General features: G+C 48.3%; 94 protein-coding genes, 4 tRNA genes and 2 pseudogenes. 46 read left to right on the top strand and 54 right to left on the bottom strand.

Annotation, left to right across the window (positions count from 1 at the left end):
- Positions 1-19 precede the first annotated feature (19 nt).
- Positions 20-1,717 carry a SusD/RagB family nutrient-binding outer membrane lipoprotein gene (locus AC2YIT_RS29095; RefSeq protein WP_430844056.1) on the top strand — a complete coding sequence of 566 codons (1,698 nt, stop codon included), beginning with the start codon at positions 20-22 and terminating at the stop codon, positions 1,715-1,717.
- Between the two features lie 90 nt (positions 1,718-1,807).
- Here the strand turns inward: AC2YIT_RS29095 and AC2YIT_RS29090 are convergent, their stop codons facing one another.
- Together AC2YIT_RS29090 and argH are read right to left on the bottom strand one after the other, a co-directional pair.
- A complete protein-coding gene (locus tag AC2YIT_RS29090; protein WP_430844057.1) occupies positions 1,808-2,329 on the bottom strand; it encodes a thioredoxin domain-containing protein in 522 nt (173 codons plus the stop codon).
- Positions 2,330-2,334: 5 nt separating this feature from the next.
- Positions 2,335-3,669 carry an argininosuccinate lyase gene (gene argH / locus AC2YIT_RS29085; RefSeq protein WP_487281511.1) on the bottom strand — a complete coding sequence of 445 codons (1,335 nt, stop codon included), beginning with the start codon at positions 3,667-3,669 and terminating at the stop codon, positions 2,335-2,337.
- 212 nt (positions 3,670-3,881) lie between these two features.
- Here argH and tnpA point away from each other — a divergent pair, with 212 nt between their 5' ends.
- Complete coding sequence (gene tnpA / locus AC2YIT_RS29080) at positions 3,882-4,319, top strand: IS200/IS605 family transposase (RefSeq protein WP_487281510.1); 438 nt, start codon at positions 3,882-3,884, stop codon at positions 4,317-4,319.
- 99 nt (positions 4,320-4,418) lie between these two features.
- On the opposite strand, the gene AC2YIT_RS29075 is transcribed toward tnpA, so the two are convergent.
- On the bottom strand, positions 4,419-4,925 hold the full coding sequence (locus AC2YIT_RS29075; RefSeq protein ID WP_487281509.1) for a C40 family peptidase: 507 nt from the start codon (positions 4,923-4,925) through the stop codon (positions 4,419-4,421).
- Positions 4,926-5,181: 256 nt separating this feature from the next.
- On the opposite strand from AC2YIT_RS29075, the gene AC2YIT_RS29070 reads away from it, so the two are divergent.
- The 6 genes from AC2YIT_RS29070 (at position 5,182) to AC2YIT_RS29045 (ending at position 13,263) form a co-directional block, all read left to right on the top strand.
- Positions 5,182-6,348 carry an AIR synthase-related protein gene (locus tag AC2YIT_RS29070; RefSeq protein WP_487281508.1) on the top strand — a complete coding sequence of 389 codons (1,167 nt, stop codon included), beginning with the start codon at positions 5,182-5,184 and terminating at the stop codon, positions 6,346-6,348.
- A gap of 156 nt (positions 6,349-6,504) precedes the next feature.
- Positions 6,505-8,220: a PQQ-dependent sugar dehydrogenase gene (locus AC2YIT_RS29065; protein ID WP_487281507.1), complete on the top strand. Its 1,716-nt coding sequence runs from the start codon at positions 6,505-6,507 to the stop codon at positions 8,218-8,220.
- A 388-nt stretch (positions 8,221-8,608) separates the two neighbouring features.
- Positions 8,609-9,565 (top strand): SGNH/GDSL hydrolase family protein, encoded by a 957-nt coding sequence (locus tag AC2YIT_RS29060; protein ID WP_487281506.1) that lies wholly within the window; start codon positions 8,609-8,611, stop codon positions 9,563-9,565.
- An 85-nt stretch (positions 9,566-9,650) separates the two neighbouring features.
- A complete protein-coding gene (locus AC2YIT_RS29055; RefSeq protein ID WP_487281505.1) occupies positions 9,651-11,309 on the top strand; it encodes a hypothetical protein in 1,659 nt (552 codons plus the stop codon).
- 12 nt (positions 11,310-11,321) lie between these two features.
- Positions 11,322-12,089, top strand: a complete 768-nt coding sequence (locus AC2YIT_RS29050) for a helix-turn-helix domain-containing protein (protein ID WP_487281504.1) — start codon at positions 11,322-11,324, stop codon at positions 12,087-12,089.
- 25 nt (positions 12,090-12,114) lie between these two features.
- Complete coding sequence (locus AC2YIT_RS29045) at positions 12,115-13,263, top strand: FAD-dependent oxidoreductase (RefSeq protein WP_487281503.1); 1,149 nt, start codon at positions 12,115-12,117, stop codon at positions 13,261-13,263.
- A gap of 4 nt (positions 13,264-13,267) precedes the next feature.
- Here the strand turns inward: AC2YIT_RS29045 and AC2YIT_RS29040 are convergent, their stop codons facing one another.
- The 7 genes from AC2YIT_RS29040 to AC2YIT_RS29010 all read right to left on the bottom strand — a co-directional run bounded on the left by AC2YIT_RS29040 (position 13,268) and on the right by AC2YIT_RS29010 (position 20,058).
- Positions 13,268-13,909, bottom strand: a complete 642-nt coding sequence (locus AC2YIT_RS29040) for a response regulator transcription factor (RefSeq protein ID WP_487281502.1) — start codon at positions 13,907-13,909, stop codon at positions 13,268-13,270.
- Positions 13,910-13,911: 2 nt separating this feature from the next.
- Entirely contained in the window at positions 13,912-15,720 is a 1,809-nt protein-coding gene (locus AC2YIT_RS29035; protein ID WP_487281501.1) for a sensor histidine kinase, read from the bottom strand.
- A gap of 52 nt (positions 15,721-15,772) precedes the next feature.
- Complete coding sequence (locus AC2YIT_RS29030; RefSeq protein ID WP_487281500.1) at positions 15,773-17,074, bottom strand: glycosyltransferase; 1,302 nt, start codon at positions 17,072-17,074, stop codon at positions 15,773-15,775.
- 75 nt (positions 17,075-17,149) lie between these two features.
- Positions 17,150-17,368, bottom strand: coding sequence for a hypothetical protein (locus tag AC2YIT_RS29025; RefSeq protein WP_430844080.1), 219 nt, complete (start codon positions 17,366-17,368; stop codon positions 17,150-17,152).
- Positions 17,369-17,580: 212 nt separating this feature from the next.
- Positions 17,581-18,162, bottom strand: coding sequence for a class I SAM-dependent methyltransferase (locus tag AC2YIT_RS29020; RefSeq protein ID WP_487281499.1), 582 nt, complete (start codon positions 18,160-18,162; stop codon positions 17,581-17,583).
- 115 nt (positions 18,163-18,277) lie between these two features.
- Positions 18,278-19,351 carry a type I restriction endonuclease gene (locus AC2YIT_RS29015; protein ID WP_487281498.1) on the bottom strand — a complete coding sequence of 358 codons (1,074 nt, stop codon included), beginning with the start codon at positions 19,349-19,351 and terminating at the stop codon, positions 18,278-18,280.
- Between the two features lie 170 nt (positions 19,352-19,521).
- Positions 19,522-20,058 (bottom strand): antibiotic biosynthesis monooxygenase, encoded by a 537-nt coding sequence (locus tag AC2YIT_RS29010; protein WP_487281497.1) that lies wholly within the window; start codon positions 20,056-20,058, stop codon positions 19,522-19,524.
- Between the two features lie 220 nt (positions 20,059-20,278).
- Between AC2YIT_RS29010 and AC2YIT_RS29005 the strand changes: the two genes are divergently transcribed.
- Positions 20,279-20,566 (top strand): hypothetical protein, encoded by a 288-nt coding sequence (locus AC2YIT_RS29005; RefSeq protein ID WP_487281496.1) that lies wholly within the window; start codon positions 20,279-20,281, stop codon positions 20,564-20,566.
- 80 nt (positions 20,567-20,646) lie between these two features.
- Positions 20,647-21,561 (top strand): DUF5655 domain-containing protein, encoded by a 915-nt coding sequence (locus AC2YIT_RS29000; RefSeq protein WP_487281495.1) that lies wholly within the window; start codon positions 20,647-20,649, stop codon positions 21,559-21,561.
- Positions 21,562-21,876: 315 nt separating this feature from the next.
- Here the strand turns inward: AC2YIT_RS29000 and AC2YIT_RS28995 are convergent.
- From AC2YIT_RS28995 to AC2YIT_RS28955, 9 genes and pseudogenes are all read right to left on the bottom strand, one after another.
- Positions 21,877-21,967, bottom strand: a tRNA-Asp gene (locus AC2YIT_RS28995).
- A gap of 46 nt (positions 21,968-22,013) precedes the next feature.
- Positions 22,014-22,089: transfer RNA gene (locus AC2YIT_RS28990), tRNA-His, on the bottom strand.
- A 97-nt stretch (positions 22,090-22,186) separates the two neighbouring features.
- Positions 22,187-22,795, bottom strand: coding sequence for a superoxide dismutase (locus AC2YIT_RS28985; RefSeq protein WP_487281494.1), 609 nt, complete (start codon positions 22,793-22,795; stop codon positions 22,187-22,189).
- Positions 22,796-22,860: 65 nt separating this feature from the next.
- Positions 22,861-23,313: a nucleoside deaminase gene (locus tag AC2YIT_RS28980; RefSeq protein WP_430844088.1), complete on the bottom strand. Its 453-nt coding sequence runs from the start codon at positions 23,311-23,313 to the stop codon at positions 22,861-22,863.
- A 71-nt stretch (positions 23,314-23,384) separates the two neighbouring features.
- Positions 23,385-25,460 (bottom strand): Ig-like domain-containing protein, encoded by a 2,076-nt coding sequence (locus tag AC2YIT_RS28975; protein ID WP_487281519.1) that lies wholly within the window; start codon positions 25,458-25,460, stop codon positions 23,385-23,387.
- A gap of 9 nt (positions 25,461-25,469) precedes the next feature.
- Positions 25,470-27,302, bottom strand: a pseudogene (locus tag AC2YIT_RS28970) (Ig-like domain-containing protein); the annotation flags it as partial.
- Positions 27,303-27,379: 77 nt separating this feature from the next.
- The gene (locus tag AC2YIT_RS28965) at positions 27,380-30,439 is read right to left on the bottom strand and encodes a serine hydrolase domain-containing protein (RefSeq protein WP_487281493.1); all 3,060 of its coding nucleotides are present in this window, start codon (positions 30,437-30,439) and stop codon (positions 27,380-27,382) included.
- A gap of 174 nt (positions 30,440-30,613) precedes the next feature.
- On the bottom strand, positions 30,614-31,324 hold the full coding sequence (locus AC2YIT_RS28960) for an ATP-binding cassette domain-containing protein (RefSeq protein WP_487281492.1): 711 nt from the start codon (positions 31,322-31,324) through the stop codon (positions 30,614-30,616).
- Between the two features lie 215 nt (positions 31,325-31,539).
- The gene (locus tag AC2YIT_RS28955; RefSeq protein ID WP_487281491.1) at positions 31,540-32,655 is read right to left on the bottom strand and encodes an acyltransferase family protein; all 1,116 of its coding nucleotides are present in this window, start codon (positions 32,653-32,655) and stop codon (positions 31,540-31,542) included.
- Between the two features lie 231 nt (positions 32,656-32,886).
- Between AC2YIT_RS28955 and AC2YIT_RS28950 the strand changes: the two genes are divergently transcribed.
- Both AC2YIT_RS28950 and AC2YIT_RS28945 read left to right on the top strand, forming a co-directional pair.
- Positions 32,887-33,327, top strand: a complete 441-nt coding sequence (locus tag AC2YIT_RS28950; protein WP_487281490.1) for a hypothetical protein — start codon at positions 32,887-32,889, stop codon at positions 33,325-33,327.
- A 114-nt stretch (positions 33,328-33,441) separates the two neighbouring features.
- On the top strand, positions 33,442-34,578 hold the full coding sequence (locus AC2YIT_RS28945; protein ID WP_487281489.1) for an ATP-binding protein: 1,137 nt from the start codon (positions 33,442-33,444) through the stop codon (positions 34,576-34,578).
- 96 nt (positions 34,579-34,674) lie between these two features.
- Here AC2YIT_RS28945 and AC2YIT_RS28940 read toward each other — a convergent pair whose 3' ends face one another.
- The 5 genes from AC2YIT_RS28940 to asnS form a co-directional block, all read right to left on the bottom strand.
- Entirely contained in the window at positions 34,675-36,342 is a 1,668-nt protein-coding gene (locus AC2YIT_RS28940) for a complex I subunit 4 family protein (RefSeq protein ID WP_487281488.1), read from the bottom strand.
- Positions 36,343-36,371: 29 nt separating this feature from the next.
- Positions 36,372-38,324 carry an NADH-quinone oxidoreductase subunit L gene (gene nuoL / locus AC2YIT_RS28935; RefSeq protein WP_487281487.1) on the bottom strand — a complete coding sequence of 651 codons (1,953 nt, stop codon included), beginning with the start codon at positions 38,322-38,324 and terminating at the stop codon, positions 36,372-36,374.
- Positions 38,325-38,386: 62 nt separating this feature from the next.
- A complete protein-coding gene (locus AC2YIT_RS28930) occupies positions 38,387-39,598 on the bottom strand; it encodes a serine hydrolase domain-containing protein (protein WP_430844103.1) in 1,212 nt (403 codons plus the stop codon).
- Between the two features lie 95 nt (positions 39,599-39,693).
- Positions 39,694-40,830 (bottom strand): T9SS type A sorting domain-containing protein, encoded by a 1,137-nt coding sequence (locus AC2YIT_RS28925; protein ID WP_487281486.1) that lies wholly within the window; start codon positions 40,828-40,830, stop codon positions 39,694-39,696.
- 84 nt (positions 40,831-40,914) lie between these two features.
- Positions 40,915-42,351 carry an asparagine--tRNA ligase gene (gene asnS, locus AC2YIT_RS28920; protein ID WP_487281485.1) on the bottom strand — a complete coding sequence of 479 codons (1,437 nt, stop codon included), beginning with the start codon at positions 42,349-42,351 and terminating at the stop codon, positions 40,915-40,917.
- Positions 42,352-42,562: 211 nt separating this feature from the next.
- Here asnS and AC2YIT_RS28915 point away from each other — a divergent pair, with 211 nt between their 5' ends.
- From AC2YIT_RS28915 to AC2YIT_RS28895, 5 genes are all read left to right on the top strand, one after another.
- Positions 42,563-43,183: a hypothetical protein gene (locus tag AC2YIT_RS28915; RefSeq protein WP_487281484.1), complete on the top strand. Its 621-nt coding sequence runs from the start codon at positions 42,563-42,565 to the stop codon at positions 43,181-43,183.
- Between the two features lie 18 nt (positions 43,184-43,201).
- Positions 43,202-43,981 carry an enoyl-CoA hydratase/isomerase family protein gene (locus tag AC2YIT_RS28910; protein WP_430844110.1) on the top strand — a complete coding sequence of 260 codons (780 nt, stop codon included), beginning with the start codon at positions 43,202-43,204 and terminating at the stop codon, positions 43,979-43,981.
- A 90-nt stretch (positions 43,982-44,071) separates the two neighbouring features.
- Positions 44,072-44,145: transfer RNA gene (locus AC2YIT_RS28905), tRNA-Arg, on the top strand.
- A gap of 938 nt (positions 44,146-45,083) precedes the next feature.
- Positions 45,084-46,094 carry a DUF6414 family protein gene (locus AC2YIT_RS28900; protein WP_487281483.1) on the top strand — a complete coding sequence of 337 codons (1,011 nt, stop codon included), beginning with the start codon at positions 45,084-45,086 and terminating at the stop codon, positions 46,092-46,094.
- Between the two features lie 145 nt (positions 46,095-46,239).
- Positions 46,240-46,818 carry a hypothetical protein gene (locus AC2YIT_RS28895; protein WP_487281482.1) on the top strand — a complete coding sequence of 193 codons (579 nt, stop codon included), beginning with the start codon at positions 46,240-46,242 and terminating at the stop codon, positions 46,816-46,818.
- 694 nt (positions 46,819-47,512) lie between these two features.
- Here AC2YIT_RS28895 and AC2YIT_RS28890 read toward each other — a convergent pair.
- From AC2YIT_RS28890 to AC2YIT_RS28880, 3 genes are all read right to left on the bottom strand, one after another.
- Positions 47,513-48,469: a DUF3871 family protein gene (locus AC2YIT_RS28890; protein WP_487281481.1), complete on the bottom strand. Its 957-nt coding sequence runs from the start codon at positions 48,467-48,469 to the stop codon at positions 47,513-47,515.
- Complete coding sequence (locus AC2YIT_RS28885) at positions 48,450-49,280, bottom strand: AAA family ATPase (protein WP_487281480.1); 831 nt, start codon at positions 49,278-49,280, stop codon at positions 48,450-48,452. Before AC2YIT_RS28885 ends, AC2YIT_RS28890 begins: the two co-directional genes overlap by 20 nt.
- A 590-nt stretch (positions 49,281-49,870) precedes the next feature.
- Positions 49,871-50,110 carry a helix-turn-helix domain-containing protein gene (locus tag AC2YIT_RS28880; RefSeq protein ID WP_487281479.1) on the bottom strand — a complete coding sequence of 80 codons (240 nt, stop codon included), beginning with the start codon at positions 50,108-50,110 and terminating at the stop codon, positions 49,871-49,873.
- Positions 50,111-50,219: 109 nt separating this feature from the next.
- On the opposite strand from AC2YIT_RS28880, the gene AC2YIT_RS28875 reads away from it, so the two are divergent.
- Positions 50,220-50,729, top strand: coding sequence for a hypothetical protein (locus AC2YIT_RS28875; protein ID WP_487281478.1), 510 nt, complete (start codon positions 50,220-50,222; stop codon positions 50,727-50,729).
- 462 nt (positions 50,730-51,191) lie between these two features.
- Entirely contained in the window at positions 51,192-51,725 is a 534-nt protein-coding gene (locus AC2YIT_RS28870; RefSeq protein ID WP_487281477.1) for a hypothetical protein, read from the top strand.
- A gap of 405 nt (positions 51,726-52,130) precedes the next feature.
- Here the strand turns inward: AC2YIT_RS28870 and AC2YIT_RS28865 are convergent, their stop codons facing one another.
- The 5 genes from AC2YIT_RS28865 to AC2YIT_RS28845 form a co-directional block, all read right to left on the bottom strand.
- A complete protein-coding gene (locus AC2YIT_RS28865) occupies positions 52,131-53,237 on the bottom strand; it encodes a hypothetical protein (RefSeq protein ID WP_487281476.1) in 1,107 nt (368 codons plus the stop codon).
- A 447-nt stretch (positions 53,238-53,684) separates the two neighbouring features.
- Positions 53,685-53,987: a hypothetical protein gene (locus AC2YIT_RS28860; RefSeq protein WP_487281475.1), complete on the bottom strand. Its 303-nt coding sequence runs from the start codon at positions 53,985-53,987 to the stop codon at positions 53,685-53,687.
- 3 nt (positions 53,988-53,990) lie between these two features.
- Positions 53,991-54,290 carry a helix-turn-helix domain-containing protein gene (locus AC2YIT_RS28855; RefSeq protein WP_487281474.1) on the bottom strand — a complete coding sequence of 100 codons (300 nt, stop codon included), beginning with the start codon at positions 54,288-54,290 and terminating at the stop codon, positions 53,991-53,993.
- A gap of 79 nt (positions 54,291-54,369) precedes the next feature.
- A complete protein-coding gene (locus tag AC2YIT_RS28850; RefSeq protein ID WP_487281473.1) occupies positions 54,370-55,224 on the bottom strand; it encodes a hypothetical protein in 855 nt (284 codons plus the stop codon).
- Positions 55,211-56,461 (bottom strand): phage integrase SAM-like domain-containing protein, encoded by a 1,251-nt coding sequence (locus tag AC2YIT_RS28845; protein ID WP_487281472.1) that lies wholly within the window; start codon positions 56,459-56,461, stop codon positions 55,211-55,213. The genes AC2YIT_RS28850 and AC2YIT_RS28845 overlap by 14 nt, the downstream gene beginning before the upstream one ends.
- Positions 56,462-56,570: 109 nt before the next feature.
- On the opposite strand from AC2YIT_RS28845, the gene AC2YIT_RS28840 reads away from it, so the two are divergent.
- Positions 56,571-56,643 (top strand) — tRNA-Arg (locus tag AC2YIT_RS28840).
- A 625-nt stretch (positions 56,644-57,268) separates the two neighbouring features.
- On the opposite strand, the gene AC2YIT_RS28835 is transcribed toward AC2YIT_RS28840, so the two are convergent.
- The 4 genes and pseudogenes from AC2YIT_RS28835 to AC2YIT_RS28820 all read right to left on the bottom strand — a co-directional run bounded on the left by AC2YIT_RS28835 (position 57,269) and on the right by AC2YIT_RS28820 (position 61,833).
- The gene (locus AC2YIT_RS28835; protein ID WP_430844112.1) at positions 57,269-57,640 is read right to left on the bottom strand and encodes a hypothetical protein; all 372 of its coding nucleotides are present in this window, start codon (positions 57,638-57,640) and stop codon (positions 57,269-57,271) included.
- An 8-nt stretch (positions 57,641-57,648) separates the two neighbouring features.
- The gene (locus AC2YIT_RS28830) at positions 57,649-59,085 is read right to left on the bottom strand and encodes a hypothetical protein (RefSeq protein WP_430844114.1); all 1,437 of its coding nucleotides are present in this window, start codon (positions 59,083-59,085) and stop codon (positions 57,649-57,651) included.
- An 88-nt stretch (positions 59,086-59,173) separates the two neighbouring features.
- Positions 59,174-59,755 (bottom strand): Crp/Fnr family transcriptional regulator, encoded by a 582-nt coding sequence (locus AC2YIT_RS28825; protein ID WP_487281471.1) that lies wholly within the window; start codon positions 59,753-59,755, stop codon positions 59,174-59,176.
- A gap of 889 nt (positions 59,756-60,644) precedes the next feature.
- A pseudogene (locus AC2YIT_RS28820) lies at positions 60,645-61,833 on the bottom strand (IS3 family transposase).
- Between the two features lie 357 nt (positions 61,834-62,190).
- Here AC2YIT_RS28820 and AC2YIT_RS28815 point away from each other — a divergent pair.
- Both AC2YIT_RS28815 and AC2YIT_RS28810 read left to right on the top strand, forming a co-directional pair.
- Positions 62,191-62,799, top strand: coding sequence for a gluconate 2-dehydrogenase subunit 3 family protein (locus AC2YIT_RS28815; RefSeq protein ID WP_487281470.1), 609 nt, complete (start codon positions 62,191-62,193; stop codon positions 62,797-62,799).
- A 14-nt stretch (positions 62,800-62,813) separates the two neighbouring features.
- A complete protein-coding gene (locus AC2YIT_RS28810; protein ID WP_487281469.1) occupies positions 62,814-64,529 on the top strand; it encodes a GMC oxidoreductase in 1,716 nt (571 codons plus the stop codon).
- Between the two features lie 5 nt (positions 64,530-64,534).
- On the opposite strand, the gene AC2YIT_RS28805 is transcribed toward AC2YIT_RS28810, so the two are convergent.
- The 6 genes from AC2YIT_RS28805 to AC2YIT_RS28780 form a co-directional block, all read right to left on the bottom strand.
- On the bottom strand, positions 64,535-65,386 hold the full coding sequence (locus tag AC2YIT_RS28805) for a DMT family transporter (protein ID WP_487281468.1): 852 nt from the start codon (positions 65,384-65,386) through the stop codon (positions 64,535-64,537).
- Positions 65,387-65,391: 5 nt separating this feature from the next.
- Positions 65,392-67,557, bottom strand: coding sequence for a hypothetical protein (locus AC2YIT_RS28800; RefSeq protein ID WP_487281467.1), 2,166 nt, complete (start codon positions 67,555-67,557; stop codon positions 65,392-65,394).
- A 153-nt stretch (positions 67,558-67,710) separates the two neighbouring features.
- Complete coding sequence (locus tag AC2YIT_RS28795) at positions 67,711-68,658, bottom strand: D-2-hydroxyacid dehydrogenase (RefSeq protein ID WP_487281466.1); 948 nt, start codon at positions 68,656-68,658, stop codon at positions 67,711-67,713.
- Between the two features lie 193 nt (positions 68,659-68,851).
- On the bottom strand, positions 68,852-71,233 hold the full coding sequence (locus AC2YIT_RS28790) for a M1 family metallopeptidase (protein ID WP_487281465.1): 2,382 nt from the start codon (positions 71,231-71,233) through the stop codon (positions 68,852-68,854).
- A 28-nt stretch (positions 71,234-71,261) separates the two neighbouring features.
- Positions 71,262-71,888, bottom strand: a complete 627-nt coding sequence (locus tag AC2YIT_RS28785) for a HupE/UreJ family protein (protein ID WP_487281464.1) — start codon at positions 71,886-71,888, stop codon at positions 71,262-71,264.
- A gap of 133 nt (positions 71,889-72,021) precedes the next feature.
- Complete coding sequence (locus AC2YIT_RS28780; protein ID WP_487281463.1) at positions 72,022-73,515, bottom strand: M14 family zinc carboxypeptidase; 1,494 nt, start codon at positions 73,513-73,515, stop codon at positions 72,022-72,024.
- Positions 73,516-73,796: 281 nt separating this feature from the next.
- Between AC2YIT_RS28780 and hisH the strand changes: the two genes are divergently transcribed.
- The 13 genes from hisH to AC2YIT_RS28715 all read left to right on the top strand — a co-directional run bounded on the left by hisH (position 73,797) and on the right by AC2YIT_RS28715 (position 85,659).
- Positions 73,797-74,387, top strand: coding sequence for an imidazole glycerol phosphate synthase subunit HisH (gene hisH / locus AC2YIT_RS28775; protein ID WP_487281462.1), 591 nt, complete (start codon positions 73,797-73,799; stop codon positions 74,385-74,387).
- 19 nt (positions 74,388-74,406) lie between these two features.
- The gene (gene hisA, locus AC2YIT_RS28770; protein ID WP_487281461.1) at positions 74,407-75,129 is read left to right on the top strand and encodes a 1-(5-phosphoribosyl)-5-[(5-phosphoribosylamino)methylideneamino]imidazole-4-carboxamide isomerase; all 723 of its coding nucleotides are present in this window, start codon (positions 74,407-74,409) and stop codon (positions 75,127-75,129) included.
- Positions 75,130-75,132: 3 nt separating this feature from the next.
- Entirely contained in the window at positions 75,133-75,906 is a 774-nt protein-coding gene (gene hisF / locus AC2YIT_RS28765; protein ID WP_487281460.1) for an imidazole glycerol phosphate synthase subunit HisF, read from the top strand.
- Between the two features lie 92 nt (positions 75,907-75,998).
- Positions 75,999-76,640, top strand: a complete 642-nt coding sequence (hisIE, locus tag AC2YIT_RS28760) for a bifunctional phosphoribosyl-AMP cyclohydrolase/phosphoribosyl-ATP diphosphatase HisIE (protein WP_430844134.1) — start codon at positions 75,999-76,001, stop codon at positions 76,638-76,640.
- A 13-nt stretch (positions 76,641-76,653) separates the two neighbouring features.
- Positions 76,654-76,989 (top strand): phage holin family protein, encoded by a 336-nt coding sequence (locus AC2YIT_RS28755; RefSeq protein WP_487281459.1) that lies wholly within the window; start codon positions 76,654-76,656, stop codon positions 76,987-76,989.
- Positions 76,990-77,049: 60 nt separating this feature from the next.
- A complete protein-coding gene (locus tag AC2YIT_RS28750; protein ID WP_487281458.1) occupies positions 77,050-77,388 on the top strand; it encodes a phage holin family protein in 339 nt (112 codons plus the stop codon).
- 97 nt (positions 77,389-77,485) lie between these two features.
- On the top strand, positions 77,486-77,890 hold the full coding sequence (locus tag AC2YIT_RS28745) for a hypothetical protein (protein WP_291203180.1): 405 nt from the start codon (positions 77,486-77,488) through the stop codon (positions 77,888-77,890).
- The gene (locus AC2YIT_RS28740) at positions 77,887-78,660 is read left to right on the top strand and encodes a phosphoglycerol geranylgeranyltransferase (RefSeq protein WP_487281457.1); all 774 of its coding nucleotides are present in this window, start codon (positions 77,887-77,889) and stop codon (positions 78,658-78,660) included. Before AC2YIT_RS28745 ends, AC2YIT_RS28740 begins: the two co-directional genes overlap by 4 nt.
- 149 nt (positions 78,661-78,809) lie before the next feature.
- Positions 78,810-78,998 (top strand): PG1828 family lipoprotein, encoded by a 189-nt coding sequence (locus AC2YIT_RS28735; RefSeq protein ID WP_106594198.1) that lies wholly within the window; start codon positions 78,810-78,812, stop codon positions 78,996-78,998.
- A gap of 68 nt (positions 78,999-79,066) precedes the next feature.
- On the top strand, positions 79,067-79,681 hold the full coding sequence (locus AC2YIT_RS28730; protein WP_487281456.1) for a hypothetical protein: 615 nt from the start codon (positions 79,067-79,069) through the stop codon (positions 79,679-79,681).
- The gene (gene porU, locus AC2YIT_RS28725; protein WP_487281455.1) at positions 79,659-83,039 is read left to right on the top strand and encodes a type IX secretion system sortase PorU; all 3,381 of its coding nucleotides are present in this window, start codon (positions 79,659-79,661) and stop codon (positions 83,037-83,039) included. The genes AC2YIT_RS28730 and porU overlap by 23 nt, the downstream gene beginning before the upstream one ends.
- A gap of 103 nt (positions 83,040-83,142) precedes the next feature.
- Positions 83,143-84,300 (top strand): type IX secretion system outer membrane channel protein PorV, encoded by a 1,158-nt coding sequence (porV, locus tag AC2YIT_RS28720; protein ID WP_487281454.1) that lies wholly within the window; start codon positions 83,143-83,145, stop codon positions 84,298-84,300.
- Between the two features lie 78 nt (positions 84,301-84,378).
- Positions 84,379-85,659, top strand: coding sequence for a M16 family metallopeptidase (locus AC2YIT_RS28715; RefSeq protein ID WP_487281453.1), 1,281 nt, complete (start codon positions 84,379-84,381; stop codon positions 85,657-85,659).
- On the opposite strand, the gene AC2YIT_RS28710 is transcribed toward AC2YIT_RS28715, so the two are convergent.
- Complete coding sequence (locus AC2YIT_RS28710; protein WP_430844149.1) at positions 85,660-86,988, bottom strand: cryptochrome/photolyase family protein; 1,329 nt, start codon at positions 86,986-86,988, stop codon at positions 85,660-85,662.
- Between the two features lie 142 nt (positions 86,989-87,130).
- On the opposite strand from AC2YIT_RS28710, the gene AC2YIT_RS28705 reads away from it, so the two are divergent.
- Positions 87,131-87,994, top strand: coding sequence for a 3-keto-disaccharide hydrolase (locus AC2YIT_RS28705; RefSeq protein ID WP_487281452.1), 864 nt, complete (start codon positions 87,131-87,133; stop codon positions 87,992-87,994).
- Between the two features lie 64 nt (positions 87,995-88,058).
- Here AC2YIT_RS28705 and murA read toward each other — a convergent pair whose 3' ends face one another.
- Genes murA through AC2YIT_RS28685 form a run of 4 tightly spaced genes read right to left on the bottom strand, consistent with a single transcriptional unit; the run spans position 88,059 to position 93,557 of the window.
- Positions 88,059-89,366 carry a UDP-N-acetylglucosamine 1-carboxyvinyltransferase gene (murA, locus tag AC2YIT_RS28700; protein ID WP_291203207.1) on the bottom strand — a complete coding sequence of 436 codons (1,308 nt, stop codon included), beginning with the start codon at positions 89,364-89,366 and terminating at the stop codon, positions 88,059-88,061.
- Between the two features lie 45 nt (positions 89,367-89,411).
- Entirely contained in the window at positions 89,412-90,182 is a 771-nt protein-coding gene (locus AC2YIT_RS28695) for a DUF4290 domain-containing protein (protein WP_487281451.1), read from the bottom strand.
- 42 nt (positions 90,183-90,224) lie between these two features.
- Entirely contained in the window at positions 90,225-93,005 is a 2,781-nt protein-coding gene (locus tag AC2YIT_RS28690; protein ID WP_487281450.1) for a C25 family cysteine peptidase, read from the bottom strand.
- Positions 93,006-93,053: 48 nt separating this feature from the next.
- Positions 93,054-93,557, bottom strand: coding sequence for a dihydrofolate reductase (locus tag AC2YIT_RS28685; protein WP_487281449.1), 504 nt, complete (start codon positions 93,555-93,557; stop codon positions 93,054-93,056).
- A 349-nt stretch (positions 93,558-93,906) separates the two neighbouring features.
- On the opposite strand from AC2YIT_RS28685, the gene AC2YIT_RS28680 reads away from it, so the two are divergent.
- The 3 genes from AC2YIT_RS28680 (at position 93,907) to AC2YIT_RS28670 (ending at position 97,610) form a co-directional block, all read left to right on the top strand.
- Positions 93,907-94,281 carry a PadR family transcriptional regulator gene (locus tag AC2YIT_RS28680; RefSeq protein WP_090151757.1) on the top strand — a complete coding sequence of 125 codons (375 nt, stop codon included), beginning with the start codon at positions 93,907-93,909 and terminating at the stop codon, positions 94,279-94,281.
- Between the two features lie 29 nt (positions 94,282-94,310).
- Positions 94,311-96,845 (top strand): PspC domain-containing protein, encoded by a 2,535-nt coding sequence (locus AC2YIT_RS28675; protein ID WP_487281448.1) that lies wholly within the window; start codon positions 94,311-94,313, stop codon positions 96,843-96,845.
- Positions 96,846-96,914: 69 nt separating this feature from the next.
- Entirely contained in the window at positions 96,915-97,610 is a 696-nt protein-coding gene (locus AC2YIT_RS28670; RefSeq protein ID WP_487281447.1) for a head GIN domain-containing protein, read from the top strand.
- 66 nt (positions 97,611-97,676) lie between these two features.
- On the opposite strand, the gene AC2YIT_RS28665 is transcribed toward AC2YIT_RS28670, so the two are convergent.
- Together AC2YIT_RS28665 and AC2YIT_RS28660 are read right to left on the bottom strand one after the other, a co-directional pair.
- Positions 97,677-98,744: a hypothetical protein gene (locus AC2YIT_RS28665; RefSeq protein WP_487281446.1), complete on the bottom strand. Its 1,068-nt coding sequence runs from the start codon at positions 98,742-98,744 to the stop codon at positions 97,677-97,679.
- Between the two features lie 91 nt (positions 98,745-98,835).
- Complete coding sequence (locus tag AC2YIT_RS28660) at positions 98,836-99,753, bottom strand: hypothetical protein (RefSeq protein WP_487281445.1); 918 nt, start codon at positions 99,751-99,753, stop codon at positions 98,836-98,838.
- Positions 99,754-99,992: 239 nt separating this feature from the next.
- Between AC2YIT_RS28660 and AC2YIT_RS28655 the strand changes: the two genes are divergently transcribed.
- The 6 genes from AC2YIT_RS28655 (at position 99,993) to AC2YIT_RS28630 (ending at position 104,822) form a co-directional block, all read left to right on the top strand.
- On the top strand, positions 99,993-100,838 hold the full coding sequence (locus tag AC2YIT_RS28655; protein WP_430844162.1) for a porin family protein: 846 nt from the start codon (positions 99,993-99,995) through the stop codon (positions 100,836-100,838).
- Positions 100,839-100,856: 18 nt separating this feature from the next.
- Positions 100,857-101,375, top strand: a complete 519-nt coding sequence (locus AC2YIT_RS28650) for an acyl-CoA thioesterase (RefSeq protein WP_487281444.1) — start codon at positions 100,857-100,859, stop codon at positions 101,373-101,375.
- 53 nt (positions 101,376-101,428) lie between these two features.
- Positions 101,429-101,797 carry a Rid family detoxifying hydrolase gene (locus tag AC2YIT_RS28645; protein ID WP_223401822.1) on the top strand — a complete coding sequence of 123 codons (369 nt, stop codon included), beginning with the start codon at positions 101,429-101,431 and terminating at the stop codon, positions 101,795-101,797.
- Positions 101,798-102,075: 278 nt separating this feature from the next.
- On the top strand, positions 102,076-103,626 hold the full coding sequence (gene gltX / locus AC2YIT_RS28640; protein WP_487281443.1) for a glutamate--tRNA ligase: 1,551 nt from the start codon (positions 102,076-102,078) through the stop codon (positions 103,624-103,626).
- A gap of 106 nt (positions 103,627-103,732) precedes the next feature.
- On the top strand, positions 103,733-103,990 hold the full coding sequence (locus AC2YIT_RS28635; RefSeq protein WP_015813708.1) for a hypothetical protein: 258 nt from the start codon (positions 103,733-103,735) through the stop codon (positions 103,988-103,990).
- A 52-nt stretch (positions 103,991-104,042) separates the two neighbouring features.
- The gene (locus AC2YIT_RS28630; protein ID WP_106594214.1) at positions 104,043-104,822 is read left to right on the top strand and encodes a TIGR00266 family protein; all 780 of its coding nucleotides are present in this window, start codon (positions 104,043-104,045) and stop codon (positions 104,820-104,822) included.
- 78 nt (positions 104,823-104,900) lie between these two features.
- Here the strand turns inward: AC2YIT_RS28630 and AC2YIT_RS28625 are convergent, their stop codons facing one another.
- The 5 genes from AC2YIT_RS28625 to AC2YIT_RS28605 all read right to left on the bottom strand — a co-directional run bounded on the left by AC2YIT_RS28625 (position 104,901) and on the right by AC2YIT_RS28605 (position 114,814).
- Positions 104,901-105,893: a ligand-binding sensor domain-containing protein gene (locus AC2YIT_RS28625; protein ID WP_487281442.1), complete on the bottom strand. Its 993-nt coding sequence runs from the start codon at positions 105,891-105,893 to the stop codon at positions 104,901-104,903.
- A 105-nt stretch (positions 105,894-105,998) separates the two neighbouring features.
- Positions 105,999-108,053: a sialate O-acetylesterase gene (locus AC2YIT_RS28620; RefSeq protein ID WP_487281441.1), complete on the bottom strand. Its 2,055-nt coding sequence runs from the start codon at positions 108,051-108,053 to the stop codon at positions 105,999-106,001.
- 132 nt (positions 108,054-108,185) lie between these two features.
- Positions 108,186-109,766, bottom strand: coding sequence for a RagB/SusD family nutrient uptake outer membrane protein (locus AC2YIT_RS28615; protein ID WP_430844170.1), 1,581 nt, complete (start codon positions 109,764-109,766; stop codon positions 108,186-108,188).
- 26 nt (positions 109,767-109,792) lie between these two features.
- Entirely contained in the window at positions 109,793-113,023 is a 3,231-nt protein-coding gene (locus tag AC2YIT_RS28610; RefSeq protein ID WP_487281440.1) for a SusC/RagA family TonB-linked outer membrane protein, read from the bottom strand.
- Positions 113,024-113,722: 699 nt separating this feature from the next.
- Positions 113,723-114,814, bottom strand: a complete 1,092-nt coding sequence (locus AC2YIT_RS28605) for a Gfo/Idh/MocA family protein (RefSeq protein ID WP_487281439.1) — start codon at positions 114,812-114,814, stop codon at positions 113,723-113,725.
- 215 nt (positions 114,815-115,029) lie between these two features.
- On the opposite strand from AC2YIT_RS28605, the gene AC2YIT_RS28600 reads away from it, so the two are divergent.
- On the top strand, positions 115,030-115,343 hold a 314-nt coding region (locus AC2YIT_RS28600; RefSeq protein ID WP_487281438.1), incomplete at its 3' end, for a hypothetical protein.

Here is a 115,343-nt window from a genome sequence, read left to right as displayed (position 1 = left end):
AAAATTGAACGAAGTAACGATGAAAGTATATAATAAAATTCTTTGTACGACAATACTGCTAATGGTAGGGGTACTGTCGTCTTGCGACAAACAAGATTTTGTCGACACGAACATTGATCCGGACGCATTATCCTCCATTCCGCCGGAGAATCAGTTTGCGAACGCCTCAAGGGGTATCCACGGGCAGGATTTCGAAGCCTTCTATGACTTCTATACCAGAATTATGCCATGGATGCAGTATGCAACGGACGTACGGGGCAACCAGGGAGCTTTTACTACCAACGTTTCCAACTTTTCCAATCGCTACGGAGCCCTGTATAGCGCCGGTACGCAGCTTGTTGATGTTGAGAAGCTGGTTGAAAAAATGAGCGAGTCGGAGAAACCGAGGTTTGTTCACATGATTCGTATTGCCCGTATCCTGAAAGCTTATTATGCTTTCTACGTATCGGATATTTATGGTAGCATTCCGTACAGCGAAGCCTTCCAGGGTCGTTACGGCGGAACATTGAAACCTGCTTACGATACACAGCAGGCATTGTTTGCCAAGCTGGATGAGGAACTGAAAGAGGCCGTATCTGTATTGAAGCAAACTCAAAGCGCTCCTCAGATTGCGCTTGGAAATTATGATTCGTATTACAATGGTGCTACTCAGAAATGGGTTAAAGCGGGTAATGCACTTCGACTGAGAATTGCACTGAGGCAGATAAAAAGCGACCAGGCAAAAGCAGCAGCCGTGATTGGCGAAGTACTGGCTATGCCGGTTGAGGATCTGATGAGTTCAAACGAAGACGGTTGGGTTTTCACCGCAAGCAAATCATTCACTGAAGGCGGAAACTGGAATCCTACCAGTTTGAGGGCTACCAAGCCGATGGTAGATTTTATGTGGGAAAACAAGGATCCACGCCTGGATGCATTTGTGGCACCTAATTCGTACAACCAGACTAACATCAATCTGCTCATTGCGGACAAACAGTTGCCTGCGGGAACTACCGAACCTGCACGCAGATATTTGGGTAGCTTCACCAGCCCGGATCAGGCAACGAACCCGACAATCAAGGCTAGATATTACACTACGCGTACCGTAAAATCGGGAGAGAATTCGATAGTTGTGGATACATTGAGCTATCTGCAGCCAAGGTTATTCCGTCCCGCGGAAGCGGATGCCAATGGCAAGGCTGGAACAGGGTTGGTTTATATTCCGGTACTGACCTATTCGGACTATTGCTTTATGAGGGCTGAAATTGCTGCCCGCGGACTTGGATCAGGCGCTAAGGAGTGGTATGAAAAAGGGGTGATAAGCTCGATTCAATGGTATGATATGATTGGTACAAAATCTCAGCTAACCAATTATACACCTGTTACCCAGGCTGAAATAGATGCTTATTTGCTTAAACCGGCGGTTGCATTTAATACAGCCAAAGCACTGGATCAAATCGCTTCACAAGCTTACCTGCATTTTTTGAAGCAGCCTTCCGAGGGATGGGCTCTATGGAAGCGTACGGGTTATCCGAATGCCACAAGCGCCGTTGCGTTGCCAGTATTGACAAACAACAATGCTGTGCTTATCATCCCGCGTCGGGCACCTCTTTCTCTGCTTAACGAGAATGATCAAAATTATGCGAATCAAAAAGCAGCATACGACGCTATGGCAGGGATCCCGGGTTTCGGAAAGGATCCACAGGACGCTACCGGCCGCGTATGGTGGGATAAGCCTTGATTTATTAATATAGATTTAGTTAACAAACGCAAAAGGCAGGCCGATTGGCCTGCCTTTTTGTATTAACATATGGCTTCAATGAGTTAATGCTTATTGATTGATCACACAGCCAATCGCGTCAGCCCGGCTTTTAAGAACGATTTCTCCATTCAACACCGCTTCAATGGCATTCCTTAAATACAATTCGGTGGCCTTCGCTCTATTTTTTCCCAAAGCATAATACCAGTTGTCGATTGCACCCCGGTAAAGTATTTCCCCTTTGGCATTGACGAGAACGGCTTCGGGCATGACAGTCGCCTGGTATTGTTTTACCTTCTTCAAACCGGGATCCGGATAGCCGGGAATAGCGGCCTGGTATTTATTTAAAAACTGTTGGATATCTGCCCGTTTGACGGTTGGGACAGGGAATACCGCTTCAAACGCTATACCCCTTTTCGAGTAATCCGAACAAATACTTTTGATCTCGCGCATGTAGGCGTTCGAGACGGGGCACTCGGGGTCGAGGAAGAAGACGACTTTGAGGCTACCCGGTCCGGCATGGCCGTTGGCGGCCGCTACCGGTCCGAAACCCATGAAGCATAGCATCCAAACGATGGCGGACCGGGTTCGCATGACTTTTATTTTAGTAGTGCTTCAAAAGCGGTGGTTATTTTATCATACCCAAACGCCCCAATCTCCCGCTTCATTCGTGCACGAATGGCATCGGTTTGCAAGTTGCCAATACTTCCCTGGTGGCTGTGTTTCAGCTCGCGCGGTGCGGCATAAGTACCGTCGCCGATTTCGGCCCCAACCTGTTTGTAGGCATCACGGAAAGGTACTCCGGCGATCACAAGTTCGTTCACCCGCTCCACGCTGAACAGCAGGTCGTATTTCGGATCATCGAGCAGGTTTTGTTTTACTTTCAGATGTTCCAGCATGAATGCGGCGATGTCGAGGCAGTCGAGGATCTCGTCGAATGCAGGCATCAGGATCTCTTTCAGCAATTGCATGTCGCGGTGGTAGCCGGATGGCAGATTGCTCAATACCATAGTCACCTCCATCGGCAATGCTTTCATGCGGTTGGTTTTAGCGCGGAGGAGTTCGGCCACGTCCGGGTTCTTCTTGTGCGGCATAATGCTGCTGCCGGTGGTGAGGTCGTCGGGCAGCACGATGAAGCCGAAATTCTGGCTGTTGTAGAGGCAAACATCCATGGCAAGTCTCGAAACCGTTGCCGCCAGCGATGCGATTGCACTCAATGCGGCTTGTTCCGTACGCCCGCGACTCATCTGCGCGTACACGACGTTGTGATGCATACCTTCGAAGCCCAGTAGTTCGGTGGTGAGCTGGCGGTTAAGTGGGAACGACGAGCCGTAGCCCGCCCCCGAGCCCAGCGGGTTGCGGTTGGCGAGGCGGTAGGCAGCGTTCAGCTGGATAGTATCGTCGATGAGACCTTCGGCGTAGGCGCCAAACCACAGCCCGAACGACGACGGCATGGCGATTTGCAAGTGTGTGTAACCGGGGAGCAGGTCATTTTTGTGTTCTTCCGATTTACGGGTTAGCACGTCGAAAAGCTTTTCGGTAGCCTGTACGACCTCGAAAAGCCGGGCACGGGTATATAGCTTCATGTCCACCAGAACCTGGTCGTTACGGGAGCGGCCGGAATGGATTTTTTTACCGGTATCGCCCAGCTTGCGGGTAAGCAGCAGCTCCACCTGCGAATGCACATCCTCGATACCTTCCTCGATGATGAATTCGCCCTTCTGGATTTGCCCGTAAATGGCTTTGAGTTCGGTTTTCAATGCGGCCAGATCGTCCGCAGTGAGAAGCCCGATAGTTTCGAGCATGGTGGCGTGGGCGATATTGCCCAGCACATCGAATTCGGCCAGATGCAAATCCATCTCGCGGTCGCGGCCGACCGTGAAACGTTCTATTTTTTCAGAAGTGACAGTATTTTCCTTTTGCCAGAGTTTCAAAATGCAGGAATGATAAAATTTATGGATTTAAAATTTCATCACAAATTTAACACCATTCGCTCATTCCTTTCCCTTTTTCCGTCGACTGAAGTCGACGGCCAGGGGATTTTTTGTTGTAGAAATCTTTTTGATGTGTTACCAAATGCAGGGTTTAGCGTATCCATGAGACTGCCAGGGGTTTATTGTTGGACGCGTTTAAATCTTCTATTGGTATGAGTTGGAGCCGGATTTGGATTCATGTTGTTTTTGCGACGAAATATCGTGCGCCGGTACTGCGGGACGAGATTCGAATGAAAGTGTTTATGCATATCAAGGAATATGCAATGTCGAAGGGGATCGAGTTGGATGTGATCAACGGCTACTTCGATCACGCGCATTGCCTCATTTGTCTTACCCGGCAACAAACGATAGCGGAGGTAATGAAGATCGTCAAGGGAGAGTCGGCGTATTGGATAAATAAGAACAAGCTGACGACAACGAAGTTTGTCTGGCAGGACGACTATTTGGCTGTAAGCGTCAGCGAGCGCCATGCTCCGTTTGTGAGGCGCTACATCTTAAAACAGGAAGAGCACCACAAAGGCAAAACCTTTGAAACAGAAATCAACAAATTCATGCAAAAATATAGCTGGACAAATTCCAACAAGAACTAAGCCCTAAACACTCCTTATCAGAAGAGAAAGAAAATTATTGTTGATTAAAAATCATTCAATCATTCAATCATTCAATCATTCAATCATTCAATCATTCAATCATTCAATCATTCTCTTAATCGCCACAAACCGCTTGCTGTAATAAGCGGCATTCAGCAGGTCGTAGCGGATGCCGCCTTTCCAGGCCGAATGGATGAATTTGACGTAGCCAGGCGCTACTTCGGTGATAATGCCCACATGTCCGATGCGCTTGCTTTTGGTGCTGTTGCCTTTGAAGAAAATAAGGTCGCCGGGCTTGGCATCATCGAGCTCTACGGCCTCGCCGTGCTCAGCTTGCGCTGCGCTGGAATGCGGGAGCGTGATATTCCATTGATTGAAACAATACCGGACAAAACCGGAGCAGTCGAAGCCTCGTTTGGACGATCCGCCTGAACGATAGGGGATATGCAGGTGCTTGGTCGCGAACGATACCAGCGACTGCATCGGGTTCAGGGTGTCGGCGGAAGCTTCCTGAGACTTTGGGATCTGTGCGAAAGAACGGTTGCTTAATGAACAGGCAGCAAACAATAACGCGGATACAATGACTGAACGAATCAAAAAATGCATGAAATCGAAAGTGGGTTCAGGACTTTAAAAGGTCAAACAGGAGATTCTATGGTTTTATAATACGAATACCTCAGCTTTGTAAAGCTAACGACTTTTTTGCATTTGTCTTATTTTAACAAATCGTTAATTTTTGCAATATTTTGTAAATCACTGATTTGCCTATTTAAGGGTTACTTTCGTTAAAGTAAAGGTTTAAGCCCCCATTTTGACTACTTTTGTGACGGAATCAGGATAGCTTACTAATTAATACGCTCAGATGAAAACTACCGACCGTTATCTCCAGCGCGGTGTATCGGCTTCAAAGGAAGATGTGCATAAGGCCATTGAAAAGATCGACAAAGGGCTTTTTCCAAAGGCTTTTTGTAAAATAGTACCGGATACCCTCGCTGGTGATCCCGCGTATTGCACGATCATGCACGCCGACGGCGCCGGTACCAAAACATCCCTGGCGTATTTGTATTGGAAAGAAACCGGCGATATTTCCGTTTGGAAAGGCATCGCGCAGGACGCGATCGTGATGAATACCGACGATTTGCTTTGCGTGGGTGCAACGGGCCCAATGCTCTATTCATCGACGATCGACCGCAATAAAAACCGCATTCCCGGCGAAGTGATTGCAGAGGTGATCAACGGCGCAGAGGAAGTGCTGGATATGCTTCGCAGCTATGGCGTGGAGATTTACAGCACCGGCGGTGAAACGGCCGACGTAGGTGACCTCGTGCGGACCGTGACCGTGAACAGTACGGTAATTGCCCGTATGAAGCGCTCGGAGGTGGTGGATAATGCAAATATCCAGGCCGGTGATGTGATCGTAGGGCTTGCTTCTTACGGACAGGCTACATACGAAAGCGAATACAACGGGGGGATGGGCAGCAATGGTCTTACTTCCGCAAGACATGATATTCTGGGTAAATACCTTTCCAAATATACCGAGAGCTTCGACCCGGAAGTAAGCGACGACCTCATTTACAGCGGAAGCAAAAAACTGACCGACGAAGTCGAGGGAACGCCTCTGAATGTAGGTAAGCTGATCCTCTCGCCTACACGTACCTACGCGCCCGTGGCCAAAGCCCTGCTCGACGAAATGCGTCCGCAAATCCATGGCATGGTACATTGTAGTGGAGGGGCTCAGACCAAAATTCTACATTTTGTTGATAACCTTCACATTATCAAGGATAACCTGCTTCCTGTACCACCGTTATTCAGGCTTATTCAGGAAGAAAGCGGAACGAGCTGGCAGGAGATGTACAAAGTGTTCAATATGGGCCACAGGCTGGAAATTTACCTCCCGGAAGCCCACGCTGCGCGCGTGATTGAAATCTCGGAATCGTTCGGGATCGCTGCGCAGGTAATCGGGCGTGTGGAAGCTTCCGATGAGAAAAAACTGACCATCAGCAGCGAATACGGTACTTTCTATTACTGATTGTCCTTCGTTATTGCAAAATACTGAGCCTCCGGGAGTTATCTTCCGGAGGCTTTTTTGTTTTCCGCATTTCCGGCAGTAAAATTCAGGCATGACAATTGTAGTATGATTTCGTAGAAATAATAGAAATAGTGTTGTTTATTAACCTTATTTCATATGAAACATATCAACAACTATCCAATACTGCGGGGCCATGTCCTGGGGTTTTGCTTCGTTCTCGTCGCTGTGCGCATTTACGCGCAAATTCCTGATATCAAAATTAACCCGACGCCCGTCATCAGCGGGTTGACCTCGGCGATGCAGCTCGTGCATGCAGGTGATAATTCGAACCGGATTTTTATTGTCGAGCGCTCCGGCGTTATTACCGTATTCAATCCGGGGGCTTTAACGACCCCTATCCAGTATCTCGATATGAATAGCGGCGGGCAGGTAGTTTCGCAGACGGGAGAGGGAGGTTTGTTAAGCATCGCATTCCATCCCAATTTTCTTACCAACGGATTTATTTATGCCTACTATACCGACACCGCCGGTGACCTGGTGCTCGCCCGATACACGTCAGCGAACCCATTGGGAAACGTCGTGCTTGCCAACACGCGTGTGGAGATCCTGAAAATCCCGCATCCGGTCAACACCAATCATAATGGAGGGGAGCTGCATTTCGGCCCGGAAGACGGCTATTTGTATCTTTCTACCGGTGACGGCGGGGCCGGTTACGACCCCAATATGAACGGGCAGAGTACGATCAGCCTCCTGGGAAAGATACTCAGGCTGGATGTAAACCCGCCGCTGGGTTCCGGGTTGCCTTATGTCATACCTCCTTCCAATCCTTTCGGGAATGAGATCTTTATCCGCGGATTGCGAAACCCGTTCCGCTGGAGTTTTGATAGTGAGACCTACGACTTGTGGATTGGAGATGTGGGGCAGGATACATGGGAGGAAATCAACCATGTAACGGCCGGTAATGCATCCGGGACCAACTTCGGTTGGCGATGCTTCGAAGGAAACGGCTACACACCGGGTATCGCAACCAACGAATGCCCCGATTCGGCGAGTTTTACCAAGCCGGTTTACATTTATCCGACGCGTACAGCGAGGGGTAATTCTGTAATCGGCGGGGTGGTGTACCGCGGTAATGCATGGCCAGTGATGAAGGGTTACTACATCGGAATGGATTATGGCTCGGGCGATATTCATAAAATCAATTCGGACGGGTCTGTGAAGGAGTATGAAACGTCGACGTTTACGGGCGTGAGAGATATCGGGGAAGACCAGTCGGGCGAGATCTATGCCGTTACAGCCACAGCTGTTTATCGCATTGAAGCCGAGAATCCGTTGCCCGTAACGCTGGTCGACTTTTCGGGAGTGCCCAGCGCGGAAGGGGTCCGGCTTGCGTGGCAGACTTCCATGGAGAAGGATTTCAAGTCTTTCGACATTCAGTACAGTCGCGATGCCCGTCAGTTCGAGCATATCGGCTCGATTCAGGGAGCTAATGCGGCGACTGATAACCGGTATTCATTTACACACACTACTCTGGAAAGCGGGGAGCTTTATTATCGTCTGAAAATGACGGACATGGATGAGAGTTTCAGGTATTCCAAAATAATCACGGTCAACCGGGGAACCGAGAGCCAGGGTGAGCTCTTTGTGCGGCCTTCGCTGATCAGCACGAGCGAAATGAATTTGTTCGTGGAAGAGCCTTTTCAAACTGTCGAAATTGTGAATGCAGGCGGGCAGGTAGTGCTTACCGAGAAAATCGGGGGCAGGAGCGGACCTGTCAACATCCCGCTCGGTAATACGGCTTCCGGCATATATGTGGTGAGAATGGCGGGGGCCGACCGGGTGATACAGCAAAAGGTTTTGGTGTGGAGGTAATCCTTTTTAGCGAATACCTCAAAAACAGACATTCCGGAAGCAACACTTCCGGAATGTGATCATTATACAACCCTAAAACCCAATTTATGTATGGCAATATTGGATGATCAAAGATAGTGGATTTATTCCATATTATTGGATATGATCCAAATTGTTTTGCCCCTACTCTTGTAGAAATTTCCTGACAGCAACCCAAGGCGTCCGCAGGCCATTTGTGGAACGATTATTGCGATAATTCTTTGCGCGCGTTACTGCGTGTACCCGAAAGCACCTTTACTGCAACGTTCCATCCATGAAAATGAAGTCATTCCGACACACTAACCCCCGCCCGACAAACGACGGGGGAATGAGCCGCAGACGCTTTTTTCGTCAATCTGGGGTAGCGGCCTTGTCAACAATCCTTCTGACGTCCTGCGATAACCTGCTCGACAAAATCATCCCTTCCAAAAAGGACAAACGCGACAAAACGCTCGCTTTCTTCGGCGACAGCCTCACCATCGGGACCGGCGGCAGCAGGCCGATGGGCGCCTGGGTAGGCGACGTTTTTTCGGAACGGCCGGTATACAGTGATGGCATCAACGGTCAGATTGCATTATCGATCGCGATACGGCAGGGCGGGGTACCTTTAACCTTATCTGTCGCAGGAGGTAAATTCAATGGAACGAAGCCAGTGGCAGTCACGAAGATCAACAATGAGTTTCTCTCGACCCCGCTGAATGGCAACGTTTATAGCCGCACCGGTACGCTCGCAGGCGTGCGATGCACTATTACGCGCAACTTCATCCCGGATTTAGGGGAACGCTATACGGTAGAGCCGTTGGCACAAAACGAGACGGAAACACCGGCCGAAGCGCCGGTTGATGTCGAGATTCCCGATGATTCGGTTTTTGAACTGGACGATGCGGTGAAAATGCGGACGGCTACGCAGGTCCTCTGGTACGGGCGGAACGACATTGGCCAGGGAAAACCACAGGAAGGGATTCTCTCTGCGATCAAGAGTTCGGTGGACTACATTGCAGAGCCCCGGCGGTACCTCATACTCGGGATATTGCCTGCAATTACCGATCGCAAAGGAACTGAAGGTTATGCGAAACTCACCGCATTCAACGATGAGCTCGCGTTATTGTACCGCGACAAATATGTTCCGATGACGCCCCCCACTGAATCGGAGATGAACGCCATCGGATTCACGCCGACTGCCAGCGATTTGGAGGACATTCAAAAAGGGATTTTCCCCACCCGAATGCGCCCGGCGAATAAATCGGATGAGATTCACCTTAATGATTCCGGTTATCGGATCATAGCGAACAGGGTTGCTCAAAAAATCAGGGATTTGAAGTATTAGACTGAAATTCAAAGGGAATCGGGTCATGAAAAGTATTTTTTAAGGAAGGCGTCTTTTGAAACTAACGGCGACTTAACTAACCCTTATGAAAAAATACAGACTCCTGATTCTCTTTTTGTTAACCCTTTTGTTTGGGGCGCGGGCCCAGCAAAAGGACCCGGTTGGAAATGTAACGGTTACCTCCGAAAACACGAAAACCGGTGTGTACACCAGCGACAATGGTGAACTGCAAGTGAATGTAGCGCCCCGGGACATCCGCAAATACAAGGCTGCAGGCGTCGTGCGCTATGGCGACTTTGGGGCGCGGGGCGATGGGAAAACGGATGATGTGGACGCGATCGCCGCCACCCACGCATTTGCCAACATGCATGGTTTGCCGGTGAAAGCCAGCGACGGGGCGACTTACTACATTGGAGGGAAAGAACGTACGGTAGTAATTCAAACCGACACCGATTTCGGAAAGGCGGCGTTTATCATCGACGATAGCGAAGTGGAAAACCGCAATGCCTCGGTTTTTACAGTGAGCTCGGGGCTTAAACCTTTTAAGTTGGAATCCATTACTTCACTAAGAAGGAACCAGGAAAAAATCGGCGCGTCTTTGCCAGGTCCTTGCCTGATCACCGTCACCAATTCCAACGTAAAGCAATACATCCGGTTTGGGCTTAACCAGAACAATGGATCTTCACAAACGGATATTTTCGTAGTGGATAAAAGCGGCAGGGTGGATATGAAAGCGCCGATCATCTGGGATTTTGACCAGATCACGGATATTACCGCGCTGCCCATCGACGAAAAGCCGCTGAAAATCACTGGCGGGCATTTTACCACCATTGCCAACCAGGCCGAGTCGAAATACACCTATTATAACCGTAACATCGCGATCCGGCGGTCGAATGTGCTCGTGGAGGGGCTGGAACACCGCATTACCGGCGAAGGGGAGCATGGTGCGCCTTATGGCGGCTTTATCAATATCGGTGATTGTTCCTACGTGACGGTGAAGAACGCGATTCTAACGGGGCATAAGACTTACAGCACGATCGGTGCGGCGGGCAAACCCGTTTCAATGGGCACCTACGACCTGTCAGCCAACCGGGCGCTCAATGTGTCGTTTGTCAATTGCAGCCAGACCAACGACATCAACGACAATACCTACTGGGGCATTTTAGGTTCTAATTTCTGCAAGAACCTGCTTTACGATCACTGTACGCTTTCCCGGTTTGATGCCCACCAGGGCGTTGCCAATGCCACCATCCGGAATTCGACGCTCGGCCATATGGGGATCAATGCGATCGGCAGCGGGCTATTGCTGATCGAGAACTCCACCATCCGGGGCAGAAGTATCGTCAACCTCCGGCCCGACTACGGCAGTACCTGGCAAGGCGAAGTGGTGATCCGTAACTGTATCTTCGTTCCCATGAATGGTAAGCCTGCGAATGCTTCTCTCATCAGCGGTTCTTACTCCGGCCAGCATGATTTTGGTTACACTTGCTACATGCCCGAAAAGATTACCATTGAAAATCTCCGTATCGACGATGCCGCCCATTCTGAAAACTACCAGGGCCCGGCGATATTTGCCAATTTCAACCCCGAAATGACGGACGGCACTTACCAGGAAAAGTACCCGTATGTTAAAACCAAAAGCGTTGTCCTGAGAAATGTTACCACGGCCAGCGGCAAGGCCGTGAGAATTAGCGATAATGCATTTATGTTTAAAGATGTAAAAGTGAATGGTGAGGGGAATTAACCAGCCTTATTAATGGAACCGCTTCTCTATAAAAAGGGCGATATCGACTATTGGTCAATGCCTCCGGCTGAGGCCGTAAGTCATTTGGTGGAAAGCTTTTGGATGCTGACCAACAAATCGGGAGAGCCTTTGGCAGTTACGGTATTGCCCGACGGCCGGATCGATGCCAGTTTCTCGTTTGGAGACAGGCAAGGCATTGTGCTGCTCGGGTTAGAGAGCGGGCCGTCGCGGGCAGAGATCCCGCCGGATTTCACCCTGTTTAGCATCAGCTTTCGACCGCTCGCTGCCGGCTATTTATTCAAAGACTTCCTGCCGATCCTGCCCGACAGCGCCACGGTACTGCCTGCCGATTTCTTTGGAGTAACCATGGATGGATTTCAGGATATCGAACAGTTCTGTGCGGTGCTTACGGAGAACATTACAGGCATGCTAAAAAAGCGCATCGATGAGCGCAAAAGGAAGCTTTTTGACCTGATTTACGCAACCAATGGCTCCATTAGTGTAGGGGAGTTATCCGAAAAGACTTTCTGGACCAGCCGACAGATCAATCGTTATTTCCGCGACACCATCGGTGTCTCCTTGAAGACCTATTGCAATATCATCCGTTTCAGGGCTTCATTTCAGCATATCAGGGAAGGAAGGCTGTTTCCCGACCAGAACTACGCCGACCAATCCCATTTCATCCGGGAGATCAAAAAATACGCGGGCGTTGTTCCCAAAGAGCTCGCGCGAAATAAAAACGACCGATTTATCCAATTTTCAACCTTGCCGCCAGCCTAGTTTTGTGTCATAAACAACAGCAATTATGATACTTAACCATCAAAAAATAGCGATTGTCGGCGGCGGCCCGGGTGGGTTGACTTTGGCAAGATTGCTCCAAATGTCGGGCGCTGACGTACGTGTGTATGAACGTGACTACGGCAAAGATGCACGCGTACAGGGCGCCACGCTCGACCTGCACGAGGAGTCAGGATTAGAGGCATTGCGGCGGGCCGGTCTGCTGGATGCATTTTACGATAACTACCGGCCGGATGCCGGGCGTATGCGGATTTTGGATAAACATGGTGATATTCATGTGGATGATCACGCAGACGAAAAGGCTTTTGCAGAAGAGCGACCGGAGATCGACAGGGCACCTTTGCGAAAGATCTTACTGGACTCGCTGCAAGAAGGTACTGTAGTGTGGGATAGCCAGTTTGTTTTCATGGAGCGGCAGGACGCAGGCTGGCTGATGCATTTCAAAAACGGGACGCGGGTTTACGCCGACGTCGTCATTGCCGGGGACGGTGCCAATTCCAAAATCCGCCCGTATTTAACGGCGATAACTCCCGTATATTCCGGCGTGACGATCGTAGAAGGCAACATTTACAATGCATCGACGAATGCCCCGCGCCTCTGGGAATTGGTAAGAGGAGGGAAAATCTTCGCTTTCGGCGATGAGCAGTCGCTGATTTTGAGCGCCAAAGGCGAAGGAAGCCTGTCGTTTTACACCGGATGTAAGGTTGGTGAGAACTGGGTACAGGAAAGTGGTATCGATTTTAACAACAAGGACGCGGTATTCGCCTGGTTTAAGGAAGCATTCGGATCATGGAACGACGTTTGGCAGGAGTTATTCACGAACAATGAAATAGGACTTATTCCCCGGCCGCAATATCATTTTCCGCTCGACCAGCGCTGGGAATCCCTCCCGAACCTCACGATGCTCGGTGATGCCGCGCACAGGATGCCTCCCTACGCGGGCGAAGGTGTAAATATGGCTATGCAAGATGCATTCGAACTGGCGGAATGTCTCACAAGCGGCGCATTTACCGACATTCACGCCGCCATTGCTGATTATGAAGATAGGATGTTGAAAAGGGCGTCGCAAATCACGCAAATGAGCCTGGAAATGACAGCAATGCTGCATTCGGCCGATCCGATAGCTCAGATGGTGGCGATGATGAGCGGGGAATAACCCGTTACCCCCAGTTTTGCTCCAACGCAAACCGCAGCAGACTGTTCTTCCCCGTCAGATTCAGCTTTTTGGCAATATTCATCCGGTGATTAGACACTGTTTTTTCGCTGATAAAAAGTTCTTCGGCGATTTCCTTGCTGGATTTGTATTCCGAAATCAGCTTCATAATGTGCGTTTCGGAAGGCGTAAGCAATGCTTTCAGGTCATTTTTCGATTGCCGTTGCAGGGCCGATGTCTTTTTAAGAAGATAAGCTGAGATCTCGGGGCTAAGGTAAAGATCGCCGTCGTTGGCCTTGTAAATGGCATGTACAATGTCTGAAACGGCGTTTTCTTTGAGCACATAACCCAATGCGCCTATTTCCAGGGCTTTCAGAAAAGGGGCCTTTTCCTTGTGCATTGTAAGAAAAATGATCGGAAGGGCTGGGTGGATTTGGAGCATTCTTTCGGCGGCTTCCAGTCCGTTCATACGGGGCATATCGATATCCAGCACCACCACGTCCAGGTTTTGCGACTGAAATGCATCCAGCGCTTCCTGACCATTTTTTGCACTGACGATCACTTTCAGATCGGCATCCATTTCGATCACTTCTTTGAGCCCTTTCAGAAATATCGGGTGGTCGTCGGCAATAAGCAGTCTGATTTCCATGGTCAAAAGGGAATTTGAATATAAATAATGGTACCGGACGGTTTGTTTCCCAGGATCTCAATTTGTCCGTTGAGGATATTGAGCCGTTCCCGGATACCGATCATTCCGAAGCCCCCTTTGCCGGTTGAAGCAGGGCCGATGCCGACACCGTTGTCTTCTATACGTATGGTAATCATGGTATTGGTTTTGTTAATCTGAATGCGCGCCGCCGTCGCCTGCGCATGTTTGAGAATATTGTTAAAACACTCCTGTACGATCCTGAAAACGTTCATTTCATTGGATTTAGAGAGTATATTATCAAAGTTTTGAATATCTGTTTCCAGTTCGATCAGGTCGGTTTCGATCACATCTTCCAGCAAGCTATGCAGCGATTGCGTGATCCCGAGCAATTCCAGGTGCAATGGGCGCAAGTTGTAAGAGATATTGCGAACTTCCTGAATGGCTTCAGCGACCATTTCTTCGAGATCTCTGATCTGTTTTTCACGCAATTCAGGTTTCTCCGTGTCTCTTTTGATCATCAGTACCTTGTTTTTGACCATTCCAAGACTTTGTCCCAGGCTATCGTGCAGCTCGGCTGCCACGCGCTTGCGCTCGCTTTCCTGCGATCCGATCAGCTGCTGCGAAAAAAGTGTTGCCTGTGCCAGCGCCTCCGCCTGCGTTAGCTCTTTTTCCCTTTTAAATGTATTGAGCTTGTTGGCCAATGCAAAGGAAAGGATAATCGCTTCCAGGCCGGACCCGATCTGGTAGGCGCCTTCCGTAAACCAGTTTTCCGGAAAAATAGCCATATCCTTCATCATGAAAATAACAATACCTGCCAGTAATGCGGTGAAGCCCATCAGATAATATCTGGCCGGTTTGAATCCTTGTTTAAGTACCACAAACCCGACGGAGTTTGAGTAAATGAGGAAGAAGCCCACTGTGAGCCAGCTGATTTTAAAGCCCAGCAGTAAATGACCGGAAAATGAAAACCCGACGACGGCCATGCAGGATACGACAATCAGCCAGCCCATTTTCCTCAAACGCGGGCAGTAGTGCCTCGTATTCAGGAATGAATTGGTGAAAAGCAATGCGAATATAAAAGCGAGGCTGCCGGTATAATTGGAATGATTGGCCTGCGGGAAATCGGGAACGATGAATTGCAGAAAAAGGCCTTTACTGTAACCAATATTCAATGCTACGAAGAAAATATAAAATACATAGTACAGATAAGTACGCTCCCGTATGGAGATGAATACGAACAAGTTATAAATAATCAGCGCGGCAATCAGCCCGTAATAGAATCCGTGGGCGATGTCAGTCTTTTGGCTGTTTTCATAAATGTATTGCAGGCTCGATATTTCAAGCGGTACGCGTATGATGGAGTTGCTGCGCACGCGCAGGTAGATCGTCGTGGTGTCCCGCCAGACGAGGTTAAGCGGCAGGACCGTCTGGTTGCTGAGGACGGGGCGTTCGCGGAACGGCATTGCCGAGCCTACATTCGTGATGTAATTAACCATATTGTCGTAACCAGGCGCCGTTTCTACAAACAGGTCGACCTGTTGGAGGAACGGTGCTTTTACGTGCAGGAACCACTCCGCCGGCGTTTTGCTGACGACCCGCATTTTCAGCCAGAAAGTAGAAGCGCTCGGGCCTACATTCAGGGTTTCCTGGGTCATTGGCCGGAATAATTCCGGCTTAGCCTCCACGTCGCTGTGCTGCAATGCATGAGTAGGATCTTCCAGCACCAGCATATTTTTTCCGACAGGGTAATTGGGCCGCCCGTAAGCGAGCTCGATTACAGGCGGTTCTATGGTTTGACCCATTGCGGTCATGGCAGACAGCAGGTATAAGATGACTACGAATCGACCGGCGGGTAACATTGTATCAGCTGAGAACAGGTGTTTTAATATTGAGAAGGTCACTAATGTACTGTGTACAAAGCGACTGAGGGTTATAATCTTTGAATTCCCGGCTGAGTTTTTTGACATTGTTTCGATAGGTATCGTCCGCCAGCACCTTTTCCACACCCGCCCTGATTTGTGCCGGTGTAGGGAATTCCGTTTTAAGGTCGATGCCTAATTTGAAATAGCCGATCCTGGCATTGATTTCGTTTTTACCTTCATGAATACCGGCGGCAACCAGCGGCAGCTCATTTTGTATGCCCAGCATTACCCCTCCATAGCCTCCGTTCGTGACGTACACATCACAATGCGGCATGATGGCATTGAAAGGAATAAAGTCGCGGATAAGGATGTTCTCCTGCGGGTACCGCGCCCGTAACTCTGCCGTGCCCGTTCCGCCCGTGGTAGCGATCACCAGCACGGGCGTGTCTTTGAAAGCCTCCAATGTTGGGACGAGGATTTTCTCCGGGTCTCTTTCCAGTGTGCCCTGCGTAACCAGGACCACCTTTCCATATTTCCCGGGTTGTTCGCCGAGATCGGTGGCGCCTCTGCTGCTTTTTGAAAACGGTAGGAGCGGTCCCACAAACCGTATGTTCTTACTTAGATCGGAGCGACTGTACTCGAATCCCGGGGTGCCGCTTTGCAGGAGAAGGTCTGTTTTCTTGCCCAGTACATCGAAGATATTGCCGCCGACCGGAACCATTCCGTGCTCGCGGAAAAGACTGGCGAAGAGGCTAGCAGCTTCCCGGAAGATGACCTTGTCGGCGAAAAAGCGAAGCAAATCCTGTTTCCTGCGTCCGAAAAAGCTGGTTGAAGGCGTCATAGCAAGCCCGGTTGGAGGCAAATCCTGGGAGGTTTCGACCAGCGGGAACACGCCTACCGACACTACTTTTTTGTGCAGTTTTTCCTTTACAAACGGCATACCGGTGAATGCGATATCGCTGATCAGTAAATCGAATGACCACGATTCGTTGATCTCCCTGATATCTTCATAAAACTCTGTCGATCTGAGGATAAATGCGGTTTTCAGGTCGTATTTCAGCTTACCAATAGTCCCGCGGATTTTGTCGCGCTCGGGAAAAAGGATGTGTACATTGTGCTGGTTGAAATCAAGGGCATTCTTAAAAGGGTAGTAAGGGATGCCTAGGCCTTCGATTTTGTCCTTAAAAATGCTCCCCGAATACCACCTCACATCGTGGCCGAGCGATTTCAGGTGCATGGCGATACCCGTGAGCGGATTGAAATGGCCTTCGTAAGGCATGTTGGCAAACAGTATTTTTTTCATGGCTAACTCAAATTGATTTTACTTAAAATAGATGTATGTTATTGATATTTAATGCATTGATGTGGGGGTGAAAAGTCAGTTTATATTTGCTAAGATGAATGCGACCTCGACGCTTTTCGTGCCGTAAAGCGGGTTGGACGGAGCTTCCTCCTCCCTCACGAAAGCTCCGTTGCTGATCTGCGCGGATTGTCCCGAAGTTGCCCATGCGGGAGCCGCAGATTCAGTCGTTGTTTCGCGCGACTGGCTCAGGATGGACAGCGATATACACAGGATGGATTTGAAGAATGTTTTCATGGCTGACAGACTTTGTGATTCAGATAAATGTCTTTGTCTTTCGACATCACAAAATTACCAGCCCGGCTACCCGCATAAAATGGAGGTTACCGCCCATTTTCATAGGTAGTATTGCTCATTTTGGGGCTAAGTGATGGTTTTGTCGATACGCTCGATGCTGTGCAGAAGTTACGGGAAGGGAAAAGTATCAAAACGGTATTTTGCTCATGCGCTTAAAGCTTCACCGCATGATAGTAATGGTTTTCTCCCTCATCCTCGAATTCCCCGATAAGTGAAAGTCCCGATGTAGCCAGCAATTCTTTATATTCCTCTGCACCAAGCGATACCGATTCTATTTCTGTAATGGCATCGTTCCATTTCATTTTTTGAGATGGGGCCGTAAATAAGAGCCTTCCGCCGGAGTATAGCGCACGGGCCATTTTGGGAATTACTACTTTCTGTGTTTCTGCCGGTAAAAGGAACATCAGGCCCCAGGCAATGATGGCATCGAACTGCCGATTGAAAAAGAGGGAATCTTCTGCCGCCTCGCAGGCGACGGGCGTATTAGGGAAGTTCTGTTGGAAAACCTTAACCATTGAAGGTGAAGCATCCATCGCGTAGACGGTCAAATCTTCCTCTACCAATGCCTTCGAAATCGGGTCGCCTGCACCACAACCTACATCCAGGACCGTGGCATTCAGAGGCAGCGACCTGGCCCAGTGCCTGACGGACGCCGCGCCGACTCCATCAATGCCCTTGGAGCGGCAGCGGATGAATGTGGCGGCGTTGGCTTCGTATCCGTTTGATTTGTCCATGGGTGGGCGGTTTGTATTTGAGATTGTAATGCCTTGACAATCGGGCGCTTGTTGCTAAGCGAAGACAAGCCCGAATTTCTTCGAGCTCGTTCTTTTCGTCCTCAATAATTATGTACTATTTAATATAAACTTCAACAGTGCTATCCAGTTCTCTGCCAAAATTATAAATTTCATCAATTGACTTGATTTCTACTTTTGTCTCTTTTTTATCTGCGTCAAACAGCCCGAGATATTTTTTGGTAGGGCTGTTGAGGTAGAGTCGGCATAATGGCTTTCGATTGTTGTCGTCCAGGAAAATTGCGAAGTACGACAGTGCATCTCTATGTGTGATGCGATTTGACTGCACTTTTTGCCTTAAAAGAGATCTTACAATGTAAAACCCTTCAAGCTCTTCCTGAGTTGTGACGATTTCTTTGTCCTGGTGAGCCGGGCTGGAAGTAAGTGTCCCCGGTGCAGGCTCTTCTTGAATCGGCGCATCATTACTGGATATGGCCGATTTTAGTCTATCGTTGATAGTGTCGTTGATAATATTGGTAATCGTCCGCTTGACAAGAGAGCGGAAAGCCTCTAAAACTTTGGATGTTACTACTGAGGGATAAACTTGCTTGGCAAAATATTTAACAAATTCATCATTCGGTTCAGAGAATTCCTGGCTGACTAAATGGCGGATTTCATTAATGTATTTAAGATCACTAGCGGATTGATAGATGTTGTCCACATCAAAATATGCTTTGTGAAATTCTTTAAGCTTTTCGATCTGACCATCCTTGATTTCCTCAATATTGAATTCAAGAAATGGCTTATCGTCCATTTTATTTGGTTCAACGAGGTCGGTATAGAATCTGAATATCAGGCCATTTGTTAAAATTGAGAATTTTGCTTTGGATACATGGAAGTACCGAAGCAGTTGCCCATCATGTACGTCAAGCTTTTGTTTCCAGTGCTTACACTCAACTAAAATGATTGGATTTCCATCCCGAAAAATCGCATAATCGATTTTCTCGCCTTTCTTAATGCCGACATCGCAAATGAATTCAGGAACAACTTCCAGAGGGTTGAATACGTCGTATCCGAGAACTTGAAGAAACGGCATAATGAATGCGTTCTTGGTAGCCTCCTCTGTGTGGATATTTTCTTTCAATTTCGATACCCGGTCGCTGAATTGCTTGATTTGATCTTTGAAGTCCATTGCTGATATTAAGTTTACGTGACGCACTCCGAAGGTTGCCGCTACCTCGATTTACTTAAAGTATTTATTAAACGGCAGTGGGTGAAGAAAGGAGCAATCCGTAATGAACCCTCACAGCGCGCGTGCGAGAGCTGGGGGCGTGCTGAGGTGCAGGAGGTGTCCCGGTGGTCTTATTTATTAATCGCCGAGTGTCCAGAAAGCCATGGTTTCAGCACCTTCGTCACCTGAGGCATCACCACCCACGTAAGCAGCCCTACCATACATCCGGCCACGATCAAAGTTTTGAGTGCAGGATGCAGCTCCTGAATGTGCGGACCAAGAACATAAGTTAAGAACAAGCTCGTAGGATAAACCCCGCAAAGTGTTGCCACCGCCATTTTCCATCTCGGTGGAGGAACAGGAGAGCGAAACCAGGCTTCCAGACCCGTCAGCTCGCGGTAAACCGGTTCCTCCGTCAGCGTCGATGCGTAGGCTTCCCAATCTTTGAAGAGCTTTGAATTATAAAATGCATCCCGCTCAGCCTGATCGGCGAAAGTTCTTAATATCCCGATTTCCCGGCTGTCGTTGCCTGGCAACGCCGTCATCATCGCCGCCCCGTGGACGCCGCCATGGAGGAACGAATCGCCGAGGAAACGTCGCAGGGCGTCTTTGAATTCTTGTTCTTTTCCGGGGAGGACTTTGCGGGTGATGGCTACGTGTATGGGCATGGGTGATCGATCGTTTGAATGCTATGCACCTAATTTAATATTCTCCTATATTTGCCCTGCGAACTTTATTCAATTTTTATGGTGCTCATGTTACAATTTAGGTTTGAAAAATGGTCTTGGAGAGGCATACGGGTGAAAGTCCCGAGACCTATCATAGCACCTGCTTTGATGAAGTTCGCAGTGACCTCTCCTTGTTTATTCATCAAAATCCATTTAGGAAATGCGAACTTCAAATGGTCCTGGTGTTGGCTCGAACGAGGATTCAGTCAACCCCGCGAATGATGCACGTCACGCATCAAACATCAGCACCCCGCTGACGCAATCACAAGCCGAGTTTTGGTACCTCATCGAATCCCAAGGCTGCAAAGAGCTGGCGCATTCGCTCCGAATGGTCCACGATCTGGCGCTTTATCATTCAGACGTCCCGTTTAATGCGGAAGAAAAGTCGGCCCTCTTTGATCTGAAAGTGCTCTGGGAGGGCTTCGAGAAGATGGGAGAAAATGTTTAGGAAGTAGGGGCTGCGGTGGCAGTCCTTTTTTATTTTCAAATATGTGAAAGTTCAAGTGACCCGGTTATTGACAGTAGTCTATGCAAATCTTTAAAAACAACAAGCAAACCCTCTCCACGCTCCTCGAAATGCCTTTCAAGCTCGAAAGGGAAATTCAAAACCTCTTTGAACAGAATCTGGAAGTGCTCACTTCGCTGAAATTGGTGAAGTCGGAGTTTACGATCAAGCATTCCCGCATTGATACCCTGGCGTTCGATCCGGAAAGCAAGGCGTTTGTGATTATTGAATACAAACGCAGCCAAAATTACAGCGTAGTGGATCAGGGCGTGTCGTATCTGAACCTCATGCTGGAATACAAAGCCGACTTCATCGTCGAATACAACGAAGCGCAGCAGGCACATCTGAAACGCAGCGATGTGGACTGGTCACAGAGCCGCATTATTTTTGTTTCTCCCTCGTTTACGGAATTTCAAAAGCAGTCTACGAATTTCAAGGACCTGGCTATTGAGCTTTGGGAGATCAAACGGTTTGAGAATGATATCATAACCGTCAACCATTTAAAGAAATCTAAGTCGGCCCCCAGCATCCGGCAAGTGCAGCAGAATATCGATACGGAAATCGGTAAGGTGACGGAGGAAATTAAAGTATATACGGAGGAAGATCATCTGGCTGGAAAGAGCGATCATGTGAAGGAGCTTTATGAGGCTTACAAGGCGGCAATTCTCAATCTGTCACCAGATATCGAGGTAGAAGCAAAAAAGCTGTATCTGGCTTTCAAAAAGCCCAGGAATGTAGTGGACATCCGCATTCAGTCGGAGTCGCTGAAAATGTGGATTAACTTAAAGAAGGGCCAGCTTCTGGATGAAAAAGGATTGACCAGGGACGTGTCCCAATCCGGGCATTGGGGAAATGGAGATTATGAATTGGTTGTCAAGGACACAGCTAATCTTGAATACATCATGAGCCTGGTGAAGCAAGCCTTGCCTATCATTTGAACAGCACAAAAAAAGGCCCTGAAAAATCAGGACCAAAACTAGCGAGGGAGACGGGTCTCGAACGGCATCGGCCGCCGCCCGCGATCCCCAGAACGACAATCTGGTGCTCTAACCAACTGAGCTACAACCTCCGTTTCGGAGCACAAAAAAAGGCCCTGAAAATTTCAGGACCTTTACCGGGAGGGAGACGGGTCTCGAACGGCATCGGCCGCCGCCCGCGACCTCCAGAACCACAATCTGGTGCTCAAACCAACTGAGCTAGAACCTCCGTTTTCGAGCACAAAAAAAGGCCCTGAAAATTTCAGGACCTTTACCGGGAGGGAGACGGGTCTCGAACGGCATCGGCCGCCGCCCACGATCCCCAGAACGACAATCTGGTGCTCTAACCAACTGAGCTACAACCTCCGTTTTCGAGCACAAAAAAAGGCCCTGAAAATTTCAGGACCTTTACCGGGAGGGAGACGGGTCTCGAACCCGCGACCCCCAGAACCACAATCTGGTGCTCTAACCAACTGAGCTACAACCTCCGTTTTGAGGACACAAAATTAGGAAAAGGTTTGCAGCTTGCAAGAAAATCTTAGAAAATTTTTGCGAACTGCAAACCCTTTGGCAAGCCGGAGCTTGATTATTTAGCCGCAGTGTACAGTGCGTCAGCAGCTTTCCAGTCTACAACGTTCCAGTAGGCGTCGATGTAGTCGGGGCGCTTGTTTTGATATTTCAGGTAATAGGCGTGCTCCCATACGTCGAGACCGATCACCGGGGTACCTTTTACGTCCGCGATGTCCATCAATGGGTTGTCCTGGTTAGGAGTAGAAGTGATCGCGATTTCTCCGCCTTCTTTTACGATCAGCCATGCCCAGCCCGATCCGAAACGGCCGGTAGCTGCTTTTTTGAATTCGTCTTTGAATGCAGCGAATGAACCGAATTTAGCGGTGATGGCCTTGCCTAGCTCGCCGGTTGGCTCGCCGCCGCCGTTTGATGAAAGTGATTTCCAGAAAAATGAGTGGTTCCAGTGACCGCCGCCATTGTTGCGCACAGCAGCCGGTGCTTTGCTGATGCCAGCCAAAAGTTCTTCTATGGTTTTGCCTTCCAGCTCAGTGCCTGCTACTGCTGCATTCAGGTTGGTAACATATGCCTGGTGGTGACGGTCGTGATGTATCTCCATGGTCAATGCGTCGAAGTGCGGTTCCAATGCATTGTTTGCGTAAGGTAAGGGATCCAGTGTAAATGCCATTTTTCAGTGTAGTTTAATGATTAATAAAATTGTTTTAACAGATAGGCTAACAGCAGAATGGCGCTTTATGTTCTTAACTCCCGGAAAAATTTGAGTAGTAACTGCTGGGATTCCATTGCCATAATGCCGGTTACGAGCTTGGTTTTCGGGTGCAGCAGCGGTTGGCTGATCCTTGAAAATCCCCGCTTTTCGTCGGTTGCGCCTACTACCACACGCTTTACCTGCGTCCAGTAGAGCGCGCCCGCGCACATCACGCAAGGTTCCAGCGTCACGTACAAGGTGCAATCGGTGAGGTATTTGGAGCCGAGGTGGTCGGCGGCAGCGGTGATGGCAATCATTTCGGCGTGGGCAGTGACGTCGTTGAGCCGTTCGGTTTGGTTATATCCCCTGCCGATGATCCTGTCTTTGGCCACCACGAGTGCGCCTACGGGGATTTCGCCTTCTTCGTATGCCTTATGGGCGAGCGCGAGGGCTTCTTCCATAAAGTAGTGATCAGTAATGTCTGCCTGTATGTCCATAGGGCGGTAAAGAAAACGGGACATCCATTGCATTGCAACAAATGTCCCGTGGTGTTTGATTAAATCAATGATCAAGGCTTCATCACACGCTGGACGGTGCTCAGGTTGCCATTCTGGATTCGCAGCAGGTAAAGTCCCGAAGGATAGTTAGCGAAATCCACCTCTGTTTTTTGCTGTTTGATAACCTGGGCCGAACGCGGGCGACCGTTGAGGTCTACTACTTCGATTTTCGCCTGTTTCGGTGAAATGGTGCCGATTACTTCCACGGTGCATTTACTGTTGATTACCGTCGGGTAAACCTTCGCCCAGTCTGCCGGGGCAGGCGGCTCTACACCCAGAATGGGGTCAACCTGTACTCTTGCCGTACCCACACCCGTCCCGACGCCGCAGCCATTGGTCACTTTGGTAATCGCATAGGTAGTTGTCGTTTTTGGCGCCAGTTTGAAATTGAAAGGCGTTGCGTTTGCGGTGATCAGCGTATCCTTCGTTCCGTTGTTCAATGTGATTGTCCATGGTGCTTTTCCGGTGATGTCGGCTTTCAGGTTGGCGGATTCACCTACGAGAATGGTTTGTGCTCCCGTCAATGTAGCAACCGGCAGCGGGCTTACATTGATTGTGATCGCGCTCACGCTTCCTTTTACGGTGAAATCGGGATTGGTACCCGAGCTGATTACTCTCACAAAATAGGTCCCTCCTTTGGTAGTGTCCGGGAATGTCGCCGAAACGGAGTTCGCTGTCGCCGTCGACGCGATCGTATAGAACTTGGCATCGACATTTTCTTTCGCTACCTGCAATTTAAAGGTATTGCCGGCAGGGAAATCGCCCGACTGCTGGAATGGCACCGTAAACGGCTTGCTCGCGCAGATTTCGGATACAGACGGACTTCCTGAGTTGATGGTCGGTACTTTTACAGTAACAACCGCCAAACCATTGATCGTCCCTTTACCGCAAGCATTGGAAACTTCGGTGAGGAGATAGCTCGTGGTGGTGCTTGGCTTAACCTGCACCTGGTGGTCGGCCTGGTCGGTGGTATCGGTCAAGCCACTCGACAAGATGTAAATCCACGGGCCGTCGCCGGTGAATTTGATATTGATCGTCGCTGTCTGTCCAAGGTCGATGGTCGGGTTACCCGAAATCGTCGCGGAAGGCAATGATTTGATGTGGATCTTAATCTCTTCTTTCGGGCTTTCGCAGCCATTAGAGCCGGTTTGCGTTACGTAGAATGAGTAATCCTGAACCTTCTCTGTAAACGGAGTGAACGGAACGCCCTGGAACTCGGTATCATTTGCCCCACGGTACCATTTCAGGATCGTTCCGGTTGCATCAAGCACGGGTGCAACTTCATTCTGGCAGTATTCCAGGTATGTTTTAGTCGCAGGCTTAGGAGTTGTGTTGATTTTGACATCGATCTTCGCACGATCGCCGGCACAGCCTGCCAACGTTTGTCCCACATAGTAGGAAGTGATTCCCCCCTCGGCAGTTGACGGTGTCGGTGCATTAGGGCTCGCAGAGCCGCCGGATGCATTGGTTCCGTACCAGTCCAAAGTTGCATTGGCGGATGGCGTAGCTTCAAGCGGCTTTGCAGCGATAAACTGGCAATATTCGATGAGAGACTGAGAGATACCTGGCAAGCCTGGAAGAGGCTTCACGAGGATTTTCTGTGAAACACGAGTGGTGCTTTCACAACCTTTGTTACTCAGCTGAGTTACATAGAAGGTAGTTTCTTTCGGTTCTTTCAAGTTAATTGAAGGCGTTGCTGTGCTGGCAGTTCCACCAGTAGCAGCCGTATACCATTTCAAAGTGTTACCTGCTGATGCCTGTGTAGGGAAAGTATAGTTTTTATCCGAGCGCTCCTGGCAGAGTGCTTCCGAGAATGGGGCTAATGCGGCGGGAGTAGGATTCACTACCACATTTACTTTTACGCGAACACTTTCACAGACCAGCGAGCCATAAGTCGTTGATTGCGTAACATAGTAAGCTGTTATTCCAGCAGTTGTAGTAGAAGGCTTGAAAGTAGACGCGAGCGGAGTGCCACCAGTTTCACTAGTATACCATTTGTATGTATTTCCCGAAGGAAGTAGTACATTGGCTGGCGCGTCCTCACAGTACTCATTCGGTGAAACAGTTGGCTTAGCAGCCTCTCTCACATTAACTACAATCTCTTTGCGAGCACTTTCACATTTCGATATTGAGTTTTTTTGACTGACAAAGTATGAATATGATTTTGCTTCTCCAGTGGGCGGAATTGGCGCATTAACAGAACCTGTCCCCCCAGTAGCTGTATTATACCATAGTAATGTGTGATCAGCCAAAGGAGTCGCTGTTAATGGAGCCGCTGTTGTTGGGCTTTGGCAGATTGCTTGCGGAGTAACTACCGCCGGACCAGCAAACTCTTTACACAAAACAATAACCACTATTTCCGCCCGTTCGCTCTCGCAACCAATAGCATTGGATTGTGTAACGTAGTATTTTGTTTCCCCAGCTACCGTTGTTGAAGGCTTAGGAGCAGATGGCAAAGGAGTTGTGGTAGACGCATTAGCGTACCATTTGAGATTAGTTCCCGTGGCTGTTAATACAGGTGCGTTATCTCCCACTTCGTAAGTTTTGTTAGAAACACCTGGTTTAGCAGGAGGAGTACATGCAGTAACGGTTACGATAATCTCAGCTCTTTCGCTCTCGCACCCAATAGCGTTGGTTTGAGTAACGTAGTATCTTGTTACACCTATCGTTGTCGTCGCAGGTTTTGGAGCGGATGGTAAAGGAGTCGTAGTAGATGCATCGGCGTACCATTTGAGATTGGTCCCTATCGCTGTGAGTACTGGTGCATTTTCACCTACTTCGTAAGTTTTATTAGAAACACCTGGTTTAGCAGGAGGAGTACATGCAGTAACGGTTACGATAACCTCAGCTCTTTCACTTTCGCAGCCATTACTATTTTGTGTGACCCAATAACTTGTTTTTCCTACGGATGTAGTGGTCGGAACGGGTGCCGATGCTAATGGTGCAGGACTTGTTTTGGTTTCGTACCACTTTATTTGAGAGCCAGTTGCTGTCAAAGCTAACGCAGTTTGGCCTGTGGAATAGGTCGGGTTAGTATAGGTAGGAATAGGGGATGCTGCATTGATGGTTAAAGTGACTTTGACCTTTTCGCTACGGCAAGTTTGCGAAGGATAGTTATAAACATAATAGTCTTTTGTACCGGCAGTGACTGTCGATGGTGTCGGCACAGTTACAGACGCGGGGCCATCGATGGATTCTGACCAATAGAAGGAAGAATTAGGTTCAGATGCCTTAACGGCGTTTTTCAGCACATCTGACGATAGAGTCGCATTTTGACAAACGGGATTTGGTTGAGTGACCGTTGGAGTTGATGCGGTGCGATATACGCCCAAAATGATTTGAGTCTTGCTGCTTTCACACCCATTTACTGTCTGGGTAACATAGGCAAAGGGAACTGCGGCAGAACGCGGCGCATCCGTATTAACCGAAGTTATGGGAGAAATTTCGATACTACCGTTATCGCCGGAATACCATTTGACGTTTTCTCCTGGAATTGTTGGAACTAAGGCAGGTTTTTCTCCTACGCAAAATGCAAGTGGAGGGATTCCCGTAGGTTGCGGAATTGAATTTACGGTAATTCCGCTGATGACTGATCCAATAGTTGATGGGGAAGACGCGATCACTCTAACCTTATAACCTTTTCCCGGATTAACTGAAGCCGTTGACAGTTTGATCGGCGACGATGTTCCAGACTTTTCGATTGATGGTTTAGTGAAATCACCGTTTTCATCCGATAGCTGGGCAGTAAATTCGTTATCGGCGCCAAATGTACCCGAGAATGTAAAGGGGACTGAGATTTCTGTTCCAACGCAATAACTAGCTGGCGTTATTGCCCCCGTGGTAATCGTTGTCTGTCCGAATGAAGCTGCCAGGCAGAATAGCGTGGCGAAAATGGTAAGGAAACTCTCTTTAATAAATGTTTTTTTCATGTATCTGTCTTAATATCTTTCCGCTAACCTTTTGATTGGTAAAGTTAGAGATATTTTTCAAATACGCTGAAGGTGATTTAAGGAAGCTGGCTTTTCCGTTGAATCAATGAACTATACACGACATCCTGGATTTTTCGACGTGTACGCTGGGTCGTGATCGCCGTGTTTTCGGCATCGGGATTGACGCGGTTGGAAAGAAATATAAATACAAGGTCCTCCTCCGGGTCCACCCACACCATGGTACCCGTAAAGCCCGTATGGCCGAACGAGTTGACCGAGGCTTGCGGCGAAACATAGGAGCTGTTCCCGTCCGCCGGCGCCTTGTCCCAACCCAGCCCGCGATGGTGCGACTCGTCATACATACGCGAGAAGAAGGGCACGGTAGCCTGTTCGTAATAGCGCCTTCCGGCATAATTGCCCTTCCAGAGGTTCATTTGAAGTAAAACAGCCAGATCGCGGGCAGTACCGAAAAGACCGGCATGGCCTGAAACACCCCCTACAATCGCGGCCATCTGATCGTGCACGGTTCCTTGCAGCAATTGCCCGCGGAAGCGGTAATCCTGTTCGGTAGGCGCAATCTGTTTTTCAGGAAAACGGCGCAATGGGTTGAAGCCCAGGTAGGGCAATCCGAGGGGTTCGTAAATGTTGGCAGCCACAAAAATATCCAGCGGCTGCCCCGTTATTCTTTCTACGATTTTTTGCAGCGTCAAAAAGCCGAGGTCGCTGTACAAATAACCATAATTGCCAGCCCGGTCGCGACGGTTATTCATGGGCGATTCTACCACCCATTTCCAGACAGAATCGCGTAATGCGCCTTTGGCAAAAAGTTTAGGGGCGACTTGCAGATAGTAAGCGGTGTCCTGTTTCGAACTGTAATATTCAGGCAGCAGCCCTCCTGCGCTGGTTTTGGTTCTGTCCCAAAGCGATGGATAGAAAGAGATCAGGCCGGAGCGGTGCAGGAGCAGGTCGCGAACGGTGAAGTTCTGTTTGGAAGTGCCCGCCAGCTCCGGGAGGTATTTGGATGCCTTTTCATCCAGGCTGATCTGCTTCCGGTCATACAGCAGCATGACAGCCTGCAATGTAGCCGAAACCTTCGTGAGCGAAGCCAGGTCGTAAATCGTTTCGGGCGTAACGCGGTCGTTGGTACGGTAGCTTAGCCCTCCGAATTGTTTTTCATAAATGATCTTGCCCTGTCTGGCTACAAGTATTTCACAACCGGGAAAAACATGGTCATTCACCGCCGCGGTAGCAATTTCATCGATTCTTTTAAGAGAAATGCCGTCTATACCCACGCTTTCAGGTGTACCGAATGCAATGCGGTTGATAGAAGTAATGTTTACGCCCGTGCCCGTTTTGTAGGCCAATACCGACACCGGAAGGCGCCCTTTTGAGCTCAATGCGCCGAAGATAATCTGCGGTACGATCTCCTGCTGATCCTTGCCGTCCTGGTTCGCACAAATCAGCACGTCGGTGGCAGGGAAATACTGAATGGCATAAGGCGTCCCGAAAAGGCAAAGAACGACTTTCTTGTTCTGCTGTTTGAGCTGGTTTACAAAATCGACCATGCCCGTGGTAACACCATAATTCCGGGCCGGCTTGGAGCTGATGCCATGAATGTCGACGATAATCGTGTTGTAAGGTTCCAGGTACCCCAGCATTTCGGTGATCTGCTCCTGCGACGACGGCCCGTCGTAAAACGAGTAGTTCCGCATGGGTTTGTAGGTCGAAAGCATTTTCTGGAATGCCGCGCTGCTGCCTTCCCCCATGCTTACCGACGCCATGGTGTTGTCGATTACCGAGCCGATCGGAAGCAGGTTATTGTCGTTTTTCACAACTGTCACCGAAGCCTCGCACAATTCGCGGTATAGTTCTTTGCTCTTCTCGCTGTTCAGGTCGGAATAAAGGTTGTTAGTGTCGATAGGCTGGTATTTGTTCAATCCGGCCCAGTATTTGGCCTGCAAAATACGTTTGACCTTATCGTCGATAATCTTCTCGCTGATCTGTTTAGAGTTAATGGCGTCCTTGATACGCGCCACCGTCTCTGCAATGCTTTCGGGGTAAAGCAGCACGTCGTTGCCGGCTATCAATGCTTTAAGGTTTACGTCCGCGGCTTTCCCGTTTTTCAGCACGCCGCGCATGTTCATGGCATCTGTAAATACCAGTCCGCGGAAGCCGAGGTCTTTGCGCAGGAGGCCATTAACGACCTTATCGGAAAGTGAGCTGGCCTGGTTGGGCGTGTTATCCAATGCGGGAATGTACAAATGGGCATTCAGGACGCCCATGAGGCTATCCGCGATCATCTCGCGGTAGGGGTACAGGTCCGTGTTGTTGAGCTGTTCCAATGAGTGTGTCAGCACCGGCAATGTGAAATGCGAATCCGCATCCGTGTCGCCATGGCCGGGGAAATGCTTAGCCGTGGCAATAATGCGGTTGTGCTGCAAGCCCTTCATGTACGCGACCGACTTCCGGGCTACGTTCTCCTTGTCTTCACCGAACGAACGTATACCGATCACCGGATTAGCTGCGTTGCTGTTCACATCTGAAACCGGTGCGAAGTTGATGTGAATACCGAGGCGTCTGCATTGGCGTGCGATATCGTCGCCCATGCGGTAAATCAGCTGATCGTCCTGGATCGAGCCGAGTACCATTTGTTTCGGGAAGGAAATGGTGCTGTCGAGGCGCATACCGAGGCCCCATTCGCCGTCGATACCGATGAAAAGCGGAATGTTTGAATGTGATTGGTAACGGTTGGTAAGCTGCGCCTGCCCCACCGGGCCACCCTGGAAGAATATCAGGCCGCCGATTTGGTAGTCGTTGATCAGCTTATCGATGTATTTGTAATGGGATTCGTCGCGGTTCGAGAAAGTCGCCACCATGAAAAGCTGACCGATCTTTTGCTCGATGGTCAGGGATTTGAGGGTGCTGTCTACCCATTGATTCTCGGGGAGGACGATGACCGGATCGCGGTGCTTTTTAGGGGCTTTGTGTTTCGATTCGGGAGCGGCAGCAGGTACAGGATTGACAGCGACCGTTTTGACCGACATCATTTTCCACGCGACAGATGCCATGGAGGTAAGCACTACCAGCGCCACTACAATCACTACAACACGAAACCGGCCGAACCACCAATTTTTCATACCTGGAAACACTGACTTAACGAGGGAATGTTAGGTTTTACAACTTCAACAACTGATTATCAAAAGTTACAATAATAACAATTTTCCGGCGCTTTGAATCCTGAAAAATATCGTTTTAATGCAATTCTAATATTTGTCTGGCCGAATATCGTCTTGGTAATTACTGTCGGTACATTAAGCTTGCTGCGTGAGCTTTTTGAAAATATCTTCCAGTGAACCGCCCGTTTCGCGCAGTGCCTGCAATGAGCTATCGCTGACTACTTTTCCTTTGTTAATGATGATCACCCGGTCGCACAACGCCTCCACTTCCTGCATAATGTGCGTGGAGAAAAGCACTGTTTTGTCCTTACCGGCCGTGCGGATCACCTCACGAATCTCCTGGATCTGGTTGGGATCTAGGCCCGTTGTTGGCTCATCGAGGATCAGCACATCCGGATTGTGCAAAAATGATTGCGCCAGTCCCACCCGTTGCCGGTAACCTTTCGAGAGTTGTCCGATCTTCTTCCTGCGCTCCGGTTCCAGCCCGCACATCGCGATCACTTCATCTACCCGCGCATTCAGTGCGGCGCCATGCATTCCGTACAGTTTTCCCGAAAAAAGCAGGAATTCGGTTACGTACATATCCAGGTACAGAGGGTTGTGCTCGGGCAGGTAGCCTATGGCCCTCCGCGCAGGCATGGGCTGCTGCATCACATCGAAATCCGAAACTTTGGCGACGCCTTCGGTAGGTTTGAGGTAACCCGTCAGGATTTTCATCGTAGTCGATTTCCCTGCCCCGTTCGGACCCAGGAAACCTACGATTTCACCTTTTTGAAGGCTAAATGAAATCCCGTCGACCGCCCGCTGCGTTCCGTAAACCTTCGTCAGATTGGTGACTTCGATCATGTATTAATTTTGAATGAGTGAATGAATGAATGATTGAATAAGAAGTCAGGAATTGTCATGTATGGTCATGTGTTGTTTCTTGTATCCTGACATGATGGGCTATTCCTGACCACGCATGACTACACCTGACTACGCCTGACCACCCATGACTACACCTGACTATTCATGACTACGCCTGACCATTCATGACCATTCATGACTACGCCTGGCGTCGATCAGACTTTCAGGAACAGTTTATTCCTGTAAAGTAAATACATAAATGCCCATTGTACCGCGATAAATGCAATTACTTCGCCTACCATTTCCACTGAATGCGGGAAATAGCTGAGTAGGCCCCCGAACAATGCACGGGCGGTGTACCCGAAGTCGATGAACCGGCCGACCATGTATATCACAATCGAATTCATACCTATTACCACGAAAAACAGCGTCCATTTGCGGTAGTTGAGCACATCGACGATCCAATAGAACAGTGCCAGCAGCAAAGTACTGAATCCACCTGCACATAAGACGAACGAGCTGGTCCAGAGGTTTTTGTTAATAGGGAAAAAGTAGTCCCAAACGAGGCACAACAGCAGGCTGACGATTCCTGCGAAAACCAGGTAGGTGACTTTACTTTTCTGAGAAATGACTTCACCGCTGGTCCGCAGCAACTCGCCGGCGAAGATACCCATCAGTCCAGTTGCGATAGCCGGGATTGTCGAGACGAGCCCTTCCGGATCGTGAATGGTGAGGTGGAGGCGCCCCGGGATCAGCATTTTGTCGATATAGCTGGCCGGGTTGCAATCGATGGTGAGCATGCCGGCACCACAGCCCGGCACGGGATAGAACATCATGAACAGGTAATAGCCGATCAGCAGTCCGCCGAACCAGATCCACCGTGCGCGGTAGCCGAAATAGAGGTAGATAATCTGCGCGAACATGCCCGCGAGCCCGATGCGCGCGAGTACGCTCGGGTAGCGCATCTGCGACCATTCCGTTTCGAAAAGGCCGTTGTTATAAATGATCCCTAAAATCACGAGGATAATCCCGCGCTGGATCACCTTGCGGATTAGTTGCGATGGTGGTACGCCCTTTTCGAGGCGGCTTCCGAGCGAAAAAGGCGTCGAAACACCGGCCATGAAGAGGAATGTGGGAAAAATAAGATCGTAAGCCCTGAAACCGTTCCATTCGGGGTGGGTAAACTGGTGGGCCAGGAATATCGCCCAGGACCAGCCGGTCGCTTTGGCGAGCACATGGAAAATCTCTTCGCCACCCGAAATCCAGAACATATCAAAACCACGCAACGTATCCAGGGACAATAACCTTTGTGAAGGAGCACTATCTTTCATCTGATAAAACAGGGTGTAGGGAAATAAAATTTGGAAAATAGAATGGAGTTTGAAATAAAACCAATAGCAACTACTGTAAAGATTGCAAAAAATACCATCCGTGATTCCAGCAAAAACTATATTTATTTGAATAAGCCTATAAGTCTCGCTGATAATGAAAAATGGGAGTGATATATGATGGTATACACAACTACCGTTATAAGCTTCGAATTTTTAACCCATCATCACCCCATGAAAAGGATCCTGACGCTGATCTTCGCCCTCGGCCTGCTGCTTGGCGGCTTTGCCAATTCCACATCATTCGCACAGAGCCGCCGTAGCGACGATCGCCGTAGCGACGTTCGCCACGACGACGAAAGTTTCCAAAGCGACGAACCCACCACCCATAGCAAGCTCAACAACCGGCGCCTCGAAAAGAATATGGACAAGTACGCCGACCAGCTTCAACTCACGAAGCGGCAGCAGAAACAACTCAAAAAGATCGACCGCCGATATGCGAGAATGGAAAGGAAAATGAAACGTCGGGGCGATAACAAGCGCAGCGACCGCAAACGCCTGGCCGAAGAGAAGCGCATTGAAATCATTGAGGTACTAACCCCCGGACAGCAGCAGACGCTGGAAGCACTCTCGAAAAAGGGGCGGTTTAGTTTTGATCAGTTGTTTGGAAAGTAGGACTTAGGATACCGTCAACTCATAATAATTTGGGATTAAAATCCAGAATAATCATAATATTTTTGGAATTGAATCCTTAAATATCATAATTTTATTGGATTCAATTCCTGAATTATGATAGTCAGAAGTCAACAAGAGGCGGCGTTAGCCTATCTTTTTAAAGGCAAAGCGCTTATTATTTACGGTCCAAGGCAAGCAGGGAAAACCACTTTCTCTGAACAGCTGCTTGCAATCGTTGCTAAAAAGACACTGAGGCTCAATGGCGACGACGCCGATACCAGGGAAGCTTTTCTCCGTCCGAATGCCACGCTCATCGAAAGGATAATCGGGGATAACGAGGTTGTATTCATCGATGAAGCACAGCGCATTCAGGATGTGGGGCTTGTGATCAAAATTATAGTCGATCGCTTTAAGCATGTACAGGTAATAGCAACAGGCTCGTCGTCCTTTGAGTTGGCTGGCAATATTAATGAACCACTCACTGGTAGGCGGTACGAAATGCAGCTGCTTCCCATTTCATATGAGGAATTGGTTAGATACACTGATTACCTCACTGAACAACGGCTTTTGGAACAACGACTGATTTATGGCTCGTACCCGGAAATCGTCACCGATCCTGTGAATGCTGAAAAGCATCTCAAACTGATTTCGAATAGCTATTTATATAAAGATTTGCTCGTGCTTGAACAGATCAAAAAACCTGTTTTGCTGGAAAAGATCGTCAAAGCGATTGCATTGCAGCTGGGGAGCGAGGTGAGCGTTACAGAAATCGGGCGGTTGGTTCAGGCAGATAATAAGACCGTGGAAAAGTACATCGATTTGCTGGAAAAGGCATTTGTACTCTTCACTGTTCCTGCATTTTCAGGTAATGTGCGCAATGAAATCAAAAAGGGAAGAAAGATTTATTTCTACGATAACGGAATCATCAACGCAGTTACCAACAATTTCAACTCCATTAAAAACCGAAATGACGTGGGTGCATTATGGGAAAATTACCTGATCAGCGAGCGCAAAAAGTTTTTGAACGCGAAAGAGCTAGATGCAAGAATATATTTCTGGCGGACTACCCAGCAGCAGGAGGTGGATTATATAGAAGAAGTAAAAGGGGAACTGCGTGCGGTTGAGTTCAAATGGAATCCGCATGCGTCTGCAAAGTTTCCGTCGACCTTTTTAAATAACTATCCCAAAGCAAAAAATACGCTGGTAACTCCTGCTAACCGCGATCAGTTTCTAACCTCGCCGGAGTTCTAAACGTTTAACAAACATCGAAAACTCACTATCACTGACAATCCCTGACCACACCTGACCCAATGACTATTCATGACTACACCTGACCACCCACGACCCTTACTTCAACCCTTCCAGCCAAGCCTCAACCGTCGGCCCCGACAAATCGAATAGCAACCCCGGCAGAATACCGACGAGGATCGTCAGAATGACCAGCGGCACGAGCATGAACTTCTCCCGGCGCGTGAGGTCGGTGAGGACTTGTGTGGTGGCGTTTTTGTACCAGAACGAACTGAAAAACATCCGTTGATAGGTCCAGAGAAAATAGCCGGCAGCGAGGACGATACCGAGCGTGGACATCGCCGGAATCCACACGGGCAGGGCGTCGGACTGGAATGCACCCATCAGCGTGAACAATTCTCCGACGAAGCCAGAGAAGCCTGGTAAGCCAAGCGAAGCGAAGAATGCAATGCCGGTGACGACGGTGTATTGCGGCATCACGGTGATCAGGCCTCGGTAATGGTCGATACGACGATCGTGGGTGCGGTCGTAGAGTACGCCGGTGAGCAAGAAGAGCATTGCCGACAATATACCGTGGCTAACCATTTGGTAAATGGCACCATTGAAACCTTCAGGAGTGAATGCCGCAATACCTAGCAGTACGAAGCCCATGTGTGAGACCGACGAGTAGGCGATCATTTTCTTCAGATCGTTTTGACCCAGTGCATTGAAACCGCCGTAAACGATCGAGATCATACCGAGAATGGCAAGCGGAATGGCACTATACAGTGCCTCGGTCGGGAAGAAGCCGTCGACAATCCGGATAAAGCCATACCCACCGATTTTCAGCAAAATACCTGCCAGCACGACTGAAATGGGCGTAGGCGCTTCCACGTGCGCGTCGGGCAGCCACGTATGCACGGGCACGACGGGCAGTTTCACCGCGAAACCAATAAACAGGAACCAGAATGCGAGCAGACGGACCGGAATATCGGCAATGAAAAACTCCGACGCGGCACTCAGGATCGAGCCCGGAATATAGTTGCCAGGATCGGCCAGGTAGGTGAAACGGAATGTATGGATCAGTTGCTCCGGCGCGATCTTTCCATCAAAAAGCCATTGCTGGATCTGCGGGATCATGTCGGGATGGACCGCGTCTTCGGGGCCGATGAGTCCAACGGCACGTGCGGTTTCTACCGGATCGATCACCGAAAGGTATAGGCCGATCATGACGATCAGGATCAGCAATGAGCCCAGGAATGTGTAAATAAAGAATTTCAATGCCGCATACTCGCGCCGCGGGCCGCCCCAAAGGCCGATAAGGAAGTACATCGGCAAGAGCATGAATTCGAAGAACAGGTAAAACAGGAAGAAGTCCTGGGCGAGAAAACAGCCCATTACGCTACCGCTCAGCAGCAAGTACAGGCCAAAATACGCCCTCGATTTATGATTGACATTCCACGAACTGACAACGCCCACCAGCAATACGACCACCGCCAGCAGCACCAGCGGAAAGCTGATCCCGTCCACAGCCAATGCATAGTCGACCGAAACAACGCCTAGCGAACCGATCGGCAGTGTGATCCACTCCCTTACCTCTGAAAGTTGCAACGCAGCCTCCTGACCATTAAATGACAAATACGATACCCCAACAACCACTACTTCCAACAACAATGCAACCAGCGCGATGAGCCGGAAATTATGCTGACTGTCGACCGGCCAGAATGCGACGGCAGCAGCGCCCAGTAGTGGTATGGCAATTAAGAAGGTGAGTATATGATCAATCATCAAGCATTAATTTAACCGGCCGGGCTGCATTATATCGCAACCAGCCACAATATCAATAAAAAGACGCCCATTACCGCCACGATATAGTACGACTGTATCCGGCCGCTCTGCATGTTCCGTGCAGCCTGCCCGGCGGAGCGGATGGAGAAAACGGGCAGATTTACGGCACCGTCGACAAACGTCCTGTCGAACCAGGCAATGAAATGTCCGAACACCAGGCTGCCTTTCGCGACCAGATCGACCAAGGCATCGACAATATTTTTTTCGAAGGCTTTGAGGTACTTCGTGATAAATTCAAAGGGAATGAGGAAATATCGTTCATTGGAATAACCGCGCAGCCAGTTCCACGGGCTCTGAGCGGGCTCGCCCGCCTGTATCGGATCATTCACTTTGAATGGATTCTCGGCACTGGTTTCGCGGTAAGCCAGGAAGATCGAAACGAATGTAACGGCGCTTGCCACAAACGGCACCCATTCCAAATGCTCGCCATGCTCTTTCCCGATCCAATGCAGGAACCAGCCCTCGGCATTGAATGGATTAATGGAAAACCAGAAGAACAGCGATAATGCGGAAAGCAATGCCATTGGGAGCCACATGGCTACGGGCGACTCGTGCGGGTGTACGCTTGCGGGGAACCGTTTTTCTCCCCAAAAGACCAGCCAAACCTGACGCGTCATATAAAATGCCGTTAACCCGGCCGATGCAATGACCAGTACTGGGAACAAGTAGCCTAATGCACCAAATTCCGAAGCCCAGAGGAAACCTTCTGTGATAATGGCATCCTTGGAAAGGAAGCCGGAAAAGAACGGTAACCCGGCCAAAGCCGCCGCGCAGATCAGATAGCAAATGAATGTAATGGGAAGCGCTTTACGCAATCCGCCCATGGTGCGCATATCCTGCGGATCATAATCAGGCAATTCATCGCCCGGCGTTACCGCGTGGATCACCGAACCGGCGGAAAGGAACAAGCCTGCTTTGAAGAATGCATGTGTTGCCAAATGGAACAAGGCCGTTTGCCAGCTTCCAAAGCCGACGGCCATCACCATCAGTCCCAATTGCGACATCGTCGAATAGGCGAGAACTTTCTTGATATCCCAGCCTTTTAATGCTTTTACGGCACCGGTAACCATGGTAATGGCTCCAATGATAAGGATCACTAATCGTGCATCAACGGTGAGCAAAAACGATATTCTTGCCAACAAAAAAATCCCTGCCGCGACCATCGTTGCCGCGTGGATCAATGCTGAAACGGGGGTAGGGCCTTCCATCGCATCCGGTAACCAGCCTGAAAGTGGAAACTGGGCCGATTTCCCTACACAACCACCAAAAAGGCAAACGCCGATGGCGGTGAGAATGCCGGGAGGGATGGTCCCGATTTCAAGCGAAAGCACTTCAAAGTCCGTAGAACCGATATAGTAGAAGAGCATTAATATCCCCGTCAGAAAGGCGGCGTCGCCAATGCGGTTGAGTACAAATGCCTTCTGCGCTGCCCAAACGGGTCTTTTTTTTGTATACCAAAAACCAATCAGCAGATAAGACGACAGCCCAACCAGCTCCCAGAAAATGTACATGACCAGCAAGCTGCCGGATAGCACAATGCCGAGCATCGAAAAAAGGAAGAGCTGGATGAATGCAAAATAACGGTTCACATTCCGGTCGTCGTGCATGTAGGCGGTCGAAAACAGCTGTACGAGCAACGCCACGAAATGCACGATGACGAGCATCATCGCCGACAGCATATCGAAACGGAAGGAAAGATCAATAGAATGGCTTCCGACGGTGAGCCAGTGAAATCGGATGTAATGATCGGCTCCCGGATCGGAGGAAGTCAAGCTGATAAACAGTCCTGCCGCGGTAGCCACTATACCGATCCAGCCTGCGAATTTATTTAGACTTTTTCCACCAACCCACAGCAACAAAAAGCACGAAAACGGCAAGCCCAACAGCAAATAAGCAGGTAAGTGGAATGCGGTGTCGGGCATAAGTGCGGGAATGCGTTTAATTTCGGCAAATATCCTGAATTCGCGACCGAATTCAAACAATGCTAGATGTCTTTCTCAATATCGTCGATCTTCACCGACCCGTGGACAACTTCCAGCAGTTCGCGCAAGTCGTACGTGGAGCGATTATACGTATTCCCGAGGACAATGATCACCGCGTCGTCTTCGGGGCATACCCATAGCATGGTGTTGTAACCCTTCCACCAGCCGCCGTGGTAAATAAACCGGGGCGTATGGTCCTCCTTAATGTGCATACGGAAACCGTAACCGTAATTGCGGATACCGTCGCGCTCGAAGCTGCGGGGCGTGAATGCCTCATTGAGCATCTTCTTTCCGAGGATCAGGCCTTTGGTGAGGCCGTTATAAAACCGGTAAATGTCGAGCGTGGTCGAATAAAGGCCTTTATCGCCGACGACTTCATCGTAATAATCCTTTTCCAGCCTGCGCCCGTACTGATGACCGTCAGTCCGGTTTTTGGTGGCTGCGATGGTCGTGTCCGTTACGAGGTAGGTATTCTGCATGCCCAAGGGCGTGAAAATCTGGTTGTTCAGGTATTTGCCGAATGAGTCTCCTGTCACTTTTTCGACGATCGCGGCAAGGACGCAGTAATTGGTATTGCAATAGTTGAACGAGCGGCCCGGGCGGTTGTAAGGCGTCGGGGTAGGAATTACTTTGGCGTACCAATCCATGATATCGAGGTTATCAGGATATTTCCGGCCGTGGCGGACGCTGTCGTTGAACGAGTAAATGTAATTCGGCAACCCACTGCGGTGGCTGAGCAGCATATCGACCTTCACGCCATGGTAAGGGAAATCGGGGAAAAAGCGCTGCACCGAATCGTCGAGCGCGACGCGGCCTTCCTGAACCAGCTTCAATACCGCTACCGCCGTAAATGGCTTTGAAAGTGACGCCAGCTGAAAACGTGAGTCCGCTGTGAGCGTGTCTTTCGCCTTCATATGCGCGAAGCCGAAGGAATTTTGGTAAAGTATTTTGCCTTTCTGAACTACCAGTACATTGCCGTTGAACCCGGCGTTCCTTTTGCGCCTGAAAATATCCTCGATCTTCGCGATTTTCTCCGCCGTTTCGGCATCGGGATTCGTCACCGGTACGGGATCGAGGTTTTTGACAGACTTGCCAGACACGGCCACGTCCGGGGAATCGGTTTTGTTTTTTCTGACTAACCCCCAGGAGATCAACAAAATAATCAGGACGGCAACCGCCATCCACCACACTTTCGGCTGCACTTTTTTCAACATAGGCTTTTGGCCTTTATAATCGGAACGTTGCTATGCTAACGACGGATCGGAAGCATTTTCTATACTTTACTCTTACAAATTAAGCGCAGAATGCCTTACGGAACCAACACTTTCAAATGTTCTTTTCGACCATTCTTTTGATATGTAACAAAATAAATGCCAGAATGGAGCGCACGTATAGGGATAATATGAATGTACCCGCGGGCGTCGTCTTCACGCCGGAACGGGACGGGCATTCCCCAGGATGTGTGCAGAGTCAGTACCGCGTCGCGGCTGTTGGGGGCTGTCAGGCTGATGATTTGGGACGTCGGGGGATTGGGCGCGATCCGAATCTCTGCCGATAGTTCCGGGTTTAAAACGGCAATCGGTTTGCAGGTGGTGAAACATCCGTCCTGATCTACCAGTTTTAGCCGGTAATAGCAGATCCCCGCCGGTGGATGGTTGTCGTAGAATGCGTAGGAAGTCCGTTCGGTAGTTTCCCCAGAAGCAGCTATTGTTCCAATCGCGGCGAAGTTTTTCATATCACCGCTTCGCTCGATCACGAATTCGCTGCTGTACTTTTCCCAGGCGGTTTCCCATTCCAATGCAGTCTGCCCCCCTTCCGAATGGCCTTTGAAATAAGTGATGTCAACCGGTAGGATAATGGCCAGCACATCTCCATTCACCGAGATTTCGTCAAACCATAACGTCCCGTAAATGTCGACCGAATTGTATGCGTAAATGCGGACAGTGAAAGTGTTATTCGACAGGTTATTGTAGCTCACCGGGATGTTGTAGGTATTGAATGTCCCGTTGTTGCTGATCACGAATGCATTCAGATCGGCTGCGAAGCCGTCCATACTCGTCCGGACTTTGATGCTGTTGGGGCCGTTGTTCGAACGGCGGAGGCGGAAACCGACGGAGGTAATGTTGTATTTAAATGAACTGGCTGTAAACGTGAACTCCATATACCGCGAGGTCGAAAAGCTCGCAGGCCATGGCCGGATGATGTAACCGACCACGACAGCACCGCCGCCTCCGCTGTAAACCGTGGGTAATGTAAATGTGTTGGCGCCGCCGGCCAGAAAGGCATCTGAAGGCGTGAAATTGGCGTGGTCCGAAACGCCGGCCTGGGTGTAATCCATCGTCCATTTGACATGGAATGGCTCCTGCGCATTCGCATTCAAAACAAAAAGCAGTACTGCGGCCAGGGCCACAATACTGCTCTCAAAGAATGGTATGTTCCTTTTCATGTGCGTGTTGTTTAAAGTAAAACTTACACTGACTGCTTTACTTTTTACGTAAAGCCATGAAAAAGGTAACAGCTTGTAGAATAATTAAAATTCTGCGCTCTTAGGGTAACGAGGGAACGGGATCACGTCGCGGATGTTACCCATACCGGTTACGAACTGCACGAGACGTTCGAAGCCTAAACCGAAGCCCGAATGCGGCGCGGTTCCGAATTTGCGGGTTTCGAGGTACCACCACAGGTTTTCGGGGTCGATACCGATCTCCTTCACGCGGCCGAGCAGCTTCCCGTAGTTTTCTTCGCGTTGGCTGCCGCCGATGATCTCACCGATGCCGGGGAACAATACGTCCATGGCACGCACGGTTTTACCATCCTCGTCGAGCTTCATGTAGAACGACTTGATCTCGCGCGGATAGTTGGTCAGGATTACCGGTTTTTTGAAATGTTTCTCCACCAGATAGCGCTCGTGCTCGCTCGACAAATCGATACCCCAGCCCACCGGGAACTGGAATTTGCCCTCCTTATGCGGCTTCGATTTCAGGAGAATGTCGATCGCTTCGGTATAGGTCAGTCGCTCGAACGGGTTATCCACCACAAATGCAAGTTTTTCCAGCAATGGCAGCGAGCGCTCGTTCTGCGGTTTGTTCTTTTCTTCTTCCGTCAGGCGGTTTTGGAGGAAATTCAAATCATCCTTGCAGTGGATCAATGCATAGGTAATTACTTTTTTGACGAAATCCTCCGCCAGGTCCATATTGTCTTTCAGCTCGAAAAATGCCATTTCCGGCTCGATCATCCAGAACTCCGCGAGGTGGCGGGTAGTGTTGGAGTTTTCCGCACGGAATGTTGGTCCGAAAGTATAGATTTTAGAAAGCGCCATCGCGCCCAGCTCGCCTTCCAGCTGGCCGGAAACGGTCAGGTTGGCCTCACGGCCGAAAAAGTCTTCTTTAAAATTGATCGTACCTTCTTCTGTACGTGGCAGATTATTCAGATCGAGGGTGGTCACGCGGAACATTTCGCCTGCACCTTCGGCATCAGAAGCCGTGATAACCGGTGTATGCAGGTAGAAAAAGCCCTTATCATTGAAATACTGGTGCACCGCGAACGCCAATGCGTGGCGGATGCGGAGGATTGCGCCGAAGGTGTTCGTACGCGGGCGCAGGTGGGCTATCTCGCGTAGGAATTCCAATGAATGCTTTTTAGGCTGCAACGGATACTCCTCAGGGTCGGCCGTTCCGTACACCTCGATGTCGGAGATTTTCACCTCCACCGTCTGTCCCGCACCTTGTGAGGCGATCAGCTGGCCGGTTACTTTAAGGCATGACCCGGTGGTTACTGTCAGTAGTAATTCGGCAGAAAACTGACCGGGTTCAGCCACTGCCTGGATATTATTGATGGTCGACCCGTCATTCAACGCGATGAAAATCGCGTTTTTGCTTTCTCTTTTTGTTCTTACCCAGCCCTTTACGACAACCGATTGGTTTTCAGGCGCAGTCTGTAAAATGTCTTTGATTTGCAACGGTCCCATTTTGTTCAATTCAATCTTTAAAATGTCAGCCCGGAAATGCCCGGTTTTTTACGAATGAGGCGCAAAATTACAAATTCGGTCCCGAAAACCTATTGTAGCGCTGTAACTTACTTTTCTGTGGAACCCAATGATTGTACAGTCTGGTTTTCAACGTAATTTTACCCGCATCAACCCGATTAAAGACCCAATTGCCTTGAATAACCGACTTGCCATGATATTATCGGTGGTTTTCCACCCGCTGATACTCACCACATATCTCTATGCATTACTGTTTTTCCTTGTGCCCGACATCGTAGGCGTGAGCGCATTCGAGTTGCCCGCGCGGGGAAGCCTGCTGCTTTTGCTTTGGCTGAATACCTTCATTGCGCCGGCGCTCATGATGTTCTATTTTAAAAAGATGGGCATGATTACCTCGTTCTACGTGGAAGATGCCGCCGAGCGCCGCATTCCTTACCTTGCCTGTGTGATCATTTACGGGTTAGCAACTTATCTGTTCGGCTGGCAACTGCAACCGATCGGCGAGATTGCCCCTCAGATTTCCGTCATTCTGGCGAGCGTGACGCTTTCGCTGATCGTGGTGGCTATGGTGAGCTATTTCTGGAAAATCAGTGCTCACGCTACCGGTATCGGGGGCGCTATTGGTATGCTGTCGGGACTCATGATTCGTTTCGATGAAAGCGCACTGCTGCTGCCGTTGCTGCTCACGATACTCATCGGCGGCTGGCTCATGAGTGCGCGCCTGCAACTGAATGCGCACACGCCCCTGCAAATCCTCGCGGGCGTATTTTGCGGCTTGCTAGTCAGTAGCGGCACCGTGTATTACTTCTTTTGATACAAAACACTTCACGGCATGTATCAAAACCTCATTTTCGACAACCGCGACGGTGTCGTGCGTATTACGCTCAACCGCCCAGACGTTTTCCACGCCCTGAGCCCGGCACTCATCGCCGAAATCATCAACGCCATCCAGACCGCCGCTGACGATGAATCCGTGCGAGTAGTGCTCCTGACCGCCACTGGCGAAAAGGCTTTCTGCTCCGGCGCCGACCTGAAAGAAGCGAATGCTTCCGGCAAGAGTGCGGGTGAAATTCTGAGGGACTATTACGAGCCGATGATCACCGCCATCCGCGACATCCCCAAGCCGGTGGTATGCCGGATGAACGGCCTGGCCGTAGGTGCCGGTTGCTCACTCGCACTTGCCTGCGACATGGTGATCGCGGCCGAAGACACCTATTTAAGCCTGGCATTCGTGCAAATAGGCCTGATGCCCGATGCCGGGGCTACATTTTTCCTGCCACGGCTGATCGGCCTGGCTCGCAGCTTTGATCTTGCTACAAACGCGCAGCGCATTTACGCCAGTCACGCGGTGGACATCGGCCTGATCAGCCGATGCGTGGAAAGAGAAGGGTTAGACGCCCTGGTCGAGAAGCAACTGCAATACTACCGCCATGCCCCGACCCGGGCCATTGGTGCGATGAAGCATGCGTTCAATCAGTCGATGCACTCCAACCTTCCTCAAATGCTGGAAAAGGAGCGTGAAAGTCAGGAAATGCTTTTTGGAACAAGCGATGTGCGGGAAGGTGTCTCGGCTTTTTTAGAAAAAAGGAAACCTGATTTTCAGGGTACTTAGGCTTGTTTGTGAAAATATTTTGCTAATTTTATCTATCAGGATTTGTTTCTGCAAAAACTATCCCCTACATTTGCAGTCCGATTCGGAAATGGTTTCGTAGCTCAATTGGATAGAGCATCTGACTACGGATCAGAAGGTTTGGGGTTCGAATCCCTACGAGACCACTTGATAATCAAGCACTTATGAGATAAAACTTGTGAGTGCTTTTTTGTTTGCTACACAAATTGAGACACATCTCATTGCACTGTGCTGTTACGGGCGCCATTTTCGAGGTCATGATGACTTTTGCGAACCTAATGACACTTGTTTTGATGAGCATTGTCAAGTCGCCAATTTGTTCTCTGAATCGATCGAGATCCAAAATTGTGGATATTAGATCTGTTTTGTTTGATCGCACCGCATCGACCAAAATTTAAATCTCACATCATGAGTTTCCTACTCCTTGTCCCGTAGAAGCATACATGATAACTTTCCTTGTAATCATCGCCACTTAATAAATCCTTTGGCAAGTCGTTTAGAAAATTGCTATTTTATCGAGGTTGTTAAGTGTGTTTGCTCGTACCTCTGACGATATGCGAAGAATCAATTGGTGGATTTACACAATTGCCATTGGGGCTATCCCTTTGTTTATAAGGTTGTTACTGTACTTGTTTGTCTCGAACTTAGATCCGTCGTATGTCCTTAATGAGCTAGACGTCGTTGCATTCGGACTGGTTTTATGCATTGGGAATCTCAAAGAGCTAGATGGGCAAGAGAACCTTACACAACATTATCGCACTAAGATGATCGGAGGCCAAATTGTGTTGATTATCTTGATGTCTGCCGTGTTAGTAGTTAGTTACCTCATTGATATAAAGGGTTTTGAGCAATTTAATAAGGGTAATATTAGAATTGCAACACTTTTCCTAGCATCTGCATGTTTTATTTGTAGCTTGGCTATTTACTATCATCCAGATTTTGACAACGATGCAAACTCTTGAAACAATCTCGAAGATATTATTGATAGTTTCAGTAACGGCCTCTCTTGTTGTTACAATATATAGTGTTCTGGTAGCTATTGAAAAGAGAAAAAAAAGTATTGAATCTTTTAAAAGAGACCGCAATGAACGACGAAAATGGATCGAATGACTCGATAAAGTCCTTTATCTATCTCGATACAGATAAGATGTATTCTATATCCTCACAGTTATTCTCTGGATTGACAGATCATGTCACAACCACATCTGGGCGTTTATCATCTGAACGAGAAGAACAACAAGGTGGATTTGCTACGGGCAGGAAAATGGTTGATATCATAGAGAAGACTGAAAATCATGCGGAAAGAAGGTATCTACATGACTATGCGTACACCTTGTTTGAAAGAGCCCTTTTTGACAAGGATAAAATTCTGGAGATCAACGGAGAAAATTTTCATGATGCCTTACCCAGGATAGGTGGCGCACGGTTTGTCAAAATAACAGGTCGAATAGTGTTCAATGATTCACAAATACTTGAGAATACATTGCGAGACTACAACCGAATCGGTTATGCTTTGGGGTATGTAGCAATTCCGGAGGAACTTCGTACATCAAAGCAAGAACTCCTTAGAAAAGCGAAGGATATTAAGGACCGAAATAAGAGAAATAATCATAAGGAATTGATATCGAACAAGTTGAATATAAATGAGATTATTTATGAGCGTGGCTTGCTTCGAGATGAAACATGGTTGGAGCAACTAGCGTTTGTATTGAACTTTGGATATTCGGGGAAGTTTGAAATTCAACTGCCTCTAACTAACGATAAAGATCACGTTCTCTTCTCTGCCATTCTGAATAGAACAATGCTAAAAGAAGATGAGCAAATACTCATAAAAAAATACTCCCGGGAAACCGAGCGCGAATTCGTTGTTTTCGGGATTCCCACCCAGGTAAGTGACAACACGCAACGAATTCAACTATATAAGAACTTTGAAGATGATGAAGTTGAAGTTGAACAGGATGAAGAAAAATCAATTCGGATGAAGGAGGCCGTAATGAATGTTGTCACACAACTTACCAACGTTGAAAATACCTTTGGTGGCAAATTACCGTATGAGTATCTAGTCGATCCAATTGCAGTATATATGGAACTATAGATATATACGGACAAGTGAGATCTTTTCTGTTTCAATAGATTGGATCACTGCCAATGCAATGGAGACCCAATTTATTGACCCATAAGTCAAACCTTGGCTCTTTAAAAACATTATCGAAACATTATTAATTGTACCTCCTCCGCTCATGAAAAAATATCTATTCCTTTTGGTCATTTCTATTCTTGCTTTCCTCCAGCTATCCTGTAGAAACTCTCGCTACATCACTGAGCAATATATAAAAAATAATATTGAGGAGCATAAACCTGGAAATTCTTCAAGCATTAGAACATACAGCATCTTCAAGGGAAATACAGCAAATGCTGGTAGGTATGTTGAATTGACTGGATATAAATTCAATTATAGAAAGGGGCTAGTAATTGGAGCTGATAGGTCTTACATCACAAAAAAGATCACAGGTAGAACAGCAATATATACTGAGACGGAAACTTATATCGACTATATTCATTTGAGTTTTGAACAAGCGAAGTCAATTCTTGAGAATTATAAGGTATTACAAGATTTAATTAAAAAAGAGAAACCAAGATCTAGCGAAGAAGTTTATCATGACTACACAGTGTCGAATGACTGCTTCATCAGTTTCCGAAAATCAGGGAACGGGGATGGGTCTGGAACTGAATACGTCAATTTGTGGGTTAAAGGTGAGAAATACAGGTTGAATACCAGGCAGTTTGTCGCCAAACTTAAAAAGTTTTCTGAATATTGATTAGCCCATATAACCAAAATGCAAGAAATGAATTCGGGATAGGATGTTTGAATAACCCACCAAGGTTGAACATATTTCACCCTACCCCGTTTCAACTCCCAAAATAACTAATTTTTGTAATTTACTCAATTAGTCATTTGTTTTTTTGTAGGAACCCAGCCAACCTATCTACCTCCTTATATGCAATAATTTGGTTGGGTGGGTAACCTGCAATCGCACTTGTAGTCCATTATATACTTGTGAAATTTCTCTCCGTACGAGAGATCAAAATCAACTAATCCATTAGCAAAGTTTTCCCAGTTTCTCGGAGGAATTCCACAAAATAAGTATTTCCGGGTTGAAAATCCGTATTTGTCAGTGGTGATCTCGGCCACAACGAATACACTGTTTTTGTATTGATACGCTTTTACTGATCTCAACCAAGAAGAATTGATCAACATGAGACTACTGACCTCTCCCTTGTAGTAACCGTTTTGAACAACAAAATCTAACAGTTCTGTACATCTGACATTTTGTGCATTTCCATTGAACATCGCTATGGACAACAGAATGACTAGAACGCTTGTTTTCATGTGAGGATTGTTTACGTGTAATGTGAGTTGAATTCGGCGATGCAACCCATAATCAGAAAATGTTAATGAATTAACAAATATTTGTTATTCTTCACAAGTCCTGATTATGAGGTTGTTGGATGTTACGAAAGAAACCAGCAATTTCCTGATTCTAAGGAATTTGCTAGTGTGAGGACGAATTCCGAAGCATTGCAGGAACGAGAAAGAAACCCATCAATATAGCTCGATTTGTTAGCTCCTGTAAATAGGTTGTATACCTTCCAAAGGTTAATAGAACCGTCTATTGACTTACAGAATGAGGTGTCATGATAGTAGTCCCTTGCAATCGTATTGATTTGAGAATCACCAAATAGCAGGGAAGGGATGCTCCTTTTCTCTTTAGGAGGGAGATACTGATACAGCTTTGATCTTCCGATCAATGTTGCAAACTGCGATTCCGTAATTTCATAATCAGGGAGTTCGCTTAGAACGGTTAGTTGTTTTTCGAAGCAGAATTTTACGAGTAGAGTGCTGACTTCCTCCATCAGCTGCTTTTGGTTTTTGACCCTTATATCGGACTGTAACCCATCAGTCCAGACACAGAGGTTACAGCAGACCTGATTTTTGAACCCCACAAATATTTTGAAGTGTTCGTCAGCTCCTTTCCGTCCAGACAGATTGTCAAGGGAATAGCTCTTAACTCCTCCAATTGTGAGATTCAGAACATTGCCATCCACTGTTTCTCGAATAGATGGTATTTCCACCAGAAACATCATGCGTTCATAATAAATCGTCTTTTCCCATTCCTCGAGTTGATCAGCTGGTTTGTACCTTGCGGATGGGACTCGTCCTTTGATGGGGTGTGACACACGAATACTTGCAGGAACAATAATTTCGTCTTTGTAAACACTTGACGCGGCATCTTCCACAATCTGAATAAAATCCCTATGAGAAATCAACGGTTCGTTGTCTCTGGCGAAAACGGGAATGATGTGATTCCTCTCTATTTCCTCGAAGGACATATTGATTGTGTTTGCTTCAATGAAGGATTTGGAAGAGGTTTTTTGGATGACAGGCTGATTAATTGTTAACGTGTCCATTGGGTGATAGAAGTTGGTATTTACGATGATTAAAATGTTGGCGCAATGACTCCTGATAAATCGGGTGTGATTCGAAAATTGCTTTTAATGAAGGTACATCCTGACATTCTCCGATCTGAGATATCAATATCTGTTCTTCTTGACTGTCGTAATCGCACCATGCTTTAATACGATGTCCCGTATCAATGGTGATCTGAAAGCTACTTTTTCCGGTAAAAAGCTCCGTTCTGTCCTTAATAGTGGTAGCTAGGTGATTCGCATCCAGTTGGAAAACAAGAGAAAATTCATAGTCTACATCATCGCGCTGGACGGGTTTCAATCCCACCTTTTCAGGAATATGCTTTCCATTTTTCTCCGTCAATACATATGCTTGTTTCGACCTGACCGTACAGATAATGTGGATGTCTGCTTGAATAATTGCACTTATGAACTGCTGGTGACGTGGTGTAAATTTCGACCAGTTGGTGTAGCTGTTTCCGGTTAAGGATGAATGCTCTTGAAGAATGGTCTGCCATTCCGATGAAATGGAGTCCAGAACAACCGCTTCCATTCCTGCTTCAATACAGGTTTGCAATGCTGTGATGAACCGTTCCGGAGTGAATGGCGCACATAATGGTAGAACGTTGAACGATCCCAGGTGAGCATACAGTTCTGAACTGCGGTTCTCGGTGTCAATCACTGCGATCCTCGACCAGTCACCCACCAGTCCGAAAGATAGAAGAAGTGCTGATTTCGTCTTACCACTTCCTGCCATCCCCTGAATTCCAATCTTGATTTTCAGGTGTTTGCGTTTTGCTTGATGTAATTGCATAGGTATTTCCAGTTGATTTGAATAAAAAAAGACAGAGCTTTCTTAGCTCTGCCCCATTAAAAAACTGTAAGTGAATATCTTACAATGAAGATGTATGTTGATCCGTCGGAATTAACGGTTGGAATTCGTATCGGTGACTTCTTGTGATTACTTCTCCCGTTTCCGGAACAGTGAATTCATACGGATCACAGTCCACCTTTGAGATGGAACCGGGAATCTGTTTACCAAGCATCGATTTACATATTTGCTCCGGGAAAGTTGAACTCATGAAGCACCGTTTCGCGGTGATGTAGTATCTACCGTTTTGTGAGAGGATGATTTCCGGTTCGTCACTGGTCAGTTCCAATGAGAAATAGTTGCTTCCACCGGTCGTAGAAGTCCTGTTGGCGTAAGATGTTACAGTAAGCATAATTTGAAATGTTTGATTTTGAAAACCCCTGTTTCCTCGGTAAGTAATATTATGTTCTACTTAAACCGGGGGAAACCAGGAGACATCAAACAGACGGGCTTCTTAGACAATCCAGACTGACAGTCTCACCGACATTTATGTGGGGGATGTAATTTAAACAGCTAGTTGGCGGGGGATATTGCTAAACTTCTCGGTATTGGAAGCTGAAAAGTTCTGATATGGAGACGTTTAGCGCTTTGGAGATAGCGTATGCAGAACTGATAGTGGTATTGACTTCACCGCGTTCGATGTTTCCGATTTGATTCTTTGATAGTCCTGCGAGGTCATATAGTTCCTCTTGGCTCAGATTCCTACTTTCTCTGAGCTTACGGACGTTTTCACCAAACGCTTTGAGGTACTTGTCATTTCGGATTTTAGTCACAGCTCAAAACTGAGCCGTTTAAGAAAAATTAACCACCCAATATATTGGGTATTATAAAGATTGTCGATATTAGTGACTGAATTCCTTACCGTCCCCTCGCATCAGAACAATGAATATCAGAAGTACCCTTTTTGTGTTCTTAGTTGTCGGTTGTACAGGAAAGAACAATCCCGGCTCACCAATTGACACTCTCACAGACCAGCAAAAGGAAGCTATTGTAGTCGAGAATGCGAGGTTGAGACTTCAAGTCGAAAGTCTTGAACATCAGATAGATTCATTGCGATTTGGTGTTTCTGCCCAAAGGAAACGTGAGCCTTTTCAATCCTTATCCGTCTCTGAACCTTTTGCTTTTATTTTGATGGAGGTAGAAGAAAATGGTCGGCTCGGACAAAGAGTTCAATACCATCAGGTGTCCGACGTCATCGAAGTTGGGGTATTAGATAACGACGGTAAATATCGGCTACTTGACCAATTCCAGTCCAGATATATGAGCTCATCCGAAGGGAGAGTGAATGAAGGAAACGTAAACTCCCGAGAGATTTTTACTTTTTCCTCTTACGAGGAAGCTAGTAAGGCACGTGAGAGATATTTAATTAGTAAGAAGGCAGCGATCGAATGAACAAGATTGTCTAGAATGTAGGAGATAATATTAGTACCGGAACGATTATGCTTGTAGTAGATCCTTTTTTTTAAATATGTGAAGCCTTCCTTAATATTATTTGAGAATATCTAATTTCTAATTAAATATTCTAATAAGTATTATTCCTGATATTCTACATGACAAAATTCTTAATTATTAAAAAACAAAGAGAGATTTTTCCCGTGAACGAAATGATTTCACGAAACGAAATGCTGGTATCGGGTTTTACTTCTTATAGAAGCAAATTACTTATTTATACAGAAACATTATAAAATACTCAGATTCAGCGAATGAGTACTATCCGAATTTATTTAATTAAAGTATATACGCATCTATTTAATTATGAGCTGGTTAGGTTGTAGCACTCGTCTTGGTGGAGTTGCATTTTGTTTAGGTTTCTTACTCTCGTCCTCCATCGCTCAGACGTCAAAACACGGAAATTTGACCCCTGATTTTCTGGGAGAACTCATGAATTTAGCAGCGATGAACAAGAGCACATTTGAGAAGTCACTGGCAAATGGATATCACAGGTTGGATACATGGGGAAATCCCGATCAAGTGGAAGAGCTTAAGGGCAGATTAGCGGAGTTTGACGAGAAATATATATTTGGGGATTTTTATGTGATGGGAGGAAGGCTCGGCGATTTAAAGGATGTAAATACCGATTTTCTTAAACGATTTGAATCAAACGATGTAATAACCCTTTGTAGATACTCTAGCAAAGACTACGTGCCATTTTCCATGATACAAGGTTTAAATGAAAAAGGATTTCACTTAGATATAAAATCGACTGAATCGCGAGCCCCTAGGCTATACCCAAACTCATTCTGGTATAAGAAAGGACACTACTATATACGAGTTACATTTCTACCATACCTCGTAAAAAAGAGCCATAGGGGGGGCTTTGAGAGTTCCTACTCGACCGTAATAAGTGAAAGTTGTGCGACATATTACAAAAACAAGACTATTGATTAGTCTTCTCGTTTCCCGAAAAATAATGTTGTTACCGGTAGTATGTATGGCTATGGACGAAACGAAGATATACAATGTGATAATTTCCGTATTGTCTGGAATTGGACTGGGTGCGTTTGTTATGGTAGCCTCACACGATACCACTTTCCCGCTAATATCCGCAGTTATTACAGGGGCAATAGTTTACAATTTTCTGAAGGAGAAAACTAACAATGGGTAGGAGTGATTTCATGTTACAGACCATCATTGATACCACTGCTCTCATGGTACAGTCCTAGTGAACAGGTTCTTGTTCAAAACGTTGTGATGATTCTCTAATTACTTTGGGGCGCGACTAAACAACATATACCCACCCAACCAACACGTTTCACATATAGGAAAAACATTGGTTGGGTAGGCTCCGTATCTTTAAAGATGGTCTACTAGCACTTCTGCCAACTCGTACATCGTTTTCTTTCCTGAATTTGCAGAGATCGTTAAAGTGGTGGGTCTGTTCTGTGTATCAACGATTTCCACCCCACTGTTAGAAATTTCAGAAAGACGTGTTTTAATTGTATTTTCCGACCCTTGGAAGTCTTTCTCAATCATATCGAAGAGTATTTTCCTTTCCCTCGCTTCTGAAAGATACTCCCCAAGTTTCGTTCTCAGACCGTCAGCAGATACCATTGGTTTACCTGCACTCCGAGTGTTTGAAAATTCACGTATTCTTAGTGATTTGGTCGTTTCACAAAATTGGAGGGGTATGCTCGGAATTGGTCCGGAATGGCGTGTTTTTAAAAATTTCAGAGTTAGGGAATCTGGATTCCTCACCCCATTGGTAGTAGTAAATCCTATTTTCAAGACGGTGGAAGCTTTGTTAATCGCTTCTGTGCCAACATGCCCCTTAGCCTTGTCTCCTCCCGGATTTTCATGTATCACCAAGAGGATTGTAGCATTGTACGTTTCTGTTAACATTCCAAAATAATCAAATAGCGCAAGGCTTTCTGACGGATCATTGAAATTTGCGACACAATCTGTTACAACATCCAGCACTACAAAAAGGGGACTCGTGATTTTTGTGCGTATTTCTTCTATGAAATTTTTTACCGCATTTTTCCTATTCCTTCGAGCAATGCTCTTTACGGACGTAAACCGAAAGTTTTTAGCTTCTTCCGTAATAGTGTAACCTGCGTTCATTTTGATGTTTTGGATAGCTTGGGGAAATTCTTCTGTACGATTCCTTTCTGTGTCGATGTAACACACAGTAATTTCCTCATCTTCCAATTTTTCGAACCCCAAAGAGAGTTCGAGATTGTTACCGTTGCGGATCATCATACTGCACATCAGTTCGGCAAATCTACTCTTATGAGAGCCAAAACTTCCTTGTATGACATTTACGGTTCCTCTCTTAATCACAGGTATTGTACCTAGCGAAATAAGTGCGGGAGGAAAGGTGATTTCGCTTGCTGCTAACATTGCTACTTGCTTCTCAATTTGTAGTAATTCTTGTAGGTTAGATTTATTGTCATTCTTCATCTTTCTATATTATATCATGTTGGTGAGTCCACCAGTGGCCATCTGGTGAACCTTCCAATTATTCTCTATCTATGCCGTACCGGTACCGGCGATTATCTGTATTGTTCCCCTCGACCTGTGATCACTCCCTCCTCTGAAATCTGTATGCATTTTCGATGTGTGCGATAATTGGCTAATAATCAGCCGTATATTAATAATGCGAGCTTCTTTATGAACCCTACTCCTGCTTGTGATACGAGTATTACGGAGTAATTTTTGATACGGCCAGAATTCAAGGTCGTTTGTCTAAATTCAATGATGAAGAACCCCTTAGCAACTAATACTGGATCGGGTCTATCATTTGCTATGATACCATATTGGGTTAAAAACCGGCGAAGTTTTACCGACGTGTTGACCATCGGATGCTCCATTTGAGAAACTATGTCATTTATTAGCATTGTACAATTTCTACTTTCTTTCATTCAATATTTTCTTTTCTAGGTTTAAGATAAATTCTATTCCTTCTGGTGTGACCTTTACTGCTGGTACCCATTCTTTCCCATACTTAATTAAACGTCCCTCGACGACTAAATATCCTTTTTCAAGATAGGTTTCAGCAGGCAGATCGCCTTCTAGCAGTTTATTATCTCGAAGGAACTTTCGGAATTTGATATTCCCTTGATTATCAGGATTGACCATCAATTTTGATACATACGTGGTGCTGTACCTTGCTTGTTTCGGAAAACCGAAAATGTTCTTTAATGAATACATAATCTACTTGGATAATTGATGAAATGTTTGTTTTTCCCCTTCTTTCACCCATTCCAATAGTCTGGATCGCAATAGCCACACTGATCCATTCCGCTTACAGAACGGAATGGAACGCTTTGAGATATACGTGTAGATGGTGGATTGAGAGAGGTGGAGGAATTCCGCAGCTTGTCGTACCGTTAGTACCTCTGGAACTACTGCCTGACTAACTGCGTAAATTTTTGCCGACAGTGACTCAATAATAGACTGGACCAATATTTCCAGCTCAGAATTTGTAATTGTTGTTGTTTTTTGGTTTTCCATATTAATTTTTATTTTCTGACCGAAATTTAGGCCTAGATATGGAGACTAAATGGAAACCAAAAAAAGTTACTACTGATAATCAGACAGTTATGTTCTTGAATTTTTCTATTAGTGTTTGTGTACTGGGTGAACTGGAAATTTCGTGATTCTTTAGCTGTGAAATTGTTGGCTTTACACTAGTTAGCGGATATTGTTGCCAAAGTAGATTCGCTTCTGCAAATCGTGCTAACTCGTTATCTTTTGTTGAACTTGAAATGATCCCGATTTGACGTAAAACTAAAAGTAGCTGTATTGATTCTACACGTGACAATAAGAGATTGATTTTTTTCTCCGGGTTATTGTCGATATAGTCTTGCAGTCTCCCTGGAAGAAAAACTAAACTAGTTCTCATCAAGCTATTAAGCTTCTCGTAAAACTCTTGTTGAATCCTTACAAAGCTAGATACTTGCCTTACGACACTTTCATATTCTAATTCGCTATCCCAAAACCCTTCCCATTCAGGGTCATTGTTTTTACTAAACCTCGTGTGTTTATGCAATACAAAATCCTTGTATTTTTTAAATAATACTAATTCCTGCTTCTCTAAATCATACTTCCAATTTGCTACTAATTGCAATCTTTCTCCAACAGAATAAGCAGTTGCGTCAATAAATCGAATGAAACTTTCTTGAAAATTTGCAAGCTCCGAATTCAAATATTTCTCATAAACTATTTGTGACGCATACTCATTGTAGATTCCAGAGACGAAAGTACTTTGACCAAGAAAGGTCGGCTCGACCTTATTATTTGATAAATAGTCTGAATCCATGTAATCGGTATCGAAGTTATCTCGGTAGGATATTGAAAAGGCATACGAAGATGTCGAAAGCAGTGATTGTATTTTTTCCCAATGAGAAACACATATAGAGAGATAATCAGTATCAGCTATTTCCATCTGCTTCAGATTTAAAATCTATAAGGAACTTAGAAAATTTCTTTTTTGCATCATCCTCGAAACTGTCCAGATAGCTTTGTGTAGTCTTGAAGTTACTATGTCCGAGGCTTTCGGAAATGTACTCCATCGGTGCACCACGACGCTTCAATACCGTGGAGAATGAGTGTCTTGCTGTATAAGACGTAATCGGTTTGCTTATACCCAGTGATTTCCCGATCCGCTTCATGTAGGTATTCACCAGCTTAGTGAAATATTGTATAAGCTCCCTCTCTCGTTGTGCTGTAATTCCCTCTGAGAGAATGGGAAATACATATGAGGAGGAAGAGTTAGATGTAGTACCCCATTTCGCGATGATAGCTTTTGCTTGTTCGGGGAGGTAAATGGTGATTGTCTTCTGGTTAGATTTTGTAGAGAGGATAGTTTTTGCGCGAATGACATGTAATGTATCACCGTCGATATCACTGTGTTGAATTTTGCATATATCTTTGATATTCAGTCCATTACATAGATATGAGAAAATCCAGAAATCCTTCGCTTTTTCCATGCTAGATCCTGGAACAGTTTCATATTCGAAAATCTGCTGGATTTCCTGTATTGTAAGCGCCTTCTTTATGTTCCGACCTGCTGGTATCTGAAATTTGGATTTTTTAAAGGGATAGTGTTCTTTACTGATAATTCCTACTTCAACTGCCTGATTATAAATCGTCCGTAGTGAACGCAGATATATTCCCACTGTGGTTGTTGATTTTCCCTCCGCGAGCATGTATTTCTCATAGCTATTCAGGAAATCAGGAGTTACTTCCGTGAATACCAATTTCGATTTGAATTTTTGGAGGGAGTTGAGGGTACAATCGTAGGATTGAGCGGTTGATACCCTGTTTTCGCTCTCCAATTTCCCGATGTATGCTGACAACATGCTGTAAACGTCGGTAGGATTTTCTTCTACCTTCTTTGCAAGGAACAATTTCTCGAAGTCAGGGAATGAAAATTCTGAAAGAGATTTGTATATGCGTTCTGCTTTTACCTCTATGGCTCTGCATTTCAGCCTAACCTCCTTCAATTTTTCCAGTTTTGTAGTTTCAAGCTTTGCATACTGTTCTTTCGTCAAATCCATCCCCACTCCGTAATACTTCCTCTTACGATTGAACGTAACCCTTAGTTTCAGTGGGTATGATCCGTCTGCTTTCTCTTTTCTGTCGTCCAGTACGACCTTGAATGTTGGCACTGCGATTCCCATATTTGATACACATTTTGATACACAATTCTTGTAAATGTAAGTAAAAATGTGGAAATATCCGGAAAGTTATCTTTTTTAAATAATTGAAAATCAATACATAAATATAAGTTTGTAGAAATCGGCAAAAATAGAGCATCTGACTACGGATCAGAAGGTTTGGGGTTCGAATCCCTACGAGACCACTTGATAATCAAGCACTTATGAGATAAAACTTGTGAGTGCTTTTTTTATTTGCAAACAATTTCACAAACATCCTTCTTGCTGAGTCCTTGGCTCTTCTTATCTTCTTTACTGATTGTTATTTGCGCTAAGCTATTGCCGCTGATTGTGGTTCAATTTAATCACTTTTTTGCTGACAAATAGTACCGTGTCGATAGTGCTGATCTTGGTTTTAGTCCCACGTCTAGCCACGCCTCAAATTTGCGTTCTAGAGAGACTTCTCGGTTGTGTGTGAGCCCTTCGCTGTTTTGCACGATAGGATGCTTTAGGCGTTGAATTTGAGTGTTTAATGAGTGCGTTAAGCTTCCTGTTGCACAACTATATGCTATAATACGTGATAGGTTAACTAGTTTTGGTTGTTTTTGCTCTATCTGGATTTTTCCGTTTGTTCATACGTGCTCTCTTTCACGCATAGAAGTTCTAACCCCTGAAAGGGGGTGTACCCAAACCTGTAAATACTGATGGGGGCTTGTTCAATAAGGGGTACTATTTTTTATCTATAAACTAGTTTTTTGTTGATATCGAAAAATCTCCTGCTAATTACTAGCAGAAGATTTTTCGATTGGCCACGTGAGTTTTCAACGTTGCTTAACTTCCTGAATATTTCTTATATGGCAACAGATAGAACGGGTTATGCCTGTTTTCCCAGTCCCGATACCATTTCCAAAAGTAGAGCGGATTACTTTTAAAAGTCCTATAAAGAATAGTATCTCCCGGATTTTCGGCTTTATACGCATTGAATTGGCGTAATAAATCATTGTACTGATGTTCAGGTGTTCCGCCTTCTAGGTAAGCTCCGGTTGTTGCAAAATCTCCACTCCCGCTGACGAACTGCGGGCTTTCACTCTTCATGGATTCAGTAGCAGTAACCATTCCGATAAATACACTTACAACGGGGACATTGGAAATCAGGATAATTCCAAACACTGCTGCCAAAATAAAGAAATTCCGCCTTTTCATTTTCGATTTTAGTTTGTTGAGGTAGGAGCTATCAAATTATCCCCCGTTTTGAGATTATACGGGCCATATGTCGAGGTATTAGTGTAAATATCTTGCCCTAGGGCTCCCGGCGTCATGCCCAACCCTAGTGGGCCAATTTCTCCCTTACCACTAGGCATTGGCACATACGGGTTCATGATGGCGGCTGCCACGCTGGTACAGTTCCTCTCCGTGATATGATACTCTGGCGTCCCTATATAAGCCACCTGATCATACACCTTTTGAGCTTGATCGGCGGTGAGGTTTGACGATACAGAAATGTCATAAGTCGAACCGCCATCATCGCCCCACGCGCCCGCTGAGTACAACAACAATCCTGCCTTCCATTCTTTTTGTACATAAAAACCAAAAACTAGTCGTTTTGTTTCTTTTGTTAACGAGTTGTATTGTTCCAAACCTAAGTACGTATGACCCGGCTTACGGTCAGGGAGGACTGTTTGAACCAATGCCTTGGTTTTTGCGATCGGTTGATCTATATAAATTGTCAACTTGTACTGAAATTTAGGATCTTTCGGCATTCCATCCGCGCCTATCCCAAATACATTCTTGAACCGCTGCGTCAAATTTGTAATCGGGACTTTAGGTCCGGCAAATACGTAATTTCCTTCATAGTCACTTAAGCTTATATCACCGGGCAGCATTGTCTCGCATCGGCAACTCGCACTGCCATAGGGAGAAGTTTGTCCAGGGAAATCTTCAACCCAATAGCATTTTGGATATGTAATTTCATACAGTTCGCAAAACGTACCATTGTGCGTATAATCCGTGCAATTTCCGTTGATACAGACTTTGTAATAGTAATCGGTACAAGTACCCCTCGTTTCCCAGACCTGATCACAGACTGTCCCGTTGCCTTTCCCGTTCCTAGCCTCCTGTAAGCGTAGCTGCTCTTCTCCATCGACACTCTTCAATAGCCCCGCAGGCATGCCGTCTTTGAATATAAATCCATTCAAGAGCCTTCCCTCCCAGTCCCTGACCGTCATTGCTCCTGTAAAAGTGGAAAGATCATTATTGACCGATTCTCCTCTGCTTAAATACTCAATGACTTTCGGTGTGTATCGATTAAAATCATCTTTAAAAATCCATAAGTAAGTATCTCTATTGGGAGATTGTCCGGCCTTATGATGTTCAATGGGAACAACCACTAACGGCTGCCCATTGGACATTTTGCTCATAAAAGCTCTTTCCCAAAAAGTCTTCCTCACTCTATTATTAGACAGCGATGCCTGACTATTTTTTAGGTAGTCATTTTCGAACCAATTTTTCGCAGTTGCGAGAGTAACCACTGAATCTGATTGAATATCGTTAACCAGCTGTTTGCCTCCACGAATGTCGTCTTCTTTACATGCCCAAAAGCTACAACTCAGTAAAGAAATTAAAATGTAGAACAAAGAAATCTTTTTCATAAGGGATTAATTTGAAGTTTGAAACTATTTCCGACTTCAAATCTCCAATCACTTACGATAGCATCCTTTGATAATTATCAAAATCGTGTCAACAAAATTGCCTGTTTTTGTATTTCGCCCGGATTCTGCTCAGGTGCTCTTGTGTAATGCCTAAATACGAAGCAACGTATGCGAGCTTTGTCCTTTGGAAAATATCTGGGAGTTGTTGAAGTAATCTTTCGTAACGTTCTTCCGCGGCGCAGAAAGCGTACAGCTTCATCCTTTCATCCAACAACAAATAATTGCTTGTTACCATTAATCGCCCAAGCCTCTCAACTATCGGAAAATTCTGGAAAACCGGTTCCAACTTTCTATATTGGAGGCTGAAAATTTCTGAATCCTCCAGTGTTTCGACGTTATAAATAGAGGGCGAGCCTGTGAATAAGCTATCAATAGCGCTGGCAATTCCCCCTTGTGCAGCAAACCAGGCAGTCACCTCCTTCCCATCCTTATAGTAAAACACGCGAGCTAGGCCGGATGCTAAAAAATGAAATTCATTACAAACTTCGCCATTAGAAAGGAGTGTGGTATTTTTACCAAGCTGGCGATGAACGGTAATTTTATTGATTGCTTCTTGAGTCTCCCGTGATAGATCGACTATGCCATTAAGATAGTTGATGAATGCATTCATGCGACAATTCAAATACCTGTTGTGTGTTTCTAAATTTGAAGAAAAAATATTATTAATATTTCTGAATTTCAGCAAGTTAAGGAGGGTGTGGGCTATGTTGACAATTCATAATCCCAGAACTAATTTCAACAATTTTTTGGCTTTTGCCAAATCGGCTTTTCGAAAAGACATCGATGACTAAGGCGACTTTAAGTTTTATCCAAGGGAGCTAACAAAATATCCGATGTTCAAATAATTACAGGCTCTTGTTTGGCTAAATCACTCTCCAGATTCAGGAAACAGATTGTTTGGGAAGCTTCGCTGCGGTATTTCAGGTTGTTTCTAAACCAGGTACGTAGGACGACCTAGGACAGGCTGAGAGGTAGACTCACTAAAAAATGCTACCAAATTCGCAGTGGTGTTTCTTCGAAAATCATTTTCGCTATCTGCTTCATTAAGAGTAAAGTTTTTGTTGAGGCAGGGATATGGTTACATTGAGCTATGTTTCCATTTAGACCAAATATTTTTGCGTTCTGAGGCATTTTTGAGTCTTGGAATGGTCTGTTCTCTATTAGGAAGGCATAAGGCGTTCTATGACGATAAAAAAATAGTTAGAAGATCTGTTCTTGATGAATTTTTCAGTGTCCTATCCCGCAACACACTTATTTGCTAGCGACAGGACAAAAAATTAGCGGAAGTTGGATTACTCGGGATACCCACGCTGGGTAGGACAATAAAATAGGTGGAAGGAGGAGTAAGTATGTGGGATCTTTTAGGACACGGCGTTATTTTTTCGTTTATAAATCCAGATCTGTAATTTAGATGCTCGACGTTGAGGGATGTATTAGGGGTATATAGGTGTATGGCACGCGTTTTGTTCTTGTTAGGCATTTTGTAAGTATCCCGTTTCTCAGACAGTCATTTGTTGGTGAATTTTCTTTTTCACCAGCGATTCCTTCCATTCAAATGGTGTCAAATTGCCCAGTCCTTCGTGTGGTCGTCGCTGGTTATATTCTTCAACCCATTCCGCTGTTAATTGCCTGACCTGATCCAAATCGAAGAACAAATAAGCGTCTAATACTGCTTCTCGGTACAGTCGGTTAAATCGTTCGATGTAGCCGTTTTGGGTCGGCTTACCAGGCTGTATATACCTGGTTTCAATCCCTTTCTCCTCACACCAGATCGTAAAATCTTTCGAGCGGCCCGCCGCAGCGGGTGAATTCCGACCCATTGTCCGATCGGATCGCTTTTGGGAAGCCTCTGCTTTCACCGATCCGATTTAGGGTTCGGATGATTCGCTTTGAAGAAAGTGAAGTATCCACGTCTATACCCAGAGCTTCCCGCGAGCAATCATCGATAATATTGAATCCGGGCCGCCGGTGCGGTGCGAAACTTGCGGTTGCCAATCAGACTATCACTCATGAAATCGACGCTCCAAACTTCGTTTATCTGCTCAGGCTGAATCAAAGGCTGCTTGATTCGATCAGGCAATCGCCGTTTTCCCTTTCGCCTCTTATTCAGCTTCAAAACTTGGTAAATGCGGTGAACTCGCTTATGAGCGCAGCGGCGCACCGCTCCACGGCTTACCCGATCTGCGCAGATAGGCAAACAGTTTTCTAAACCCGTATGAAGGGTGCTTAAATGCCAAGTCTTGAAGCGACTCAATTACCTCTGAATCATCTCTCTTACTGCTATAATAGTATTGAGAGCGAACAAGGCTAACGATTTTACAGGCTCTGCTCACAGCGATGTCGTGCTCGCGAACAATCTCCTCTGTCAATTCCCTTTTTGCGGCAGAGCCCAGCCTTTTTTTGCGAAAATCTCTTTCAAAATCTGATTATCAAGGCTCAGGTCGGCGAACATTTTTTTTAAGCGCGAGTTCTCTTCCTCTAAGTCCTTCAACCGTTTGACGTCAGATGCTTCCATGCCGCCGTACCGGCTTCGCTTCGGCGATCCGATTCCAATTATAAAAAATGGCTTCGGAAATGCCATGCTGCCGGCAAATCTCCTTAGTTGGGATGCCAGCTTCCTGCTGTTTGAGGATCGAAACGATGGCACGGGCCACCCCGCTGCGTCTCTGTGAATCTCGTCTTTTTCATCAGTTTAAAATTAAGGTTTAATCTCTAATTTCAAACTGCCTGCCGTTTCGGGACACTTACACATTAAAACCAGTAGGGCGAACTTATAAAAGATTGCAAGAACTTACGAGCAACTCTGGGCCAAATCACACCGGTGATTTTGGTGAGAGAAGTGGTGAAGTCAACTCCTTTTTACAGACATCTGAACTGTATTGAATATATATAATAAATTACATTACGTATCATTTGACACTTAATACCGACCGGAAGATTTAGAGGCGCCGGAGATAGGTAAACGCAACCGACTCAATGCTTTTAAACTCGTCGTTCTGACACTTATTGCAATCCAGCCATCTCTCTACCATCTTCAGCCAATCCATGAACAGAAGAACTGCTATTACCCATGTTGCGACGATGCTCGGTGGGGCATTGTCGGCCACGACTTTGTTAGCCATGAAGCGATGGGAAGGACACGAGTCGTCGGACGGTTTTCCATCGGAGTTTAACTTGACAGAAGGCCAGAAAATGATTGTGGCGGAAGTCGCTGAAATGATTATTCCGAAGACGAACACGCCCGGAGCAAAGGATGTGGGCGTCCCGGCTTTCATTGTGATGATGTTGCAGGATTGTTATAAAACGCCGGAGCACAGAAGTTTCGCAGCAGGATTGGATAACCTGGAAAAGAAGCAGTTTTTGAGCTTGAATGCGGAGCAAAAAATGGCGGCACTAAAGCAGATTGAAATGGATTCCGTCGATGAGATGAAGGCATACCAGGTACAGCAGACCAAAATGGGCGATAACGAAGACCGGGAACAAATGGCGATCCAGGCAAAGGGTCTGCCTTTCTGGCGCCTGATCAAAGAGCTCACTATGCTGGGGTATTTTACTTCCGAAGAAGGAATTAAATCGTCATTTGAATATGTGCCGATTCCCGGAAAGCTCGAAATGATTAAAATGAAGCCCAACCAGAAATCTTTCGCATACTAATCTCCCGTCTCACCATGAACTTAAATTTAAAATCGGATAAAGCACATACGTTCGACGCGATCGTGGTTGGTTCGGGAATGACCGGCGGTATGGCGGCAAAGGAGCTGACGCAAAGAGGTTTGCAGGTACTCATGATCGAGCGAGGGCGCGAAGTGAAGCACATTGACGACTACGACACAGCCATGAAAGGCCCGTGGGAATTCGAGCATAGGGGAAAGGTTCCGATCCATTCTGCCGAGGAATATTGGGCAAACAACCGTTTCGGGACTTTGGCCAATGAAGAAACCGGTCCGTTTTTTACCGACGATAAAAAGAACCCGTATATAGAGAAACGGCCATTCGACTGGATCAGGGCATATCACACGGGCGGAAAATCCATGCATTGGGGCCGGCAGTCGTACCGGATGAACAAAAAGGATTTTGAAGCGAATGCCAGAGAAGGCATCGCGATCGACTGGCCGATCCGGTATGAAGATCTTGAACCTTGGTACACGCACGTCGAGAAATTTGTGGGGATCAGTGGGCAGGCCGAAGGCTGGGAGGTATTGCCGGACGGTCATTATCTGCCTGCTATGCCTATGAGCGCTCCGGAGCGGTATTTCAGAGAGACGATGATGAAGAAACTGAACCGCCCCGTTACGATCGGACGCGTCGCCAACCTTACAAAACCGCAGCCCTGGCATACGGATCTCGGGCGTGCGTCGTGTCAGTATCGCAGCAAATGCGCCAGGGGATGCCCGTACGGTGGTTATTACAGCTCGTTGTCGGGCTCCATACCGGCTGCGAGGAAGACCAACAGGTTGACGGTTCTTCACGATACCATCGCCAGTGAGATCATTTACGACGAAAAAACGCAGAAGGCCAAAGGGGTGCGGGTGATTAATCAGCATACGATGGCCGTAGAAGAGTTTTTTGCAAAAATCGTATTCCTGAATGCGGGGTCGATGAACTCGGCGGCACTGCTGCTGAACTCGAAGTCCAGCCGTTTTCCAACCGGATTGGGCAACGACAGCGATCAGGTAGGCAGAAATATCATGGACCATCACCTGGGTGTGGGCGCGAATGCGACGGTCGAAGGATTTGAAAACGACTATATTTTTGGTCAGAGGCCCAATGCGTTGTACATACCGCGTTTCCGAAACTGGGGAACGGATAAAAAGGACTTCCTGCGTGGATACGGGTATCAGGGAGGCGCGAGCAAGTCGGATTGGAAACGGGGTATCACGATGAATGGCTTCGGCGCCAGTTTTAAGGAGGATATGTCACGTCCTGGCACGTGGACGATGGGGTTTGGCGGTTTTGGGGAGATATTGCCTGATCCGTCGAACCGGATGTTTCTTGATAAAGACAAGAAAGACAAATGGGGTATTCCAATAATCGTTTTCGACGCTGCTTTTGGTGAAAACGAATTGGCGATGCGGAAAGATATGATGGCGTCGGCAGTGGAAATGCTGGAAGTAGCCGGTTTCAAAAACGTTGCCGGGTTCAACCGGCAGGACACGCACCCGGGGCTGGGCATCCACGACATGGGAACCGCACGCATGGGCAAAGATCCCAAAACTTCGGTTCTGAACAAGTTCAATCAGGTGCACGCCTGCAAGAATGTATTCGTAACCGACGGAGCGGCGATGGTGTCTTCCTCTTGCGTGAACCCGTCCATTACTTATATGGCCATGACAGCAAGGGCAGCTGACCATGCTGTGAGGGAATTAAAGAGGCAGAATCTGTAAATGGATCAGGCCCGGTTTCTTCCCAAAATTACGAGTGCAATACCTCCAAGGATCGCAACAGATGCAATCGCGAGGTTGAACGTTACATGTTCTCCCAGAATGAAAACGGCGGCGGCCGAGGCAATCACGGGAACGGTCAGTTGTACGGATGCGGCCTGCGCGGCTTTGAGCGAGGGTAATATGCTGTACCAGATCGCGTAGCCCACACCGGAGGAAATACTGCCGGATAGGATCGCGAAAAATGCCCCTTGAGAATCAATAGCGCTGGCTAATGGAAGGAAAAGCAATGAAAGGGGCGCCGCTTTGAGAAAATTACCGGCGGTCGCTGTAAGCGGGTCGCCCTGCTTTCGTCCGAGCAGCGAATATACGCCCCAGGCCATTCCGGCAATGGCCATGAGTAAGGCGCTGAATGGATTGGGTGCGTGGATTCCGGGTGCAACGAGGATTACCAGCCCTCCAAAGGCAGTTAGTAAGCCTGTCCATTGTATAATGCGTAGTCGCTCGCCCTGGTAGAGGCCGGTGATAATCATCGTTGCCTGCACGGAGCCGAAGAGGAGCAAGGCCCCGGTTCCTGTGGGTAGATTTACATAGGCGAACGAAAATGCTACGGCATAGGTCAGAAGGCTGAGGGCTCCCTGCCAGGAGCCGGCGTTGCGAAGTTTGCCTTTGCGGAGCAGGACTATCGAACAGAGCGTCACCGCGCCGGCTAATAGACGGATAATCGTGAACGTTGCCGGGTCCGTAGAGGTCTGGTTAAGCGCGATCCTGCATAGTAATGAGTTGGCCGCAAACGCTGCCATTGCCAGTGCTACTTGCAGAATAATCCGTACGGTTATCGATCGGGCAGCCTGGGTCATTTTGCTTAAAAAGGATATTTCTCGCAACTGGTCTTTTTCAGCGCTATCAAATGCAGCGCCTCGCTCGAATAAATGCGGGCAATGTTGCCTTTGGGAATGAACGAGTCGATGAGCGTCGGGTCGTCGGAGAGGATGTACTCGTAGCAGAACTTTTTCTGCGCATTTTTCAATGGGGCGAGTTCCTTCATATAACGGATATAGTCCATTTGGCCCGGGCGCCGCACGTCGTTATCGGTGGCGCTCCAGAAATGATAGTAACCCACATTTCTGCGGAACATAACGCCCACGTTGCGATCGGCCGGGATGTGGGGGCGGAGTATTTTAAAGCTGAGGTAATTGTCAGGGTTGCTCAGGAAGTAAGCCCGGTCGCGGTTCATGGAAAGGATGTTGGAAGTGCGGTCGTGATCGTAGTAGCCTGCTTTTTCCAGCAATGCAAACACTTTGGTTCTTTCTGCATAATCCGGCCATCTTTTCAATGGATGGCAGTTGTCTTTACCCGGAAATTCGTAGTAATCGCTCAGGTATTTTTCGTAAATTTCCCCTACTTCGGCGCTGCTTTCACAAATCGCGATAGGAATATGCCCTAATGCTTTTCGTGTTACAAAATTGATGGAAATAAGTTCCTTACTAGGGTTGCCATACACGAATGGCAAGGAGGAAATCAGCAGTGGGATGATCAGGTAAATCGCTTTCCAGCGGAATTTCAGCGAGTACACGCAGGCGATCATGACCGCGCCCATGGCGAACAGCGGCATTTGCGTGCGCGTGCTCCAGAGCTGGAATTTCATTAACGTACAAAACAGCAGGAAACCAAGTGCCGAGCAGGTCCAGAACCATTTAATGTCCCGGTTCAATGGCAGGAATAGCAGGAGAATTCCCGCGCCGACGATCAGCCAGAAATGGATCGTGTTCGGGATCATATCCTCATGCACCGAGTATTTAACAGAAAACGGATCGATACTCAGATCGGGGTCGTCGATATTGACACCTATGGTTTCATGAAATGCCCTGATCTGTTTGTCCACGGCCTGATTGAAGCTCGTGATGGGCAAGCCGATGTTTAGCCCGGCGTTTTTAATCACATTGGATAAGGTGTAAACAGCGGAATGCTTTTTGGCAGGCAGTTCCTCGGAGGCGAACGGCGTATTTTGCAACGGGCTCATCACATGCCCGAAAAGCGCGTAGTTCCGGTAAAAGAAGGGAGAATAGGTAATGATCATCAATGCAAGCGCTGCGCCTAACACTTTCATTGCGTATGCGAAGCGGTATTGCACCAGAATGCGGACGCCGAAATAGATCGCAAACGGTATGGCGAAGATCAGAATGGTATATTTTGAAAACCCGCCGAATGCCAGCGATTGCATCATCGCTACCAGGGCCAGCGCAGATTTCTTTTCCAGTAACTCAAAACCGAAATACACGAATGCAATGAAGAAGAAGCACCCGCAAAGGTCGACTTGCGTGCTGGTACTTTCGAAAATGCCGATAGGCAGAGTGAGGAAGCAGATCGATGCCAGCAGCTGCCCGTCTTTGGCGAGGCCGAATTTTTTGGCAATCAGACTAATCCCGCATATCGAGCCGATGAATGCACCGAACTGGATCAGGCCGGAGAACTGATCGGAGCCTGACAGCAGCACGGTATCCAGCACAATATATTCTGCAAATACATTGAGGTACAGCTGCTGCAAATGCATGGTGGGGAAGTGATCGAGGTTACCATTATAGACCCAGATCAGGATCCGGTTCAAATGGTACATGTGGGAGTCAAAGTTGTTCGGGGCGGCATATATCGCCAGGAACAGCAATGGCAGTATATAGAGCAGCGCTACGGCTATGAGCACTATTTTATGGGTTGTTCCAAACCCTGTCAGGCGAAATGCGCCTTTTAACGCGCCCAGTTTTTTCAGGTCGATTTTTCCAGACCGGTGAAGGTAATAAACCAGTCCGGACACTCCCAATACCTCTGTTACCCAGAAAACCAGCGCCGAGGTGGTGTTAATGGCGTTGAAGAACGAGGCTATCTCGTTGTAAATGAATACAATGCCTGCGTTGGTGATCAGCGACAGGATGAACGACCGGCGTAGGTTGGTATAAACGCCCGTTTCAGTGGAGCGCAGGAAAAAGATTGCAAAAATACAGACAAACGAAATCAGGAGTAAACAAATACCCATAGGAAGTGTCAACGAACTGGAAAACATCAGGGCCGGGCTCCGGAGCAGCACGTGCGTCGGAGCCAGATTTAGCGGTGCAAAGGTACGCGATTATTCGGGTCCGGGACAGGATTTGTTAGTGTACGCGCATGATAGGCGTTTTTTGTGCCTCTTTCAGGAAACCACATTGCGCTGGCTTCCCGATTGAAAATCTTCCAGATTGCCGGCGACCATTTGAAGTAGTCGCTGTCGCGCTTCGAATGTCGCCCAGGCGACGTGCGGCGTAATCACGCAATTCGGCGTTGACAGCAATGGATTATCGGCCTTCGGCGGTTCTACCGAAAGAACGTCCAGCCCGGCAGCTGCGATAACGCCATTTTTGAGTGCATCGGAAAGATCTTGTTCGTGAATGAGTGGTCCGCGACCGGTGTTGAGGACAATCGCACCCGGTTTCATTTTTGCAAGGCTTTCCCGGTTGATAATCTCTCTTGTTTCCTCTGTAAGCGGGCAATGGAGGCTGATAACGTCGCTCCGCCGGAATATTTCATCGAGTGAAACCATTTCTACGCCTTCCGTCGGCACGGGGTGTTTCCGGTATGCGATCACTTTCATCCCGAAAGCCGCGGCAATCCTGGCGACCTGCGAGCCGATATCCCCGAGGCCGATCAATCCCATGGTTTTACCGGCCAGCTCATGCAGGGGCGTTTTCCAGTAACAGAAATCAGCGGAGGCCGCCCAATCACCGGCAAATACACTTTGGCTGTGCGTCTCCACGCGGTTCACGATCGCCAGCAGCAATGCGAATGTCTGCTGTGCCACAGAGGCCGGTCCGTAGGCTTTTACATTGGTGACTGTAATACCCTGTTTTCTGGCTGCCTCAATGTCGATATTGTTGAAACCCGTTGCCATTACGCCGATATATCGGGCTTTGGGCAATTGCGCAAGCGTGTCGCCGGAAAGTACCACCTTATTGACGAGCAGTATCTCGGCATCCTTGGCCCGTTCCACAATCTCCTCCTTCACCGAACGGTCATAAATGGTCACATTACCCAGCTTTTCAATAGGCGCCCAATCCTGGTCACCGGGGTTCAGAGTATATCCGTCGAGAATTACGATGTTCATGAATTTGTAGTTAAATGTTTTTCCAAAATGATACGTGCACGGACCTGCCAAGTACTACGAATGCTTTGTTGTAGGCTCAAACTTTGAAATTACATGAATTCTATTTTGAAATTACATAGAATCTATTTTGAAATTGCATAAAAAAGCCCTTCCGAAATAGCTCGGAAGGGCTTTGAAAATTATCGGTATAACGCTAATTCTTGGGATCTGTACTAACTTTTGCTCCGCCGACGCCTTGCATTTGCATCGGGTTAGGCGCTTTTTTCTGTTGCTGCTGCTTGAAGATCTGGAACCGGGTCGGTTGTGCGATGCGCGGGAACGAGTTGTTCTCGGTGTCGATGTCGGCGATCTGCTGGTACGGGTCAAGCGTCCATTGAACGACCTTCTTTTTGGTGGAAATCACCTTGTTGATCTGCACATCGTTGAAGCGCCAGATTTCCGCGGGGAATACAGCCACAGAGTCGGTACCGTCTTCGAAGCCCATTTTGACGATCACCGGCATGGGTACACCGCCTTTGTTTTTGATAGACAATGTGTAAAAATTGGTGTTCTCCTGGATCAGCTGACGCTCGCTTTCGGTTAATGTCGCCAGGTATTGCTCGTATTTCTGCTTGTCGGCGTCGGTTACTTTGAAAGGATCGTAGCGGTTGTAGAAATCGGCCATGGTCGAATCCTGGGCCACTACCGTTTCGCCCTTGGTTTTGGCATCCTGGATTTTGCTCATAGTCAATTTCTTGCGTGCATCTTCCTTGCGGGCGATCTCCTTCTCGATAGCCGGGTTCTGCGTGTCGATGCTGAACCAGTCGACAGTTACGAGGTCCTGATCCACAGGTTCGGTGCCGTAGAACCAACCTTTCCAGAACCAGTCGAGATCCACACCCGAGGCATCTTCCATAGTGCGGAAGAAATCGGCCGGGGTAGGACTCTTGAAACGCCAGCGAGTGGCATATTCTTTAAATGCATGATCGAACAGTTCGCGGCCCATGACGGTTTCGCGGAGGATATTCAGCGCTGTTGCAGGCTTGCCGTAAGCATTAGGTCCAAGGCCGATGACATTCTCAGCCGAAGCCATGATCGGACTCAGTACCGATTTGTCGGACGACATGTATTCCGTGATCTGGTTAGGCTCGCCACGGCGTGTAGGGAAGTTGTAATCCCATTCTTTTTCGGCCAGATATTGGCAGAAGGTATTCAAGCCCTCGTCCATCCATGCCCACTGGCGCTCGTCGGAGTTGACGATCATCGGGAAGAAGTTGTGGCCCACCTCGTGAATGATCACACCGATCATACCGTATTTTGTAGCTTCAGTGTAAGTACCATCTTCTTCCGGCCGTCCGCCGTTGAAGCTGATCATCGGATATTCCATCCCGCCGCCTGCTACCGAGTGGCAGGAAATAGCCACAGGATAAGGATATTCAAATGTACGTGCGCCATAGGATTTCAAAGTGTGGGCCACCGCGCGGGTCGAGTATTGCTCCCATAGCGGGTTACCTTCTTTGGGATACACCGACATACACCAGATCTTGCGGCCGCTTTTGTAAACGTCGCTCTGCATGGCATCCCAAATGAATTTCCGGCTGCTCGCGAAGGCAAAGTCGCGTACATTGTCGGCTTTGTAGATCCAGGTTTTCTTGCCCGGGTTCTTGTTTTCACGTTTTTCGGCCTTTTCCGCTTCCGCCTGTGTCACGATCATGACCGGCGTTTTAGAAGTTTCGGCTTGTTTAAGGCGTTGTCTCTGCGTGGGGGTAAGTACCTGTGCGTAGTTCTGGCATTCGCCGCTGGCAGCTACCACGTGGTCTGCGGGAACGGTGATAGCCACTTTGTAATTACCAAAAATCAATGCGAACTCGCCCTGGCCGAGGAATTGTTTGTGGTTCCAGCCGTTCACGTCGTCGTAAGGCGCGAGGCGCGGGAACCAGTGCGCGATGAAGTAATTGGCATTCCCATCTTTCGGGAAAAACTCATAACCGCTGCGGCCATAGTATTCAGTGATATTGTAATTCCAATCCACGCTGAACACGAACGGCGTGCCGGGTTTCATCACCATCGGAAGGTCGATGCGCATCATCGTTCCGTTGATGGTGAACGGCAGTGCTTTGCCGGCCTTGTCCTTTACGGCGGTGATATTATAGCCATATTCCACCTTGGGGTCCAGCGACGAGCCACGTCCGGTGTTCATTGCCGCCAATTGAGCGGTGCTCATTCCTTTTTCATTGATCGAGCCCGTACGCGAAAGTGCGGCGATGCCATCTTTTTTGAAAAGGTTCTGGTCGAGCTGCATCCAGATGTATTTCAGATCATCCGGAGACTGGTTGTAAAATGTAATGGTTTCCGTACCCGTAATGCGGCGGTTGTCGTCGTCGAGTTCGGCTTTAATGTCGTAATCGGCCCGTTGTTGCCAGTATTCCCTGCCCGGCGCGCCGGAAGCGGTCCGGTAGGTGTTAGGCGTGGGCAAAATGGTGCCGAGTTGTTCAAAACGGTCGTTGGCCTGGTAATTGGGGGAGGTGGGGAGCTGCTGTGCCATGGCGCAGAGCGACACGAGCAGCATTAGTAACGGGAGCAGCGTTTTTTTCATAAATCGTTGGTCATAGATAGTTTGGTTGTTATGAGTCGACAGGCATGCCTGCGAGTGTGCGGAAAAGTTCGTTGTTCAGGATCAGCGACAGCGCCATTCCGAAAATAATGCCGGATAATATCTGTATCCAGCTCAATTTCTGGACCCTCAAAAGCTCGATCACCGCAAACGCGATGACTAATATAATAAAGACGATAATGAGTTGCCCCAATTCGAGCCCGACATTAAAACCGAGCAAAGGATTAAAAATGTCGGCTTCCTTGCCCAGCAACGCTCTCAGGTAGTTCGAAAAACCCAATCCGTGAATCAAGCCGAAACCCAATGCAAGCGGATACCTGAAAGCCGGAGCCTTCTCTTTCGGGGCATAGGCATTCTTAGGTATTTTGTAAAAAAAATTGAGAAAAGCTGTAATAAGTATGGTAATCGGGATCAGCAGCTCGATCACGTCGGGATTGACATTGACGTATCCCAGTGTGGATAATGCCAGCGTGATGGAGTGTCCTGCTGTAAATGCAGTTACCAGTACGACGACTTTCTTCCAGTCTACCAGCGTGTAAACCGAGCATATGGCCATGATGAAAAGAATGTGGTCATAGCCGTTGGAATCAGTGATATGGTTGAATCCTAATTGAAGGTAAGCCTGAAACTCCGACATTAAACTAGGGTTAGGAATATGTGACGCCGGACAATTTAATTGTCAAGACAAAAATAGATAAACCCGAAGATATTTCTTTCGGGAGTGGAAACCAACAATGTGGTTAAAATGCTACAAGATGCAGCCCGGTTATCTATTCCACAATTCCCTGGCCTTTTTCGGCACCGAAGTCGTCGAGATCATGTACAAACCCGTTGATGACCGCATATTTCACTTTCCCTCCCTTTTTCAGGATGAATGTAGCGGTGGCGCCCAGGCCGGGCGTGCCGGTCGGTACCGCTTGCCCGCTTCTGAGAATATGCAATGGTGCCGTGGTGAAATACAGGCCTAGCGCGCGGGTGTTCGCGTCGGGTGCGAGACGCACGTAGGTGTAACCTTCTTTCAGCAGGTTCAATGCATTCAGCTTGCTGATTTCACTGACATTCTTGAATGCGGTCGGATAAAGTTTCCCCTTTTCGATGGTAAGCCCCATAGCATCGACTTCCTGGCTGCCATACTGTGGGTGAAGGTCTCCGAAATCTTCGATCTTGCTGTAATAGAAGAATTTGCTGGCATTCGCGTAGTTGACCTCCGTGCGGTTAATGCCCAGGTCGGCTGTAAACGATTTGCCCGACTGCCGCACGGTTGCATTGCGTACCACGAGGTCGTATACCCAGCGGCCGTTTTCGGGGATGTTGTAATATTCCTCGCGGTTCTCTTTGGTGAGTGAATTGTCCGAAATCTTGTCCAATGCCGACAAAATGGCCATGAAATTCAGTTGACGGATATATTGTTTTTCGGGATCGCCCACATAGCCGCCCGATTCGATCAATACCAAGGTAGTACCCCACTTTTGTACATTATCCCCGAACCCGCGCGGCTCGTGGTCGTCGGAGTAGCGCGCTACCTGGCCCGGGATGTACTTTTGAAGGACCTTATTCATGCCCACAATGAGCTGCATCGAGCGCTCGCGCACATCGTTGATCGACAGTTCATAATCATAGGAAGTCGCCAGGAAGGAGATCGTTGCTACTTTCGGGCTGCGGCCTGCCGAGTAACGTGGGCTCTGGTCGTGGAGGTTGAAGCCGTAATCCGGTTTCAGGCGGTCCACAAGGCTTTTCAGGATTTGTGCTTCGGGCGTCTGGCGGGCGGCGGCGTCGCGGTTCATGTCGATGCCCTGCATGGTCCGGCGCTGGTAGCGTTCGGCCCCATCGGGGTTCAGCATGGGGACGAAATAGAGGGTGGTATTGTCGAGGAGTTTCTTGCGGAGGTCGTCGAAGCCATCGTCTTTGCCTTCGAGGAAATTGAAAATATCGAAGCTCGCCATGGTAGCCGTCGGTTCGTCGCCGTGCATTTGCGTCCATAGGAGCACTTTCTTCTTGCCGTTCCCGACTTTGATCATCTGAATGGTCCTTCCTTCAAAGGATTCGCCCACTTTCTCGATCTGGTACAGGGCATTACCCTGCCGTTTTGAGATCAGGGGAAGAATGTCTTTTTGCTTGAAACGGCGCTGGGTCAGGGAAGTTTCGCGGTAGGTTTCGTGAACTTTGAAAAGACGGTCGGCAAGTTCTTTGGATTGTGCCTGGGAATCAACGGTAATCAAGGTAATGAGCAGGAAAAATAGTGGCAGAATGATTGGTTTTGTCATGGTTCAGGGCCATTTGTTAACCGCAAGGTACGAAGTTTTCTCTAAGCAAATTTTAATGTAATATTTACGCCGTTTGTTAGCCGCTTATTGTAATTTTTGCTTACATTTGTGGCATGTTAACAGCTGAAACATATCATTTGCATCATAGCCTCTCGGCTTTCGGACGTCTAGGGTGATGTGTTTTTGCAAGTAGTGTTGTAATAAGGTTGAATACATAGTATCCCAGAAGCCCGATTGTTAAGATCGGGCTTTTTTGTTGTCGATTTCAAGCACAAATTGGTATGAAAACCGTCATTATCAAATACAATGCAGGCAACGTGCAGTCGGTCATGTACGCGCTCGACCGCATCGGCGCGAGCTACCTCTATACCGACGATGAAGCCGAGATCCGCTCCGCCGACAAGGTGATTTTTCCGGGTGTGGGCGAAGCAAGCACCACCATGAGCTACCTCCGGAATGTGGGCCTCGACAAGGTGATCCCTTCCTTGAAACAACCCGTGTTTGGTACCTGCGTGGGCATGCAGCTCATGTGCCGCTTTTCGGAAGAGAACAATACCGAATGCATGGGCATTTTCGATGTGGATGTAAAGCGCTTCCCTGCTGCTTCCGGGCTGAAAGTGCCGCATATGGGCTGGAACAATATCTTCGGTTACCAATCTCCGCTTACCGCGGGCCTGCCCGACAATGCGTACGTCTATTTCGTACACAGCTATGCGGCACCGATCTGCGAATACACTGTCGCCAGTTGCGATTATGCATTGCCATTCAGTGCGATGCTGCATAAGGATAACTTTTACGCCGCCCAGTTTCACTGCGAGATCAGTGGCAATGCCGGACAGCAAATCCTCGAAAACTTTCTCAAACTCCGATAAAAACAGCCTGCCCTAATCCATGATCCAGATTATCCCCGCTATCGACCTGATTGAAGGCAAATGCGTTCGCCTCACGCAGGGCGATTATGGTCAGAAGAAGATTTACAATGAAAACCCGCTGGAAGTAGCACTGCAATTCGAAGACGCGGGCTTGAAAAGGCTGCATTTGGTAGACCTCGACGGTGCGAAGGCTAAAAAGGTCATCAATTGGAAGGTGCTGGAGAAAATTGCTTCCAAAACTTCACTGCATGTCGACTTCGGAGGCGGCGTACAATCGGACGATGACCTGAAAATCGCATTCGAAAGCGGTGCAAAGCAGGTTACCGGCGGCAGCATTGCCGTGAAACAGCCTGATTTGTTCGAACATTGGCTCAAAACTTACGGCGGCGACAAGATCATTCTCGGTGCAGATGCCAAAAACGAGAAGATCGCCGTGAGCGGCTGGGAAGAAGGAACGGCCATTTGGGTCTATGATTTTGTGGAAGAATACGTGGAAAAGGGTGTGAAATACACGATCAGTACCGATGTAGCGAAAGACGGTCTATTGCAAGGCCCTTCTTTTGATTTATATAAAAATCTCCAGGACAAATGCCCCGACCTGAATATCATCGCCAGCGGCGGTATCGCGGATATCGAGGACGTGGAGAAACTGGCGGAAATGAATATCTATGGTGTGATCATCGGTAAAGCGATTTACGAAAACCGGATCAGCCTGGCCGATTTACAGCGTTTTTCAGTTTAAAATATGCTTACAAAACGAATCATTCCCTGTCTGGATGTAAAAGACGGCCGGACTGTCAAAGGGGTCAATTTTGTGAACCTGCGTGATGCGGGTGACGCCGTGGAACTGGGCGCGATGTATGCCGCGCAAGGAGCCGACGAGCTGGTTTACCTCGACATTACCGCCACTGTGGACGGCCGTTCGACGTTTATCGACCTCGTCCGCAGAGTAGCACAGACCATTAATATACCTTTTACAGTCGGCGGGGGTATTTCCTCGATCGCGGATGTATCGGCGCTCCTACATGCAGGCGCGGACAAGGTTTCGATCAACTCGGCGGCAGTGCGCAATCCCGACCTGATCAACGAGCTGTCGCTCGAATTCGGCAGCCAGTGCATTGTGGTGGCAATTGATACGCGCTACATCGAAACGGAAAACGGTTTTGAGCACATCGTGCATACGCATGGAGGCAGGAAAGCGACGGAGATACGTTCGATCCCCTGGGCGAAAGAAGTGGAGGAGCGGGGTGCAGGCGAAATCCTGCTTACCTCGATGGATACCGATGGCACAAAGAACGGTTTCGCATTGGAACTGACTGCGACGATTTCGGGCAATGCGAATATTCCGGTGATTGCCTCCGGTGGTGCGGGTAATATGGAGCACTTTTACGACGTATTTACAGCAGGGAAAGCCGACGCCGGACTGGCCGCAAGCATTTTCCACTTCCGTGAAATCGATATTCCGGATTTGAAAGATTACCTCAAAAACAAAGACCTGCCGATCCGGATGACCCGGTAGTGGCGCGGAGTTTTATCAAAATATACAAAACCGGCTGACCGGCACGCGCCGACGTTGCGGATAATCCGGGATGTTTTAATTCATAACCAAAAATGAGCGAGACGTTTTCATCCATTGATTTTAATAAATCGGCCGACGGCCTGGTACCAGCTGTCATCCAGGACGTAAATACCGGTAAGGTGCTGATGCTGGGCTATATGAACGCCGAAGCGCTGGAAGTTACCAGGCAGCAGGGGACTGTTACTTTTTTCAGCCGCAGCAAGCAGCGCCTGTGGACGAAAGGTGAAACGTCGGGCAATTTTCTGTTTGTAAACCATATTGCAGCCGACTGCGACGGCGACACGTTGCTCATTAAGGCTACGCCGGCGGGGCCTGTTTGCCACACCGGTGCGGATACTTGTTTTGGGGAAAAAAATAGCCAGCCGGAAATTGCTGACACACGTACAGGCGAGGCTGCATTTCTGAATTACCTGCAGAAAAGTGTGATCCGCGAAAGAAAACGGAACCCGTCGGATGCGTCTTATACGACCAGCCTTTTCAAAAAAGGGATTAATAAAATCGCGCAGAAAGTAGGGGAAGAGGCTGTGGAAGTTGTCATCGAATCGAAGGATAATGACGACAATCTTTTCAAGAATGAAGTATCGGATTTGCTGTTCCACCTGCTCGTTTTGCTGGAACAAAAAAACATTGACTTAGATGAGGTAATTGACGTACTTCGTAGCCGTCACCAATAAAAACCAGATCTATATGAAGCTGCTCCTGCGTCTTATTATCAGTACTTTGGCGGTAATGGTTGCCGCAAATTTGGTACCCGGGGTTGTAGTAGCCAGCACAGGCACAGCCATTATCGTGGCGATTGTACTGGGTATTCTCAATACATTCCTCAAACCGGTCCTGCAAATCCTCGCATTACCCATCACGATTCTGACGCTGGGGTTGTTCTATTTCGTCGTCAATGTTTTCATAATTTACCTGGCTGCGTCGCTTGTCGACGGCTTCCGGATCGACGGTTTTATTTCTGCATTGCTGTTCGGACTGGTGATGTCCATTGTCTCCGCGATTCTTGGTATGTTTTTGGATTAATGTGAAAAAAGTCTGTTGTTCAGACCTTAAAACGTTTCACATGATTTGAAATATACCGCTATGCTGAGTCAACTGGAAGAAATCAAGGACACCCTTTTTAAATATTTCGAAACCAGGATCGATCTATTTAAAATCGAGACCCGCGACAAGATCGAGCGGGCCGTGGTGATGGGGGTTTACGCCGCCATATTGTTATGCATTGGCCTTACGATCCTGATTTTACTGGTCATTTTGCTCGGGACATTCCTGAACGAATGGCTGCATAGTGATTATCTCGGGTTTGTGATATTGCTCGGTATTTTCATTATCAAGCTGGCGATAACCATCACCTGGAAAGAAACCTGGATCAGGCTGATCCGGAAAATAATCGTTCGTTTTGTCAGCACGAAAGAGGAATAATGCTTTTTGGCTGCTTTATTTGGCAATAAGTTTCCCTGAATTGCTATTTTTGGATTCCTTTTGAAAAATTCTCTGACGCTATTTAAACAGATATGAAATGAGTTCTTCAATAGATTCTTCGGTTAAAATCACTAAGCCGTTTTCATCGGATACGGACAAGGAGAAAGAAGGTTTGTTGCAGGACGCCGATCTGTACCGCGACAAGCTGGAAACGCAATGGAGCGGACTTAAAAAAGAGGCGACGGAATACGGCAAGCAGGCGCTGATCATCGGCGGGGTAATGGCGACGACATTCGTGGTCATGAATGCATTGCTGCCAAAAGGAAAAAAGAAAAAGGAAATTTTGGTCGAGCCGGTTGAACCTGTCGAGAAGAAAGTCACCAAAATCAAAACCCAGTCTGCGGTCGGACAAGCCGTTCAAAGTTTAGCCTGGACATTGGCTGTGGGGTGGGCGCGCCAGAAGCTGAAACATTTTATTGAAGACGAACGAAAAACCGAATGAAAGCAGCGAAACACCAAATCGCAGACCTCCTTTCCGAACGTAAGGCCGAAAAAAGGAAATCGTTTGCTGTTCTCCTTGATCCGGATAAAATTAACCTTTCCACATTCCCGAAATTCCTCGAATACGCGGCTGGGCACGGTGTTGACTTCTTTTTTGTAGGCGGAAGCCTCATTACCAACTACGCCATCGACAAACTCATTGCCGCTATTCATGAATATACCAGCATTCCCGCGATACTTTTTCCCGGCAGCAGCCTGCACATCGAGCCTACTGCCGATGCCATTTTACTGCTTTCGCTGATCTCGGGCCGCAATCCCGAGCTGCTGATCGGCCAGCACGTTATTGCCGCACCGTTATTGAAAAGAAGCAACCTCGAAGTATTGCCGACAGGCTATATGCTCATCGAAAGCGGCAAGCTTACGACCGTGTCCTATATCAGCAATACCACGCCGCTCCCGCGCGACAAGCCGGGCATTGCTGCATGCACTGCGCTCGCAGGCGAATACTTGGGTCTTCGGAACATTTTCCTCGATGCCGGCAGCGGCGCATTGTTCCCCGTTCCGGGTGAAACCATTGCGGCGGTACGCGCGGCGGTAGACACACCGATTATTGTTGGAGGAGGGATCGATTCCTACGAAAAAGCCGACGCTGCATTGCACGCAGGTGCGGATGTGATCGTGGTGGGCAACGGTATTGAAGCCAACCAGGAGTTGCTGCCGGAAGTAGCGGCCTGTGTGAGAGCCTACAACGAAAAATTAGAGAGTGTTTAGGGGTAATGGCAGAATTAATAGGACAAATTGAAGTGAATTAAGAATTTTCTAAGGAAATTTTAAGTTCTTGGAAAAATACAAACTCAAAATTTAGGAATATTCAATTCGATCATATTACCTTTGCATCGAACCTTAATTACACCCAAGAAATGAAAAAATTCTTTGCATTTGCGTTTGTTGCCGGGATGGTAGCTTTCGCTGCTTGTACTAGCAAACCTGCTGACGAATCAGCTGATACTACTGCTGTAACTGTTGAAACTCCTGCTGTTGATACAACTGCTGTTGATACAACTGCTGCTGCTGCTGACACTACTGCTGCTGATACTACTAAGAAGTAATCAGACGTACAAGTCGAAAATCTTGAAAAGCCCTATGAAAGTAGGGCTTTTCTTTTTTTATTCGGGGTATGAAAAACGTGTCTTTGGGTTCGTATGTGCCGGAGGGGGCAGCCGAGTATTGCCAGGAGTTGTATCGCACCCACCGCTTTGATTTCTTTCTCTCGCGCCCGCGCCGCACCCGCCTGGGCGATTTTACAGTAAAGCCCGGCATGGTTCCCCGGATCACCGTCAATGTTAATCTGAATCCTTATAGCTTTCTCATTACCTACCTGCACGAGGTGGCGCATTGCGTTGTTCATTACAAATACAAAGGCCGCGGACGCAGGAGGGTAGCGCCGCATGGCGTCGAATGGAAGCACGAATTCAGGGAATTGCTGGCGCCGGTCATGCATGAAAGTATTTTTCCGAAAGACATTCTCGTCTATTTGCTTCGTTATGCTCGAAATCCCGCCGCGTCTACCGGAGGTGACCAGAAACTTTTTAATGCGCTCAGAAAATACGATGAGCAGGAATTGAATACCGGCAAAGTATGCCTGTTTCAGTTGGACGAGGGGACCAACTTCGTTTTCCAGAACAGGACGTTCACACGCGGAACGCTCAGGCGTACACGCGTGCTCTGTACGGACAAGGCCTCTCAACGTCTCTACACGATCCCTGCTCATGCATTGGTTGAAGCATGCTGATGTCCGGAAAATGGCCTGCCGAACAGTTTTAAGCTGTCTGGCGGTGCTGGTTTCTCTTATTTCCTATGCACAAAAATCGGTATTGTCGGAAGGACAGTGGTTCAGGCTGGCCGTAACTGAATCGGGTATTTACCGTGTGGATGCGGATATGCTGTCTAAAATGGGCGTCGATGTCGCAACTGTGCGGCCGGCCGGGATCCGCATTTACGGAAACGGCGGAGCCATGCTGCCGCAATCCAATCAATCGGGATATGTGAATGCATTGACGGAAAATGCGATCTGGGTCAGCGGTGAAGAGGACGGAAAGTTCGACAAGGGCGATGCCGTTTATTTCTATGCGGAAGGCCCGCATATTATTCAATACGATGCTGCGAAAGCAGAACTCCGGCACCAACTCAACTATTATTCCGATTCTAGTTTCTATTTCATCACATTTACTGAAAATAATGGGTTGAGGGTAAAACCTGCGGCCGGCCTGTCCGTCACCGCTTCCAAAACAATCAAACAATTTGACGACTACTGGTATCACGAAACAGAATCGTCCAACACACTCAAATCAGGCCGTGAATGGTGGGGCGAATACTTGGGAAGCCCCTCGGGCTTCAGCATAAATGTGTCATTGCCGGGTGTGGTATCCTCATCGGATTTTAAGTTGAGAACATCGACAATCGGCGCCGCGCAAGTGCCTACGCGCTTCGTATGGCAAGTGAATGGCGGCGAGGTAGGGCAGGAGGCTATCGGCACGATAAGTTCCGGTACGTATGACGTAAAAGCGCTGCAAACCGGAAATACGTATGTCGTAAAGAATGCGCCGGCTTCGGGCAATTTTACCATTGGTGTCACTTATAATAAGAACGGGCAGAGTTCGGCAGAGGCTTATCTTGACTATGTGGGCTTGCAGGTAAAGCGGGAGCTGCGGAACTACGAAGGCCAGCAGATATATCATTTCCTGCCACAGTCGACGGATACTGTTACTTATCAGTTTGCAGGTTCTTCCGATGGTTTCAATATCTGGAATATTACAAACCCACTTACGCCGCTTTCAATATCGCAGAAAGATGCAGCGGGCTCTTTGCGGTGGACTGCCGCAGGCGCCAAAAACCTTCAGAGATACATTGGTTTCGAGCTGGGAGCCGCATTTCAGCCGGTAAACTGGCAACCGGTCGCCAATCAGAATATTGTTGCATCGCCGACGCCTGACATGCTCATCGTTACGCCTGCTGCGTGGGCGACGGAGGCCAACCGCCTTGCCGCGTTCAGAAATACCAGCGACGGTTTGGATGTACTCGTTGTCACCACCGAACAGATTTATAATGAATATGCTTCCGGGCGGCCGGACATTACCGCCATTCGTGATTTTACCAGACAACTTTACCGGAAAACTCCGGGCAAGCTGAAATATCTTCTATTGTTCGGCGATGCAACGTACGACTATCGAAATCTCGTCAATAACCAATCGGAGGCACAGCGCGCCGCATGGGTGCCCGTGTATGAGAGCAGAGAGTCGCTGAACCCTGTTTATACGTACTCGTCCGACGATTATTTTGGTTTTATGGATGCTAATGAGGGCGATTGGGACGAGACTACGGCCGGTGACCATACGGTGGATATAGGCATTGGCAGGTTACCGGTAAAATCGCTGGCAGAGGCAAAGATTGTGGTCGACAAGCTCATGCGCTATGAATCGTCCTTCGGGATATGGAAGAACAGCGTGCGGTTTGTGGCCGACGACGGAGATGGGAATATCCATCAGCGTCATGCCGATCAGCTTGCAAACCTTATCCAGGGCAGGATGTTTTCGACCAGATCGTTCCTTGACGAGGTGCCGCAAACGACCACCGACGCAGGGCAAAAAGCACCGGCCATCAACCAGGCGATCCGAAAGGCGATCGATAATGGCACGCTGATCTTGAATTACACCGGACACGGTGGCACAAGCGGCTGGGCAGAGGAACAGGTGTTGACATTGGCAGATATGCTTTCGAGCAGGGGAATGGACAATTTGCCGCTACTGATTACCGCTACCTGTGATTTTGGCCGTTACGACGATCCGGGAATTGTGTCCGGGGCGGAACTGATGGTTTTGAGCGCGAAAGGAGCAGCGGTAGGGGCGATCAGTACCACCCGGCCGGTTTATTCCAGTACCAATTTTGCTTTGAACAAAGCTTTTTACGAGGCATTACTGAATGCGAAACCGGGCCAGCGGCTGGGAGATTTTTTTAAATACACAAAAAACAATGCGCTTGCCGGTAGTCTGAACCGGAATTTCACACTACTGGCTGATCCGTCGATGACACTGTCGCCCGGAAGGAAGGGGGTCCGGTGGAGTTCGCCGCCCGATACCCTGCGTGCTTTGCAAAAGGTTACGCTGAAAGCTGAAATTTTCGATCCGGTGACCGGAAAGGCTGATGGCGATTTTAACGGAACTGCCAGATTGCTGATTTACGACAAGCCGATCGAATTCCGCACGCTCGGGAATGAAGGTACCCCGGAAACCTATACCGAATTCCGTAGCAAGCTTTTCGACGGGAAAGTGACAGTGAAAAGCGGCCGTTTACAATGCCACCTGCAAATGCCGAAGGACATCGACTACCGGATCGGCCTTGGGCGCGCGAGTGTGTATGTTGTGAGCAGTGACAGCACTGAGGATGCTTCGGCGCAACTGGCATTGGTGGTTGGCGGAAGCGCCGTTCAGCAGAAGGACACCATTCCGCCGAAGCTGACGGGTTACCTCAATACCCCCGCTTTCCGGGATGGCGACACCGTCGAACCGTCGTCGGTACTGGTGTTGCACATGAGCGATGCGAACGGGATCAGTATTTCGCGTGCAGGTATCGGCCATGATATTACGATGACATTGAATGATACGCAGACCGTAGTTTTGAACGATTATTATGTAGCGGATTTGGATAATTATCAATCGGGTAGTATCAATTATCCGTTAAATAATCTGCCTGCCGGAAAATATATTGTCCGTGTAAAAGTGTGGGATACGTATACTAACTTTTCTGAAATAGCGTTCGGGTTTCTAGTAGGTCCCGCCAAGGGAATAGCGCTCAGCACCTTTAATATTTACCCTAACCCATTTCAGAAAGACCTTGTATTCGAGCTGGGGCATAACCGGGTAAATGAGGACGTAGAATTAATTTTTAATATATTGCTTGTTAATGGGCAACGTTTGGGCACTTATAAAAAGCTTTACTATAACAGCGAACCGGTTATCAGGGAAGTGCTGGACGTGGCGCAGTGGCTGAGGACGGTACCGGTGGATCAATCCCTGGTTTATCATTTAGTGATCAGATCGTTAAAAGACAATTCTACCGATCTGAAAGCCGGTAAGTTGATAAGGTCTCCTTAAGATAATAAAACTTATCAAATTTTTAGTAATAACTATCTTTCATTGTATTTTTGACCCTTTAAAGAAGCTGATACAGGCACTTCCTATCGCAAATCCAATTTCTATGAAACTTTTTTTTGTTACATTATCCTCACTATTCTTTTTAACATCAGGTACGCTTTTCGCCCAGCAGGATTCTACCAGAAGAATACCAGCATCACCACTTTCCTTTCTGACATTTGCCCCTGATGCTAGAAGTGCAGCAATGGGAGAAGCCGGTGTAGCACTCAGCCCGGACGCAAATTCAACCTATTGGAACGCAGCGAAGCTTCCCTACAATACCAAGGATTTTGGCATTTCAGCTTCTTACACACCATGGCTCCGTTACCTGGTTGATGATATGTGGCTCGGTTACCTTACAGCCTACAAGAAATTGGGAGATCGCCAGGCAGTAGCGCTTTCTGTTAACTATTTCAACAACGGCGAGCTCGATTTGCGTGATGCGGTAGGTAATAATATTGGTTATTTTAATTCTCGTGAAGTCGCTATCAACGGAACTTACTCTCGCCAGCTGGGCAGAAACTTCTCGATGGGCCTGACTTTGAAATATATCTCGTCTAACCTCGCGGGAAATGCGGTAATCAATAACGTTTCACTGAGCCCTGCGCGCGTAGCAGCGGGTGATATCAGCGCGTATTACAAAAAGGAATTCAAGAATGAAGATACCGGCAGCGAACTCGTGTGGTCATTGGGTGGTGTACTTTCTAACCTGGGTGGTAAGATCAATTACGGTTCCAGCACAGAAACAGAAAACTTTATTCCAACAACGCTGAAAATCGGTACCGGGTTGTCGTATACCGGAGATGGAAGAAACCGTTTCAATTTCATTATCGATTTCAGCAAATTGATGGTGCCTACACCGGACGGCAAAACCAATATCAATACAAAACCATTGCTGAACGGCGTATTCGGCTCGTTCTCGGATGCCCCGGACGGGTTTAAAGAAGAGATCCAGGAAGTAGCGATCGCGACCGGTCTGGAATACTGGTACAACAATATCTTCGCTTTGAGAGCGGGTTATTTCGGAGAGAATAAAAACAAAGGCGATCGCCGCTTCTTCACTGCCGGTGCAGGTCTTCGTTTTGCAGACAAATGGGGTGCCGACTTCGCTTACATGTTCCCTACAACACAGGGAAGCCCGCTTGCACAAACACTGCGTATCACTTTGTCGCTCCAATTGAACAAAGCTGAGAAGCTCGATGTAGGCGACAGCGAAAACTAAGCCTTAACAGAAATTTAATTATTCAGAACGAATGGCGTTATTGCAACGTCATTCGTTTTTTTATACTCACCGCTGCCCATGTCACTGGACCGTACCATTGCCCCTGATTTCAAAATTATTCAAACTGTAAGCCTGCCGGAACCTCAAACCTATACCCTCGATAATGGGATCGCGCTGCACGTGATCAATATCGGGGAACAGCCGGTGGTACGCCTGGAATGTATCTTCGAAGCAGGTAATTGGTATGAAAGCGAAACGGCAGCGTCCTATTTTGCAGTCAAAATGCTGACCGAAGGCGTGGAGGGAATGACTTCGCAGGAAATCAGCGAGGCTTTCGACCAGCTTGGGGCGTTCACTGACCTCACTCACACATCCGACCGTGTGGGAATCGTGGTGTATTGCCTTTCGCGCTTCCTGCCGGAAGTGTTGCCGCTGGTGCAAAAGCTGATCCGCAGCGCTACCTTCCCGGAGAAGGAATTCCAGGAGTTGAAAAACATTACGGTACAGAACCTGAAAGTGAACAAGGAAAAAACAGCATATCTGGCTACCACGGAATTCAGGGCGCGGCTTTTCGGTGAAAGCCACCCGTATGGACAAAGCCAGAGCATTGAAGGGATCGAATCGTTGGGAATGGATGCGGTAAAAGCGCATTATGACAGCTTCATCCGGGAAGGGAAATTTACAGCGGTACTCGCTGGCCAGGTTAGTGAAGCAGATGTTCAGCATGTAAATGCGGCCTTAGGGCAGAACACCTTCGATAGGGAGTCCGGTAGGGTTTCATTCAATGCTTCCGAGGTTTATCAGGGAGACGAAACGATCGTAGAGCGGCCGGAAAGTGTGCAATCTTCGATCAGGATGGGCCGGGTGCTATTCAATCGCCACCATCCCGATTATTTCAAAATGCTGGTGACGAACGAGATCCTTGGAGGCTACTTCGGATCGAGACTGATGAAGAATATCCGCGAAGAAAAAGGCCTTACTTACGGCATTTCCTCGCATCTGGTGACTTTGCGTCACGAGGGTTATCTGATGATCGGTACGGACGTAAAAAAGGAATTTACCCAGCAAACCGTCGACGAAATCAAGAAGGAAATACACCGGCTGCAAACCGAACTGGTGGGAGCGGAGGAACTGCAGACGGTTAAGAACTTTATGGCCGGAGAATTTGCTGGGTCGCTGAATACGGCCTTCGAGGTCGCCGACCGCCGTAAGATATTGCTACTGGATAGCTTGCCTGCCAATTTTTTCAATCAATATATTGACCGCATTCATGCCACTACCGCGGAAGATGTGATGGCGATGGCGAACAACTACTTACGTCCGGAGGATATGGTAACTGTAATTGCGGGAGGTAAATAGTTACCGATTGGCCTTGTCCAGCGCAGCCTTGTAAGTTCTCAGGCAACGTTCCCTCGCTTCTTTATGGTCGACCATCGGGACAGGGTAGGCATCGGTACCAAACTCCGGGACCCATTTTTTGATATACTCCATTTTAGGGTCGAACTTCTCCATCTGTGAGGCCGGGTTGAATATCCTGAAATAGGGTGCGGCATCGGTCCCGGAGCCGGCTGCCCATTGCCAGCCGCCGTTGTTGGCAGCCAGGTCGTAATCCAGCAGTTTTTCGGCAAAATAGGCCTCACCCCAGCGCCAGTCGATGAGCAGATGCTTGGCCAGGAAGCTGGCGGTGACCATCCGCACGCGGTTATGCATGAAGCCCGTCGCATTGAGCTGCCGCATACCGGCATCTACCAGCGGATAACCCGTTTTGCCTTCACACCATTTCTGGAAATCGGCCTTGTCGTAGCGCCATTTAATGAAATCATAGCCTTTCCGAAATGCCTCACCCTTTCCTACATGCGGGAAGTTGGAGAGAATTTGCTGGTAGAAGTCCCGCCAGATCAACTCATTCAGATAGACATCGCTGTGCCTCCGTGCCTGACGCGTAAGCTCGCGTATGCTCACTGTGCCGAAGCGGAGGTGAATGCCCATGCGGCTGGTGCCTTCTCTGGCAGGAAAGTCGCGATCCCGGGCATAATCTCTCAATAGTGTATGACCGATATGATCCGATGGGAATTCAGACCTAACCTTTTCAAAGCCCATGTTTTTCAATGCGGGCAATGCGGCACCGTGCCACTTTTGAAGATGTCCGAAATACTTTTCAGTCGGATAGGATTTGATGTAAAAATCAGTGAGTTTCTCTTTCCATGCTTTGCTGTAAGGTGTAAAAACAGTGTATGGCGTGCCCTGGCCTGTTAGGATTTCCTGTTTTTCAAAAATGACCTGGTCCTTGCAGGTTTTGAAAACAATACCTTTTTGCTTTAAAATCCGGTAAACCTCCCTGTCACGGTCGGTGGCGTAGGGTTCGTAATCGGTGTTGGTGTACACTTCGGCGATATCGTATTCATCTACCAATTTTTCCCATATTTTGACGGGGAAGCCGTATTCCACCAATATATCGGCATCTTTTTGCTTCAACTCCTGCTGGATGCTTGAAATAGCATCATGTATAAAAGTCAGCCTGGCGTCTCTCTTCTCTTCCAGGTCGTCGAGGATATTCCGGTCGAAAATGAAAAGCGGGACCACCGGATAGCCTGAGCGTAAGGCATAGTAAAGCCCCGCATTGTCATGTAGCCGAAGGTCTCGGCGAAACCAGAATAGCGCGATTTTATCTTTCGTTTTCAGGGGCATTCCGCGTGGTGATCAGGGTTGAAGGATATTTGGTATAACTTAACTACGAAGTAACTGCATTTTTGGATTTGAAAGCGGCTAATGAGAGCGGCTTTTAAATCGTATATTGCGGCATAATGCAATATTAATTTAACCTGTATTCATGAAATTACAACTCACGATCCTGTTCAGTCTTCTGTGCCTTACGGTTTTCGGCCAAAAGAATAATGCCGAAAAGCAGGACTGGAAGCAACTCTTTAACGGAAAAAACCTGGATGGCTGGGATATCAAAATCCGCGGCTATGAACTGAACGACAACTATAACAACACCTTCCGGGTGGAAGATGGCAAAATGGTGGTTCGTTATGACAAATACGATGATTTCGCTCAGAAATACGGGCATATCTTCTATAAAGGCGATTTTTCCTATTACCGCATTGCTGTTGAATACCGCTTCGTAGGCGAACAGGCTCCAAAGGGCGAAGGCTGGGCATGGCGGAATTCCGGCATCATGGTGCACGGGCAGCCAGCTGCGACAATGGGTAAAGACCAGGACTTTCCAGCGTCGATCGAAGTACAGCTATTGGGTGGAAATGGCAAGACCCGCACGACTTGTAACCTTTGTACGCCCGGTACCAACGTGGTGATCGACGGTAAGCTGGTAACGCAGCATTGTGTTAATTCAAAATCAAAAACTTACGATGGCGACCAGTGGGTACGTGCCGAGGTGCTGGTATTGGGTGATTCACTGATCCAGCATTTTGCAAATGGTGAAATGGTGCTCGAATACAACAAGCCGCAACTTGGCGGCGGAAACCTGGGCGGTGCTACGGACCCGGAGGTAAAAATTGCCGGCAAACTGCTTGACCATGGCTCGATATCCCTGCAAAGTGAAAGCCACCCTGTGGAATTCAGAAAAGTGGAAATCCTGGATTTGAAAGGCTGCATGGACCCGAAAGCGACGAATTACAAGTCCTACTATGTGAAGGCGGATAACAGCAAATGCAGCTACGGCAAGAAGAAGTAATATAAGTTTTAAACAAAAATGCCCGGGGTTCCGCAGAGCCCCGGGCATTTTTGCATTAGTATTACTATAATCTCACGATTTCCGCACCAATCGCGTTCAGACGCGTATCGATGTTCTGGTAACCGCGGTCGATCTGCTCGATATTATCGATAATGCTCACGCCTTTGGCCGACATTGCTGCAATGAGCAATGCAACCCCGGCACGGATATCGGGGGAAGTCATGCGGATGCCGCGGAGCTGTGTCTCGCGGTTGTGGCCGATCACCGTTGCGCGGTGCGGGTCGCAAAGGATAATTTGTGCGCCCATTTCGATCAGTTTATCCACAAAGAACAAACGGCTTTCGAACATTTTCTGGTGAATCAGAACGGTTCCCTGCGCCTGTGTGGCTGTTACGAGCACGATACTCAGCAAGTCGGGTGTGAAGCCGGGCCATGGAGCGTCGGCCACGGATAGCGTAGAACCGTCAAGATAGTTTTCAATGCGGTAGCGTTCCTGTGCAGGGATAAAGATGTCGTCACCCCGGAATTCCATTTGAATACCCAGTCTTTTGAAAACATCGGGAATAATGCCCAACTCCGGAATGCGGCAATCTTTGATGGTAATTTCCGATTGCGTCATCGCGGCGAGGCCAATGAAGCTACCGATTTCGATCATATCCGGCAGCATCGTGTGCTCGGTGCCTTTCAGCTCGCTTACGCCTTCCACCACCAGCAGGTTGGAGGCAATACCGGAGATTTTGGCTCCCATGCGGTTCAGCATTTTACAAAGCTGCTGCAAATAAGGCTCGCAGGCTGCATTGTAAATGGTGGTCGTGCCTTCGGCCATTACCGCAGCCATCAAAACGTTAGCCGTACCGGTTACCGAAGCCTCGTCCAGAAGCATGTAGGTACCTTTCAGATTGGCAGCATCGACGCGATAGAACCCGCCGTCTTCTTCATCATAGCTGAATTCCGCACCCAGTTTCTCGAAACCCAGGAAGTGGGTGTCAAGCCTTCTCCGGCCGATTTTATCGCCGCCCGGACGAGGAATGCGTCCTTTGCGGAAACGCGCCAGCATAGGGCCGAGCAGCATCACCGAGCCCCGCAATGCAGCCGCTTTTTGGCGGAACGAATCCGATTCGAGGTAATCGAGGTTGATATCGTCGGCTTCGAAGCGGATGGAAGTTTCGCTCAGCCGTGTGCGGCGTACACCCAGATCGCCCAGGAGGTTGATCAGCTGGTTTACGTCGCGGATATTCGGGATGTTATGGATTGTCACGGGTTCTTTGGTCAGGAGCACAGCACAGATGATTTGCAATGCTTCGTTTTTAGCGCCTTGCGGCACAATTTCACCCTTGAGACGACGATCCCCGGTAATTTTGAATGATGCCATATAAGATTTTGGGCAATTGAGACGGTATAAAATGAAACCTGGATTTTACATTCCAGGTTTTTTGCGGTTGTTATTCCGGTTGTTGTTATTGTTGTTGTTCCGGTTTTGAAACTTGTTCCGGTTGCGGTTCTGATTGCCCTGGTTGCCGCCGCCCTGCCTTTCTGAATTGTGGGATTGGGCTTTGAAGTTGTTTCCGCCCATCTGGTTCACCCGGTTCCGCTCCTGGTTGTTATTGCGGTCTTTCGGCGCAGCATCAATGGGTCCTGATTTACGGATATAATCAATTTCTTCCTTCAAACGGCCTTTGCTAAGTTGTTCCAGCTGGCTGAGCAACACACTGTCTTCGGGGTTATCCTTGTTCCATGCATTAAAGAATGAGCGCATCAAGCGGAAAATGTAGGAAACGAATGCGAGGCGGTCTTCCGGGTTTTCGGTCTGCGAAGCTTTTTCCAGTAGCAGATCTATATTACGGCCGTAATGGCGGAATTGCAGGTTCTGTTGATTGTAATCGACCCGTAGCGGTTTCTTGCCCAGCGCCTCCTTGGATGGTGGTGGAAAAGGACTGTCGACATCCAGTTCGAAACCGGAAATAATGTACAGGTCGTCCCACAACTTGTTGGTATAATCCTGGTTATCCCGCATGTTGGGGTGTATCTGACGCATAAGTTCGACCAGGATGTGCGCGTAGAGAGTGCGCTTCGCTTTGTCCTCTATCTTGACGATGTGGTCGGCCAATTTTTGTACGTTACTGCCGTATTCTTTCAATGGGATATCTTTTTTATAATGGACAAAAATAATAAGTTTTTGTGGAAACAAAATGAGGTCCAGCGGTAAAACAGGCTTTCCGAGCCGCTTACTTCAGGGAGTATAAACCAAATATCCCCGCATACCTTCGGGGGAAAATGCAGGCTGGTACCCGGCTTCCGGGGGATGAATCGTGTAGTAATAAAGTCCGGCAGGAGTTCCGCGAGAATGTGTTGCAGGAATCCAGAAGCATTCATGACGACCCACGTTACAATGTAACAGTTTTCGGAAAACGGTTGTTCCCAGCGGGTTATGGATGTTCAATTCGAGGTCGGTGGAGATAAGTCCCCGGTTTTGAATCGTAAACCTAAACCATTGGCCCGACGGGTTGGGCGAAACAGTTACCTCTACGGGTTGGGCGTAACCAGCTATTTCAAAATGAATCTGGTACGGCGGCGGCGAATGTCCCGTCTTGTCGCGGCATTGGACGGTCAGCAGGTATTTGCCGGAAAGTAATGCGGGTTGAAAGGTGATTTCATAAAATCTCCCGGCACTATTTTTCCCTGCGGCGGTGCTTAATGGCACTCTCATAGCGGTACATCCCGGGCAGAGCCTTTTCAGCCACACGGCCGCCATAGTCGTATCATTATCCGTTGCGGGTAGGTTTTCATCGAAAATTCGGACCTGGATTATGGGTTTCCCGGAAACCATCTCTCCGTTTTGAATGCGCCTTCCGTCGACGAAAACCTGTAATAATGGCGGCAGGTCAACGGATTGACTGTCGGCCAAAGTATCCGGGATCAGGGAAGGAAAAATGCGGATGGCCGGGTCGCCATGGAGCGTCATCTGCTGCACCGTAATGCTATCCAGTATACCCGGGTTACGTGAGAGATTTCGGCGGATGGCTTCCTGCTGGACTATGCCAAACGGTTTGCTCGTGAATGCGGTGTCGGCCAATACCTCGTAGAAAATATCGGTGTAACGCTTCAACGCGGTCGATGGGCCATTGAAAGTATGAGCCAGAAAAAGGACTGCCCCGCTTTTGGGCGCGAAAATCCAGTCAGAACTCAATGTTTGGGTTGAATAGAAAATACTGCCCGCCGCGCAGCCGTTCACGATCACCGCCGGATAGCGCGGATGGTTCTGGTAATTCCTCGAGGGATCGCTCGCATGGCCGATGTCGATGTCGGTAAGATCAAGGGAGGAATGTCCAAACAGGGTAATAAGCCCGACGCCTTCATTGACTTGCTTATCAATGTGAACTTGCTCAACTGCGTTGTCTGTAAGCTTCGAAATCGTTGTTACCCTATCCGCGAGCGGTGTGTTTTCAAGTTTCTTTTCAAATGATTGGACATAAGATCGAAAGACATTCAGCTCGTCCCTCGATCTGCCACCACTTAAATGCAATATCCGTTTCCGCCAGGTTGCTGACGGGCGTTCGGCTTCCATGGCTTGTACTTTGCGGAGGTAATCGAGTAGTTGCCGGGAGTTTAGCGCATTAATGCGGCCAATCGAAACGAGCGGATTGTAAGCGCCCTTCATGGTTGCCAGGGCGATATCCGAGCCCGGCCAGCCGGCATTCGGTACCATGTCCGTCTGCCACGAATCCTTCATTTTTCGTGCTTTTTGAGGGTCTATCGATCTTCCCGCCAATAATATGAATTTCAAATTTCCTCTGTCATGCAGCGCATGAACCGCATTGCGAATGCCTTGCGGACCAGGCTGGCCTGCATTGAACTGATCATAAAGTTCATAGCTGTAAATAACTGACGTTTTATACCCGCCTCCGGCTTCGGATGTGCGGTAGTGCGCATATTCTTCGACGGCGTCGTGCCCCTGTACTCGTACCCGCATCAGCGGATGTGTGATGATGAGATATTCTGTTTCGGGATCAATTGGAGAGAATTTTACTATACGTGGAGGCAGGATTTCATTGGGCTCGGGTGCGATGCGCGGGCCCGCTTGCGGGTAGTATATACGAGCGTACGAGAGCGACACGTGCCCGCCCGTGCCTGCGGGAAGGAGCGTGAGTGTTAGCTGACCGGTTTCATCGAAGTCTTCAACGGGTGTTTTGAAGTGAATAATCTTGGTTTCGCGGCCGGTTATATTCAAATCAACCAATTTTCTTTTCAGATTTTGGCCGCTACCCAGCCAAAGTGTAAATGAATGCACACCCGGAGACCAGCCCGCGAGGAACATTTCACAGTCAATGTCCGGTGGGTTTTCTTTAAATAGATTATTGATTTTAAATACAATTTCAAAAGGTGTATGCTCCGCTATTTCGGGGCCTGTCCAACCTTCACCTTCGTCATAGGCGGTCAGTAACGAACCGGTTTCATAGTTGCTTTCCGGTGGGAAAAACTGGCCGGGTAGGTAATGGGAGATGAAAAGTTGCACGGATTCTTCCCAGTGGAATGCGGCACTGTCGGTAACCGTGCCGGGTGTCGGGAAGCTGGTCCTTAATCCGCGTTTCTCGTTTTGCCAGGTCAGAAAATAGGCGGTGGTGTCGGAGTAGAGGTTAAAGTAAAGGTGGGGCATGGCATCGGGCTTTGCATACAGCGCAGTATCGGCATAGCCGTCATTTTTTTTTCCAGAAAACAGTATGTAGGCATCGTGCGTTAGCCTGTCCGATGATTCACCCACGATTTCGATGGGGACTTCGTAGCCGTGTGCGAACAGCTGAATGCCGGAGGCGGCGATGGAATCCATCGGAATACGGATCTGTGAAAGTTCCTTAGCGCTGACTTTATAAATTCCGGTTTCCGCGACGGGAATGCGCAGGTAAGTCTGCCGGTAATCGATCCATTCGTTGCCGTAGCGTTCCTGCGCATTGCATCGGGTATACCAAAGAATGCAATGGAAGATTAGTAAGGTGTGTGTAAAAATCCTTGTCATCGTCTTTAATTTTTTGATGCACAAGGGTAGCCTGCAAGACCCGGTGGCCTATTCCCGCGGCTTGCGGATGTACAGGTTCATGGAAAACGCATACGCATGATCGTCATCGGTACCATGAAATTCTGAACTCGCCAATTCCCAGTCGGCCGGGTCGAATGCCGGGAACCAGGCGTCGCCTGCTACTTGTGCGTGTACAATGGTTAAATACATTCTTTGGGCGAGTGGAAGCATTTGCCGGAAAATACTCGCACCGCCTAATATGAATACGTCCGTTTCATCGGAAAGTAACGCGATCGCTTCGGAAATATCTTTGGTATATTCCACATGCGGCTCAGCCTGCACACGCGGGTGTGAGGTGATAATCACATTCCGGTATTCCGAATGCAGCGCGTCAGGCGCTTCAAAACTTTTTCTTCCCATAATGAATGGTTTCCCCGCGGTGACTTTGCGGAAATGCACCCATTCATCGGGCAAATGCCATGGTAGGCTGTTGTTCAGCCCGATAACGTGGTTTTCGGCCATAGCCGCGATGATATAAAGTTGCGGTTTCATATTTAGTGATCGTTCTTTTTTCTCTTCTCTTCTCTCTCTTTTCTCTCTCTCTCTCTCTCTCTCTTTTCTTTCTCTATCTCCGCCGATTAAAATCGACGGCAAAAGATAGTTTATTGCTGTCGGTTTTAACCAATGGAGGTGTAGTGAGGGGAATAATTCGGCGGGCTTTTAGTAGTAAACAAATTTTTAGCCGATCAGCATTTAATTTGACCATTCATCCTAACCATGACATCTTTTTAACATGGTACCTTGCATCGCAAAGTACCTGTGTATACCTTTGTATTGTTAGAAGTTTTAATTCTATCTGTTAGCCATGAACATATCATTTTAAATTAACTCATGAAACCACATGAATATTGAAAATGCCCAAGTGCAGATGCGGAAGGGAATTTTGGAATTCTGCATCCTGCACATCATATCCCGGGGCGAAGTGTATGCTTCGGATATGTTGGATGAACTCACGTCCGCTCACATCATGGTGGTGGAAGGAACATTATACCCTCTTCTTACCAGATTAAAAAACTCGGGCTGGCTGGACTATAAATGGGTGGAGTCGTCTTCGGGCCCTCCAAGGAAATACTATGTTTTGACGGATGAGGGGAAGGTCTTCCTGGACGCAATGCAAGCTACGTGGTTTGAACTCGCCGACTCGGTGCAAACCGTGATTAAACGCACAGAGGAGTTGAGCAAAACGGCTTCAAGCAATCTTCCTGACCCTAACTGATCACTCAAAGACATTCGATTATTTCAATCATGAAAAAGACAATCAGCATAAATATAGGCGGCATTATCTTCCATATCGAGGAAGATGGCTACGAGAAACTGAAAGGGTATCTCGCCTCTATCCAGAAGTATTTTTCTTCGTTCGCGGATAGCAAAGAGATTCTTTCGGACATTGAGGGCAGGATTGCGGAAAGGTTTCTAAACAAACAGAAAACGGAAAACAAGCAGGTGATTTCGCTGTCGGACGTCGACGAGCTGATCGCTGCCATGGGTACCGTGGCCGATTTCGAGGCGATCGAGGAAGGCGGGGAGTTCATTGCCGATCCGCTCGAAACGGCTTCTGCACAAACATCCGCACCAAGGCAGGAAACTTTTACCTCGGCGCCGAATGCGCCTAAAACAGAGCCCGCAAGGCCGGGCGCACCCCGGAAGCTTTACAGAGACCTGCGCAGGAAGCTTCTGGGCGGTGTGGCAGCCGGTTTGGCGCATTACTTCTCGGTAGATGCCATCTGGGTCAGGCTTGCGTTCCTATTCGCGGTGATTGGCTTGCCGGCAGGTTCGGGCATGCTCGACATGAATGCGGAGGAAGTTTTCGGCCCTATTTCAGGATTTATGGTGCTGGTCTACATTGCCATGTGGGTGGCATTCCCTGGCTCTACGACACTCGAAGAGGATGCGCATATTAAGAAATTTTACCGCGATCCGGATCGTAAGGTCGTCGGTGGTGTAGCGGCCGGTGTGGCTTCGTATTTCGGGGTCGATCTGGGTGTGGTGCGTTTCCTGTGGGTATTGTCGATTCTATTGTTCGGGACCGGTTTTCTGATCTACATCGTACTGTGGGTGATTGCCCCAAATGCCAACACGCTGACCGAAAAAATGGAAATGCAGGGGGAGCCTATTACCCTCTCCAATATTGAGTCGAACATCAAGCAGAGCCTCAATTTGGAAGAAAGAGGGGGAGAAGAGCATATCGTCACCAAGATATTGTTGTTGCCTTTTCGCGCCATTGGGCTGGTTTTTTCGGCGCTGGGGAAGTTGCTTAAAGGCCTCGGGCCGGTTCTGAGGATATTGATCGGCGCGTTCCTGATCGGGATGTCGGCCTTAGGATTGTTGGGCATCGTGATTGCGGCAGGCGTAGCGTTGGGCCTTACCAGCGCCGGGGTATTCGACGATCTGCCGGTCCCCATGCTGATTTACCAGGAATTACCTGAAATCCTGATCCTTTCCGGTATTCTGGTGGCGGCTATCCCGTTGGTAACCTTTCTTTTGCTCGGACTTACATTGATTTCCAATAAAAGGATCGTCGGTGGAAGCGTGTGGCTGACATTACTGGGTCTTTGGATTGTAGGTGTGGTCGGGGCCACTGTGGGCGGGATCAATTACCAGCGCAATTTTGCCAAAAGAGGCGAAGTGACCGAAACCACCTATTACGCTGTGCCCCGCGGGACGCTTACTTTGGATTACGATTATATCTACGATGAAGAGAATATAGACGTAGATGTACGATTGGCGGGTTTCAATGCGAGCGATAGTATCAAGCTTGAAAAAACACTTCGTGCAAGAGGCCGGTCCCGTGAGGATGCTCAGAAAAATGCACTTGAGATCAAATATGCCCCGCAGTTCCGTGATTCGGTTTTCGTACTTACAGAAGGTCCGACGCTTTCAAGCCGCTCGCGGTTCCGCGATCAGGAGATCGATCTGACGGTGAGTGTGCCTTATAATAAGCCTTTCGCCATGAAAAGGGACTTTTATAACCAATTGAACGATTGGGAGAGCAACCAGAGACACCTTAAAAGATACGACCTGCATGACGCCGACGATGTTACCTGGAATCAACTGGTTTGGGTCATGAAACAAGATTCGGGACTGGTTTGTACCAACATTCCGCTCAAATACATCCGGAGCGAGAGCAGCGAAGGCGAACAAGATGGTTATTCTTTTGAATACAACGATAATAGCGACCTCGAACTGGGCGAGCGCGGCAATTACAGCAAACAATTCCCGGTTTCGGATTTCAGAAAAGTGGATATCGGCGGTGCCTATTCGATCATCATCCGTCAGGGCACCGAATACAGTGTAACGGCCGATTCGGATAACCAGGAGAATATTGATGACATCCGAGTGGTCGTAGAAGACGGCGTGCTCCGTGTGAAGCGTAACCGCGAGCTCAACCTCTTCGATCACGAGAAATGGGAACGCATAGGGATCGTGATTACCATGCCGACCATCGAAAACCTGTCGCTTTCGGGAGCCAACAAGACATTGGTGACCGAGTTCAAAGATATACTGAAATTGGATGTGGATATTTCGGGTGCTTCCAAAACGGAGCTGAATGTATTCACAGACCAGCTATTGGTGAACGTCTCCGGGGCTTCGAAAGCTACACTGAGAGGTTCGGCGAAGTCGGCCAAGCTGGATGCCCACGGTGCCTGCAAGTTGACGGCCACCGAAATGAATATCCAGAATGCGGATGTGAATGCGTCAGGGGCATCGAAAGTGGAGTTGAGCCATGTGCCTAACCTGAACAAACATGCCAGCGGCGCGAGCAAAATCAACGTGCAGTAATATTTTAAATGCCGGTGCAACGTCGCCGGCATTCTTTTCATCTTTTCTGAAAATCTAACTTATTAAACCATGAAAAGAACGCAGCTATTCCTTATTGCAGCTCTTCTGATTACCGCATTGTCGTGCCAGGTATCTGCACAGGAGACCCGCAAATTTTCCGTTTCGGGCTTCAACAAGCTTTCTATCGGCAGCGCATTCAAAATAGATGTAAAGCAGGGAGGCAGTTTCAGCGTGACAGCCACCGGCCGTTCGGAGGACCTCGACGATATGGAGTCGGCAGTGAAGAGCGGTACCCTGCATTTGGGTTATAAAAATAAAGGCTGGAACAAAAACCGCAAGACCGTCGAGATCAGCATTACCATGCCCGCCCTCGAAGGGGTTGACTTCTCCGGCGCTTCCAAAGCCAATGTGGCCCGTTTTACCGGTGTGAAGAGTATGGAAATTGATGTTTCCGGGGCATCGCAGGTTACCATGAGCGTGGCCGCTCCCAAAGTGACCGTTGATCTTTCCGGCGCATCGTCGCTTACGCTTACCGGTGAAGGCGATGTCCTGACCGGTGACGTTTCGGGTGCATCATCGCTTAAAGGCCGTGATTTCTCCGCCAAAACCGTGAGCATCGACGCCTCCGGCGCCAGCAGTGCCGCCGTATTGGCCAGCAACACTGTAAATGCCGAAGCCAGCGGTGCCAGCAGCATCCGTTACTCGGGCGGAGCGAAGGACATCCATTCCAGCACCTCCGGCGCGAGCTCGGTCAAAAGAGAATAAAGAAAACCATTTAATATTCACCACGAACTACAAACAAGGCCTGCGGTTGCGGGCCTTGTTTGTTTTTTAGGGGCATTTGTAATTGAAAGTGGTGGTAATTGCTGAGCCTTCCGGAGCTCCGGCAGACGTCTGGGCAGATGATTCCGGCAGTCCGGATGAGTTGTATTGATAGGTCGTCCTGGTTTCAAATACCTGGTTGCTCGGAAAAAGCGTCGTCTTGTCGCCGATGAGATTGTTGACTCCATCAGTTCGCTGGGCGGTTGAGATCAGTTCCGGAATGCCTTTAAATTTTTTAGGAATGTCATTTTCGGGGTTTTTGTGGTCATCATAAAATAGTTCGGTAATGTAGGCTTTCTGCCCATTGGTGCTACTTTGTACACTTGTCATATTTCCGCGTGCATCGTATGTGATTTCAAATACGCTTTGGGCGTTGGTTATAGACGATACCAAGCCCATTTCATTGTACTTTGTTTCGATAGTTACGACTCCGTTCAGATTTTTTTCCACCACCGAACTGATTACTCCGTTTTTGAATGTGGTCATTGCACTCCCATACGTGGCAGTGGTAACTGCGGATATTGGTTTCCCATTGCCGTCGTATTGGTAAACTTTGGATTCACTGGATTCCACGACTGGCAAGCTCACGTTATTTCCGAGAAATGTGCTTTGCCGTAGAGTTGTGGAGGAAGCAACGTGCCCCGATTCGTACTTGTAATCGGAGGTTTCCACGTCTTCGCGGCGGAAATTTTTGAATTTGTACTGCTCGAAAAGAAAAGTTCCGGCTTTGATGCCTTCGAACAAAAACACCTTCCGCCTAATCAACTTAATAAGGAAACCATCGGCATCGTAGGATAGATCAAACTGTACGGTTTCTGTTCTTCGCACCAAGGCAGCATTGTTGGAATCCAATTCTTCGCTCTTATAAACGTTAATTGAGCTGAGCAACTGTTTCTGATCGTTGAATTTTACGCCGGTTGAAGAAGTCAGTTTTGTTCGTACCGACGAGCCCGGGGCGTCAGCTACACTTGTTTTGCCCAGAAACAGACACTCGGAAGGGGGCACCACAACATCATGATCATTTTTTGTACACGACACAAGCAATGCCAACGCGATGAGCATTGAGAGTGTTCTCATTGAAATATGCATGGAAAATTGGAATGTAGAGATTGGTAGCATAGAATAAGCGTTTACGGCATGATATTGCGAGTAATCCAGACTTTGTTGTTTAGGGGCATTTGTAGCGGAATGTGGTGGACATGCTTTCCCCGTTCGGAATGATTTTTGGCGCGGAAGAGGCAGGTAATCCATCGGCATTATATTGATAGATGGTCTCGGTGTCATAGCTTGGCGCTCCAATGTAACTAGTGAATTTTTCGCGGACCAGGTTATTCACACTCTCGGTACCGACAACGGTCATTACATTTTCCGGTATACCTTTAAATTTTACCGGGATATGCGTTTCGGGATTGATATGGTCGTCATAGCTGTATTCCTGAAGGTAGTTGGGCTGGCCTTTGTCGGAGAACTTGACACTTTTCATGTTGCCTTTGGCGTCAAAGTCGAATTCGTATAGATAGTTGCCGCTTTTCGTCGTTTTTCGGTTGCCTTTCTCATCATAGAGGGTTTCTAGTGTCACCACTCCACTCGCATCCTTCCTGATTTCCGATGCGATCACCTCGTTTTTAAATGTGGAAATGTCGGAGCCACTGGCGCTGGTAGTCAGTGCCGACAGAACAACATTCTGGCTATTGTATGTATATTTCTTTGTCAGCTCGCTTTCGACAACAACCGGTGCATCACTATCACCCTGTGAACGAACGGTAGTTTTAGTGGTAATGGCCGTTGCTCGTCCAGACTCGTATTGATAGTCTGAGGCTACAATGGTTTCCAATCTGAATTTCAAATAGTTCTTATTGTAATATCGATATGAAAATCCAGTTGTTCCTTCATACAAGAATACCCTGGTTTCGACCATTCTTACCAAAAAACCATCCGCATCATACTGTGGGACATAGTCTGTGATGGTTGACTGCTTCCACCGGTTGAAAGCCTCTAAGTTGTCGATCCGCCTGGCCGTAACGAGCTGCTTCTTGTCGTCCAGCACAAGCTCATTCCCCCATTCACCTTTGGATGTTTGAGACATCCTCGTCGAAGTTTTTCCGGCGAAAATACAGCCCTGCACTGGCTCGTGCTCTTTCTTTGAACAGGCAGCAAGAAGGGCTATTGCCAACATGGCGAATAGGAATTTGAACGAAATGTACATAGCTAAACAGTGGTTTTACGGCGGAAACTTGTAAGCAACCTTTAATAACTTTAACAATTTGAAATAAATCAGTTTCTTTTACAACTTGCATCGCTCAACATGCATTACTGACATCACACATGAACAGAAAATATTTACTATCCGCAGTATTTGCCCTTACATTTATTCATCAAATGGCGATGGGGCAGGGGCGTTCCAAATTCGGTGGACGTTATACCGATCCGTTCGGGGTGCTGAGCGTGACGGCGGGGATAGGTGTGGCCTATTACATGGGTGATCTCAATGACGGCATCCATATGAAGCACCTCGGGCTCGGTCCGTCGGTGTCGCTGGGTGCGTTATACCGGCTCACCGAGCACGTGAGCGCACGCGGGGAGCTGCGTTTTTACCAGGTTTCCGGCGACCAGAAGTATTCTAAAAATTATCAGAATAACCTTTCATTCAAGACATTCAACCCGGATATCAACCTGGGTTTGCAGGCAGATTTGTTTGCCTATAACCGGCACGCGCCGATCAATCCTTACTTATTCGGAGGCGTTGGATTTACTTACCTGAGCCCGAAAGCAAAATTGGGTGGCACCTGGTACAGCTTGCCCGAGCTCACAACCGAGGGCGTCAAGTACAAGCGAATGCCGCTCGTCTTGACCGCAGGGGTCGGGATATCCGTCAAAACTACCAAAAGGCTGAGCCTCGGCCTTGAACTCTGCAATAACTTCGTCAATTCCGATTACCTCGACGACGTGAGTACGGTTTATCCCAATCCCGACCAGCTGCCGAGCGACATTGCCCGTGCACTTTCAGATCGCGCCCCGGAGATCGGCGAGCCAGCACGCCAGCCGGGCTGGAACCGCGGTGGCGCCAAAAGCAAAGACAGCTATTTGTTTTTACAGGTGCGGGCAACCTACCTGATCGGCAACCGCGCCCAGAACCAGGAGCGCAAAAAGACCCGTTGCCCCAAGTTTTAAATACATCACCATACTAACATGCTGAAACCGAAAAAGCCCCATCAATCCGAAGTAACCATGACCGAAATGGTGCTTCCCAACGATACCAATACACTCAATAACCTGATGGGAGGAAGGCTGCTGCACTGGATGGACATTTGTGCGGCGATTTCGGCGCAAAAACACTCCAACCGCATTGTAGTAACGGCTTCTGTGGATAACGTGTCGTTCACGGAACCGATCCGGCTTGGTAACATCGTGACCATGCACGCCAAAGTGACCCGCGCATTCAATTCTTCGATGGAGGTTTTTCTCGAAGTGTGGGCGGAGGATATTCCGGCGGGACAGCGGGTGAGCACCAACCGCGCATTCTACACTTTTGTGGCGGTTGACCAGAATGGCCGGCCTATCGAAGTACCGCCGCTGGAACCGGAGACGGTCGAGGAAAATGAGCTGTATCTGAGCGCCCTCCGCCGCCGTCAGTTACGCCTTGTGCTCGCCGGCCGGTTAAATGCAGCCGAAGCTACCGAGTTGAAAGCGCTTTTTAAGGTGGAATAAGGCGGTAGGCACGGCATAATTTGGTAATTTTGCGGCATTAACACTTGTCACTTATGCCCAAGCAAATCATATTTTCGGATAAAGCACCGGCCCCCATTGGTCCTTACAGCCAGGCTGTTAAAGTAAATGGCACTGTTTATGTTTCAGGACAAATCGCTGCTGAGCTGGCTAAGTCCGGGGACATCAAAGCAGAGACCGGGATGGTCATGCAGAATATCGGGCATATCCTGGGAGCAGCCGGCCTCGGTTTTCAGAATGTGGTGAAAGCCAGCATTTTTCTCCGCGATATGAACGACTTCGCGTCTGTCAACGAAATCTACGGCAGCTTTTTTACGAAAGAACCTCCCGCCCGCGAGACCGTACAGGTAGCACGCCTGCCGAAGGACGTTAACGTCGAAATATCCGTTGTTGCGGTTGAATAACGAATGTCAGGTGTGGTCAGGAAGTAGTCATTTATAGTCAGGTATGGTCAGGAAGTAGTCATTTATAGTCAAGTATAGTCAGGTATGGTCAGTAAGTCAAATTTTGGATGGACGGAGAATCAATGACAATCAATGACTACCCAGACAACGAATGACCCACTTGACAAGCAATGACAACACCTGACAACAAATGACAATACCTGACCGCGCGGCGGACCGCAACGAATGACAATACCTGACAAGCAATGACAGTACCATTGAACTTAATTTTTGAATAAATGAATAACAAACCTGTCAGGGTGCGTTTTGCGCCTAGTCCAACCGGTCCGTTGCACGCGGGCGGTGTACGTACGGCCCTGTATAACTACCTGTTTGCACGCCAGCAAGGCGGGCAGATGCTGCTTCGCATTGAAGATACCGACCAGAACCGCTACGTTCCGGGAGCCGAGGCATATATTCTGGAAGCATTGGAATGGCTGGGTATCGGTATCGACGAAGGCCCGCAGCAAGGCGGCCCGCATGCGCCTTACCGGCAATCGGAGAGAAAAGAAATGTACCGCGAATATGCGGAAAGGCTCGTTCAGGAAGGGAAGGCGTATTATGCTTTCGACACGCCCGAGCAGCTGGACGATATGCGCAAACGTCTGGAAGCTGCCAAAGTAGCTGCCGTACAATATAACGCGATCACCCGTACGGAAATGACCAACTCGCTGACATTATCGGCAGAGGAAACGAAAGCGCGGCTTGAAAGCGGTGACCCTTACGTGATCCGGATGAAAATCCAACCAAAGGAAGACGTTCGTTTCAATGACCTGATCCGCGGCTGGGTGGTGGTACATTCGTCACAGATTGATGATAAAGTGCTTTTGAAGTCGGATGGTATGCCTACGTACCACCTGGCGAACATCGTGGATGACCATTTAATGGGCATTACCCACGTGATCCGTGGCGAAGAATGGCTCCCGTCGGCTCCGCTGCACGTGCTGCTGTACCGTTACCTGGGCTGGGAAAGCACTATGCCGCAGTTTGCACATTTGCCTTTGCTCCTGAAACCGGATGGAAACGGTAAGCTTTCGAAACGCGACGCGGATCTGGGCGGCTTCCCGATCTTCCCCTTGGAGTGGACGGACCCGAACACCGGCGAGAAAGCCCGTGGTTTCCGCGAAGAAGGCTATTTGCCTGGCGCAACTGCTAACTTTCTCGCATTGTTGGGCTGGAATGCAGGTACCGAGCAGGAGATTTTCAGCATGGACGAGCTCATTGCCTCGTTCAGTTTCGACCGCGTGCACAAGGCGGGTGCGAGGTTTGATATTCAGAAGGCGAACTGGTTCAATCAGCAATACCTGAAACAGCTGGACGATGCCGCAATTATCGAAGAACTGAAACCATTGTATGCAGCGAAAGGCATTACTGTAAACCAGGACCAGCTCGCGCAGATTGTGCATTTGTTGAAAGACCGTGTTCATTTCATCAAGGAAATCGTTTCGGAATCGCTCTTTTTGTTCGCAGCGCCTGAGGAATATGACCAGGATGTGGTGATCAAGAAATGGAACGAAGAGGCCGTGAATGCGATCGGCGGTTTCAAAGAGGCACTGGCCGGTTTTGAAGGAAATTTCGTATCGCACGATATTAAGGAAGTACTTTCGGCGACGATGGAATCGCTGGGTATCAAAATGGGCAAGATCATGCAGGCATTGCGTCTGGCGGTAACCGGCGCCGGCGCTGGCCCGGATTTGATGATCATCATGGAGATACTCGGCAAGGGCGAAGTCGTGAGAAGGCTTGAAACGGCGCTCAGCCGCTTGTCAGCACAAATCAGGCTGGCGTAGGGGCGGCGCAACCGCAGGATCAAAAACGATTGGCACCGCGGGGATCATTGCATATTTTCGTAACAAGTGAATAACGGGTCTTAGCGACCCATTGGCATCAAAACACATGGCTAAGAAAAAACAGTCGGAAACATCCAAGCCTGCACCCGAAAAACCACGTGTGCATAAGGACCTGGAAGGTTTTGATATCCAGATCAATTCGTTCGGTGAGATCACCACGAGCTTTGATATGGACCGTATCAATGAATTTTTGAATAAAAATGTGGATGATAAGAAACTCCGTGACCGGGAGGATATCCCCGGCCGAAAAACCCGGAAATCGAAGAAAAAGAGTTCCGAGGAAGAAGAAGAGGAGGAGGAATAACAGGGCGTCCATGCAGTTCGTTTTGACCAACCTATAAAACCTTTACGAAAAAATGATCTCACACGAAATCGATTACAAAATCATCGGCGACGACATTCAGGTCGTTGAAATTGAACTCGACCCGAACGAAACCGTGATCGCCGAAGCGGGCGCTATGCTTTTTATGGAAGATGGTATTCAGTTCGAAACCAAAATGGGCGACGGTTCGGAAGCAAACCAGAGTATAATGGGTAAGATTTTCCAGGCTGGAACCCGCTTGCTCACCGGCGAATCGCTGTTTATGACGCATTTCACCAACCGCGGGGTAGGTAAGAAGAAAGTGGCTTTCTCGGCGCCTTACCCCGGAACGGTGATGCCGATCGACCTGTCGAAAATCTACGGAAACGAGCTGATCGTTCAGAAGGATGGTTTCCTTTGCGCGGCCATGGGTACGAGCATGAAGATCCATTTCAACCAGCGTTTCGGGTCAGGATTGTTTGGTGGGGAAGGTTTTATCCTTCAAAAACTGAAAGGTGACGGGATGGCGTTCGTCCATGCGGGCGGCGTAGTGATGGAGAAGCAGCTGAACAACGAAACCCTGCGGATCGATACCGGTTGCGTAGTGGCATTCGAGCAATCACTAAGCTTCGATATCCAGCGTTCGGGCGGTTTGAAGTCGATGGTATTTGGTGGCGAAGGGATGTTCCTGGCGACCTTGCGTGGTACAGGCCGTTGCTGGATCCAGTCGATGCCGATTTCCAAACTGATCCAGCGGCTTTCAGTTTACGGCCCCAACAGCCGTAAGGAAAGCGGTTCGGTGATCGGAGGGTTGGGAAGCCTTTTCGAGGATTAAAATGTTCATGTCACGCTGAGCGGAGTTGAAGCGCCTTATAGTACCGCGCTTCGACTCCGCTCAGCGTGACATTCGTTTTTACTTCAAAATATAAACTCCTTTACCTGTGCCGAGCCATATTTCGCCGGAAGGACTCTGTCCGATGGCAAATATGCTTTCGTCGAGGTCTTTCAGCTCCCATTTCCCGTTCCGGAAAACGCCATATTCCTTGTCATCCCAAAATGCGGCCCATATCCGGTTGTCACGATCGACAAATACCTGCTGAGTCATGTAGACCTTTTTATCCTCTTCCGGCAGTTTGATGATCTGGGAGGATTGACCGTTGAACCGGAATATTTGCGGGCGGTTTGGCACAATGGTGCTCGAAAGTCCGTAGTCGATGGAAGCTAGCAAGTCATTATTTTTATCGGTCACGATGTTACCATAGTAGTAAGGGTTGAAACCGAGTTCTTTTTTATCAAAAACATCCCATTTATCATCCTTGATACGGACAATGGAGGTAGCGGTGACTCCGTCGTTAAGTGCGACCCAGACGGTATTCTGCTGATCGATCGCAATGTCCCCTATCAGGCTGCCGGGAAGCTTGGAATTTTCGGGCGTGAAGGTGGAAAAGTGGTTTCCATCATATTTTACCAAACCACCTTGAAGGAACGCTCCGGCCGAAAACCATATATTGTCGGCGCCGTCAACAGCCAACGAACGCACTGCATTACGGGGCAGATTGTATTCGCCGGACCCGTACCGGGTGAACTTTGAACCGTCATATTTGACCAGATCGTCGGTTCCCAGCCACACATTCCCTTTTTTATCGACTTCAATATCCCAGATAGCCGCCTTGTTCAAAATGGAATTGGTAGAATCAAAAATCGCTATGCTCATGCCGTTATGCCGGATGAGCCCCTGACCGAGGGTACCGAGCCAGGCCGTGCCCGATTTGTCGAAGGCGATGGAAATGATGTGGTAGTCTTGTAATCTGGCGCCTTCAATTTCGAGCGGGGCGGGATTTTCGCTGTCTTTTTTGCAGGCATTCAACAGAGCCAAAGCGCATACGATCAGTAGTATTTTTTTCATGGGGCAAGCGGTTTGGAATTTTGAGGAACGGAGAATCGATGTTAGGGACACGCCGGCTAAGGGGATAGTTGGAACATCCTCATTATTAATAAGGTATGTGTTATTTTAGTTAAAAACAACACTTCGGGAGCTGGTTTGCCCGTCACGGATTATTTGAAGAATGTATTTGCCGGCAGGTAATGGATAATGCGGACGGACGGAAAGCAGTCCGACAGCTTCACGTGCCGAGATTTGAACAGGATGTTCACGACCCGCAGCGTCGAAAAGCCGGCAGGTAGCGCCGGTTTCTGACGCTGGAATAATGTAAAACTGTTGTTGCGTGACCGGATTTGGGAAAACGGTCCAGGGAGCCGGCGCACCATTCCGAAACAGTGCGACAATCGTTGAATAGGATACCGTGCCGTTGTTATACCCCATTTTAACCCTGTAAAAGATCGTCCCGCTGCCCGATAAACCGCTGTCTGTATCAGTATCCGTAAAACTGAACACACCCGATGAACCGCCAGCTGGCGCAGAGAAGGTTTCAAGATCGTTGTAATGCAGACCGTCGGTCGTTTTCTGGACCGTCATCGAAGCAAGCCCGGGGACCGGCGCAAGGGCCCAGGCAACGTGGATAGTACTGCCCACATTCCTCACACCAATGGTATTGACATATTCGATTGTTCGTATTACACGCTCCACGTAAACCGGTTGCGAAATGCTGCCGGGGAGGACTGGGGCAAGGCCTGTGAGGCGAATGCGGTACTCTCCGTCCGGCACCCCGGCAGGCATCAGGATTGGGAGCGGACTGGCAGCACCTGTGCCTATTTGAGCAATAAAGTTCCCTTGCGTGTCCAGTAACTCGGCAGCGATTTGCACCGTTGCCGGGGTATTGCCGGTGATTGTAAATGGCAGATCAAATGTCGCGCCAGGATACACGCGTGCGGGCGTTACGCCTGTGTGTAACGCGTATACTGGCTGCAAAGGTACGGTCTGGGCAATCGCTGTGTCAGCCAGGCTCCTGTTCCAGGCTGTGGCTGCGAGGGTGAGTCCCTGTATTCCGCCGGGGACATTTTCAAAATGCGCAGAGGCGGGGCGCGGGATCTGGATGGTATCGAGGTAAGGTCCCTGAAATGCATTGAAAGCAGGCAGCGCTATCAAGCGGTTTTGGGCGTTCAGAACGGGCAGGTAAGGGTCTTTCAACTGATTACTGGCAGAGTTACGGGCAATGTACCAGGGAATATTGTAGCCCGAATCTCGCCGACTGTTCTGGATGAGCGTCCGGATTCCGTCGAAATATTGCGCTTCGCTGAAACCGAGCTGCGCGTCGTTTTCCCCATGCGCCCACAGTACCGCGCGGACGCCCGTCAGGGATGTCATGTAACGCATCGTATTGACAATATTGCTGTAAGGCTGCCGGTTGGGCCAGTATTTTCCTACATATAAATTATAGGCGTCCTTCCCCGACGCAGCGTCGCGGTAATTTTCGGAATTGGCTGCTGCCCATGCCGTATTGAAAAACAGCACCGGGGTTTTCCATCTTCGAAACAGCAGGTCACCCAATTCGCCCCAGTACCATGAAGTTTCACCATTTGGAAAAATATAGTTGCTGCTTTTGAGCGGCTCGAACACCGGAAAAGGCATAGGACCGTCGGGGGCCACGGTAATGTTTTCGTTGTTGAGGGTTTTGTTGATTGCATTAAAGGAAATCACATTCGGCGAAGCGTCTTTTGCACCGAGTCCGGGCAGGCCCATTGCATTGGAATTGCCGGCAATGAGGAAAACTTCGCCTACACCCACGCGGGCGACAATTGCCGAATCGGTGATTCCGTTGCTTGCCGTACCGGTCAGTTTGAGTCGGTACCAACCGGTGTGGGCAGTGAATGTGGTATACAGAAATCCCTGCGTCAGCTGGTCTGCTTCCAACAGCTGCTCTTGGACAGTATTAGCATTGCCTTCAATGGGAGTCAACACAGCGCTAATGCGGGTATACGGGTAATGAGCATAGGCGGTGATAGAAATGGAAGCTGCGCCCGATGCATTGCGTTGCATGACCTGGTTTGAGACCGGGCTTGTGATTACCAGCTGTGCGCGCACCAGTACCGCGCCTGCGAGTGTGAAAAGCAGGGTTAACAGGCAGTGAGCGTAGCGTTCGGCAGCAGGGCAAATCCTATTCAGCATCTGCAAATTGTTTTCGTAAACTTAGACCTTGAATATAACGGAAAATGGCTTTCCGGGCGGGGTGTCGGTACAAGAACGAAAAAAGCCGACCCTCAGATGAAGGCCGGCTTTTATAAAGCAGATAAGAAAGTTCTAGTTGTAACCCGGGTTCTGTGGTTTCAGATTCGGATTGTTTTTCATTTCCTGGATACCTAACGGGAACAGCAGGTGTTTTTCCAGCAATGGAGCACCACCGCTCACGTTCAGGTTCTTGTGGCCTACGAAGTTGTCGAACTTCTTGGTCTCCTCATTGAATACTTTACGCAGACGTACCATGTCGAACCAGGTAATGCCTTCGTAAGCGAATTCGTGCCAGCGCTCTTTCCAAACCGCCTCTTTGAAGGAAGCAGCAGTGTAAGTGCCAATCGCAGGTGTAGTCAACTTGGCGCGGTCGCGGATGCTTTTGAAAGCTTCGTAAGCCTCGGTATTGACGGTACCCAGCTCCGCTTGTGCCTCTGCATACATCAGCAACACGTCCGAGTAACGCATCTGGTTTACGTTGAGGTTGTTGAGACGGGTAGGGGTAATGCCCGGGCCGCCCAATGCAGCGATGTTGAAGTATTTGAACACGTATGGAGCGCCGAGATCGAATTTTTCGCCTGTACCATTAGTGTAATAGGTGGTATAGAACCATCCTTCCTGGTCTTTGGTACGAAGATCTCCCTTTTCATACGACTCATAGAACGACTTCGTAGGTACTGTGCTGCCGGTTCCGCTGGGTCCTGCATAAGTTACGGCCTTGAAGTTCGGGAAGAAGTCGTTCAGCGGGAAGCCGGCCACCACAGTGTTGTACTGGATCTGGAACAGATGCTCCATGCGGTTTTTCAGTTTCTCGTCGTGCAATTCCTTGTAAGTAGGGAACAAGCCCAGCGTAGAAGGGTTAGCCTTGGCATAAGTGATCACTTCCAGCGCTTTGTCGGCCGCCAGTTTGTAATGCGACTGTCCTTTGGACAAAGGAAAACCGGCCATGGTCAGATATACTTTGGCCAAATAGGCTTTCACTGCCATTTTAGATACCCGTCCGTTGGTGTTGAAATCGGCAAAACCGGCGGCTTCGGCAGCCTGGAGGTCCTCGACGATCAACTTGTAGACTTCCTCTTGTGATGTTCTTGAAGGGAAGAAGTCCTCAGACTCGGCCGTCTGAGGCTTGGTGATCAAAGGCACATCGCCCCACAATCTCACTGCATAGAAATAAGCCCATGCACGGAGGAAGCGCGCTTCGCCGAGCAATCTTACTTTCTGAGCTTCGTTAGCAGCAGGGAACTGGATGGTGGGAATTTTCTCAATTGCCAGGTTGGCATTCGCGATCACGCGGTACAAGCCGTTCCACCAGTTGCTGATATGGCCTGTGTTGCCATCATAGATGAGGGCATACAGGTTGTTCAGGTCGGAGTTCTGACCTGTTTCGGTTGTAGCCGTACCGGTTGGCGCTTCGAGCATTTGCCAGTTAGCCGAGAAAATACCTGCGCCGTCACCAAAGAAACGCATGTCGGCGTAAGTAGCTGCAATGGCCGCTTCCGCGTGGTCGGGGATGGTGTAGAAGGTATCCGGTTGAAGGTTCGACGGATCCTGCTCATCGAGGAAGTCGGAACAGGCTGTCGGACCGAGCAGGATTGCTCCGCAGAGCAAAAGTTGATAGAATTTTTTATTATTAAGTTTCATACTGAATGTCATTTTGAATGATACAACGGTCCCGTCGATTAGAATGCAACCTGAATACCTCCCAGGAACGTGGTTGGTTTAGGATAGCTGTGCCAGATCATACCTTGTGAGAATACGTTGTCGCCATCGCCGCCACGGATCGGAGTTTGCTCTGGGTCGCCAAACGGATATTTGCTGATGATGAAGAAGTTCTGAGCAGAAACATAAAGTCTCAGTTTGCTCATTTTCAACTTGCTGGCAATTTCCGATGGGAAGTTGTAACCCAGTAACAGGTTGCGGCCGCGGATGAAGGAGCCGTCGAAGATCCAGCGGGTATCCACGTTGGTAACATAGCCAGCCTTGGTATCGCGAACCTGTGCGATCGGCGTATTCTGGTTTTGAGGGGTCCATGCATCCAGTACGGTGGTGTAGCTGTTAGCCAACGCCTGGCGGTCTTCGCTGGCGTGCAGGTTCATGTCCATCAGATCGTTTCCGTACGAGAACTGCAGGTCGAGGGTCAGGTCGAAGCCATGGAAACGCAGGCTGTTTGAAAGTGATCCCCATCCTTTTGGAGAACCGTTACCAATAATGCCGCGGTCAGCATCGGTGATCGCATTGTCGCCGTTTACATCCTTGTACTTGATATCACCCGGCAGCATTTTCAGGTTGCCACGGTAGCTGGTGAATTTGGCAGCCTGGTCGGCCTCAGCTTCGCTCCATGTTCCCAGACGGGTCAATCCCCAGAATGCGCCTGCCGGTTCGCCGATGCGGATTACGCTCGTTTGGTTGGTGATGGAAGGGCCTCCCACTCCGAAGATGTCCGCTGGTGTTGCCAATGACAATACTTTGTTTCTGTTGAACGAGATGTTGAAACTGGTGTTCCATGAGAAGTTTTGCTTTTCGATGTTCACCGTGTTCAAACCAAACTCGAAACCTTTGTTCTCCATGGAACCGATGTTACGACGGATAGTTGCGTAACCGCTGGTACGGGGTACCGGCGCATCGAGGAGCATGTCGGTGGTTTTGCGGTAGTAGTAGTCCGCTTCGAGAGAGATTCTTCCTTTGAGGAAACTGATTTCGAGACCACCGTCGGTTTGAGCTGTTTTTTCCCAACGCAAATCGTTGTTGGCAAGCCTGTTGATACCAGTTCCACCGAAGCGGGTGTCGCCATAAATAGCAGCGTAGTTAGACCGCAGCAAGCCGAGTGACGAGTAGGGGGGAATTTCCGAGTTACCCGTTAAACCGTAGCTGGTGCGAAGTTTCAGGCTTGAAATAATCGGGTTGCCTTTCAGGAATTCTTCGTCAGAAACTTTCCAGGCAAGGGCGGCCGACGGGAAAAATGCAAACTTATGGTTGTCACCGAATTTCGAAGAACCATCCGCGCGGCCAGTCACTGTCAACAGGTATTTGTCGAGCAAGGTATAGTTCAAACGACCAAAGTACGAGTTAAATGCAAAGCGTGACGCACCTGACACATAAGGGTTAGATGAAGGTGCTACCGATCCTGCCCCGAGGTTGTCGAAAGTGTAATAGTCCGTAGAGAAGTTCTGGGCACCTACACCGGTTGTGGTCACATTGGTTTCCTGCCAGGAAATACCCGCGAGGGCATTGATCGAGTGGATACCGAATGTTTTGTTGTAAGTCAACAAGTTCTCCCACGACCAGAACGTCTCTTTTCTGTTTTCTTTTCTCGCAGTACCAAGTTCGTTAGGCGTAAGTGTACGTGTTTGCGACTGGTTAACTTCCTGGTTGATCACGTTCACGCCCAATACGGTCCGGAATTCAAGGCCTTTTGCAAGCGTAACGTTTCCGTAAAGGCTACCAAGGGTGGTTTGCGTGTTCAGATTGAATTTACGACCCATTAAACGGTGTACGGAACTGAATGACCCCTCAGCACCCGGATAATCGCGGTTGTTGGCATAAGATCCGTCCGGCCATTTCACAGGAAGGAAAGGAAAGTCCTCCACCATCTGACGAGGTACCGCGTCGTTGATATCGACAAGGTTTTCGGCCTGATTGTTGTAGCTCAAAGTACCGCCCAGACGCAACCATTTCTTCACCTGGTCGTCGATGCTGAAACGGGTTGAATAGCGTTTTAGGTAGGATGTTTTGATGAAACCCTGGTCATCGCGGTAGTTAAGTGACAGGGAATAGGTGGTTCGCTCGTTACCGCCGCTGAAACCGAGCTGGTGGTTTTGAGAAACGCGGTGCTGGGTCGACTCGTCGAACCAATCCGTGTCGTAGTTGGGAGCAAATGTACCGTCAGCACGTTTGGTGAATACGTCGGGGTGAGCAGCTGCCAGCTGTGCGCGGCGCACGAGCGGATCGTGGGTTTTATATTTACCCGCGTCCCAACCGGCCTTGTCGAACTTCTCCATGTTCTTGTAGGCGAGATCCTCGACGTCCATATATTGCTGAGCATTCAGTACTTTCGCTCTCTTCGGGCCCACTTTTGGGACGCTGAGGTCCAGACCATAAGTGATGGTACTTTCACCTGATTTACCTCTTTTGGTGGTAATCATGATTACCCCATTGGCGCCACGCGCACCATAGATAGCCGTCGACGAAGCGTCTTTCAATACCTCCACCGACACGATGTCGTTCGGGTTAATGAAGTCGATCGCCTGGCTTTGCTGGTTCTGGTTTCCCTGAGGAAGCATTACACCATCCACCACGTACAACGGGTTGTTAGACGAGTTGATGGAGCTGAAACCACGGATACGTACGTTGGCACGACCGCCCGGGCGACCCGAGTTGACGTTCACCTGCACGCCCGAGATTTTACCCTGCAATGCCTGGTTCAAAGAAGGAGCGGGGCGCTCTCTCAGTTGTTCTTCTTTCACGGAACCTACCGATCCGGTAAGATCGGATTTCTTGGCGGTACCGTACCCGATCACGACTACTTCACTAAGCGCCTTGGAATCAGGAGCCAATGAGATGTCGAGAGAAGTGCGGTTACCCACAGCTACCTCCTGGCTAATGTAACCTACGAAGCTGAAAACCAGCGTGGCATTGTCAGGTACGGAAAGTGTATAATTACCTTCCCCATCGGTGGTAGTACCGCTGCTGGTACCTTTTACAACCACGTTTACACCGGGGAGACCGTCGCCGGTTTCCTTATCGGTGATTTTTCCTTTGAGTGTTTTATCGGCGCGGATCGTAGTGGCAATACCGGAGTTGGCGAGGGCTGCGTTCACCAGCAATGGGCTTGCGAGCGCGGGCAGAAGCAATAAAGAGTTACGGATGCTCCTCATCTGGAGCAACCATGGGTTGGTATCGGAAATTTTCATGTAGTAAGGCTTGTTAAACGTTTTTCATGCAGTCTTCGAAAACACGTAGAATTTTAGTCTCAGATCTCTGTTCGTTAGGCTTTTGCGTTTTTTGTTTAATCATAGTTTGCGGTTTACAGTTAAAATGTTTCGGTGAGTAGTTAAATAATTATAGCTGGTATTCGATAAATCACATTCCGGTGCGGCCGTAACTATCCTTGCCAGGGTTTTTGAATCAAATCATGGTCACGAATCCTGACAACACTATGTCAAAAAAGGCAAAAAGATAACGTTACGTTTTCCCTGACGGAGGATGGAATGGATGGCGGATGTCCGGGACTGCAACCGGCCACCTACCGGATAAATGCTTCAAAAAGTCAGTTGGTGTCAGTTTGGCATTACTAAAAGTCTTTAAGAAAACGCGTTGCAATATTATAATATTTAACAATAGATTTCGAATAAAGCGGGCGGAAAAATGCAGAATTATTTATGCAAACGTTTGCATAGTGATTATACGAAATTGTCATTTTCTTACGAAAAATCAACCACTTAGAGGTTAATTTTGGATAAAAACAATGTTAATTTTCACTTCCGGCGTTCAATGGAATTTTTGTTAAATTCCTATAATAATGAAGTGTAACCGACTGGTTTTTTGCTAAAATCCTATAAAAAAGCCCTGCTGCGAACGCTCGAAGCAGGGCTTTGAAAAATGACAGGAGATCAGGCCAGATCCACGGTACGTCCGGTCTTCACCGATTCGTCGCACGCGAATGCGATCTGCAAGCTGGTCACCGCGTCCTGTAAGTGGTCTGTCAGGTCGAGGTCTTCATTGATCGCCCGGAGGAAATAGCGTTGCTCGCGGTTGCAAAGTTCCTGGTGATCCGGCTCATCTTCGAGGTTAATCCACGTGTCTTCTTTCACAAACTCATCCGAGCCGTTCAGGTCGGCATGGTGTACACGTATCGATTCGGTCTTCGTATGTGCTTCTACGGAAGAAGATTTTCCGGTTCCACCTGCATCTTTGGCCACGATTGAAGCCGAACCTTTCGGCCCGATCACGTCTTTCACAAAGAACGCGGTTTCGCTGATCATCGGGCCCCAGGCTGCTTCGTACCAGCCTACTGAGCCGTCCTCAAACCAGATTTGCAGTTGTCCGTAGTTGTAATTCCCTGCCGGAATATCTTCGGTGAGGCGGGCGCCGATCGCATTTACGCGGAGCGGTTTCGAGCGGGTCATCTGGCACATCACGTCAATGTAATGCACGCCGCAATCCACGATCGGGCTGAGGCTCTTCATCAGGTTGCGGTGCACACCCCACATATAGCCGTGGCTTTGCTGGTTGAGGTTCATACGCATGACCAGTGGCTTGCCGAGACCCTGCGCTTCCGTTACGAAGCGTTCCCACGACGGGTGTACACGGAGGATATAACCTACCACTACTTTCTTATTCGCTTTTTTGGCAGCCTCTACCACACGCTTCGCACCTTTAACGGTGTCGGCAAGCGGTTTTTCGATAAACACGTGGGCGCCGGCTTCGAGTGCCTTGATCGCGAAATCCTCGTGGGTATCAGGGTAAGTCGAGATACAAACCGCGTCGGGCTTGGTTTCTTTCAATGCTGTTTCATAGTCATTGAAAAGGGCATAGCCGCCGCCTAATTTTTCATTGAGGACTTCCTTGCTTTTTCCGGTCGAAACGATCCCGCAGATCTCGAAACCATCCAGAAGCTGGTAGGCAAAGGCATGGGAAGCACCCATATTCCCGCAACCGACTACCAGTACGCGGATGGGGCTTTCGTTTTGAAAAGATGACATAGATTAAAGATAAATGTTAAGATTATGGGTTAGCAGGAACAAGGGCATGCAACATTGCAGCCTGGTTTGGGTGTCAAAATTAGGCATTAAAATCCGTATTAGGCCAGTTTCGTTCCAAGTGAAAAAAAATCCCGTTTCGGTGATAAAATTCTCTTTGAAAATCGAAATAAGTGTACGATAATGCATGAATTTTGTTACTCCTCATCTACATGTTCATGACTAACTTTTTACTTCCTATCAGACCGTCCGGTCTGTGCCGCGGGAGCGTTTTGTCCATACTGTTCCTGTTGTTTTTCTTCACTTTTCAGGCTTTCGCGCAAGATGATTTCAAACCCAAACTGGGGCTGATCGACCGTGCTTCGCTCGAAATGACGGCCTACCCCGGCGACAGTACTGCCGATGCCGTTTACCTGTACGATTACGGCAAAGTCACATTCTCCTACGACAACCTCAAAGGCCTGCTCATGACGACCAACATCTGGGTCCGCGTCAAGATCCTGAAAGAGTCCGCGCTCGACAGGGCCTCGGT

The organism is Dyadobacter sp. SRI_021, assembly GCF_057586235.1.
This window is presented reverse-complemented; position numbering and strand designations above follow the sequence as displayed.

Coding starts and splice junctions, on each gene's coding strand:
- AC2YIT_RS28715 (WP_487281453.1), top strand. CDS start 84,379: ATGTCACTGGACCGTACCATTGCCCCTGATTTCAAAATTATTCAAACT.
- AC2YIT_RS28710 (WP_430844149.1), bottom strand. CDS start 86,988: ATGCCCCTGAAAACGAAAGATAAAATCGCGCTATTCTGGTTTCGCCGA.
- AC2YIT_RS28705 (WP_487281452.1), top strand. CDS start 87,131: ATGAAATTACAACTCACGATCCTGTTCAGTCTTCTGTGCCTTACGGTT.
- AC2YIT_RS28755 (WP_487281459.1), top strand. CDS start 76,654: ATGAAGCTGCTCCTGCGTCTTATTATCAGTACTTTGGCGGTAATGGTT.
- AC2YIT_RS28850 (WP_487281473.1), bottom strand. CDS start 55,224: ATGGAAATAGCTGATACTGATTATCTCTCTATATGTGTTTCTCATTGG.
- AC2YIT_RS28750 (WP_487281458.1), top strand. CDS start 77,050: ATGCTGAGTCAACTGGAAGAAATCAAGGACACCCTTTTTAAATATTTC.
- AC2YIT_RS28980 (WP_430844088.1), bottom strand. CDS start 23,313: ATGGACATACAGGCAGACATTACTGATCACTACTTTATGGAAGAAGCC.
- AC2YIT_RS28955 (WP_487281491.1), bottom strand. CDS start 32,655: ATGAAAGATAGTGCTCCTTCACAAAGGTTATTGTCCCTGGATACGTTG.
- tnpA (WP_487281510.1), top strand. CDS start 3,882: ATGAGTTGGAGCCGGATTTGGATTCATGTTGTTTTTGCGACGAAATAT.
- AC2YIT_RS28885 (WP_487281480.1), bottom strand. CDS start 49,280: ATGCAATTACATCAAGCAAAACGCAAACACCTGAAAATCAAGATTGGA.
- AC2YIT_RS28615 (WP_430844170.1), bottom strand. CDS start 109,766: ATGACATTCAGTATGAAACTTAATAATAAAAAATTCTATCAACTTTTG.
- AC2YIT_RS29095 (WP_430844056.1), top strand. CDS start 20: ATGAAAGTATATAATAAAATTCTTTGTACGACAATACTGCTAATGGTA.
- murA (WP_291203207.1), bottom strand. CDS start 89,366: ATGGCATCATTCAAAATTACCGGGGATCGTCGTCTCAAGGGTGAAATT.
- AC2YIT_RS29070 (WP_487281508.1), top strand. CDS start 5,182: ATGAAAACTACCGACCGTTATCTCCAGCGCGGTGTATCGGCTTCAAAG.
- AC2YIT_RS28890 (WP_487281481.1), bottom strand. CDS start 48,469: ATGGACACGTTAACAATTAATCAGCCTGTCATCCAAAAAACCTCTTCC.
- AC2YIT_RS29025 (WP_430844080.1), bottom strand. CDS start 17,368: ATGAAAACATTCTTCAAATCCATCCTGTGTATATCGCTGTCCATCCTG.
- AC2YIT_RS28670 (WP_487281447.1), top strand. CDS start 96,915: ATGAAAAGAACGCAGCTATTCCTTATTGCAGCTCTTCTGATTACCGCA.
- AC2YIT_RS28930 (WP_430844103.1), bottom strand. CDS start 39,598: ATGTTGAAAAAAGTGCAGCCGAAAGTGTGGTGGATGGCGGTTGCCGTC.
- AC2YIT_RS28985 (WP_487281494.1), bottom strand. CDS start 22,795: ATGGCATTTACACTGGATCCCTTACCTTACGCAAACAATGCATTGGAA.
- AC2YIT_RS28655 (WP_430844162.1), top strand. CDS start 99,993: ATGAACAGAAAATATTTACTATCCGCAGTATTTGCCCTTACATTTATT.
- AC2YIT_RS28810 (WP_487281469.1), top strand. CDS start 62,814: ATGAACTTAAATTTAAAATCGGATAAAGCACATACGTTCGACGCGATC.
- gltX (WP_487281443.1), top strand. CDS start 102,076: ATGAATAACAAACCTGTCAGGGTGCGTTTTGCGCCTAGTCCAACCGGT.
- AC2YIT_RS29055 (WP_487281505.1), top strand. CDS start 9,651: ATGAAAAAATACAGACTCCTGATTCTCTTTTTGTTAACCCTTTTGTTT.
- AC2YIT_RS28950 (WP_487281490.1), top strand. CDS start 32,887: ATGAAAAGGATCCTGACGCTGATCTTCGCCCTCGGCCTGCTGCTTGGC.
- AC2YIT_RS28685 (WP_487281449.1), bottom strand. CDS start 93,557: ATGAAACCGCAACTTTATATCATCGCGGCTATGGCCGAAAACCACGTT.
- AC2YIT_RS28855 (WP_487281474.1), bottom strand. CDS start 54,290: ATGGAAAACCAAAAAACAACAACAATTACAAATTCTGAGCTGGAAATA.
- AC2YIT_RS28680 (WP_090151757.1), top strand. CDS start 93,907: ATGAATATTGAAAATGCCCAAGTGCAGATGCGGAAGGGAATTTTGGAA.
- AC2YIT_RS29010 (WP_487281497.1), bottom strand. CDS start 20,058: ATGCCCATACACGTAGCCATCACCCGCAAAGTCCTCCCCGGAAAAGAA.
- AC2YIT_RS28940 (WP_487281488.1), bottom strand. CDS start 36,342: ATGATTGATCATATACTCACCTTCTTAATTGCCATACCACTACTGGGC.
- AC2YIT_RS28630 (WP_106594214.1), top strand. CDS start 104,043: ATGATCTCACACGAAATCGATTACAAAATCATCGGCGACGACATTCAG.
- AC2YIT_RS28815 (WP_487281470.1), top strand. CDS start 62,191: ATGAACAGAAGAACTGCTATTACCCATGTTGCGACGATGCTCGGTGGG.
- asnS (WP_487281485.1), bottom strand. CDS start 42,351: ATGGGACCGTTGCAAATCAAAGACATTTTACAGACTGCGCCTGAAAAC.
- hisF (WP_487281460.1), top strand. CDS start 75,133: ATGCTTACAAAACGAATCATTCCCTGTCTGGATGTAAAAGACGGCCGG.
- porV (WP_487281454.1), top strand. CDS start 83,143: ATGAAACTTTTTTTTGTTACATTATCCTCACTATTCTTTTTAACATCA.
- AC2YIT_RS28900 (WP_487281483.1), top strand. CDS start 45,084: ATGAACGACGAAAATGGATCGAATGACTCGATAAAGTCCTTTATCTAT.
- AC2YIT_RS28805 (WP_487281468.1), bottom strand. CDS start 65,386: ATGACCCAGGCTGCCCGATCGATAACCGTACGGATTATTCTGCAAGTA.
- AC2YIT_RS29040 (WP_487281502.1), bottom strand. CDS start 13,909: ATGGAAATCAGACTGCTTATTGCCGACGACCACCCGATATTTCTGAAA.
- AC2YIT_RS29050 (WP_487281504.1), top strand. CDS start 11,322: ATGGAACCGCTTCTCTATAAAAAGGGCGATATCGACTATTGGTCAATG.
- AC2YIT_RS28740 (WP_487281457.1), top strand. CDS start 77,887: ATGAAAGCAGCGAAACACCAAATCGCAGACCTCCTTTCCGAACGTAAG.
- AC2YIT_RS28845 (WP_487281472.1), bottom strand. CDS start 56,461: ATGGGAATCGCAGTGCCAACATTCAAGGTCGTACTGGACGACAGAAAA.
- AC2YIT_RS28910 (WP_430844110.1), top strand. CDS start 43,202: ATGTATCAAAACCTCATTTTCGACAACCGCGACGGTGTCGTGCGTATT.
- AC2YIT_RS28620 (WP_487281441.1), bottom strand. CDS start 108,053: ATGCTGAATAGGATTTGCCCTGCTGCCGAACGCTACGCTCACTGCCTG.
- AC2YIT_RS29030 (WP_487281500.1), bottom strand. CDS start 17,074: ATGAAAAAAATACTGTTTGCCAACATGCCTTACGAAGGCCATTTCAAT.
- AC2YIT_RS28795 (WP_487281466.1), bottom strand. CDS start 68,658: ATGAACATCGTAATTCTCGACGGATATACTCTGAACCCCGGTGACCAG.
- AC2YIT_RS28825 (WP_487281471.1), bottom strand. CDS start 59,755: ATGAATGCATTCATCAACTATCTTAATGGCATAGTCGATCTATCACGG.
- AC2YIT_RS28965 (WP_487281493.1), bottom strand. CDS start 30,439: ATGAAAAATTGGTGGTTCGGCCGGTTTCGTGTTGTAGTGATTGTAGTG.
- AC2YIT_RS28625 (WP_487281442.1), bottom strand. CDS start 105,893: ATGAAAAAAATACTACTGATCGTATGCGCTTTGGCTCTGTTGAATGCC.
- AC2YIT_RS28875 (WP_487281478.1), top strand. CDS start 50,220: ATGAATATCAGAAGTACCCTTTTTGTGTTCTTAGTTGTCGGTTGTACA.
- AC2YIT_RS28690 (WP_487281450.1), bottom strand. CDS start 93,005: ATGACAAGGATTTTTACACACACCTTACTAATCTTCCATTGCATTCTT.
- AC2YIT_RS28780 (WP_487281463.1), bottom strand. CDS start 73,515: ATGACAAAACCAATCATTCTGCCACTATTTTTCCTGCTCATTACCTTG.
- AC2YIT_RS29065 (WP_487281507.1), top strand. CDS start 6,505: ATGAAACATATCAACAACTATCCAATACTGCGGGGCCATGTCCTGGGG.
- AC2YIT_RS29090 (WP_430844057.1), bottom strand. CDS start 2,329: ATGCGAACCCGGTCCGCCATCGTTTGGATGCTATGCTTCATGGGTTTC.
- AC2YIT_RS29035 (WP_487281501.1), bottom strand. CDS start 15,720: ATGACCGCAATGGGTCAAACCATAGAACCGCCTGTAATCGAGCTCGCT.
- AC2YIT_RS28635 (WP_015813708.1), top strand. CDS start 103,733: ATGGCTAAGAAAAAACAGTCGGAAACATCCAAGCCTGCACCCGAAAAA.
- AC2YIT_RS28675 (WP_487281448.1), top strand. CDS start 94,311: ATGAAAAAGACAATCAGCATAAATATAGGCGGCATTATCTTCCATATC.
- AC2YIT_RS29075 (WP_487281509.1), bottom strand. CDS start 4,925: ATGCATTTTTTGATTCGTTCAGTCATTGTATCCGCGTTATTGTTTGCT.
- AC2YIT_RS29000 (WP_487281495.1), top strand. CDS start 20,647: ATGCAAATCTTTAAAAACAACAAGCAAACCCTCTCCACGCTCCTCGAA.
- AC2YIT_RS28790 (WP_487281465.1), bottom strand. CDS start 71,233: ATGAAAAAAACGCTGCTCCCGTTACTAATGCTGCTCGTGTCGCTCTGC.
- hisH (WP_487281462.1), top strand. CDS start 73,797: ATGAAAACCGTCATTATCAAATACAATGCAGGCAACGTGCAGTCGGTC.
- AC2YIT_RS28865 (WP_487281476.1), bottom strand. CDS start 53,237: ATGAAGAATGACAATAAATCTAACCTACAAGAATTACTACAAATTGAG.
- AC2YIT_RS29020 (WP_487281499.1), bottom strand. CDS start 18,162: ATGGACAAATCAAACGGATACGAAGCCAACGCCGCCACATTCATCCGC.
- AC2YIT_RS28860 (WP_487281475.1), bottom strand. CDS start 53,987: ATGTATTCATTAAAGAACATTTTCGGTTTTCCGAAACAAGCAAGGTAC.
- porU (WP_487281455.1), top strand. CDS start 79,659: ATGCATTGGTTGAAGCATGCTGATGTCCGGAAAATGGCCTGCCGAACA.
- AC2YIT_RS28785 (WP_487281464.1), bottom strand. CDS start 71,888: ATGTCGGAGTTTCAGGCTTACCTTCAATTAGGATTCAACCATATCACT.
- AC2YIT_RS28835 (WP_430844112.1), bottom strand. CDS start 57,640: ATGAAAAGGCGGAATTTCTTTATTTTGGCAGCAGTGTTTGGAATTATC.
- hisIE (WP_430844134.1), top strand. CDS start 75,999: ATGAGCGAGACGTTTTCATCCATTGATTTTAATAAATCGGCCGACGGC.
- AC2YIT_RS28830 (WP_430844114.1), bottom strand. CDS start 59,085: ATGAAAAAGATTTCTTTGTTCTACATTTTAATTTCTTTACTGAGTTGT.
- AC2YIT_RS28730 (WP_487281456.1), top strand. CDS start 79,067: ATGAAAAACGTGTCTTTGGGTTCGTATGTGCCGGAGGGGGCAGCCGAG.
- AC2YIT_RS29015 (WP_487281498.1), bottom strand. CDS start 19,351: ATGGACTTCAAAGATCAAATCAAGCAATTCAGCGACCGGGTATCGAAA.
- AC2YIT_RS28645 (WP_223401822.1), top strand. CDS start 101,429: ATGCCCAAGCAAATCATATTTTCGGATAAAGCACCGGCCCCCATTGGT.
- nuoL (WP_487281487.1), bottom strand. CDS start 38,324: ATGCCCGACACCGCATTCCACTTACCTGCTTATTTGCTGTTGGGCTTG.
- AC2YIT_RS29005 (WP_487281496.1), top strand. CDS start 20,279: ATGCGAACTTCAAATGGTCCTGGTGTTGGCTCGAACGAGGATTCAGTC.
- AC2YIT_RS28735 (WP_106594198.1), top strand. CDS start 78,810: ATGAAAAAATTCTTTGCATTTGCGTTTGTTGCCGGGATGGTAGCTTTC.
- hisA (WP_487281461.1), top strand. CDS start 74,407: ATGATCCAGATTATCCCCGCTATCGACCTGATTGAAGGCAAATGCGTT.
- AC2YIT_RS28745 (WP_291203180.1), top strand. CDS start 77,486: ATGAGTTCTTCAATAGATTCTTCGGTTAAAATCACTAAGCCGTTTTCA.
- AC2YIT_RS28925 (WP_487281486.1), bottom strand. CDS start 40,830: ATGAAAAGGAACATACCATTCTTTGAGAGCAGTATTGTGGCCCTGGCC.
- AC2YIT_RS28610 (WP_487281440.1), bottom strand. CDS start 113,023: ATGAAAATTTCCGATACCAACCCATGGTTGCTCCAGATGAGGAGCATC.
- AC2YIT_RS28945 (WP_487281489.1), top strand. CDS start 33,442: ATGATAGTCAGAAGTCAACAAGAGGCGGCGTTAGCCTATCTTTTTAAA.
- AC2YIT_RS28915 (WP_487281484.1), top strand. CDS start 42,563: ATGATATTATCGGTGGTTTTCCACCCGCTGATACTCACCACATATCTC.
- AC2YIT_RS28605 (WP_487281439.1), bottom strand. CDS start 114,814: ATGTCATCTTTTCAAAACGAAAGCCCCATCCGCGTACTGGTAGTCGGT.
- AC2YIT_RS28650 (WP_487281444.1), top strand. CDS start 100,857: ATGCTGAAACCGAAAAAGCCCCATCAATCCGAAGTAACCATGACCGAA.
- AC2YIT_RS28660 (WP_487281445.1), bottom strand. CDS start 99,753: ATGTCTCAAACATCCAAAGGTGAATGGGGGAATGAGCTTGTGCTGGAC.
- AC2YIT_RS29045 (WP_487281503.1), top strand. CDS start 12,115: ATGATACTTAACCATCAAAAAATAGCGATTGTCGGCGGCGGCCCGGGT.
- AC2YIT_RS28960 (WP_487281492.1), bottom strand. CDS start 31,324: ATGATCGAAGTCACCAATCTGACGAAGGTTTACGGAACGCAGCGGGCG.
- AC2YIT_RS28800 (WP_487281467.1), bottom strand. CDS start 67,557: ATGGGTATTTGTTTACTCCTGATTTCGTTTGTCTGTATTTTTGCAATC.
- AC2YIT_RS28665 (WP_487281446.1), bottom strand. CDS start 98,744: ATGAGAACACTCTCAATGCTCATCGCGTTGGCATTGCTTGTGTCGTGT.
- AC2YIT_RS28895 (WP_487281482.1), top strand. CDS start 46,240: ATGAAAAAATATCTATTCCTTTTGGTCATTTCTATTCTTGCTTTCCTC.